The 115343-nt window shown below is 39.7% G+C and carries 100 protein-coding genes (1 of these 100 cut by a window edge); 46 read left to right on the plus strand and 54 right to left on the minus strand.

What is annotated here, in order from left to right; genetic code table 11:
* From ACPPVU_RS18480 to ACPPVU_RS18495, 4 genes are all read right to left on the minus strand, one after another.
* Window positions 1–18 carry the 5' portion of an ABC transporter permease gene (locus ACPPVU_RS18480; protein ID WP_426668076.1) on the minus strand. It extends 1215 nt beyond the left edge of the window, so 18 of the gene's 1233 nt are visible here — the first part of the coding sequence; the start codon lies at window positions 16–18; its stop codon lies beyond the left edge, outside the window.
* Window positions 19–39: 21 nt separating this feature from the next.
* Window positions 40–705 carry an ABC transporter ATP-binding protein gene (locus tag ACPPVU_RS18485; RefSeq protein ID WP_426668078.1) on the minus strand — a complete coding sequence of 222 codons (666 nt, stop codon included), beginning with the start codon at window positions 703–705 and terminating at the stop codon, window positions 40–42.
* 22 nt (window positions 706–727) lie between these two features.
* Window positions 728–2185 (minus strand): TolC family protein, encoded by a 1458-nt coding sequence (locus ACPPVU_RS18490; protein ID WP_426668080.1) that lies wholly within the window; start codon window positions 2183–2185, stop codon window positions 728–730.
* A gap of 101 nt (window positions 2186–2286) precedes the next feature.
* Window positions 2287–3537 carry an efflux RND transporter periplasmic adaptor subunit gene (locus ACPPVU_RS18495; RefSeq protein ID WP_426668081.1) on the minus strand — a complete coding sequence of 417 codons (1251 nt, stop codon included), beginning with the start codon at window positions 3535–3537 and terminating at the stop codon, window positions 2287–2289.
* Window positions 3538–3799: 262 nt separating this feature from the next.
* Between ACPPVU_RS18495 and ACPPVU_RS18500 the strand changes: the two genes are divergently transcribed.
* On the plus strand, window positions 3800–5557 hold the full coding sequence (locus tag ACPPVU_RS18500) for a family 43 glycosylhydrolase (protein ID WP_426668083.1): 1758 nt from the start codon (window positions 3800–3802) through the stop codon (window positions 5555–5557).
* Window position 5558: 1 nt separating this feature from the next.
* Here ACPPVU_RS18500 and ACPPVU_RS18505 read toward each other — a convergent pair whose 3' ends face one another.
* The 19 genes from ACPPVU_RS18505 to ACPPVU_RS18595 all read right to left on the minus strand — a co-directional run bounded on the left by ACPPVU_RS18505 (window position 5559) and on the right by ACPPVU_RS18595 (window position 27870).
* The gene (locus ACPPVU_RS18505) at window positions 5559–7010 is read right to left on the minus strand and encodes a phytoene desaturase family protein (protein ID WP_426668085.1); all 1452 of its coding nucleotides are present in this window, start codon (window positions 7008–7010) and stop codon (window positions 5559–5561) included.
* A gap of 14 nt (window positions 7011–7024) precedes the next feature.
* Window positions 7025–7807 (minus strand): NIPSNAP family protein, encoded by a 783-nt coding sequence (locus tag ACPPVU_RS18510; RefSeq protein ID WP_426668086.1) that lies wholly within the window; start codon window positions 7805–7807, stop codon window positions 7025–7027.
* A gap of 99 nt (window positions 7808–7906) precedes the next feature.
* A complete protein-coding gene (locus ACPPVU_RS18515; protein WP_426668087.1) occupies window positions 7907–8674 on the minus strand; it encodes a 3-keto-disaccharide hydrolase in 768 nt (255 codons plus the stop codon).
* 30 nt (window positions 8675–8704) lie between these two features.
* A complete protein-coding gene (locus tag ACPPVU_RS18520; protein ID WP_426668088.1) occupies window positions 8705–9583 on the minus strand; it encodes a sugar phosphate isomerase/epimerase family protein in 879 nt (292 codons plus the stop codon).
* Between the two features lie 32 nt (window positions 9584–9615).
* A complete protein-coding gene (locus ACPPVU_RS18525) occupies window positions 9616–10506 on the minus strand; it encodes a hydroxypyruvate isomerase family protein (protein WP_426668089.1) in 891 nt (296 codons plus the stop codon).
* A 10-nt stretch (window positions 10507–10516) separates the two neighbouring features.
* Entirely contained in the window at window positions 10517–11764 is a 1248-nt protein-coding gene (locus tag ACPPVU_RS18530) for a nucleoside permease (protein WP_426668090.1), read from the minus strand.
* 86 nt (window positions 11765–11850) lie between these two features.
* Window positions 11851–12297, minus strand: a complete 447-nt coding sequence (locus ACPPVU_RS18535) for a c-type cytochrome (RefSeq protein WP_426668091.1) — start codon at window positions 12295–12297, stop codon at window positions 11851–11853.
* 55 nt (window positions 12298–12352) lie between these two features.
* On the minus strand, window positions 12353–13558 hold the full coding sequence (locus tag ACPPVU_RS18540; RefSeq protein ID WP_426668092.1) for an MFS transporter: 1206 nt from the start codon (window positions 13556–13558) through the stop codon (window positions 12353–12355).
* 53 nt (window positions 13559–13611) lie between these two features.
* A complete protein-coding gene (locus ACPPVU_RS18545) occupies window positions 13612–14667 on the minus strand; it encodes a sugar phosphate isomerase/epimerase family protein (RefSeq protein WP_426668094.1) in 1056 nt (351 codons plus the stop codon).
* Between the two features lie 62 nt (window positions 14668–14729).
* Window positions 14730–15902, minus strand: coding sequence for a Gfo/Idh/MocA family protein (locus ACPPVU_RS18550; RefSeq protein WP_426668095.1), 1173 nt, complete (start codon window positions 15900–15902; stop codon window positions 14730–14732).
* Window positions 15903–16029: 127 nt separating this feature from the next.
* Entirely contained in the window at window positions 16030–16599 is a 570-nt protein-coding gene (locus tag ACPPVU_RS18555; protein ID WP_426668096.1) for a gluconate 2-dehydrogenase subunit 3 family protein, read from the minus strand.
* A gap of 135 nt (window positions 16600–16734) precedes the next feature.
* Window positions 16735–18165 carry a Gfo/Idh/MocA family protein gene (locus ACPPVU_RS18560; RefSeq protein WP_426668098.1) on the minus strand — a complete coding sequence of 477 codons (1431 nt, stop codon included), beginning with the start codon at window positions 18163–18165 and terminating at the stop codon, window positions 16735–16737.
* 186 nt (window positions 18166–18351) lie between these two features.
* Complete coding sequence (locus tag ACPPVU_RS18565) at window positions 18352–20031, minus strand: GMC oxidoreductase (protein ID WP_426668099.1); 1680 nt, start codon at window positions 20029–20031, stop codon at window positions 18352–18354.
* A gap of 234 nt (window positions 20032–20265) precedes the next feature.
* Window positions 20266–21981 (minus strand): GMC oxidoreductase, encoded by a 1716-nt coding sequence (locus ACPPVU_RS18570; RefSeq protein WP_426668101.1) that lies wholly within the window; start codon window positions 21979–21981, stop codon window positions 20266–20268.
* 4 nt (window positions 21982–21985) lie between these two features.
* The gene (locus ACPPVU_RS18575; RefSeq protein ID WP_426668102.1) at window positions 21986–22519 is read right to left on the minus strand and encodes a gluconate 2-dehydrogenase subunit 3 family protein; all 534 of its coding nucleotides are present in this window, start codon (window positions 22517–22519) and stop codon (window positions 21986–21988) included.
* A 174-nt stretch (window positions 22520–22693) separates the two neighbouring features.
* Window positions 22694–23608: a sugar phosphate isomerase/epimerase family protein gene (locus ACPPVU_RS18580; protein WP_426668104.1), complete on the minus strand. Its 915-nt coding sequence runs from the start codon at window positions 23606–23608 to the stop codon at window positions 22694–22696.
* Window positions 23609–23638: 30 nt separating this feature from the next.
* Window positions 23639–25177 (minus strand): TolB family protein, encoded by a 1539-nt coding sequence (locus ACPPVU_RS18585; protein ID WP_426668105.1) that lies wholly within the window; start codon window positions 25175–25177, stop codon window positions 23639–23641.
* Between the two features lie 152 nt (window positions 25178–25329).
* Window positions 25330–27246, minus strand: a complete 1917-nt coding sequence (locus ACPPVU_RS18590; RefSeq protein WP_426668107.1) for a tetratricopeptide repeat-containing sensor histidine kinase — start codon at window positions 27244–27246, stop codon at window positions 25330–25332.
* A 57-nt stretch (window positions 27247–27303) separates the two neighbouring features.
* Complete coding sequence (locus ACPPVU_RS18595; protein ID WP_426668109.1) at window positions 27304–27870, minus strand: hotdog domain-containing protein; 567 nt, start codon at window positions 27868–27870, stop codon at window positions 27304–27306.
* Window positions 27871–28004: 134 nt separating this feature from the next.
* On the opposite strand from ACPPVU_RS18595, the gene ACPPVU_RS18600 reads away from it, so the two are divergent.
* Window positions 28005–28766, plus strand: coding sequence for a hypothetical protein (locus tag ACPPVU_RS18600; RefSeq protein WP_426668111.1), 762 nt, complete (start codon window positions 28005–28007; stop codon window positions 28764–28766).
* Between the two features lie 47 nt (window positions 28767–28813).
* On the opposite strand, the gene ACPPVU_RS18605 is transcribed toward ACPPVU_RS18600, so the two are convergent.
* The gene (locus ACPPVU_RS18605; RefSeq protein WP_426668112.1) at window positions 28814–29314 is read right to left on the minus strand and encodes an FKBP-type peptidyl-prolyl cis-trans isomerase; all 501 of its coding nucleotides are present in this window, start codon (window positions 29312–29314) and stop codon (window positions 28814–28816) included.
* Window positions 29315–29338: 24 nt separating this feature from the next.
* Complete coding sequence (locus tag ACPPVU_RS18610; RefSeq protein ID WP_426668114.1) at window positions 29339–31360, minus strand: thioredoxin domain-containing protein; 2022 nt, start codon at window positions 31358–31360, stop codon at window positions 29339–29341.
* Window positions 31361–31525: 165 nt separating this feature from the next.
* Between ACPPVU_RS18610 and ACPPVU_RS18615 the strand changes: the two genes are divergently transcribed.
* Together ACPPVU_RS18615 and ACPPVU_RS18620 are read left to right on the plus strand one after the other, a co-directional pair.
* Entirely contained in the window at window positions 31526–33496 is a 1971-nt protein-coding gene (locus ACPPVU_RS18615) for a M1 family metallopeptidase (RefSeq protein ID WP_426668115.1), read from the plus strand.
* 162 nt (window positions 33497–33658) lie between these two features.
* Window positions 33659–34282: a hypothetical protein gene (locus ACPPVU_RS18620; RefSeq protein ID WP_426668116.1), complete on the plus strand. Its 624-nt coding sequence runs from the start codon at window positions 33659–33661 to the stop codon at window positions 34280–34282.
* A 64-nt stretch (window positions 34283–34346) separates the two neighbouring features.
* Here ACPPVU_RS18620 and ACPPVU_RS18625 read toward each other — a convergent pair whose 3' ends face one another.
* Window positions 34347–34799 carry a hypothetical protein gene (locus ACPPVU_RS18625; protein WP_426668117.1) on the minus strand — a complete coding sequence of 151 codons (453 nt, stop codon included), beginning with the start codon at window positions 34797–34799 and terminating at the stop codon, window positions 34347–34349.
* A gap of 212 nt (window positions 34800–35011) precedes the next feature.
* Here ACPPVU_RS18625 and ACPPVU_RS18630 point away from each other — a divergent pair, with 212 nt between their 5' ends.
* The 3 genes from ACPPVU_RS18630 (at window position 35012) to ACPPVU_RS18640 (ending at window position 38420) form a co-directional block, all read left to right on the plus strand.
* Window positions 35012–37294, plus strand: a complete 2283-nt coding sequence (locus ACPPVU_RS18630) for an ATP-dependent helicase (RefSeq protein WP_426668118.1) — start codon at window positions 35012–35014, stop codon at window positions 37292–37294.
* A gap of 240 nt (window positions 37295–37534) precedes the next feature.
* A complete protein-coding gene (locus tag ACPPVU_RS18635; RefSeq protein WP_426668120.1) occupies window positions 37535–37903 on the plus strand; it encodes a helix-turn-helix domain-containing protein in 369 nt (122 codons plus the stop codon).
* Between the two features lie 229 nt (window positions 37904–38132).
* Window positions 38133–38420: a hypothetical protein gene (locus ACPPVU_RS18640; protein WP_426668122.1), complete on the plus strand. Its 288-nt coding sequence runs from the start codon at window positions 38133–38135 to the stop codon at window positions 38418–38420.
* A 153-nt stretch (window positions 38421–38573) separates the two neighbouring features.
* Here ACPPVU_RS18640 and ACPPVU_RS18645 read toward each other — a convergent pair whose 3' ends face one another.
* Window positions 38574–40010 (minus strand): tetratricopeptide repeat protein, encoded by a 1437-nt coding sequence (locus ACPPVU_RS18645; RefSeq protein ID WP_426668124.1) that lies wholly within the window; start codon window positions 40008–40010, stop codon window positions 38574–38576.
* Between the two features lie 470 nt (window positions 40011–40480).
* On the opposite strand from ACPPVU_RS18645, the gene ACPPVU_RS18650 reads away from it, so the two are divergent.
* From ACPPVU_RS18650 to ACPPVU_RS18660, 3 genes are all read left to right on the plus strand, one after another.
* Window positions 40481–40723, plus strand: a complete 243-nt coding sequence (locus ACPPVU_RS18650; RefSeq protein WP_426668125.1) for a hypothetical protein — start codon at window positions 40481–40483, stop codon at window positions 40721–40723.
* A 54-nt stretch (window positions 40724–40777) separates the two neighbouring features.
* On the plus strand, window positions 40778–41026 hold the full coding sequence (locus ACPPVU_RS18655) for a hypothetical protein (protein ID WP_426668126.1): 249 nt from the start codon (window positions 40778–40780) through the stop codon (window positions 41024–41026).
* A 355-nt stretch (window positions 41027–41381) separates the two neighbouring features.
* Window positions 41382–42755, plus strand: coding sequence for a dipeptidase (locus tag ACPPVU_RS18660; RefSeq protein WP_426668127.1), 1374 nt, complete (start codon window positions 41382–41384; stop codon window positions 42753–42755).
* A 68-nt stretch (window positions 42756–42823) separates the two neighbouring features.
* On the opposite strand, the gene ACPPVU_RS18665 is transcribed toward ACPPVU_RS18660, so the two are convergent.
* Entirely contained in the window at window positions 42824–43879 is a 1056-nt protein-coding gene (locus ACPPVU_RS18665; RefSeq protein ID WP_426672205.1) for a mandelate racemase/muconate lactonizing enzyme family protein, read from the minus strand.
* Window positions 43880–44098: 219 nt separating this feature from the next.
* Between ACPPVU_RS18665 and ACPPVU_RS18670 the strand changes: the two genes are divergently transcribed.
* The 4 genes from ACPPVU_RS18670 to ACPPVU_RS18685 all read left to right on the plus strand — a co-directional run bounded on the left by ACPPVU_RS18670 (window position 44099) and on the right by ACPPVU_RS18685 (window position 48401).
* Complete coding sequence (locus tag ACPPVU_RS18670; RefSeq protein WP_426668128.1) at window positions 44099–44824, plus strand: DUF4290 domain-containing protein; 726 nt, start codon at window positions 44099–44101, stop codon at window positions 44822–44824.
* A gap of 119 nt (window positions 44825–44943) precedes the next feature.
* On the plus strand, window positions 44944–46251 hold the full coding sequence (gene murA, locus ACPPVU_RS18675; RefSeq protein WP_426668130.1) for a UDP-N-acetylglucosamine 1-carboxyvinyltransferase: 1308 nt from the start codon (window positions 44944–44946) through the stop codon (window positions 46249–46251).
* Between the two features lie 119 nt (window positions 46252–46370).
* Window positions 46371–47924 (plus strand): ArnT family glycosyltransferase, encoded by a 1554-nt coding sequence (locus ACPPVU_RS18680; protein WP_426668131.1) that lies wholly within the window; start codon window positions 46371–46373, stop codon window positions 47922–47924.
* Window positions 47925–48029: 105 nt separating this feature from the next.
* Window positions 48030–48401, plus strand: coding sequence for a DMT family protein (locus ACPPVU_RS18685; RefSeq protein ID WP_426668133.1), 372 nt, complete (start codon window positions 48030–48032; stop codon window positions 48399–48401).
* 110 nt (window positions 48402–48511) lie between these two features.
* On the opposite strand, the gene ACPPVU_RS18690 is transcribed toward ACPPVU_RS18685, so the two are convergent.
* From ACPPVU_RS18690 to ACPPVU_RS18720, 7 genes are all read right to left on the minus strand, one after another.
* On the minus strand, window positions 48512–49870 hold the full coding sequence (locus tag ACPPVU_RS18690; protein WP_426668134.1) for a pyridoxal-phosphate dependent enzyme: 1359 nt from the start codon (window positions 49868–49870) through the stop codon (window positions 48512–48514).
* A 129-nt stretch (window positions 49871–49999) separates the two neighbouring features.
* A complete protein-coding gene (locus ACPPVU_RS18695) occupies window positions 50000–50854 on the minus strand; it encodes an AMP nucleosidase (RefSeq protein WP_426668135.1) in 855 nt (284 codons plus the stop codon).
* Between the two features lie 167 nt (window positions 50855–51021).
* Window positions 51022–52260, minus strand: a complete 1239-nt coding sequence (gene clpX, locus ACPPVU_RS18700; RefSeq protein ID WP_426668136.1) for an ATP-dependent Clp protease ATP-binding subunit ClpX — start codon at window positions 52258–52260, stop codon at window positions 51022–51024.
* Between the two features lie 99 nt (window positions 52261–52359).
* Entirely contained in the window at window positions 52360–53079 is a 720-nt protein-coding gene (locus ACPPVU_RS18705; protein WP_426668137.1) for an ATP-dependent Clp protease proteolytic subunit, read from the minus strand.
* Window positions 53080–53279: 200 nt separating this feature from the next.
* Window positions 53280–54632, minus strand: a complete 1353-nt coding sequence (gene tig / locus ACPPVU_RS18710; protein WP_426668138.1) for a trigger factor — start codon at window positions 54630–54632, stop codon at window positions 53280–53282.
* Window positions 54633–54903: 271 nt separating this feature from the next.
* The gene (locus ACPPVU_RS18715) at window positions 54904–55626 is read right to left on the minus strand and encodes a head GIN domain-containing protein (RefSeq protein WP_426668140.1); all 723 of its coding nucleotides are present in this window, start codon (window positions 55624–55626) and stop codon (window positions 54904–54906) included.
* Between the two features lie 120 nt (window positions 55627–55746).
* Window positions 55747–56364: a GIN domain-containing protein gene (locus ACPPVU_RS18720; RefSeq protein WP_426668141.1), complete on the minus strand. Its 618-nt coding sequence runs from the start codon at window positions 56362–56364 to the stop codon at window positions 55747–55749.
* Between the two features lie 417 nt (window positions 56365–56781).
* On the opposite strand from ACPPVU_RS18720, the gene ACPPVU_RS18725 reads away from it, so the two are divergent.
* A complete protein-coding gene (locus tag ACPPVU_RS18725) occupies window positions 56782–59877 on the plus strand; it encodes a SusC/RagA family TonB-linked outer membrane protein (protein ID WP_426668142.1) in 3096 nt (1031 codons plus the stop codon).
* A gap of 34 nt (window positions 59878–59911) precedes the next feature.
* Window positions 59912–61528 (plus strand): SusD/RagB family nutrient-binding outer membrane lipoprotein, encoded by a 1617-nt coding sequence (locus tag ACPPVU_RS18730; protein WP_426668143.1) that lies wholly within the window; start codon window positions 59912–59914, stop codon window positions 61526–61528.
* Window positions 61529–61703: 175 nt separating this feature from the next.
* Here the strand turns inward: ACPPVU_RS18730 and ACPPVU_RS18735 are convergent, their stop codons facing one another.
* Both ACPPVU_RS18735 and ACPPVU_RS18740 read right to left on the minus strand, forming a co-directional pair.
* On the minus strand, window positions 61704–62318 hold the full coding sequence (locus tag ACPPVU_RS18735; protein ID WP_426668144.1) for a GIN domain-containing protein: 615 nt from the start codon (window positions 62316–62318) through the stop codon (window positions 61704–61706).
* A gap of 236 nt (window positions 62319–62554) precedes the next feature.
* On the minus strand, window positions 62555–64447 hold the full coding sequence (locus tag ACPPVU_RS18740; protein ID WP_426668145.1) for a RecQ family ATP-dependent DNA helicase: 1893 nt from the start codon (window positions 64445–64447) through the stop codon (window positions 62555–62557).
* Between the two features lie 130 nt (window positions 64448–64577).
* Here ACPPVU_RS18740 and ACPPVU_RS18745 point away from each other — a divergent pair, with 130 nt between their 5' ends.
* A complete protein-coding gene (locus tag ACPPVU_RS18745) occupies window positions 64578–67811 on the plus strand; it encodes an amidohydrolase family protein (RefSeq protein ID WP_426668146.1) in 3234 nt (1077 codons plus the stop codon).
* A gap of 274 nt (window positions 67812–68085) precedes the next feature.
* Here the strand turns inward: ACPPVU_RS18745 and ACPPVU_RS18750 are convergent, their stop codons facing one another.
* The gene (locus ACPPVU_RS18750) at window positions 68086–69222 is read right to left on the minus strand and encodes an alpha/beta hydrolase (protein ID WP_426668147.1); all 1137 of its coding nucleotides are present in this window, start codon (window positions 69220–69222) and stop codon (window positions 68086–68088) included.
* 347 nt (window positions 69223–69569) lie between these two features.
* On the opposite strand from ACPPVU_RS18750, the gene ACPPVU_RS18755 reads away from it, so the two are divergent.
* From ACPPVU_RS18755 to ACPPVU_RS18765, 3 genes are all read left to right on the plus strand, one after another.
* A complete protein-coding gene (locus ACPPVU_RS18755; protein WP_426668148.1) occupies window positions 69570–72581 on the plus strand; it encodes a SusC/RagA family TonB-linked outer membrane protein in 3012 nt (1003 codons plus the stop codon).
* Window positions 72582–72599: 18 nt separating this feature from the next.
* Window positions 72600–74180 (plus strand): RagB/SusD family nutrient uptake outer membrane protein, encoded by a 1581-nt coding sequence (locus tag ACPPVU_RS18760; RefSeq protein WP_426668149.1) that lies wholly within the window; start codon window positions 72600–72602, stop codon window positions 74178–74180.
* 63 nt (window positions 74181–74243) lie between these two features.
* Window positions 74244–75365, plus strand: coding sequence for a SusE domain-containing protein (locus tag ACPPVU_RS18765; RefSeq protein ID WP_426668150.1), 1122 nt, complete (start codon window positions 74244–74246; stop codon window positions 75363–75365).
* A gap of 134 nt (window positions 75366–75499) precedes the next feature.
* Here ACPPVU_RS18765 and ACPPVU_RS18770 read toward each other — a convergent pair whose 3' ends face one another.
* Window positions 75500–76789 (minus strand): citrate synthase, encoded by a 1290-nt coding sequence (locus ACPPVU_RS18770; protein ID WP_426668152.1) that lies wholly within the window; start codon window positions 76787–76789, stop codon window positions 75500–75502.
* Window positions 76790–77067: 278 nt separating this feature from the next.
* Window positions 77068–78315, minus strand: a complete 1248-nt coding sequence (locus ACPPVU_RS18775) for an ABC transporter permease (protein WP_426668154.1) — start codon at window positions 78313–78315, stop codon at window positions 77068–77070.
* Between the two features lie 218 nt (window positions 78316–78533).
* Here ACPPVU_RS18775 and queA point away from each other — a divergent pair, with 218 nt between their 5' ends.
* Both queA and ACPPVU_RS18785 read left to right on the plus strand, forming a co-directional pair.
* Window positions 78534–79583, plus strand: coding sequence for a tRNA preQ1(34) S-adenosylmethionine ribosyltransferase-isomerase QueA (gene queA, locus ACPPVU_RS18780; RefSeq protein WP_426668155.1), 1050 nt, complete (start codon window positions 78534–78536; stop codon window positions 79581–79583).
* 75 nt (window positions 79584–79658) lie between these two features.
* Window positions 79659–80384 carry a 2-C-methyl-D-erythritol 4-phosphate cytidylyltransferase gene (locus ACPPVU_RS18785; RefSeq protein ID WP_426668156.1) on the plus strand — a complete coding sequence of 242 codons (726 nt, stop codon included), beginning with the start codon at window positions 79659–79661 and terminating at the stop codon, window positions 80382–80384.
* A gap of 40 nt (window positions 80385–80424) precedes the next feature.
* On the opposite strand, the gene ACPPVU_RS18790 is transcribed toward ACPPVU_RS18785, so the two are convergent.
* From ACPPVU_RS18790 to ACPPVU_RS18800, 3 genes are all read right to left on the minus strand, one after another.
* Window positions 80425–80571: a lmo0937 family membrane protein gene (locus tag ACPPVU_RS18790; RefSeq protein WP_426668158.1), complete on the minus strand. Its 147-nt coding sequence runs from the start codon at window positions 80569–80571 to the stop codon at window positions 80425–80427.
* A gap of 116 nt (window positions 80572–80687) precedes the next feature.
* Window positions 80688–80909, minus strand: a complete 222-nt coding sequence (locus tag ACPPVU_RS18795) for a DUF2795 domain-containing protein (RefSeq protein WP_002996718.1) — start codon at window positions 80907–80909, stop codon at window positions 80688–80690.
* Between the two features lie 87 nt (window positions 80910–80996).
* Window positions 80997–81545: a cob(I)yrinic acid a,c-diamide adenosyltransferase gene (locus ACPPVU_RS18800; RefSeq protein WP_426668160.1), complete on the minus strand. Its 549-nt coding sequence runs from the start codon at window positions 81543–81545 to the stop codon at window positions 80997–80999.
* A 215-nt stretch (window positions 81546–81760) separates the two neighbouring features.
* On the opposite strand from ACPPVU_RS18800, the gene ACPPVU_RS18805 reads away from it, so the two are divergent.
* Both ACPPVU_RS18805 and ACPPVU_RS18810 read left to right on the plus strand, forming a co-directional pair.
* A complete protein-coding gene (locus ACPPVU_RS18805; RefSeq protein WP_426668162.1) occupies window positions 81761–82744 on the plus strand; it encodes a chitinase in 984 nt (327 codons plus the stop codon).
* 91 nt (window positions 82745–82835) lie between these two features.
* Complete coding sequence (locus ACPPVU_RS18810; protein WP_426668163.1) at window positions 82836–83465, plus strand: hypothetical protein; 630 nt, start codon at window positions 82836–82838, stop codon at window positions 83463–83465.
* A 6-nt stretch (window positions 83466–83471) separates the two neighbouring features.
* Here the strand turns inward: ACPPVU_RS18810 and ACPPVU_RS18815 are convergent, their stop codons facing one another.
* The 4 genes from ACPPVU_RS18815 to ACPPVU_RS18830 form a co-directional block, all read right to left on the minus strand.
* Entirely contained in the window at window positions 83472–84215 is a 744-nt protein-coding gene (locus ACPPVU_RS18815) for an ABC transporter ATP-binding protein (RefSeq protein WP_426668164.1), read from the minus strand.
* A gap of 147 nt (window positions 84216–84362) precedes the next feature.
* The gene (gene gatC / locus ACPPVU_RS18820) at window positions 84363–84653 is read right to left on the minus strand and encodes an Asp-tRNA(Asn)/Glu-tRNA(Gln) amidotransferase subunit GatC (RefSeq protein WP_426668165.1); all 291 of its coding nucleotides are present in this window, start codon (window positions 84651–84653) and stop codon (window positions 84363–84365) included.
* Window positions 84643–85380: a lysophospholipid acyltransferase family protein gene (locus tag ACPPVU_RS18825; RefSeq protein ID WP_426668166.1), complete on the minus strand. Its 738-nt coding sequence runs from the start codon at window positions 85378–85380 to the stop codon at window positions 84643–84645. Before ACPPVU_RS18825 ends, gatC begins: the two co-directional genes overlap by 11 nt.
* 69 nt (window positions 85381–85449) lie before the next feature.
* Window positions 85450–86181 carry a lysophospholipid acyltransferase family protein gene (locus ACPPVU_RS18830; protein WP_426668168.1) on the minus strand — a complete coding sequence of 244 codons (732 nt, stop codon included), beginning with the start codon at window positions 86179–86181 and terminating at the stop codon, window positions 85450–85452.
* Window positions 86182–86219: 38 nt separating this feature from the next.
* On the opposite strand from ACPPVU_RS18830, the gene trpS reads away from it, so the two are divergent.
* From trpS to ACPPVU_RS18870, 8 genes are all read left to right on the plus strand, one after another.
* The gene (gene trpS / locus ACPPVU_RS18835) at window positions 86220–87215 is read left to right on the plus strand and encodes a tryptophan--tRNA ligase (RefSeq protein WP_426668170.1); all 996 of its coding nucleotides are present in this window, start codon (window positions 86220–86222) and stop codon (window positions 87213–87215) included.
* A gap of 218 nt (window positions 87216–87433) precedes the next feature.
* On the plus strand, window positions 87434–88048 hold the full coding sequence (locus ACPPVU_RS18840; RefSeq protein ID WP_426668171.1) for a deoxynucleoside kinase: 615 nt from the start codon (window positions 87434–87436) through the stop codon (window positions 88046–88048).
* 93 nt (window positions 88049–88141) lie between these two features.
* On the plus strand, window positions 88142–88873 hold the full coding sequence (gene kdsB, locus ACPPVU_RS18845) for a 3-deoxy-manno-octulosonate cytidylyltransferase (RefSeq protein WP_426668173.1): 732 nt from the start codon (window positions 88142–88144) through the stop codon (window positions 88871–88873).
* Between the two features lie 166 nt (window positions 88874–89039).
* On the plus strand, window positions 89040–89678 hold the full coding sequence (locus ACPPVU_RS18850; protein WP_426668175.1) for a hypothetical protein: 639 nt from the start codon (window positions 89040–89042) through the stop codon (window positions 89676–89678).
* A 253-nt stretch (window positions 89679–89931) separates the two neighbouring features.
* Window positions 89932–91542: a CTP synthase gene (locus ACPPVU_RS18855; RefSeq protein WP_426668177.1), complete on the plus strand. Its 1611-nt coding sequence runs from the start codon at window positions 89932–89934 to the stop codon at window positions 91540–91542.
* A gap of 20 nt (window positions 91543–91562) precedes the next feature.
* Window positions 91563–93386 (plus strand): membrane protein insertase YidC, encoded by a 1824-nt coding sequence (gene yidC, locus ACPPVU_RS18860; protein ID WP_426668178.1) that lies wholly within the window; start codon window positions 91563–91565, stop codon window positions 93384–93386.
* A 195-nt stretch (window positions 93387–93581) separates the two neighbouring features.
* Window positions 93582–94946, plus strand: coding sequence for an exonuclease domain-containing protein (locus ACPPVU_RS18865; protein WP_426668179.1), 1365 nt, complete (start codon window positions 93582–93584; stop codon window positions 94944–94946).
* Window positions 94947–95018: 72 nt separating this feature from the next.
* Window positions 95019–95573 carry a transposase gene (locus tag ACPPVU_RS18870; RefSeq protein ID WP_426668180.1) on the plus strand — a complete coding sequence of 185 codons (555 nt, stop codon included), beginning with the start codon at window positions 95019–95021 and terminating at the stop codon, window positions 95571–95573.
* A 47-nt stretch (window positions 95574–95620) separates the two neighbouring features.
* On the opposite strand, the gene pyrF is transcribed toward ACPPVU_RS18870, so the two are convergent.
* Window positions 95621–96451: an orotidine-5'-phosphate decarboxylase gene (gene pyrF / locus ACPPVU_RS18875; protein ID WP_426672206.1), complete on the minus strand. Its 831-nt coding sequence runs from the start codon at window positions 96449–96451 to the stop codon at window positions 95621–95623.
* A 262-nt stretch (window positions 96452–96713) separates the two neighbouring features.
* Between pyrF and rho the strand changes: the two genes are divergently transcribed.
* The 3 genes from rho (at window position 96714) to purS (ending at window position 99387) form a co-directional block, all read left to right on the plus strand.
* Window positions 96714–98351, plus strand: a complete 1638-nt coding sequence (gene rho, locus ACPPVU_RS18880) for a transcription termination factor Rho (protein ID WP_426668181.1) — start codon at window positions 96714–96716, stop codon at window positions 98349–98351.
* Between the two features lie 78 nt (window positions 98352–98429).
* Window positions 98430–99152, plus strand: coding sequence for a CDP-diacylglycerol--serine O-phosphatidyltransferase (gene pssA / locus ACPPVU_RS18885; protein WP_426668182.1), 723 nt, complete (start codon window positions 98430–98432; stop codon window positions 99150–99152).
* Window positions 99133–99387, plus strand: a complete 255-nt coding sequence (purS, locus tag ACPPVU_RS18890; RefSeq protein ID WP_426668183.1) for a phosphoribosylformylglycinamidine synthase subunit PurS — start codon at window positions 99133–99135, stop codon at window positions 99385–99387. Before pssA ends, purS begins: the two co-directional genes overlap by 20 nt.
* Here purS and ACPPVU_RS18895 read toward each other — a convergent pair.
* Window positions 99384–99761 carry an Hpt domain-containing protein gene (locus ACPPVU_RS18895; RefSeq protein ID WP_426668185.1) on the minus strand — a complete coding sequence of 126 codons (378 nt, stop codon included), beginning with the start codon at window positions 99759–99761 and terminating at the stop codon, window positions 99384–99386. The genes purS and ACPPVU_RS18895 overlap by 4 nt on opposite strands.
* A 39-nt stretch (window positions 99762–99800) precedes the next feature.
* Window positions 99801–100280, minus strand: a complete 480-nt coding sequence (gene folK, locus ACPPVU_RS18900; RefSeq protein WP_426668186.1) for a 2-amino-4-hydroxy-6-hydroxymethyldihydropteridine diphosphokinase — start codon at window positions 100278–100280, stop codon at window positions 99801–99803.
* 87 nt (window positions 100281–100367) lie between these two features.
* On the opposite strand from folK, the gene sppA reads away from it, so the two are divergent.
* The 7 genes from sppA (at window position 100368) to ACPPVU_RS18935 (ending at window position 107715) form a co-directional block, all read left to right on the plus strand.
* Entirely contained in the window at window positions 100368–102146 is a 1779-nt protein-coding gene (gene sppA, locus ACPPVU_RS18905; protein WP_426668188.1) for a signal peptide peptidase SppA, read from the plus strand.
* Window positions 102147–102295: 149 nt separating this feature from the next.
* Window positions 102296–103975: a helix-hairpin-helix domain-containing protein gene (locus ACPPVU_RS18910; RefSeq protein WP_426668189.1), complete on the plus strand. Its 1680-nt coding sequence runs from the start codon at window positions 102296–102298 to the stop codon at window positions 103973–103975.
* Between the two features lie 154 nt (window positions 103976–104129).
* Window positions 104130–105122, plus strand: a complete 993-nt coding sequence (gene rfaE1, locus ACPPVU_RS18915) for a D-glycero-beta-D-manno-heptose-7-phosphate kinase (RefSeq protein ID WP_426668190.1) — start codon at window positions 104130–104132, stop codon at window positions 105120–105122.
* A 51-nt stretch (window positions 105123–105173) separates the two neighbouring features.
* Window positions 105174–105728, plus strand: coding sequence for a D-sedoheptulose 7-phosphate isomerase (gene gmhA, locus ACPPVU_RS18920; protein WP_426668191.1), 555 nt, complete (start codon window positions 105174–105176; stop codon window positions 105726–105728).
* A 4-nt stretch (window positions 105729–105732) separates the two neighbouring features.
* Window positions 105733–106236, plus strand: a complete 504-nt coding sequence (gene rfaE2 / locus ACPPVU_RS18925; RefSeq protein WP_426668193.1) for a D-glycero-beta-D-manno-heptose 1-phosphate adenylyltransferase — start codon at window positions 105733–105735, stop codon at window positions 106234–106236.
* Between the two features lie 10 nt (window positions 106237–106246).
* A complete protein-coding gene (locus ACPPVU_RS18930; protein ID WP_426668194.1) occupies window positions 106247–107212 on the plus strand; it encodes a glycosyltransferase family 9 protein in 966 nt (321 codons plus the stop codon).
* Between the two features lie 23 nt (window positions 107213–107235).
* Window positions 107236–107715: a SixA phosphatase family protein gene (locus tag ACPPVU_RS18935; protein ID WP_426668196.1), complete on the plus strand. Its 480-nt coding sequence runs from the start codon at window positions 107236–107238 to the stop codon at window positions 107713–107715.
* A 47-nt stretch (window positions 107716–107762) separates the two neighbouring features.
* Here the strand turns inward: ACPPVU_RS18935 and dprA are convergent, their stop codons facing one another.
* The gene (gene dprA / locus ACPPVU_RS18940; protein ID WP_426668198.1) at window positions 107763–108863 is read right to left on the minus strand and encodes a DNA-processing protein DprA; all 1101 of its coding nucleotides are present in this window, start codon (window positions 108861–108863) and stop codon (window positions 107763–107765) included.
* 175 nt (window positions 108864–109038) lie between these two features.
* Between dprA and ACPPVU_RS18945 the strand changes: the two genes are divergently transcribed.
* Entirely contained in the window at window positions 109039–109407 is a 369-nt protein-coding gene (locus ACPPVU_RS18945; protein WP_426668200.1) for a hypothetical protein, read from the plus strand.
* A gap of 140 nt (window positions 109408–109547) precedes the next feature.
* Here the strand turns inward: ACPPVU_RS18945 and rsmG are convergent, their stop codons facing one another.
* Genes rsmG through ACPPVU_RS18960 form a run of 3 tightly spaced genes read right to left on the minus strand, consistent with a single transcriptional unit; the run spans window position 109548 to window position 111878 of the window.
* On the minus strand, window positions 109548–110174 hold the full coding sequence (rsmG, locus tag ACPPVU_RS18950) for a 16S rRNA (guanine(527)-N(7))-methyltransferase RsmG (RefSeq protein ID WP_426668201.1): 627 nt from the start codon (window positions 110172–110174) through the stop codon (window positions 109548–109550).
* Window positions 110164–110769 (minus strand): RNA polymerase sigma factor, encoded by a 606-nt coding sequence (locus ACPPVU_RS18955; RefSeq protein ID WP_426668203.1) that lies wholly within the window; start codon window positions 110767–110769, stop codon window positions 110164–110166. Before ACPPVU_RS18955 ends, rsmG begins: the two co-directional genes overlap by 11 nt.
* Window positions 110760–111878: a glycosyltransferase gene (locus tag ACPPVU_RS18960; RefSeq protein WP_426668205.1), complete on the minus strand. Its 1119-nt coding sequence runs from the start codon at window positions 111876–111878 to the stop codon at window positions 110760–110762. The genes ACPPVU_RS18955 and ACPPVU_RS18960 overlap by 10 nt, the downstream gene beginning before the upstream one ends.
* A gap of 200 nt (window positions 111879–112078) precedes the next feature.
* On the opposite strand from ACPPVU_RS18960, the gene tgt reads away from it, so the two are divergent.
* Genes tgt through ACPPVU_RS18975 form a run of 3 tightly spaced genes read left to right on the plus strand, consistent with a single transcriptional unit; the run spans window position 112079 to window position 115212 of the window.
* Window positions 112079–113209, plus strand: a complete 1131-nt coding sequence (gene tgt, locus ACPPVU_RS18965) for a tRNA guanosine(34) transglycosylase Tgt (protein WP_426668207.1) — start codon at window positions 112079–112081, stop codon at window positions 113207–113209.
* Window positions 113210–114310: an LptF/LptG family permease gene (locus ACPPVU_RS18970; protein WP_426668208.1), complete on the plus strand. Its 1101-nt coding sequence runs from the start codon at window positions 113210–113212 to the stop codon at window positions 114308–114310.
* Window positions 114310–115212 carry a DMT family transporter gene (locus ACPPVU_RS18975; RefSeq protein WP_426668210.1) on the plus strand — a complete coding sequence of 301 codons (903 nt, stop codon included), beginning with the start codon at window positions 114310–114312 and terminating at the stop codon, window positions 115210–115212. Before ACPPVU_RS18970 ends, ACPPVU_RS18975 begins: the two co-directional genes overlap by 1 nt.
* Window positions 115213–115343: the final 131 nt, after the last annotated feature.

A 115343-nucleotide genomic window follows, 5' to 3' on the forward strand; every position in this document is an offset into this window, starting at 1 on the left:
AAAATAATTTTTAAGCATGATCTTAAATCTTAATAGTGATTATTGAACCTGGGAACCATCAAACAGACGTACCAAACGATGGGTTTTGTGCGCCATGTTTTCATCATGCGTTACCATTACGATGGTTGTGCCGTCGTTTTTATTCAATTGAAGGAGGATATCCATGATCTCATTACCCATGGCGCTATCCAGGTTACCGGTGGGCTCATCCGCCAGAATAATTTCTGGTCGACCAACTATGGCACGGGCTATAGCAACACGCTGCTTTTGTCCACCTGAAAGCTGTGAAGGGAAATGTTTAATCCGATTTGCTAATCCTACTTTCGCCAATGCTTCAGTGGCCAATTGCTTTCTTTCTTTGGCTGTAGTTGAGCGATAAAGCAGAGGCAATTCTACATTATCCAATACCTGCAGGTCATTGATCAGGTGGTAGCTCTGGAAAATAAAGCCGATCTTTTTATTGCGAAAATGTGCCAGTTGCTTGTCGGACAAGTTATCGGTCTTTTGCTGATCTATCCGGATATCTCCTTTTGATGGTTCATCCAGCAGACCCATTATGTTAAGCAATGTGCTTTTGCCACAGCCTGATGGCCCCATAATGGATAAAAATTCGCCTTTTGCTACTTCGATGCTAACTTTATTAAGCGCCAGTGTTTCAACCGTATCGGTACGGTAAACTTTTTCAATGTTTTGTAAACGTATCATATTGGTTTATGGTTATTTGATTTTATTTATAAGCTATTTTTTCATTTTTTTCAAAGTCGAACAGGGACAGGTAACGTAATTGGTAATATGCCCCCCAGAAATCGCGCAACGCTGCCACGTAATCCCTTTTAGCCTGGTCATTCTCCTGGAAAGCGATGCTTAAGTCAGTTATACTCAGGTTACCTAAAACATAGCGCTCCTTGGCTATTTTATACTTTTCACCCGCAATACTGTCAGCCTGAGCGGTAAGGCCTACCTGCTCCTTCATCTGGTTAAATAGCGTTACCTGTGTTACTATCTGCTGCTTAAAGGTTTGCTTATCCTGCTCAACTGCGTATTGTGTAAATTGCTCGTTAGCTTCAGCGGTCTTTATTTTTGATTTTGATCTGCCCCAATCCAACACAGGTATGGAAAATGTCAATTGTACAAGTTGCTGATTTTGTGGCGAACGGTACACATCCGGAATATTAGTGGCGCTGTTTGAAAAACCCAGATTAGCAGTTAATGAGGCGGTTAATCCTGTTTGTCCCTTAGCCACTGCAACATCACGTTTGGCTTCGGCAATACGACGAATAAATGCAATGGCATCAGATCTGTTTGAATAAGCCTCGGCTAAAACTTTGTCTGATGAAACGTTCATATCACTGATGGTTTCGGGCACTACAAGCGCAATACGGTCGTCTCCTTCCCTGCTAATATAGCTACGCAGGGTTAATGTGGAAATTTCCATATCACGCCTGGCAATACCCACCGCTTTTTTCGAGTTCAGCAATTCCAGCTGAAGCTGTAAAATTTCATTTCTTGTTATTTTTCCGAGTTCAAATTTAGTTTTTGCGATCTTCAGGATATTTTCGGTATTGGTATAGTTCGTCTGCGCAATTTGCAAGTTTACCTGTGCCAGCAGCAGATCAAAGAAATAGCCCGTTACCGTGATCGATATTTGTTCCTGTGCTTCTATATAAGCCTGTTTACTTTCGTTATATAATAAAGGCTGTATCTTCTTGTCCCATTTCAGGCTATTATATTGTCCCAGCGGCTGACTTATCCCAATTGCATACGGAACGCCATTGTATAACACATTATTCCTGTCGAAATCGTCAAACCGCTGTAACTGGCTTTCACCATAAATAGTGGCTCCTGTAGCCGTGATACTCTGGCTGAAATTAAGTGTCAGTTGCGAGTTATCATTATGTATCGGCTGGAATAAGATCGTTCCATCAGGCTGAATTACCTGTGTACTCGTTTTGCTGTAGCCAGGCAAATTACCGCTTAATGATAACTGCGGCTGATAGTTAGATTTATACGTGCGCCATAGCCAGTATTTGGTCTCACGGGTGGTAACTGCCTGCTTTGCAGCGATAGAATTACCCTTGGCCAGTTCAACCACATCCCGCAAGGAAAGCCTGATCGTATCAGGACCGCCTGAGCAAAATGCTGTAGTGCTGTAAAGTAAGAATAATATGAGGTATATGTATTTCATTTTGTCTGAATCTTTTTTGTCTGAACCTTGATTTTCAGGATTTAAGGATTATCGTGATTTAACTATTCACTTAATCAACTCAATCCAACATAATCAACTGATCACTCCCCCTTCACTGTCAATTCCTTTGAATTCTTAAACTCGCTCATGTCCGATGTAATCACCACATCGCCTTCTTCAATACCATCTTTTAATTCGATAAAATCGAAATTGCTAAGACCGGTATGTACACTGCGCTTTTCGGCTTTACCATTGCTAAGCACAAAAACATCCATCGGGCTTGCGCCTTTAAATGCCGGACCGTTAGCCACCCGCAATACTTTGTTATGTACCGCAGTAACCAGGTAAACATCCACTTTCATATTAGGGCGTAGCTGCTTGTTGTTGCGTTCTTCTAGTTCGATATCAAAAGTGATGATGCCGTTCTGCACAGAAGGATAGACGTTTGATACATTACCCCGCAATTGAGTATCATTAAAGCGTATAATAACCGGCATACCATTATGTAGCTGATCAATATAATTGTCAGAAAGGCTTCCTGTCACTTTAAAACTGCTCAAGTCAGCAATGCGGGCAAGTATTTCGCCTTCTTTTATATTAGCGCCAATATTTTTATTTACATAAGTTACCACGCCGGTTCGAGTGGCTACCACATTAGCCAGGTTCAATTTACGTTGCAGTTCGTTAAGATCATTTTGTTGTATTGCAGCCGCAATTTCTGCTTCCTTTTCTTCTATCTGCATGGTTTTCTGCTTGCTTTTGATCTCGTTCTCTATCTGCTTCTTTTCCAGTTGTGCTACTTTCAGGTTTAGCTCAGCCTGCTCGATATCTTCTCGTGTACCACCTCCTGCTTTATATAGTCTTTTGGCGTTCTCAACAGCGCCAGTCAGGTTGCCAATGCGTAATTGTTTAATATCATTGTTTGATTGTATATCGAAGTAGCTTTTATCCAGGTCGAGTTTTAATTTGCTGATCTCGTTCTTTTTGGTTTCCAGTTGAAATTTCAGCTTGGCATAATCATTCTCAGCAGCTGATTTATCCAGTGTTAGAATCGATTGTCCGGCCTTTACTTTTCCTCCGGCGTCAGTTACCACATTTTTGATAGATGCATTAATCGGGCTGGTGATCACCTCTTCAAATTCGGGCAATACCTCGCCTGTAGCATTCAGGGTATTCTCCACATTGCCTATTTGTACCTTAGCTGTAGTTATCTCTGAATTATTTACTGAAGACTTTAGCCAGGTCCTGATCAGCACTATGCATAGTATCAAAATAGCCACGGCTATTAGTCCAATAACGACCCCTTTTTTGCGTTTTTGCTGTATTACTTCCTCTGTAATTTCGATATCCATGTCAGGTATTTTTGTATAAATACTTGGCAAGCCTGATACCAAACTCAATTATTTAAAAATCAATTAATTACAAGTTTTAATTTTTAAAAAAGTGATCGATACCGGACAGATTTTATGATAATGGACAGATAGCGAAAGACTTACGAAGTTTAAAAACTTCGTAAGTCTAATAGAGAATTATAATTTATAATCACTTTAACCTGTTAAACCGCTTATATTAGCCCAATATTTCCCCTACATAAACCTGTATATTTTATTCTTGATGAAAAGACTGGCCAATCATTTATTACTGATCTCATTTATTTGCTTTTTTGTACGGGCAGAAGCTCAGCAAAAACGACTTACTTACTGTAACCCGCTTAACCTGGATTATGGTTATACACCATTCAAGGACTTTTCAAAATGGGGTAAGCACAGAGCCACTGCTGACCCTACCGTGACTTTATTTAAAGGAAAATATTACCTGTTCTCAACCAATCAGTTTGGTTATTGGTATAGCGACGATATGCTGAACTGGCACTTCGTTTCTCGCAGGTTTTTGAGGCCTTATAATGAGAACCAGGGGGATGAGTTATGCGCACCGGCAACATTGGTTTTGGGTGATACCTTATTGGTTATCGGATCGACCTATAATAAAGATTTCACTTTGTGGATGAGCACCAATCCGACTAAAAACGAATGGAAGCCTGCTAAAGATTATTTTAAAGTAGGTGCATGGGACCCGGGGATGTTTGCTGATGATGACGGTAGGGTTTATATCTATCACGGATCGAGCAATACATTGCCATTATACGGACAAGAAATTGACCGGAAAACATTTGAACCCATCGGCCCAAAAGTAGAGACGCTTCACTTGGATTATACTGAACATGGCTGGGAACGTTTCGGCGAAAATAACGACAATGTGTTTTTAGGCGGGTTTATGGAAGGATCATGGATGAACAAGCACGATGGCAAATATTATCTGCAATTCGGAGGATCAGGAACAGAGGGCCGTGGATATGCAGATGGTGTTTTTGTAGGAGATAAGCCATTGGGACCATTTACTTATCAAAAACATAATCCATTTTCTTACAAACCGGGAGGTTTTGTCAAAGGTGCGGGGCATGGAGCTACCTGGGCGGATAAATTTGGTAATTACTGGCACATCTCGACCATGGTGGTTAATGTCAAAAATAATTTTGAACGACGCATCGGTTTTTGGCCCGCGGGCTTTGATAACGACGGCGTGCTTTATTGCAATACCGCTTATGGTGATTACCCGCAATATTTACCGACCGGTAAGGAAGATCACCTGAAAAGTAATTTTACTGGGTGGATGATATTGAATTATAACAAGCCTGTTGAAGTATCCTCTACACTTGGCGGCTTTGAACCTAATTACGCAGTGGATGAAGACATCAAAACTTATTGGTGTGCAAAAACAGCCAATAAGGGCGAGTGGTTGAAAACTGATTTAGGAGAGGCTGGCACCGTAAATGCCATACAGATAAATTATGCTGACCAGGACGCTGAGTTCCTGGGTAAATCATCCGGTGTTTATACACAGTATATCATTTATACTTCATTGGATGGCAAAAACTGGAAGGTTTTGGTTGATAAGAGCCAAAATAAAACAGATGTACCGCATGATTATATCGACCTGAAGACACCGATAAAAGCTCGCTATTTAAAGATCGTGAACGTCCACATGCCAACAGGAAAATTTGCTTTATCCGGCTTCAGGGTATTTGGCAAAGGTGCCGGGGCAAAACCAGATGCGGTTAAAGATTTTATGGTGCTTCGCGGTGATGCTGAGCGGAGAAATTCGTGGATCAGATGGCAACCTGTTGATAATGCCATCGGGTATACCATTTATATGGGTATAGCTCCTGATAAACTATACAGCAACATCATGATTTATGGCAAAAACGAATATTTCTTTAACGGAATGGAGAAAAGTCTGCCTTATTATTTCCAGATAGAATCTTTTAACGAAAATGGGATATCGCAGAGGTCAAAAGTGATGGAAGTGAAATAATTTATTGCAAAGGCTTAACGCTGATACCAAAAACATCTTTCAGCGCACGTTTAGCCGCATGATATCCGCACATGCCATGCACACCACCTCCGGGAGGCGTGGAGGACGAGCAGATATATAACCCTTTCGCTGATGTTCCGTAGGGCGACCATCGCAAAGCTGGCCGTGTGAATAATTGGCCCAGATCAAATGCGCCACCGTTGATATCACCACCGATATAGTTGGGATTGTACTCTTCTATTTGGGTTGAGTTCATGACATGCTTTGCCAATATTCGATCTCTGAAACCGGGGGCAAAACGTTCAATCTGTTTTTCAATGGCTTCAGTCATATCTACAGTTGAACCATTAGGAACATGGCAATACGCCCATGCGGTGTGTTTACCAGAAGGTGCTCTTGAGGCATCAAAAAGACTTTGCTGGGCCAGCAAAACAAAAGGTTTTTCAGGGTGTCTGCCATCCCAGGTTAATTGCTCGGAGGTTGCAATTTCTGATAGTGTATTGCCTATGTGTACTGTACCGGCACGTCTACAATCATCATTTGCAAAAGGTATCGGTCCGTCCAATGCCCAATCCATTTTAAAAATGCCCATGCCATAGCGATACCGTTCTAACTGCCATTTATAAATAGTTGAAAAACGGTGACCTGCTATCTGTAAAAGCTGTTTCGGCGTTACGTCAAATAACACTGCATTTGATGATGGTAACTGGTCCAATGATTGGATATAAGTATTGGTTTCTATCTTCCCACCAAGCGAAATAAAGTATGATGCTAAAGCATTCGCTATTTGCTGTGAACCACCTTTTGGTATTGGCCATCCTTTTAAATGGCCTGCAGATAATAACACCAGCGCTGTGGCTGCTGAACTTAAGTTGGACAATGGCTGCATACCATGAGCAGCCATTCCGCCAAAAAGGCCTTTCGGTTGTTCTGTTTTAAATCGAGCAGCAACGGAAACAACAGATCTTAATGCTTTTAACCCAAACCCAGCCATGTCTATCGGATGCTTTGGAAAATGAAGCGGTCCCAATACATCCGGCGCGATACCAGGCCAGGCATTTACAACCGGTTGCATCAGATCAATATACGCCTGCCTGTCAATTCCAAAAGTCGCAGCGGTATCAGTAACTGAATGATTTAAAACTGCTGCAGTACCATCATCAAATGGGTGTGCAGCAGCTATTTCCGGATAAATATATTCCAGTCCGTGTTTGGCAAGCGGAAGTGTTTCAAAAAAAGGAGAGGCAACTGCTAAAGGATGAATAGCGGAACAAATATCATGAAGATAGCCGGGAAGTGTGAGTTCTACTGAACGCATTCCCCCGCCTATCGTCTCTTTACCTTCTATCAATAAAACCGAAAGCCCGTTTTGCTGCATCAGGATAGCAGCCGCAAGCCCATTCGGACCTGAGCCTACTACTACTGCATCATATTCGCGTTTCTCAGGCTTCATTCATAACATTCTTATTAAAAATCAGAATATTCAGCAGGATGCAGAAAGATAATATCAGCCTTTGATACATTGTGCTGGTATTCAGGTTTTGCCACCAGAGTTTTCCATTCAGGGTCATTAGAAAAAGTTTCCCAATGTTTATCTCTATCTGCTTTATTTTCGAAAGTTGTCATGTACATCAGGTTAGGCATGTGACTGCCAGCTAACACTTCGGCATAAAATACAGCATTAAATTTAAGCCTGTTAAACAACACGGTTTCACCACCATCATTGAACATTTTTACTTTGTTAATATTCAATTTCTCTGTAGGGCTTTCGTAGCTGCGTAATTCATAAATACGGTCGGCTTTATTGGCTGTTAACTGCGGAACAGTATATACAGGCCATTTTGGAAATGCCTTCAATACAATGGTTTCCATACGTGTATAGGGTTGCTCATTATACGCGGCATCCAGATAATCTTTACCTGCATCCAAATATTCTTTATCCTGCATCAGACCGGTCTCTATTTTTTCTATTTGTGCCAGGCTGGTAAATGCAGCCACAACATAGACACGTTTATCCGTGTCCTGTTCAAGAGTTTTAAAAACACCTACATTACCCAACCCTTTTTTGTGTAATGCGGGCATATAAGCATCCTTCAAATATTTATCAAGCCTATCCTGCTGATTTTGAGTTTTTACGTGATAGACTTTCAATTCATAATACTGTTGCTGCGGTGGTGTTGCATTTGCTTTTATTAATGTACCCTGAACTATGAGGATTACCCCTAATAATGTCTTGATTACCTTATTCATAGATTTAGTTTTTGCTTTGGTTTTCCATTTATTAACAAATATAAAAGAGGCTGTCCCTATTCAAGTTACAACCTCTTTTATTAATTTCCTTATTGAGAATTAAAGTTCCCTTACCCAGATATTACGATAGCTAAGCGGTTCGCTTTTATCACCATGAGCTTGTAATTTTATCGGAGATGGGCCATGTGTTGCTGTTTTATAAGATGGAGTACCGATGTATAGTGTCGGGCCCCTTAGCTCAAAGTTATTTTCAACCAATACTCCATTAAAGAATACAGTTGCATGTGCTGGAGTTTTCACGGAACCGTCCTCGTTGAATACAGGAGCATTCCAGATCACATCATAGGTTTGCCATTCGCCAGGTTTTCTGCCCGGATTAGCTAATGGGATAGCCTGTTTGTAAAGACTGCCCGCCATACCGTTCACATATGTTTTATTTTCATACGAATCTAAAACCTGTAATTCGTAACCAGCATCACCTTTGCCTATTGAAGCTAAAAATATACCGCTGTTGCCACGTGCTTGTCCTGTACCGGTAATATTAGCAGGCACACGCCATTCTATGTGTAACTGATAGCTGTTGAATTTACGTTTGGTTTCAATATTGCCATATTTCTTATTTACTGTGATAATACCATCAGCAACGTCCCATTTTGCCGGTGAACCGTCATTATTCTGAACCCACTCATCCAGATTTTTACCATCAAATAAAACAATAGCGTCAGATGGTGCATCCTTGAAAGTAGCACCCGGCGTAACAACTTTGGGTATTGGTTCCCAGGTTTCGGTTTCCTCTGGTTTAGTTTGTGCAAAAGCCATAACCGTGCTTCCTGCTAACAGTGCGGTTAATATGAACGTTAATTTCATCTTTAATTAATTTGGTTTAAAAATCAGTTACTAAACATGTAAGGTGTTTTTCATATAGTTGCAGCTCTCAGTGATGCTTACGTAAGGATCAATATTGGTGTAGTTTTCCTGCTCCATTATGAAATGCTTAACACCTGCAGCCCGCGCTTTAGGAATAATCGTCTTAAAGTCTATACTTCCTTTACCTATCTCGGTATTAATGTCAGGCTTAGTTTTATCCCTGTCCTTTACGTGAACCAATGCAAAACGCCCCGGGTGCGCCGCAAATATTTTTATTGGATCTTGTCCAGCGCGTACTACCCAGAAAATATCCATTTCCATATGTACCAATTTAGGGTCGGTTTCTTTTAATATAGTATCATAAAAAGTAGCTCCTCCACCAAGGGGTTTCCATTCAAAATTATGATTGTGATAACCTAATTTCAATCCAGATGCTTTGCATATGTCTGCAGCCTTGTTCATTTTCTCTGCAACAGCTTTGCACTCATCAACCGTTTTGATAAACTCACCGTTTAAGGATGGAATAACCACATAGCTCTGACCAATAGTATTGGCCACCTCGATATAACGTTTCAGATCTTCAGTGTCACCTTTGCCAAAAAATGAGTCGATACCATAGTGACCGCTTGGAGTGGTCAGACCGTTATCTTTTAATAACTTACTAAAGTCCTTTGATTGCAAGCCCCAATAACCATTTTTTGCATCATAGCCAAAGGTTTCAACTTCTTTATAGCCTGCTTTTGCGACTTTGCCAATTACACCTTTTACATCTTTTGGTAATTGATCGCGTAATGAGTATAGCTGTAAACCCGGCGTATGAGCAGTTGCTGCCTTAAGCAATTGTGGTGCTAACAATACACCTGCTGTGGCTAATCCCGCCTGGGTTAAAAATGTTCTTCTCGTAGTCATATTATATTTGTTTAGATAGATTTTTGGTTTAATTACACATCACATATCTGGATAGACTGACGTAACGACGCTATTTTATCCGGACGTTTAGGAACAAACTCCTGTCCAACATATCCCTTAAAACCTGTAGCCACAATTGCACGCATTACTGCAGGATAAAAAAGTTCCTGTGTGTCGTCTATTTCGTGCCTGCCCGGAATACCGCCAGTATGGAAATGTGCAATGTATTGGTGATAGTCGGTTATATTTCTTATGATATCACCTTCCATTATCTGCATATGATAAATATCAAACAACAGTTTAAAGTTTTCAGAGTTTAAGCGTTTAGCCAGCTCAACACCCCATTCAACATTACTACACTGATAGTCTTTGTGGTCGATCTTGCTGTTCAGCAACTCCATACATAAAACTACCTTATGTTTTTCAGCTAAAGCAACCAATGGTTTAAGACCTTCTACGCAATTGTTCCAGCCTTCTTCATCACTCTTGCCTCTGCGACTTCCGCTAAAGCAGATCAGATTGGTGTAACCATTTTTAGCTACAAGAGGGATCATTTCAGAATAATTTTTCTGAAGCGTAGCATGAAATTGCTTATCGCCAAATGCATCAGTGAGGTTGATCTCGGCACCATTGCACATAGGCGAATGCATACCACGTTTTTGCAGGGTAGGCCAGTCTTTAGGGCCACAAAGGTCTACACCCGTGATACCTATTTCTTTTGCCACTACGCAAAGTTGGTCAAGCGTTAAATCGCTGTAGCACCATGGGCTTACCGAATGATTGATATTGCCTTTAAGTGGTGCAAAACCTTGCTCATTGTCTTCGGGTTTGGTAAATGATGATAACATACCTGATACGGTTACTGCCGCCGTTCCGGCAAGCAAATTTTTTATTACCGACCTGCGGTTTTGCTGATTACCCATGTTTTATAATTTATCTTGCGCTTGGTGAAGGTTCTTCAATATCTAAACCTGGTTGTGTTTCTGTGCGATTTTTATCAGTAAAAAGCAACATAAATAATACTAATACTACAGCAGCTATTCCGCCCGGAATTAGCCAGATGGACTGCCAATTGTGTGAAGTCGGAGATGTCTGCCACTTATCAACTATTGATCCTGAGATATAAAATCCGATAAGCATACCAACTCCATAGGTAGCTAAGGTTATAAATCCCTGAGCCGCACTTTTAAAGCGTTCGCCAGCCAGTCTGTCTGTATAGATTTGGCCTGTCACAAAGAAAAAATCATAACAAACACCATGAAGAATAATACCGCCAATCAACATCCAATAATTACTGTCTAAATTGCCATAGGCGAAAAACAAGTAACGTAGCGCCCAGGCCAGCATGCCCATGGCCAGCATCTTTTTAACGCCAAGCCTTACAAAAAAGAATGGCATTGCAATCATAAACAGGAACTCCGACACTTGCCCTAACGACTGTACGCTTGCAGCTTTTTGCATTCCAATTTGATTTAGAAAGAGATTGGTGTAGTTGTAATAAAATGCTAATGGAATGCATATAGCGACCGACGCCAGGAAGAATATCAAATATGATTTGTTTTTTAGCAGCCCTATCGAGTCAAGTCCGATAATATCGCCAAGGGTTGTTTTTTGTCCCCTTTTTGCCGGTGGCGTATTTGGTAATGTAAAACTTATCAAACCTAATATCAGCGAAGCGATAGCTGCCATTTCAAAAGTGAGAGATAATTTTCCGGCATGCTCCCAATTCAGCCAGCCAATTAATAACCCTGCAACTATCCATCCAATTGTTCCGAAAACCCGTATGCTGGGAAATTCTTTATCAGGGTTTTTCATCTGTTTGAAAGAAACAGAGTTAACAAGCGCCAGGGTAGGCATATAAATTATCATATATGCCAATATTCCCAGATAAAATGGCGAAAAGTCTGATGCTGTAGATTCATACCACATTAACGCTGCGCCCATTAAATGCAAAATACCCAAGATCTTCTGAGCAGAAAAATAGCGATCCGCAATCAGTCCAATAATAAAAGGTGCTATAATAGCTCCCCAGGATTGCGTAGCGTATGCTCCGGAATTTTGCAAACCGGTTGCGTGTAGATTGTTAGCAAGATATGTGCCCATCGTCACAAACCATGATCCCCAGATAAAAAATTCAAGGAACATCATGGTAGATAATTTAACTCGGATACCTGCGGTCATAATTTAAATTTAGGATGGAAGGAAATTTTTATTTAAGGCAGGTAACTGGTCAGGTTACCTGCCTTTGTACTCATCAACAGATGAGGCTATTTTTTAAGGGATAAGATATATTTTACCATTGTGCGGGCATCATCCTTAGAAATAGACGCGTGTGCGGCCATTGGTACAGTGCCCCAGTTGCCACTGCCACCATTGATAATCTTACTAGCTAATGTATCAATAACAGCGTCTGAAGAGGTATATTTTTTCGCTATATCTGCAAAAGCCGGCCCTACCAATTTTTCCTGTTCTTTATGGCAAGTGCTGCAATCTGAACTTGCGATCAGTTGCGCACCTGGAGATGATGGAGTTCCACCCGCTTTTTCTGTACCATTATGACTTGCTGCTGTATCCTGGGCTGCATCTGAACTTGTTGCAACTGCGGTTTTATTGGCTGCTGATGTACTATCGGCAGTAGAGCCATTACCTGATTTATTGTTACCGCAGGCAGCTATTACCAGACTTAAGCCGAAGATGATGAATGTTTTTTTCATGAGAATCGATTGTATTATTTATGCTTAATTAATTAAGCGCAATTTATAATTTTTTTTACACTGCTACCTGTTGTAAAGGCTGTGTTTTGTTTTTTGTCCGCATATAAAAAACCAGACCAACAAAAGCAATTATTAATACTATAGGTATAAAGAGTGTTACGTATAAAACTTTCTGTCCTGCAAAGCTGCTATCTCCGTTGGCTTGCTGAACAATACTATCATAATACTTACCCATGTAGATAGTATAAATAGATACGGCAAACATACCAGCCCCTCCCATCAAGTTTAGTCCTAATGCTCCTGTTTTGGGAAGGTTTTGGTTTACGAATCCCAGCATAGTCGGCCAGAAATAACAAACACCTATTCCAAATACAATAGCATCAATGAAAACATTTCCGATAGAGGAGTATAATAGATACAATCCGATGGCAGCAATTGTTGTCGACATTAATAATACTACTTGTGGTGGAAAACGATGAAGAACGGGTTTGGCTAAACCTCTGCCTAATACCATTACACCCGATGTTGCAGTAACAATAAGTATTGGATTTCCTATGTTCTTCAGCAATACTGGTACCCATTGTTCCGTATATAATTCTGTTATCGCTGTGCCGCACATGCAAACAAACATAAATATGAATAACGGTGACGCAATTGCTTTATACATTCCTCCCATGGAAACACCAGATGAAACCCGCTCAGTAACAGGAAAATCTAACTTTGAAAACAGGTAACCATAAATTAAAGCCGGAATCAGCATCACTCCTACCTGTATTTGCCAGCTTAAATTAAGCTTAGTAAATAATAATACAATGAGTGTACCAATGAATATTCCACCTGGAAACCATAAATGAAAATGATTAAGCTTCGTTGTTTTGCTCTCTGGAAATAAAGTGGTTACCAAAGGATTGCAAGCAGCTTCAACAGTACCATTAGCAATGCCTATAAGTAAAGTAGAAATAAATAAAGTCCAATATCCTGTTGCAAATACTGTAAGAAGAATACCCGTTAAATGAAATAAAAATGCCATTACCAGCAATCGTTTCATGCCAATAACATCTACTATCATACCACCAATAACAACTGCTATAGGAAATCCCCAGAAAGCTGTTGCCGTTATAGAAGCCAAATCGGTTTTATCTAAATTAAATTGCGATCCAATTTGATTAAGGATGCCGGCACGTATGCCAAATGAAAGGGATGTAACAAGAAGCGCCAGGCAACTTGCCCGAAAAAGTTGTGTACGGTTAATAGTCTGCATGAGCTATAATTTAGGTTTAATTGGTTTCTTATTGTCTATAAGAACCTCATTACTTAGTCCAATCCCAGCAGTCTGCGATTAAATGCATCATCAGATCCTGAAGCTGCAAAATCGTCAAAAGCTTTTTCGGTAACTCTTATAATATGGTTCTTTATAAATTCGGAGCCTTCTCTTGCACCATCTTCTGAATTCTTCAATGCGCATTCCCATTCCAATACCGCCCATCCGGTATAATCATATTGGGTTAGTTTACTGAAGATACTTTTAAAATCAACTTGCCCGTCACCCAATGAACGGAAACGGCCAGCGCGGTCAACCCAATTCTGGTAACCTCCATAAACGCCCTGTTTCCCTGTCGGATTAAATTCTGCATCCTTTACATGGAACATTTTGATACGTTCGTGATAGTTATCAATATATTCCAAGTAATCCAGGCACTGCAAAACAAAGTGTGACGGATCATATAATAAACAAGCTCTCGGATGCTGTTTTACATGATCTAAAAACATCTCATAAGTAATGCCATCATGCAAGTCTTCACCCGGGTGAATTTCATAGCATAGGTCGATACCACATTCTTCATAATAATTAAGAATAGGTGTCCATCGTTTTGCTAATTCGGCAAACCCGGTTTCGACCAAGCCGGCGGGGCGTTGCGGCCATGGATACATCATTGGCCAAAGTAAAGCACCGCTAAAAGTCACACTGGCGTTCAAACCCAGATTCTGTGATGCCTTAGCAGCATATTTTACCTGCTGAACAGCCCATTTCTGCCTTTCAGAAGGGTTATTTTTATATTGATCCGGTGCGAATGCATCAAACAAACTATCATAAACGGGATTTACAGCAACCAGTTGACCCTGTAAATGTGTAGATAGCTCGGTTATTTCTAAACCGCAAGCATTTACTTGTCCTTTTATTTCATCAGCATAGGTTTTGCTTTCAGCAGCTTTTTTAAGGTCGATAAAACGTGCGTCATTGGTAGGTAACTGAACACCTTTATAGCCCAGGCCCTTCGCCCATTTGCATATCGATGTTAAATTATTAAATGGTTCCTGGTCACCTATAAATTGCGCTAAAAATATTGCGGGTCCTTTAATGGTTCTCATAATGTTTAGTTAGCCTCACCCCAACCCTCTGCAAAGGAGAGGGAGTTATGCAGGTATAAAATTTAATTAATTACGTAATCGGTCCACTTTTTATCTGACTGGCTCGAAGCAACCACATTGTCAATAAATGCCATCCCCCTGATACCATCATCAATGCCCGGGAAATCCAGCCATTCTTTGTGCGGTTCTTCGTTATTCAGTTTAGCACTTAATGTCAATGCTAAGTTCCGGTATAAGTTACCGAATGCTTCAAGGTATCCTTCAGGATGGCCTCCCGGTGTACGGCAGTTATGTGTAGCGTAAGTTGATTCCCAGCTGGTATAATTTGAACCTGCTCTTATTGTTTGTGCAGGCTTATCAATCCATCTTAATGTTAATGTATTAGGCTCCTGTTGTGCCCATTCAAGGCCACCATTTTCTCCGTATACACGTATTTTCAACGCATTTTCTTCACCTGCAGCAACTTGTGATGCGGAAAGTGTTCCGGTAGCGTTACCTTCAAAACGTAACAATATAGCCCCGTCATCATCCAGTAATCTTCCTTCTACAACGGTATTTAATGAGGCGCACATTTGGGTGATCTTTAACCCCGAAATATATTCGGCCAGATGTGCAGCATGTGTACCTATATCGCCCATGCAACCGCTTTTGCCTGATTTTTTAGGATCAGTACGCCATGCGGCCTGCGCATTACCTTCACGTTCTGATAGTTTGCTCAACCATCCCTGGTGATATTCAACATAAATTTTTCTCACCTTACCCAAAACGCCGCTTTTTACAATCTGCTTAGCTTCTTTTACCATCGGATAGCCCGAATAAGTGTGTGTAAGCAGTAGCATTAATCCGGTCTCTTCTACTTTCTTTTTCAGCTGTTTTGCTTCATCCAAAGTAAAGGTTACAGGCTTTTCTATCACCACATTAAAGCCGTTGTCCAATGCCAGCATTGCAGGAGCGAAATGCGCGAAATTAGGTGTTACTATGGTTACGAAGTCCATGCGTTTATCCGCAGGCATTTTAGCTTCGGCAGCTATCATTTGTTCGTAACTGGTATATGTTCTGTCTTCGGGCAAAAAAAGCATTTTACCACTTTCTTTTGCCACGTCTTCATGGATACTGAGCGCACCGCAAACCAATTCTATCAGGCCATCCATATTTGCAGCAATGCGGTGTATGGCACCGATAAAAGCGTCTTTACCGCCGCCAACCATACCCATGCGCAATTTTCTTTTGCTCATAAATTATGTTTATTCGTGTAGTTGTATTAGTTGAGTCGATTGATTGGATTAAGTTGAATGAGTTGATTAAGTTTTAGAATTAAACTATCCAACCTAATCAACTCATTCAACTTAATCAACCTAAATGCTAGGACAATGCCCAGGCTTTATCACCTTTTTTGTAAGGAATGCAGCCATCAAATCTTCCCGGTACCGGTACATAACGTAATGCTTTAGTACATCCTACTTCTGATGTGAAATAGCCTAACAATGTAAGCTCTTTGATCATTCTGAAATAGTGGTTTGGATCTTTAGGCTTTTTAGTTTTTGAATATTCTTTTTGTTCTTTGTCCAAATCGGTTAGCAATGCAGTACGCTGAGTTGCATCTAAATCCAAAAATTTCTTGCCGAATTTCTTGTCGCTTGCTTCGTCGATCTTGCCTAATCCTTTTACGAATATATCCTGATCGGCAGGCTCATAACAATCTCTTACCATTATTGCCATAAAGTTGCCCACATCAGCAGCTTTTGCGCCCGGTGTGCTTGTAGCCGGTAAAATAGTTTCGCCCACTTCGTTCAAAAAAGCAACGTGATCTGTATCAAACAGGTCTGCTACTTTTGTGGCTTTGGGCTTACAGCCCGAAACCAGGAACTCAGCACCAATAAGGGTACCTCCCATTATCAGGGCCACTCTTCCTATGGCATCTCTTCTATTCATTTTATTTATTGATTTACTGAAATTAATGAATTACTGATTTTATAATTGGTTTGACTAATGAAAGTACTAATATAATTTAAAATTGTTACAAGGAATCATTTGCACATCTTCTCATTTGCATATTTGCGCATCCACTTATCCTTTTAAAACAAATCCATCCCTATAGTTACGTTTCACGTATTTGTTTACATCATCAAAGTTGGTCACTTTCATGGCTTGGTTATCCCATTCGTATTTAATACGGCCACCTTTCAGATCATGCCCGCGAACAGCTAAGTTAGCCATTAATAAGGCTTCAGTAAGCGGACCGGCTTTCTCGAATGATGAACTCATCTCCATTTTACCATATCCGGCTATACAACCTTCCACCCATTGTTTATAGTGGCCATTTGCACCTCCGGGTACACGGTCATATTTTTGGGGAACAGTTACTTCTTTAGAATGTGCCAAAGGCAACAATGTTGCTCCATCAGAATAAGTGCTGGCAAACATTTTTCCTTTTGTACCGATGAATAATGTTCCATTACCATCTTCACCAGGGAAACGCTCGTTCGGACCTAGTTCATCCGGTCTTTCAGGCTGGATACCACCATCCATCCAATGAAGAGTAACATCACCTTTGGTTTTATCAGTTTTAGGGAAAGTTAGTGTAATATGGCTTGATGGAGGGCAGCTTTCGGGGAAATGTCCTTGTTTAAATTCATCCACATATACGGTTCCTACGCTGGCCTGTACATTTTTCACATATTGTAAACCCAATACTCTGAAAGGGGCCTCAACCAGGTGACATCCCATATCACCCAATGCACCGGTACCATAATCCCACCATCCACGCCAGTTAAATGGCACTAATTTATCAACATAATCTTTTTGCGGAGCAGTTCCTAACCAAAGGTTCCAATCCAATTCTTTAGGAATATTTGGATTAGGTTGTGGCCATGCTATACCTTGTGGCCATACCGGACGGTTTGTCCAGCAATATACAGTGTGTACGTCGCCGATAATATCTGCATCATACCACTCAGCCATTTGGCGGGTACCATCATTTGATGCCCCCTGGTTACCCATTTGGGTTACTACTTTATATTTTTTGGCAGCTTCTGTTAATAAACGGGCCTCCCAGATATCATGGGTCATTGGTTTTTGAACGTAAACGCCCTTGCCCAATTGCATAGCCGAATATGCTATAATGGCATGATTATGATCCGGAGTTGATACTGAAACTCCATCTATATGTTTGTGCTCTTTATCCAGCAGTTCGCGCCAGTCTTTATAATATTTAGCTTTAGGGAACCTCGAAACAGTCTTTGCCGCCTGACGGTCATCCACATCACATAAAAATGCGATATCTGCTTTACCACTTTGGGCAAAATTGTAAATATCGCTTTCACCTTTACCCCCGGCACCTATACCTGCAACCTGCAGTTTATCACTTGGGGCGATAAACCCTTTGCCGCCTAAAACAAAGCGTGGAACGATCATAAAACTTGCCGCGGCAAGCGAAGTTGTTTTGATAAAATCCCGCCTGGTGGGATTTTCAGGGGTATCTTTAGGTTTTTCCGTCATTGGCGTATGTATTTATAATTATTAATTTACTGAATTAGTGATTGTTTGTCTGAACCATGATTGGCATGATTTTCCACAGTTTAATTGTTTTTAATCGTGTTCAAGAGGGCTATGCCGTTATAAGATTTTCATGATTTTAAATATTCATTCTCTAATCTTTAATCACCGGTTAACTAATCTCTAACGTTAAATATTCCCTTTCTTTAACTCTTTCACTGCATAATCTGCTGCGCGGGCTGTTAATGCCATATATGTTAATGATGGGTTTTGGCAAGCTGTTGAAGCCATTGCCGCTCCGTCGGTAACAAATACGTTTTTAGCGTCCCAAACCTGGTTCCATTCATTCAATACAGAAGTTTTTGGATCGCGGCCCATACGTGCTGTACCCATTTCGTGGATACCACGGCCAAGAACTGGTTCACTGGTAAAGGTGTGTACGTTTTTAACCCCGGCCTTTTCAAGCATTTCTTTAGCATCATTGGCCATATCGATACGCATTTTCATTTCGTTATCTTTTACTGTTGCGTCAATAGCCAATACCGGTAGTCCCCATTTATCTTTTTTGGTCTTATCAAGGAAAGCCCTGTTCTCGTGGTATGGTAATGTTTCACCGAAACCGCCGATACCCATAGTCCATTCGCCCGGTTCAGACAAGGCATCTTTAAATCCGCCGCCTATGCTCATTTCAGGGATGCTTCTGCCCCATTCTTCTCTTCCTGCACCACCCTGATATCCAAAGCCACGGATATAATCGCGTTTTTCACTATTTAAATTTCTGTATCGAGGTATATAAATACCATTGGCCCTGCGGCCGAAATAATATTTGTCATCATATCCTTCAACCACACCACCAGCACCAACACCCAAATGGTGATCCATCAGGTTATGACCAAGCTCTCCGCTGCTGCTACCCAAACCATCAGGCCAGATATCAGTCGCAGAATTCATTAATACCCAAGCCGAGTTTAAAGTTGACGCGTTTACAAAAACGATCTTTGCATAATACTCATAGGTTTTGTTGTTTTGAGCATCCAGTATCTCTACACCTTTAGCTTTTTTGGTATCCTTATCGTATAAGATCTTAGTTACGATTGACCATGGCCTAACAGTTAAATTACCGGTTGCTACTGCTGCCGGCAATGTAGATGATTGCGTACTGAAATAAGCGCCAAACGGACAACCTAACCAGCATTTATTGCGGTATTGACAGTTTGTTCTTCCGGGAAGTGGTTTAGTAATATTAGCCGTACGGCCGATAATCATATGTCTTGCATCTTTGTAAATGCTATTCATCCTGGCGGCTACGTCCTTTTCAACACAGTTCATTTCCATAGCCGGCATAAAATCGCCATCAGGTAATATGGATAAACCATCCCTGTTTCCTGATATACCTGCAAATTTTTCGGCATGGCTATACCATGGTGCTAAGTCTTTATAACGAATAGGCCAGTCAACACCAACGCCATCTTTTAAATTAGCTTCGAAATCCACATCGGCCCAACGGTAGCTTTGACGTCCCCACATTAGTGAGCGACCACCAACGTGGTATCCCCTGAACCAGTCGAAACGTTTTACTTCAACATATGGACTTTCTTTTTCATTTACCCAATAATCCAGGTTGGTCTCGTTTAATGGGTAATCCCTTTTAAGTACGGGATAGTCTTTCACCATTTGCTCGGTACGCCCCCCCCTGTGTTCAAATTCCCACGGCGCTTTACTGGCGTTCACATAATCTTTTACATGGACAATATCACGACCACGTTCAAGCATGATGGTTTTTAATCCTTTTTCCGTTAGCTCCTTTGCTGCCCAGCCACCCGAAATTCCTGAGCCAATGACGATCGCGTCATATGTATTTGTAGACATAATTCTTGTTGGTTATTTGGTTAGTCCGACTAATGTATAAAAAATAAATTTTTGTTTAATAATCCATTGTGTTTTTTTAACACAATAACAGCTTTATTGCGCCCTAAGCCTATTTTTGGGGCATTTTGTATAAATATATTTCCTTTAAATGTTGTTAAGAATTAAAGTAATTCTCATGATTTTGGATATGCACAAACAACTAATCTCTAATCACTGGTCAACCAATCTCTAATCTTAAATATTTCCTTTCTTCATTTCACTCACTGCATAGTCGGCCGCCCTTGCGGTAAATGCCATATACGTAAGTGAGGGGTTCTGACATGAAGTAGACGTCATACTTGCCCCATCCGTTACAAAAACATTATTACAAGCGTGCAATTGGTTCCACTTATTTAACATGGATGATTTAGGATCGTGCCCCATTCTTACTCCACCCATTTCGTGAATATCTAAACCTGGCGCCTGGCTATTCGTTTCAGCTTTAATATTTTTAAAACCGGCAGTTGTGAACATTTCCGTTAATTGCTCTACATAGTCCTTCCTCATCTTTTCGTCGTTATCATCGTAATCGACAGAAATTTTTAGTAGCGGTACGCCCCATGCATCTTTTTGATGAGAATCAAGTGCGACAAAATTGCTTGCTTTGGGGATAGTTTCGCCCATCATATGCGATCCTACATGCCATGGGCCGTAGTCTTTAGAAGCCAGATTTGATTTAAGGCTTTCTCCAACACCGTCCCAGCTACGTTTATGGCCTCTGTAAGCGCTTAAACCGGAAGCATAACCACGAAGAAAATTAGTTTCCTGCTTATAAACGTTCCTAAAACGCGGGATATAACCACCGCCGGCCGGATTGCGGCCATCTGTTGCCCATTCTTCAAAACCTTCAACTTCGGCACCAATGTGCGCCGAATAGTTATGAAAGGCAAAATATTTACCCAGCACGCCGCTATCATTACCTAAACCATTAGGGAAACGATGAGAGGTAGAGTTCAATAAAATAAGATTAGTATTTAATGCAGCCGCATTTACAAAAATGATGCGGGCGTAATAATCGATTGTTTCTTTGGTATTGGTATCTATTACCCGTACACCTGTTGCCTTGCCCTTTTGCTCATCATAAATAATAGATTGAACTACGGAGAACGGCCTTAAAGTAAGGTTACCTGATTTTAAAGCCCATGGTATAGTGGACGCATTAGCACTAAAATAACCACCAAACGGGCAACCGCGCTGGCAAAGCGTACGTTCCTGGCACTGTGCACGTCCCTGATCCAAATGTATTTGGTTTGGTTTGGAAAGATGTGCACATCGCGCACTGATCACATGGCGGTTTTTATAAGCTGTTTTAACATGTTTGCTAAAGTAATCCTCAACCGCATTTAGGGGAAAAGCGGGGAGAAATTCGCCATCGGGTAGTTCGGCAAGGCCATCCTTATTTCCTGATATGCCTGCGAATTTCTCAACATAACTGTACCAGGGGGCAATATCCTTATAGCGGATAGGCCAATCAACTGCGAAACCGTCGCGTGCCGGGCCTTCAAAATCAAAATCGCTCCATCGTTGGGTTTGCCTTGCCCAAAGCAGGGACTTACCGCCTACCTGGTAGCCGCGTATCCAATCGAACGGTTTATCTTGAACATATGGGTGTTCATGATCTTTCACAAAGAAGTGCATGGCATCTTCATGAAAAGCATAACAACGGTTTACTATAGGATTGGCTTCCTGTATGTCCATCGGCACTTCGCCGCGATGTTCAAATTCCCATGGGTATAAATTAGTGGTGGGATAATCCTTTAAATGTTTTACATCACGGCCGCGTTCCAGCATCAATGTTTTTAAACCTTTACCCGTCAGTTCCTTTGCTGCCCAGCCACCACTCATTCCTGAGCCAATGACAATTGCATCAAATGTCCGCTCCTTAGTGCTATCGATATTTAAATTAGCCATTATATTATGCCTTCAAATTTTTAACCGGGAAATAAGCATTATACCTACCCGGAATCAATTCATAAACCACCTCTTTAGTCAGAAAATATTTGGACTCCGTATAGCCAAATACCGTAAGGCCTTTTACAGTATTGTAAAATGAGAGCAGGTCTTTTGAATAACCATTGTCTTTCTTCTCAAAACTTTTAAGTACTTCTTCTTTTTGTTGCTTGGTGCAAGCGGCAAAGTCTTTCTTAAATAATTTTTGAGGCACGGTATTAAACTCTCTCATTCCTTTTAAGAATGTTTGCTGATCTTCCTTTTTGGTACAATCATCCATCATTTTCATGATAAAGCCATACAGATTCAGATCAGTCGCTCCCGGAGTATTGGTTTTGGGGATAACGGTTTCAGCCATATCCGTGATCAATGTTTGCTGATCAAGATCGATATCAAAATGCTTGAAGTGTGCAATGGGGTTATGTTTTGTACAAGCAGGTAATAGTACTGCACCTCCTATAACTATTGCCAGATTCCGTATTGCGGTACGCCTGTCCATATTTAAGCTTATTTAAAAATTGGTTTACGGCTCTTTTTCAAAAATTGCCGGGTACAATATAGATGTATAATTGACATTATTAAATAGAAAACAAAAAAAATCAGAAAAATCATTGATTAATTTTTCTGATTCTACGTAACTAATTAATCAGCAAGTAAGTTAGAAAAAGATTAGCTAGAAACCCCACTTTTTCATGGTTTGTAAATCAATTTTTACACAATCAAATGGATCTTTGCCTTGATAGGACTCTTGCTCAATAATAAATTGAGAGGTACCACCCGATTTTTTTGCTTCTTTTACGATTTCTTTTACCGGCATTACACCAGTGCCTAATACGGTACTATCGTAACCGTCCATGCCCTGGCCGGTAGTACTTTTTATTTCATCTTTAACGTGCATTAATTCAAAACGACCGGGGTATTTTTTCAGCAGGTCTAAAGCTATTCCGCCTGCGCCCAACATATTACCGATATCCATTTGCTGGGCAACCAGGTCAGGATCAGTATTTTTCAGGATAAAATCATACAAAGTGCTGTCTCCAACCTTCGTGCTGAATTCAAAATTATGGTTGTGATATCCAAACTTCATTCCTGATTTTTTACACAATTCGCCGCATTTGTTAAACTGATCCATAAAACGTTTTAATCCGTCCTGATCTTTACGCAGACTTTCATCCAGCCATGGGCTGATCACATAACGTTGTCCTACTTCCGCAGCATCCTCTATGGTATATTTCCATTTATCGGTAAAATCATTTTTAGAAGTATCCCAATCATGTGCAGTCATTACTGTATGGCCGCTTGGCATCTGCAGAGCCAGGTCATTTAATAGCTTTTTAAATTCCTTTGGTGTGTAACCATAAAATTTTCTGTCGATATAGTTGGCATGCTCTACATGGATGTATCCCATATCCGCCAATTTCTTGAGCGAGCCTTTAGGATCTGTATGCATGGCATCGCGTACCGAATAAAGCTGTACACCAACGCGTACTATTTTTTTGGGCGAAGCAAAAATATCATTTGACAACAAAGCTGATCCTGCTACCACCATAGCGGTATTTTTTATAAAATCTCTGCGTGAAGTATCCATTTTTATATGTTTTAGGGTGATTTTTAATTATTATTTACCTATCGGAAATATCGGAAATAAGAGATTTGAATTACTTACAAAAGCCAGGTGCTTGCTATCAGGCGCCCATGACGGCGTGTTGATAGTACCCTGACCACCATATAGATAAGCCACTACTTTTGATGGGCCGCCGCCTACCGGCATTACCCTTAAGTATACATGTTTGTAAAAAGGATGGTCGCCAGGCGATACTTCATCTTTCAAGAACGTAATATAAACTATCCATTTACCATCCGGTGATACGTGTGGGAACCAGTTGTTAAAATCATCATTGGTTAGTTGTGTTTGCTCGCTGCCATCAGCTTTCATACGCCATACCTGCATCAGTCCACTGCGTACAGAATTGAAATAGATATATTTTCCATCCGGACTATATTCAGGGCCATCATCAAGACCCTTGGCATCGGTTAAACGCACTTCCGGCCCACCACCAGACGGGATACGATAAACATCATACTCACCATTTCTGTCGCCGCAAAAAACAATATATTTACCATCGGGCGACCAGCCATGCATATAAGACGGACCGGTAGGTGTTATTTGCTTAGCCTCGCCTCCACCTATCGGCACTGTAAAACCAACTGAAGCGCCTTTTTCGCCATTACCGCTGCTTACTGCAAGCGTTTTACCATCAAATGATATAACGTGATCATTATTGTTTTTTGATGCCACACCTGTATTAATTTCTTTTGGCGTTAGCGTAGCCAGATCGAAATTGTAAAGTTTGCCATCGCGGTTGTAGATAAGAGATTTACCGTCATTTGTCCAGTTTGGTGCCTGTAATGAGTTTGGGATCTGGTAAATTACCTTACTGGTTTGATTTTCGAGGTCGAGTATTTCGATACTGCTGCCTAAATAACTTTTATAAGGAACCAGGTCTTTGCCTGCAGGAACTACGATGCGCACATTATTAAATACAGCTTTTTCACTTACGTCCGGATTATGTGAGCAAATAAACAAGCCTACGTATACATCATCTCCTAAATCCAGATCGTCCAATTTTTCGGTGACAAAGGTCTCACCCTTATGTGCGACTGACATGATATAGGTATTGCCTTTTCTTTCCAGCTGGATAACATCTGCATGTGTTAAGGTTGATTTTATTTCCTCTGTAGCACCGCTAACTGTACGTCTGAACTGCAATGAGGTCAACCCATCACCATGTACAACGGCATTAATGTGTTTTGAATTGGTATCAAGAGATGAACGTACCATCCATCCTATTTTGCGATGCATTTCAACTCCTTTACCAATAAATTCGGCATTGGCACGCAATATGAAATCGCCTTTCATTTTTTTCCATACAAAATGAAATTCATCGTGCGTACCCCAAACATTTGTACCGGAGCCTTCAAGGTGGTATTGTTGAGAAGCACTATCATAAGTGCCGCTGCCTTTATGCTTTACCGGGCCAACATCCGATTGATCATCAAATATGCCTAGAGACTTGGGTTGAGCAATTGCATTAACATTAAACAGGCTTAAACTTAAAAAAAGGCCAATAAGCCAGCGCGGTATTTTATTTTTCATCAGCAAGGTGTTTGGTTTACACTAATAATTGGTTTACTAAATTATAAATTACATTGATAAAAGCTATAGAACTTTTTCAGCAATTTCAGTAAAATAAAAAAGAGAGTACACTTTGTATCTCTCTTTTTACAATAACTGTCGTTTTTATTTTATCAGGCGTACTCTTTATTGAGCGGCAGGCTAAAGAAAAAAGTACTTCCTTTACCTGATTTTGAGCTTATCCATAGCTTTCCACCGTTAAGTTCCACTAATTCTTTACATAGCAGCAATCCTATCCCTATACCGTTCTCGCCAAGGGTACCGGGTTGTGAAAAGTGTGTATGCGGATAAAATAATTTTTCCACTTCATCAGCGCTCATCCCTTTTCCATTATCCTGAACGCTTATGATAACTCTTTTTTCCTTATAGACCGAATTGAGTTTAATACAACCTTTGCTATCAGTAAATTTTATGGCATTGCTTATCAGGTTGCGTAATACCACCTTGATGTGGTTTTCGTCAGCTACTACACCCTGTCCGGCGCTGGCCTGATTTATAAATTCGATATTTTTACGCTGCAAAGCATGGTTAAATGTTTGTTCCATCTCCACACCCAATAAAAATATATCCAGCCTTGCTAAATTAACACTCCTGCCCTTTATATGGTTACCTGCCCAATCCATCAGATTTGAAAGAGTTAACTCAGCACTTTTTACCAACGGGTTAATATCTTTCATCAGCCAGTGTATTTCGTCTGTTGAGATATAGTCTGCTTCAAACATATCCAGGATATTTCTCAAATTGGCAAGCGGTGTACGCAGGTCGTGACCTATAACTGCCAGTAGTTTATCTTTTATCTTACTTACCGACTGGAGATTGGCCGTTTGTACTTCTATCAATCGCTTATGTTCGAGTAATGCCTGATGTTTCATGATCAATTGATCATTAAGCTGTTTCTTTCGCTTATAAAAATAATAAGTCACCGAAAATATACCTATTACAGCCAACAGTGATATGGTAAGCGAAAAGATAATAATACGCTGTTCCTTCATTTTGGCTTCTATCTGCTGCGCATTTCGTTCAAATTCTGCAATATCATTTAGTCTGTTATTCAGCGCAAAATAGTCCTGTAGCAGTGCTGTGTGTCCTTTTTTATAGAACCTACTCATGCTGTCTCTTATATCTATATACTTACTTTGGTAAGCCATTGCCTGCTTCAAGTCATTTTGCTGCTCGTAGCTTTTTATTAATTCTTTGCAGGCTGATGACAGAGCATCAACAATGCCTACGCTATCGGCAAGCGCCTCTCCTTTTTTTGCATATACTATCGCTTTCCCGAAATCGTGGAGATCATTGTATATTTTGGCGTATTCAACCAGTGTTTTAGCTCGCAGTCGGTTATTTCGTATTGTCAAACTCATCCGGTATGCTGTGTCTGAGTAAGCCAATGCAGCCTTATAATTTTTTAGATTACGATAAATACCGCTTAAACGTCCATAAAGTATCGGTGTATTATTTTTGTCTTTCGCTATTTTATTCAACTGTAATGCCTCATTGGCTTCTTTAATTGCCTGTTCGTAATTTTTTTGAACCATATAAACATATGAACGCTCACTATGCACTTCCGCCAATTCTCCGGTGTTGTCACCTGCAAACTTTTCTGCTATATCGAGGTTAAGCAACGCCTTTTTATAATCACCAAGATCTGCATAAGTACGGCCTGTTATCTCATAGCAATCAGACAGCAGCAATGGCTTATCCGGCGGGAGGTACGTCAGTGCCTTATTGAGAAATACAAGGGCTACAGGATAATATGACTGCGACCAGTAAACATAGCCAATATTTAAAAAACTACGGCCGATGCCTGCTTTATATTCTATTTTTTTTGCTAAAAGGAGCGCTTTTTCAGCTATAGCACGCGCAGAATCGGGCGCACTGAGGTACATGTTGAAGGAAATATCATTAAGGTAGTCAACAGTCTTTTGTACTGCAAATGCCGTATCCCTGGGTGAAGTTGCTTGTAAAGCAGATTGGGCAAAAGTTTCCTTTTGGATCATCAGCACCAATACCAATCTGATAAAGATCTTCATTTAACTTAATCAACGTAAAAAAGGAACAAATTTGCCAACTCATTTCAAATATACAATTTACCCGGATATAATACAACGCTCATCTGCAAGCATTTGCCTGCAAAGTTCTTCGCTTTCAGGAACTTTTATTTCCTCTGCCTCCTGTTTGTAATTTTGCTTTAACTGCTTGCGGCGTCGGGCTTCAAAAAAGCGCCGTACATGATCACGGTTTTCAAGCATTAATCCCGGAACCTGCACGGGTTGATTTTGCTCATCCTTTGCCACCATGGTAAAATAACTGGTGTTAGTATGGTATATCTTATTGGTCTTAATATTTTCTGATATAACTCTTATACCCACCACCAACGAAGTTTTACCTACATAATTTACCGAAGCCATTAATGATACCAAATCCCCAACCTCAACCGGCTGTAGAAAATCAACTGTATCGATGGATGCTGTTACACAGTAATTCCCGGCATGTTTAGCAGCGCATACATAGGCCACTTTATCCATTAATGATAATAAAATACCGCCGTGTATCTTACCGCCAAAGTTGGAGTAAGAGGGTATCATCAATTCGGTGATGGTGGTTTCAGAAAAACTGACAGGCTTATAAGATGAAGTATCGGATAAGGGCGACATACTGATGAATTATTTTTGCTTTACAAGTTTAGTTAATTTTGGTTGGATTGAGTTGATTAGGTTGATTGAGTTAGATTAAGTTGATGACTAATCACAGATCATTCAACTAACCATTTTTTAAAATTTCCGCAAGGATGGCTATATTGGCCGCCACTGATATGCCTTTTAAAAAGATATTACTATTTATACTAAGCATTTTTTTTATCGTCAACTGCTTTGCGCAGGAAACCATCGAAAAAAAGAACCGGCTGAACGATAATGTTACCGAGCAATTTACTGTGCTGAAAAGTAACGAACTTATAAAAAACGGGCCTTATGAGGCGTTTTATAAACGTAAAATGCCTATTGCTATGGGTAATTATACGCAAAATAAGAAAACGGGTTTATGGCGTTTTTATAATCCACAGGGGAAATTGATGCAGATGTATAACTATGACCGGGATTCTCTCAAATATGAAGCACCAGAATACAAAAACTCTTCTGATTTTTGGTATTTTATTGACAAAGACGTAGCTGACACTGACAAGGTAACCAAACCTGTAAAAGCCGGCGGACGATATTACGGTTATCTCCCTTACCTGGGTTTATATCAAATTCCATTTAGCCCTTATCAATACAGCACAACTGGTTGTGTAGCAGTGATAGAATTGCTCATCAGTCCATTAGGCAGGTTGGCAGCGTACAAAGTTCGGACAGTTTGTGACCCATATGATTTTGATCAGACTATCAATATGGATGTTAAATTATTTAAGGAAGAAGATAAGCAGTTTATACCAGCTACTTACAATGGAGAGCCTGTGGTATCGCGAATTGTTATCAGATGCAAAGTGACACAAAGCGGCGGGCTCGATTTTCTTGGCGGGAATCAAGATCGTCAAATGCAAAACGCCGAATAATGAAGAAAAACTTCAAAATTCAGCGTTCAACATATGATATCTAAATATTAATGGTGATGGTGTCCGTCCGGACCATGCGCATGACCATGAGATAACTCTTCAGGAGTTGCAGGGCGTACATTAAGAATGTTGCCTTTAAAATGCAGATCCTGACCGGCCATCGGGTGGTTAAGATCAACTATAACAGAATCCTCGGCGATAGATACTACCTGTCCCTGGAAATGATTACCATTATTATCCTGTAAAGGCAATACACTGCCTATCTCAGGAATTTCAGTTCCTTTAAACATTTCTTTAGGCAGGTTAGCAACAGCTTCGTCATCATAATGACCATAAGCATCGTCAGCCGCAAGATGGAAATCATATTTGTCACCTGTAGAAAGGGCGCTCAGATTTTCCTCAAATTTAGGCAACATCTGCCCTGCTCCATACAAAAAAGTAAGGGGCTGCTCTTCAGTAGCGCTTTCTACTAAAGCCTCAGTGCCATCTTCCTGCTTAACATACAGGTCGTAAGTTAATGACACTACGTGTTGTGGTTCAATCTTCATTCTATCTTTTTTTTGATAAGTATTTTAATTCCAAATTTGTTTTAATGCCTCTTCGATATTTTCAGATGGTAAACCACAGGTTTTGTCCTTACAAATGAATATGCGCGTGGTAGCTGCAAACTTGTCTTGCAGCAAAGGTAAACTTCCTTTTTTACCGCCCAACATAATTTTGTTAGGGATGTACGTTTTTTCTAATTCAATCCTTTTTTGTTCAGCTTGTTCGCCGGTTATAGCAACTTCGTTTGTTCCGAATATCTCATTCAATAACAGCATACACCAGTTGGAATAAGAAGACCCATACTTTGCCATCTGCGGTGCCACATTTCGAAGAAGCTGTGCCGATATATCAAGATAGCCTTCATTATCAAACAGCAAGCCCAGTTTTTTCAGATTATTTGCCATTACCGAATTGGACGCAGGTGTCACGCTATCCATAATTTCTGATTTGCGGGCGATGAGTTGTTCGTCGTCATCTGCAGTATAAAAAAAGATGCCTTTTCCCGCATCATAATAATGTGCGATAGACTGATCGGTCAATTTTTTTGCGGTATGAAGCCATTGCTCATCAAACGTCACTTCGTACAAAGCGATGAGGGCGTCTGCAAGGTTTGCGTAATCATCCAAAAATGCACCCTTCCAACTATTGCCCGATACAGAAGTATCCTTATCGTTATATATACGGATCAACCTCCCTCCCAAACTAATCATATTGTCCATTATAAAGCCTGCATTTTGTAAAGCCAGTTCAAGATATTCAGGCTTATTAAATGCGCGGTACGCTTCACAAAGGCCTTTCAACATCAACCCGTTCCAGGAAGTCAGAATTTTATAATCTAAACCTGGTCTTACCCTTTTACTGCGTGCTTCTAAAACTTTGTCCCGGGATGGGTTTATTTTAGAAGTAAGTTCGTTTATAGTCAGCCCAAGCTTTTCTGCTAATTGCAGATCACTTTCATTCCTGAAAAACACATTGGTATTTTCTTCTTCCCAATTACCATCGTCAGTAACGTGATAATAGATGCAAAACAAGTCAGCATCTTCACCTAATATCGCTTCAATTTCATCTTTGGTAAAAGTGTAGAATTTGCCTTCTACTCCTTCACTGTCTGCATCAAGAGCAGAATAGAAACCACCATCGGGAGAAGTCAATTCGCGTTTTATAAAGTTTATCGTTTCATCAATAATTTGGAAATAAAGTGGATCATGTTGCCATACTGATGCTTCTGAATATAAACTCACCAGTTGAGCATTATCGTAAAGCATTTTCTCAAAATGTGGCACATGCCAGCGTCCATCTACCGAGTACCTTGCAAATCCGCCACCGATATGATCGTAAATCCCGCCGAAAGCCATTTTATGCAGTGTCAACTTCACTTGCTTTGCAACGCTTTCATCCTCCATTAAATGCGCATACCGCATCAGAAACTGCCAGTTATTAGGCATTGGGAATTTTGGTGATGATCCCATTCCTCCTTCTTTTTTATCAAAATAGCGTTCCCAGTTGTTTAATATATCTGTTAAGTCTTTGCGACTGTATTCAGATTGGGTTTCTATAAATTGAACCGACTCGTATTGCCTGATACCCTCTGTTAATTTTACAGCATAGTCTTCTGCTTCATCAGGTTTTTGTTTATAGAAATCAGCTAAGTTAAATAACAGGCTTACCCAATCATTTTTTCGAAAATATGTACCTCCATAAATCGGCCTCTGATCGGGCAGGCAGATACAATTTAGCGGCCAGCCGCCCCTGCCGGTCATTAACTGTATGGCACTCATGTAGATCTGGTCAACATCGGGTCGCTCTTCCCTATCCACCTTAATACATACAAAGTATTCATTCATTACCGCAGCTACCTTCTCATCCTCAAAACTTTCATGTTCCATCACATGGCACCAATGGCAGGCTGAATAGCCAATACTTACCAGGATCAGCTTATTTTCATCCCTGGCTTTTTGAAGTGCTTCCGGTCCCCAGGGGTACCAGTCAACAGGGTTATGAGCGTGTTGTAATAAATAAGGCGAAGCGGAATTAGCTAGACGATTCATAGATAAAAAAATAGTACGCGAAGTTGCATATTCAATCTAAGAATTTTGTAATCTGAAAGTTTTAAAAATGTGCAATTATCACATTCCCAATTTTTAACAGATTCAAATTAATACATCTTCAAATTAATTTGTTTTATTTGCGCCCAAATTATCAAAATCTCAATAATGAACTGTTTTAAATTAAACCACGCGGCGGGTATTGGCCTCATGTTGCTGCTTGCGATCAATGCATCTGCCCAAAGCGCAACTGACTCCATTAAATACGACCACCAGGATCTTTTTGGCCCTATTACCTGGCCTGTTACAAGTGGTAATACAAGATCGGCAAATGGCAACCCAGGCGAACATTACTGGCAAAACCGTGCTGATTATACAATCAAAGCAACACTTAACGAAGCACAACAGGATACTACCATCAATGGTGAGGTAACCATTGCCTATACCAATAACAGCCCCGACCAGTTAGATCATTTATGGCTGCAACTCGATCAGAATTTATTTAAACCTGATTCACGCGGTGCGGATGTTACGCCTTACACCGGCGACCGTTTCGACGTAAAAGGATTCAGTCTTGGTGGTTATCATATTGCTTCGGTATCTGTAACTTATAAAAATCAAACTTATATTGTTCAACCAGTGATTACCGATGCACGCATGCAGGTTCGCTTGCGTACTCCACTTGGTTCAAAGGGTGATAAAATATCCGTTAAAGTAAACTACAGCTTTTCGATACCATTTTATGGTGCTGACCGTATGGGTCGCAAGAAGTTTAAAGACGGCTATGTATACGAAATTGCACAATGGTACCCACGCATGTGTGTGTATGATGATGTAGAAGGATGGAATACTTTACCATATATGGGACTGGGTGAATTCTATTGCGAATACGGCAATTTTGATTATTACGTCACTGCCCCTGCGAATATGACTGTAGTTGGTTCAGGTGATCTGCAAAACGGTGCGCAGGTGCTTTCAGCTACTGAGCAAACACGTTTGGCCACAGCACGCAACAGCGATAAAACCGTAATGATCATTAAACCTGAAGAAATTGGTAAAAACGATAACGCTACAGGCAACAAAACCTGGCACTTTAAAATGCTGAACAGCCGTGATGTATCATGGGCAGCATCAAAAGCATTTATATGGGATGCAGCAAGAGTGAATTTTCCTTCAGGGAGAAAAGGTATTGCAATGTCAACCTACCCTGTTGAAAGTGCCGGAAATGATTCATGGGGACGTTCAACCGAGTACTTGAAATACAGCATGGAGATATACTCTAAAAAATATTTCGAATATCCATGGAACTCCGCAGTAAGTGTATCAGGTGTGGCTTTAGGTATGGAATATCCGGGTATTATCTTCTGCTTAAGCAATTTAAAAAACGGCAATCTTTGGGGTGATGTTACTCATGAAATTGGTCACAACTGGTTCCCGATGATCGTTGGCTCAAACGAACGTAAATATATGTGGCAGGATGAAGGCTTTAACACCTTTATTAACGAATACGCTACCGAGCAATTCAACCACGGCGAATACAATGATACTGCAAAACGTGCTCAAGCCATTTTGCGTCAATTCAAAAACAGTAAAGACCCGCTTATGACCCCGCCTGAGGCGATCGGCTTAAGAGATTATGGTCAGTATTATGTTAAGACAGCTTTAGGTTTGGATATGCTGCGTAATGTGGTTTTAGGTCCGGACCGTTTTGATTATGCTTTCAATGAGTATATTAAACACTGGGCGCTTAAGCACCCGCTTCCTTATGATTTCTTCCGATCTATGAATGATGCTTCGGGCGAAGACCTGAACTGGTTCTGGAAATCATGGTTCTTTACTACCTGGAAAATCGATCAGGCTGTACAAGCGGTTGATTATGTAAAAAATGATCCGACTCAAGGCGCTATCATCACTTTAGTAAATAAAGAGAAAATGGCAATGCCTGTTGACCTGTTGATTACTCAGGAAAATGGCGCTACCGAAACCCTGCACTTGCCGGTAAACGTTTGGCAACGTGGTGGTGTATGGAAATTTAAATATCCATCCAAATCAGCCATAAAAAGCATTGTTTTAGATCCAAACAGGGAATTACCTGATATCGATCTGAAAAATAATGTTTGGAAAGCGCCCGCTAAATAAGGTGAAAGGATAAAGGCGAAAGCTGAAAGGTAATTCCTAAATATATTAAAGACCGGGTTTAAGAGATCCGGTCTTTTTATTTATAACGTATTCTAAATTGTTGTTAATAAATAAGTTATAGCCTGCTGTAACCTTTTCTTTTCAGCGTTTGTCATAAACGCTATGAAAACAAACTCACCATACAAATTACTTGCAATCAGCTTCCTGCTGTTATTGCCCTGCTTTAGTTTTGCACAGGACATTCCCGCCATCAAAAAAGTATTCAGAGACTTTCAAGCCGGTTATAGTAAACGCGACACCACAATGACTGAAAGTTTTGGCAACCATTTATTCGCAAAGGATATTTTCGTTTTGGGAACCGGATCAGAAGAATGGGTCTCAGGAATAAGCGCAGCAAAAAACCTCATAAAAAATGACTGGGCTTACTGGCTTAACTTGTCTATAGATACAACTAAACTAAACTTACAAAAAGCGGGCAATGTTTATTTGTTTGCTATGGCCGGAACGGCTTATTTGCAGTTTCCCAATAAAGAGATAGCCTATGGTTATGGGATGGGTCAGATAAATAACATTCTTAAAAAGGAAACGGATAACCGTCTGAAATTATTAGCTCTGGCACAGGAATCTTCAAACCTTATAAATGAAATTGAAAAAGGGGGTTTGGATGTTAGATATCAGATCAGGCTAACAGGCACCCTCATTCTGCAGAATGGTCAATGGGTATTTCAACAACTGGTTTATTCTTTTCCTTACCCTATGCAAAGAGAAACTGCGGGGGTCAAATAATAAATCTGGAATCGAACATCCGAAACGGCAAAGCCCTCTTGAGCCCTCCGCTAGCGCAGGAGCTTTACACAGCTTCGCCATTAAAACTAATTGTCTCGAACCATGCAGGTTTAAGATGATCAACGTTGGCTACGGGATTAACTTTTTGCAATAAGCCATTTTCATCAACAAATAGTCCGGAATAATACGAGCTTTCACCGCATCTAATTATATCTTTTTTTTCGTGAGCATGTATTGCAACCATCCAAAAGATAGGTTCTTGTTTGTCTAATCGTGAATTGGCTTCACTAAATACCTCATCCCAGTCTTTACCAACTTTCGACAATAAAAATTTGAACAAGGGAGTATAATCATATCCGAATTGTCCACTATGCATAGGGGCGTGTGAGGCTTCATTATTTAGGAATTGCTTAGTGTTGCGTTCATGTCGAAAATCACCACCCTTAACCACATAGTATTTGCAACTTAAAGACACTTTATTTTCTTTACGATATAAGGATTCCTTTTTCCTATTCACTTTAAGAATTGATTATGACTAGCAAATATATAAATCTGCCGTCTGGCTTACAAATTAGATGTTTTACCTTTTTAGTTCTCGCGGCCCCCTTTTGAGGCTTTGCAAGAGCAGAATAGATAAAATCCGAAATCGAACATCCGAATTCCGAAATCATTCTTCTTCCTTTCGCCTTAAAAATTTAATTTCGCAGACATAGAAAAGAGGAAAAGATTTTGGATTATTTACAAGGATTAAACCCGGCTCAGCGGGACGCAGTACTGCAGGCCAAGGGACCGGTGATGATCATTGCAGGCGCAGGTTCGGGAAAAACAAGGGTAATCACCATGCGTGTGGCACACCTGATAGCCAGCGGTGTTGATGCTTTTAATATACTGGTACTCACCTTTACCAATAAAGCCGCCAAAGAAATGCGCGAGCGTATTATGCACGTTGTAGGCGCTGAGGCTAAAAATATATGGATGGGCACCTTTCACTCGGTTTTTGCCAAATTATTGCGTGTAGAGGCTGATAAGATAGGTTATCCAAACAATTTCACCATTTACGATACAGATGATAGCAAAAGTGTGATCAGGGCTATTTTAAAAGAGATGAGCCTCGATGATAAGCTGTATAATCCAAATTTTGTGTACAACCGTATATCGGCCGCCAAAAACAACCTTATATCCTGGCAGGAATATATGCAGAACGAACAGATACAGGCTGATGATTTCTCCACCGGGCGCGGGCAATTAGGTGAAATATATAAGACCTATGCCAGTCGCTGTTACAGGGCCGGAGCTATGGATTTTGATGATCTGCTTTTCCAGACCAACAGGCTACTGAAGGAAAACCCAGAAGTGCTAAACAAATACCAGCACAAGTTTAAGTACCTGATGGTGGATGAGTATCAGGATACTAACTTTTCACAATACCTCATTGTTAAAAAACTGGCAGCTGTTAATGAGAATATTTGTGTGGTTGGGGACGATGCGCAAAGTATCTATGCGTTCCGTGGCGCAAATATCCAAAACATATTGAATTTTGAGAAGGATTATCCTGACCTGAAAATATTTAAGCTGGAGCAGAACTATCGCTCTACCCAGAATATTGTAAATGTTGCCAACAGCATCATCGCCAATAATAAGGAGCAGCTTAAAAAGGAAGTGTTTTCTAAAAAAGAGGAAGGCGATAAAATAAAAGTAATGCGAGCCTTCAGCGATAATGAGGAAGGTAAGATAGTTGCTGAAGGTATAATGCAGGAAAGATCGACCAAAGGATTAAAGTGGAACAACTTCGCTATACTGTACCGCACCAATGCCCAGTCCCGCTCAATGGAAGAGGCTTTGCGCAAGTTGAATATCCCTTATAAAATCTATGGGGGGCAATCCTTTTATCAGCGTAAAGAAATTAAGGACTTAATAGCTTATTTCAGACTTACGATCAATCCAAATGATGAGGAAGCTTTGAAAAGGGTGATCAATTACCCGCGCAGAGGTATAGGTGATACTACGATTGACAGAATCATCCTGAGTGCAGACCAACACCAGATAACTCCCTGGGAAGTTGTTATTGAACCATCCAAATACCTTGATGGTCGCAGTTCGGCGTCTGTTGGTGTTTTTGGTACGATGATACAAAGTTTCCAGGTGATCACTAAAACACTATCTGCCTACGATGCTGCCTTACATATTGCGCAGCATGCAGGTATGCTCAAAGATCTTTACGAGGATAAATCTGTAGAAGGATTGAACCGTTACGAGAACATCCAGGAGTTATTGAATGGTATTAAGGAATTTTCAGAAAGGGAAGACATCGAAGAAAAAGGACTAGAAGTTTTTATGCAGGACGTGGCCCTTTTAACCAATGATGATAAAGGCGATGATAAAGATGTCGATACGGTCTCTTTAATGACCATACACTCATCCAAGGGACTGGAATTTTCGCATGTAAATGTGGTCGGGCTTGAGGAAAACCTTTTCCCATCGCAAATGTCACTTAATTCGCGCAGTGACCTGGAGGAAGAAAGGCGTTTGTTTTACGTGGCTGTAACACGCGCCGAAAGTAAACTGACCATCAGCTATGCTACCTCACGCTTTAAGTTTGGTACGCTGATCAGTTGCGAACCGAGCCGTTTTTTGGATGAGATTGATGCCCGCTACCTGGAACTGGATTTTACCGCCAAGCCGACGGCCAGCAATAATCCATTTTTTGACGACGAACGTAATTCATGGAACAAGCGAAATACGGATACGTTCTCAAAACCAAAGCCGGCTACAACACCGGTTAAAACTACTTCTATACTGGCAAAGGCCCATGTGCCGTCAGCCGGTTTTGCACCTTCTGATACCGGGAACCTGCAAGTCGGAATGGAAGTAGAACACGAGCGTTTTGGCTATGGCAAAGTGATAAGTCTCGAAGGCAATAAACCTGATATAAAAGCTACCATATTCTTCAAAGAAATAGGTCAAAAACAATTATTGTTAAAATTTGCTAAACTGCGGATTGTTAATAATTAACTAATTGTTTATAGCATTTTTAAATACTCAATCAGAGGAAACACTATTGCTAAATACATTAATTCATTAAGGATTAATTAAATTTTATTTAGATTTTTTTCGCATTTGTAGAATAATTTCCCCATGGATTGCCCAAATTCATTGCTTTATAAGTAAAATCGCCTGGATTTAACTATAAAAAACAATGGCACGTAGTTTGGTATAATGTTCCAACCCTTAAACTATTGACACTAAACTAACATGAGCGATCTAAACAAAAAAACAACCAACAAGTCTATTGGTAAAAGTATCCGTATATTACGTCATCAACATGGCTGGAGCCAAGAAGATATCGCTAATCGTTTGGGTATTTCGATCCCTGCCTTTTCAAAAATTGAAACCGGCGTTACTGATGTCAACTTATCACGTCTTGAACAAATCGCAAACATTTATGAAGTAAGCGTAGTTCAATTACTAACTGTAGACAACGAACAAGTTGAAATTGCACCTTCACACCTTAATCTTATCCAAAAGAAACTTACTGACCGTGAAGCTGAAATTGCAAACTTACAGCGCAAAGTGATTGAATTGTATGAAGAACTTCGTAACAAGAGTTCAATTGCTGTTTAGTCAGCCAATTGTTTAGTAAACCCTACATTGTAATTTAATTTATCCATTTATTATACAAAAATGGACGTGAGATTATTTGCTTATATTAAATATAAGGAAATAATCTTAATTTTTACAATTTAAAATTAAGACTGAATAAAATAGGCACTAAATAATTAAAACTATCACCTCTAAAAGGAATTTTGGAGTAACTATTGTATCACTATTATTACACCTATGTATAATTGTGATGCTAAATTTCCTTGTTTCCATTCCAAAAAATGGTGCTTTAAAGAAAGAAACCATTCATGACCCTAAAAGTAAATTAAAGATCAAGGTATTTGATCTTTTAAAATCAAAGCTTACACCCAAAAAAGGGGAAGTAAGATACTTTGTAACAGCTGGTGACGAAACTCTTGCTTTTGAAACCGAGGGCTACAACAATAAGCACCGCAATTTGCTGATATTGCAAATGATCTCGTGGTATTGTGTTTATCTTGGATTGATAGAAGCACAAATACATTCTAACTGGCCGTGATTGTGGTTTTAAGTTATGAGTCCTGAAAGAACTACTAATGTGTCAATTATGAATTGACGTTTAGTCCTAAGTCGAAAGTCTGGAGTCAGAAAAGCACACAATTGACTTAAGACTTATGACTAAAGACTGTTGACGTGACGATTGACTAATGACCTAAAAGCTGGTACGCTTTGGGTCGTGAAGGATATCAGTCATATCGATTATCTTGTCATCAATATCTGATACGCATTTATCCATCATGTTAATACATTCGCGCTGATCGACAAGGCCTTCTTTTTCCAGGTTCATTAAACCTTTAAGGGTGGCTATAGGGCCACGTATCTGATGCGATAAATAAGATGAATATTCGGATAGCTTTTTATTTTTAATCTGAAGATCGCGCGTACGCTCGTCTATTATTTCTTCAAGGTGATGATTAATGCGGTCAAGGTTATCTTTTTGCCTTGAGACCTCGCCATTCAACTCCGTAAGCCTTGCATTGGTCTTTGCTTTACGTTTCACGTTACCAAATAACAATGCTATCACTATTAACAGCATACCTGAACACGATGCAGCCCACCAGAACTTTACCCGGTCATTTTTTTGTTTTTCAATAATTAATTCATTTTCCCTTTGCTTCTCCTGCTGATCCTGTTGTTTCTTCATCAAGGTTAAATCAGAAGCCAGCGTACCGGTTTGTAGTATACTATCTCTTTTATAAATGGAATGTAAGTGGGTTAAGGCCTGCTGATAATTTTTCCTGCCGGATTCCAATTCATATAAATTATAAGTAAAATCAGCCACCAGGTCTTCATCTTTGGTAACCTGGGCATAACCAATCCCCTCTTCCAGAAACTTCGCAGCTTCAGCATACATTTTTCTTTCAATATATAATGATGAAAGTGACAGGTCAATTTTCCCTATCGACGTGTTCATATCTTTGTTTTTTGCCTCGCGGTTGGCCTCAAGCAATAGCTGCGTCGCCTTATCATATTGTTTTAACTTGTAATTTATGACACCGGTATTTTGAAGAATTAAAATCAAACTTACAGGGTCATTTATTTTATCAAATAGTTTCCGGCTTTTATCATAATACTCTAATGAAAGAGAAAAATTCTTTTTCTTCAGGTAAACATTCCCGATATTCAGATAAGCTTTGGCTGTTAACTTTTCATTCCCCAATTGCTGGGCCATTTTTAATCCTTTTTGTAAATATTCCAATGACGAATCATAGTCAATATCCAAATAAAGGTTTCCTATATTATTATATACACTCGCTTGCCCAAGCAGGTTATTAGCCCGTTTGAAGTACGACAATGCATTCAGATAGTCAGCAATTGCCGAAGTAGTATTATTAGAATAAAATTCGCCAATCCCCAATATTCTGTAGGATTCGGCTATGCCATTTTTATAATCTAATTTTTGAGCTAATTCCAGGGCTTGTTGAGCTTTTTTGATAGTTTCCTCGTGATCTGTTAAATGGATACTGAAGCCCTGCCTGTTCAATAAGTTCACCTGTGCTGTATCCTGGTTACCGACAATAGATATGCCAGCATACACTCTGCATAAAGAGATAAACAGAAAAAACACAAGTAAATAAACTCTTTTCATTAATTCAGGGACAGGCTTACAAGCTGCGTTAAAGTCAAAACAATAAACCCTAATACGTAAAAGATTTAAAAATGATGCGTTAAATATTTTTTTAGTAAAATTTTTATTTGTTGGAAACTTCATTATATTTGTTCTAGTTACTTTAGTTAATGAGTGTAAACTATTAATTAATAGCTTTTTATAAGCCGTTTTTTGATTACGTTTTTGTTTCTTTTGTGTTAAATTTTTAACACGATTTATATTAAAAAAGGGCCAAAATAGCAAAAAAACCAATAAACGATAAAAAACAGGCTATTAATAACTTATAAAGTTTATATAATTAAGAAAAATGCAACAAGTTCTGAGCAATACCAGGTTTTAATTGAATTGCGGAAAAGAGGGTAAATAAGTTAAAAAAACAGGGTGTTTTAATTAAGTAGAATAAATTAACCATTTAGATATACAACCATTCAATAATTAACATTCAAAGCATGAAAAAATTAATCTACGTTACCCTTGTTGTTTTAAGCGCAGGCGCGTTATCATCGTTCACTACAATTAAAAAAGATTCAGCTAAAAGCAAACATGATACTGTTGCCAGCAGAACTTCGCTAGCTACTGCAGACAGCAGAACTTCGCTAGCTACTGCAGACAGCAGAACTTCACTAGCTACTGCTGATGCAAGAAGCGCTAAGGTAGCTCATGACAAAACTCAGTTAGGTACTGCTGACTAATCAATAACAGAAATTTATTAACCATCAAATTCTATAACCATTAATCACATTCACATGAAAAAGGTAATCTTTGGAGCACTATTAATCGCGAGCATTGGAACATTATCAGCATTCACCTCTAAAACTGATACTGCTGTTGCCAGCAGAACTTCGCTAGCTACTGCTGACAGCAGAACTTCGCTAGCTACTGCTGACAGCAGAACTTCGCTAGCTACCGCTGACAGCAGAACTTCACTAGCTACTGCTGATGCAAGAAGCGCTAAGGTAGCTCATGACAAAACTCAGTTAGGTACTGCTGACTAATCAATAACAATTAGCAACTGACTCAATATCAATAATTTACTTTAAGATACTGATATTGGGATTGCATATGTATTGAGCAATTGATACATATGCAATAATTTCTCCGGATAAAGCCAAACCTGGATTTATTGACTTAAAAATAAGGTTTTAAGTCAATGGAAATGTTATGCAGTGTTTTGAACATAGTAGCATTTATAATTATAAGGCAACACCCATCCACCTATAAATTACAGCCCTTTTAAATCTCTTCTGCCAATTATGGTTTTTAGGAAATTACGTGGAATTTCCGCATAAAACATTTCCAAATAAATCTGACTATTCTCATAAAAGCTATATTTGCTTCAAATTGATAATTATGCAAGATATCAAGCAATATGTAGAGCACAATAAACAGCGCTTTTTAGATGAATTATTTGAATTATTACGCTTCCCTTCAGTTAGCGCTGACCCAAAATATAAAGCAGCTGTACTTAAAACAGCCAGCTATACAGCACAAAAATTACGTGATGCCGGTGCCGATAATGTAGAGATATGTGAAACTGCCGGTTACCCGATAGTTTATGGCGAAAAACTAGTTGATCCGTCAAAACCAACGGTTTTGGTTTATGGACATTACGATGTTCAACCGCCTGATCCTCTTGAACTTTGGAAAACACCTCCCTTTGAACCAACTGTACGTGATGGTAAAATATATGCACGCGGTGCCTGTGACGATAAAGGCCAGTTTTACATGCATGTAAAAGCTTTTGAATTGATGATCCAAAACGGTGGATTACCATGCAACATTAAGTTCATGATAGAAGGCGAAGAAGAGGTTGGCTCATCGAATCTGGGCATTTTTGTAAAAGCAAATAAAGAACGGCTGAAAGCTGATGTTGTACTTATATCAGATACTTCGATGATCAGCATGGAAAATCCTTCTTTAGAAACCGGACTTAGAGGATTATCCTACCTTGAAGTTGAAGTAACCGGTCCTAACCGCGACCTGCATTCGGGTGTGTATGGTGGTGCGGTGGCTAATCCGGCTACTATACTTGCAAAAATGATAGCCTCGCTTCATGATGAAAATAATCATATTACCATACCCGGGTTTTATGATGATGTGCTTGATCTTACTTCTGAAGAGCGCAAAGCACTAAATAATGCCCCTTATAACGAGGATGAATATAAAAAAGACCTTGGAGTAGACGCATTATGGGGAGAAAAAGGTTATTCTACCTTTGAACGTACCGGCACACGACCTACATTGGAAGTGAACGGTATTTGGGGCGGATATATTGGCGAAGGTGCTAAAACAGTATTGCCATCAAAAGCGAATGCCAAAATCTCGATGCGACTTGTTCCTAACCAGGGGTCTGACAAAATAACTAAACTGTTTACTGATCATTTTAAGAAGATAGCTCCCCCGTATGTAAAAGTTAAAGTTACCCCGCATCATGGCGGTGAGCCTGTTGTAACACCTACAGATAGCATTGCATTTAAAGCTGCACAGAAAGCAATAGCTGAATCATTTGGAAAAGACCCTATCCCAACACGTGGTGGCGGCAGTATTCCAATTGTAGCCCTTTTTGAGGCCGAATTAGGCATTAAAACTGTGCTGATGGGCTTTGGGCTGGATAGCGATGCATTGCATTCGCCAAACGAGAAATATGATATTTTTAACTACTACAAGGGTATTGAGACCATCCCTCTGTTTCACAAATATTTTGCGGAGTTGAGTGGTAAATAGTGATCAGAGATTGGAGACTAGTGATTAGTAATTCTCTAACTAATCACTAGTCTTAGATCACTAATCTTCTAAACAACAAACTTTTCACAATCAGCCAAAAAGCCTTCGTCAGCATCAGCCCCTATACCGGATGCATCATCAATATTTAAAAAATATCCGTCATAGGTCACTCCGCCGATGCAAGGGTCGGTCAGGTGGCCCAACATACAGGTGTCCATATCATAAAACCTGATGTTTGGACTTGCATAAACAAAGTGTAATTTGGCGCTTAATGCAATACGGCTCTCCAGCATCCCTCCCATCATACATGGAATGCCTTTTTCAGCCGCAAGATCGTGTATCTGCTTAGCTTCGAAAATACCGCCTGATTTGGAAAATTTTATGTTAATGTAATCGCATGAATTGCTGTTGATCTGCTTACGGGCGTCATGATGATTATAAACACTTTCATCCGCCATAATCTTTACAGGAGATAGTTTTTTCAATTCGGGCAAACGATCATCATACCAGGTGCGCATAGGCTGCTCACAAAATTCTATATCATATTGCCCAATTGCTTGCAAGGCATAAACTGCATCATCAAAAACCCACCCCTGGTTGGCATCAACCCTGATCTTTATTTCACCCCCTATCGCTTCACGTATTTGCTTTATACATTCTACATCGCTTTTAGCATCTTTTCCCAACTTTACTTTTAAAATTATTGCTCCGCTTTGTTTAAACTCAAGGGCTTTTTCTGCCATTAGTTGGGGCGTTGCTATACCAATCGTAATATCGGTCTCGACCCTCTTTTTACTTCCGCCTAAAAACTTATATAAAGGCAAATTGGCATTTTTAGCAGCAATATCATATAAGGCCATATCAAAAGCGCTTTTAATAGTACTGTTACCAGCCGTAAAATCATGTAATTGTTGTAACCGGGCAGGTAAGTCCAACGCATCCTGTCCTTTCCATAATTGGGCAAATTCTCGCGCCATTACCAGGCAGGTATCCTGTGTTTCGCCGACGATCATCGGAAAAGCAGAACACTCTCCTACTCCGTAGAAACCTGCATCAGTATGTACACGTATAAAAACATTCTGGGCGTGGTTCATAGTCCCGGTAGCGATTGTAAAAGGTTCCATCGGGATGCTGAACCTGTAAATATCAATATGAGTGATTTGTTGCAAGGCAGTAAAGTTTTAATCTTGAGTACAATATTAATGATTGGTGACAAATAATTTGCACTTTGGTGCAATTGCGTTATCTTTGCTTTACTTCAATAAATATTCAACTTTAGCCGCCCTTAATTTTTGGGGATCTGCGCTAATTTTAATTGATAAATCTTCATTAAAACTAATTTTATGGCTTTAGAAACAACGCCACAATTTGATTATAATTCCACACGGAATAAATTAATATTGTCAGAATACGGTCGCAATGTGCAAAATATGGTTAAGTATATTGTTGCATTACCGACCAAAGAAGAACGTAACCGCTATGCCCAGGTAGTAATAGACCTGATGGGCTTTTTGAACCCACACCTGAGGGATGTTGCCGATTTCAAGCACAAATTATGGGATCACCTGCACATCATTTCTGATTTCCAGATCGATGTGGATGCACCGTATCCTAAGCCCGCTCCAGATGCGATCCATCTTAAACCAGAGCCTCTAAAATATCCTCATCAACGTATAAAATACAAGCACTATGGCAAAACCATTGAACTGATGATTGAGAAGGCTAAATCCATAGACGAACCTGAACGCAAGCAGCATATGGTGCAGGCTGTTGCCAATTTTATGAAAATGGCTTATGTACAGTGGAATAAGGACTCCGTAGCAGATGAAACCATCCTGGCTGATTTAAGGGCAATGTCCGGTGGGCAGTTAAAACTGGAGGAGAATGTAAACCTTGCACGGGTTGAGTATCGCGCAAATACGCATAACCAAAGTACCAGCCGGGGACGCACTAACAACAACCAGAATAACAAAGGGCGCAGCAACAATAACAATCCACGAAATAACAATAATCAAAATAACCGTAACCGTAATAATGGCGGCGGTAGTGGTGGCACTAGAAAATATTGATTTGTTCATAGTTGATGGTTCATGGTAATAAAGTATTATTTACAATCTTTGCAACGCTCAACTAATAAACTGTTTTAATCAAGCTAATCTGGCTATGAACTACCAACTACGAACTAACTATGAATAACGCATTTGAAATAATCGGTGGCAAACCACTTAAAGGCGAAATTATACCTCAGGGTGCAAAAAACGAGGCGCTACAGGTACTGTCGGCCGTACTTTTAACAGCCGAAAAAGTAACGATCAGCAACATACCTGATATAAAGGATGTTAACAAGCTTATAGAATTGCTTGGAGATATGGGTGTTAAGGTTGATAAACTTGCTGCTGATACTTATAGTTTCGAAGCCAAAAATATCGATCTTAATTTTTTTGAATCTGATACTTTTAAAACCAAAGGCGGCGGCCTGCGTGGTTCTATCATGATTGTAGGCCCATTGCTTGCCAGATTTGGCAGTGCATCTATACCAAAACCGGGAGGCGATAAAATTGGCCGCCGCAGATTAGATACGCACTTTTTGGGGTTTGAAAAATTGGGGGCAAAATTTAACTATAACCCCAATACTGGTTTCTTTAATGTAGATGCGTCCGATCTAAAAGGAACTTATATCCTACTGGATGAAGCATCAGTAACAGGCACCGCAAATATTGTAATGGCAGCTGTACTTTCAAAAGGGACTACCACTATTTACAACGCCGCCTGCGAACCTTATCTGCAGCAACTGTGCAAAATGCTGAACCGCATGGGCGCTAAAATCAGCGGCATCGGCTCAAATTTGTTGACAATTGAAGGGGTGACTGAGCTACACGGAACTGAACACCGTATGCTACCGGATATGATCGAAATAGGTTCATTCATCGGGCTTGCAGCTATGACCGGTTCTGAGATCACTATCAAAGATGTTCATTATGACGAACTGGGCATTATCCCGGATACATTTAAACGCTTAGGCATAAAGCTAGAGCGCCGTGGCGATGATATTTACATCCCCGCACAAAAGCATTACGAGATAGAAACTTTTATTGATGGTTCTATCATGACCATTGCTGATGCCCCGTGGCCCGGCTTTACGCCTGACTTGCTCAGTATTGTTCTGGTTGTAGCTATACAGGCAAAAGGATCGGTATTGATACATCAGAAAATGTTTGAGAGCCGCTTGTTCTTTGTGGATAAACTATTGGATATGGGTGCACAGATCATTCTTTGCGATCCGCATAGAGCGACTGTAATAGGCTTAGACAAACAGGTGCAGTTGCGGGGTATTTCTATGACCTCGCCTGATATACGTGCAGGGGTATCTTTGTTAATCGCAGCTTTATCGGCACAAGGAAAATCAACCATTTTCAATATAGAGCAAATAGAACGCGGTTACCAGCATATTGATGATCGTTTAATAGCGCTCGGAGCTGATATAAAGAGAATATAAATCGAGGTGAAAGGATAAAGGTCAAAGGCGAACGGTTTAAATCGTATAAAAACAACCTTTTACCTTTCGGCTTTCACCTTTCAGCTCAAATATCTATCTTTATAGAAACCCTTATAAACTTGCATAGCTATAAGAATAATAAACCGAAATACGCCAATTTCATTCTGATCTTTGTTGCTATAAAAATAGGGTTAAACCTGTTGGCTATATCCCATTTTGGATTTCAACGGGATGAACTTTTGCATTTGGCTTTAGGCGATCATCTTGATTGGGGATTTAAAGAAGTTCCACCGTTTATTGCTTTATTGGCAAAGATCAGTACTACTATCTTCGGAGATTCCGTTTTTGCCACCAGAATATTCAGCACCATATTTAGCGGATTGATCATCTGGTTTACCGGGCTCATTGTTATTGAATTGGGCGGGAAAAAATTTGCTATTGCATTAGCCTGCCTGGCACTCATATTTTCGCCGGCCTTTGCAGCAAGCGGGTATCTTTTTCAGCCCGTTGTTTTTGATCAATTATGGTGGGTGCTAACAGTTTATCTGCTCATCCGCTATCTCAACACCTCATTGCCTATTTATATTTACCTATTGGGAATAGTGATCGGTGTTGGCTTATTAACCAAGTATACCATGGCTTTTTTTGCCATCGCCCTTATACTGGGATTATTGATAACCAAACAGCGTAAAATACTTTGGACCAGGCATATCTTATTCGCAGCACTTATCGCTTTATTATTGTTTCTGCCCAATATCATCTGGCAGTTTCAACATCATTTACCGGTTGTTACCCACATGAAAAACCTGCGGTCACAGCAACTGGATTATATCAGCCCTTCAGATTTTATCAAGCAGCAATTAACGGTTAATGGCATTGCATTATTTGTGTGGCTGATAGGATTTGGATTTTTATTATTCTCACCCAGGCTACGTAAATTCCAGTTTCTTGCTTTTGCATTTATATTGATATTCCTTTTCCTGCTCGAAATGAATGGTAAAAACTATTACCTGTTCGGTGCCTATCCAATGCTTTTTGCTGCCGGAGCCTATGGTTTTGAGCGATGGATGAAAGCAAGGAGTTATGTACTGCGTACTATCGCCATTTTATTTTTTACTTTGCCTAATCTTTTGTTATTCCCTTTGGCACTGCCTGTTTTTTCATTAGATCAAACAGTTTCTGTTTTCAGATTTGCGGGGAAAAATATGAATCTTAATATTAAATGGGAAGATCAGAAAGTACATCCGTTAACCCAGGATTACGGCGATATGCTGGGCTGGGAGGAAATGACCGAAAAGGTAGCCAAAGCCTATAACAATCTTACTCCTAAACAGCAAAAGAACACGCAGATATATGCAGATAATTATGGGGAAGCGGGTGCCATACATCATTTTGGAAAAAAATATAACTTACCAGATGTGGCCTGCCTTAACAGCAGCTTTACCCTTTGGGCACCGGATGACCTGAATGCGCATTATATTATTTATGTGGACGATAAAGGTGGTGACAATGTCAAAAAATTCGAATCGCAGCTTGATAGCTATACTAAAATAGGTGAAGTTGAAACTGCTTATGCACGTGAAAAAGGTACCGGAATTTTTCTCCTCGTTAACCCTAAACCTGCAATGAATGAGGTTTATAAAAAAGAGTTAGCGGTGAAGAGATTGGAGTGATTCTTTGGATGTGCAGATGTGTGAATATGCAGATGTGCAAATTATAGCATCATAATCATAAATAAAATGGCGTTATATTTAGTATTGTAATAAATATTCTGATCTATGCGTGGATTAAAAACCATCCTATTCCTATTTATCTCCAACACCTTCATGACTTTCGCCTGGTATGGGCATTTAAAATTCAAAGATTATTCATGGGGCAAAAATCTCGGATTACTGGCAGTTATCCTGATCAGTTGGGGATTAGCGTTTTTTGAATATATGTTCCAGGTACCTGCCAACCGGGCCGGATATGAAGGTGATGGCGGACCATTCAACCTCGTCCAACTAAAAACCATACAGGAAGCTATTACGCTTACGGTGTTTATGATATTTACCACGGTTTTCTTTAGAACTGAAAAACTAGCCTGGAATCATCTTGTGGGCTTCTGTTTGATCGTATTGGCGGTGTTTGTGATATTTAAGAAATGGTGAGTGGATGTGCAGATGTGAGGATATGCAAATGTGCAGATGTTCTATAAAAAGATAAAATACTCATATTCAATATATAAACCTTTTACCTTTATCCTTTTACCTTTCGCCTATTACGCCGATATCGCATTAATGATATCATACTGAGTAATTATCTCGATTTTGCCCTGGTCCTCTATCAGAACAGCAATATTGTCTTTATTGATCATCGATGATATCTTATCAATAGATGTATTTAAATCAACAAATGGGAATGGTGCTGTAGTGATGCTCTTGATCGGATGCGATTTTAAGGATGGGTTCTCAAGCAGGGCATCCAGAATATCGCTTTCGGTAATCTTACCGATCACCATGCCTTTTTGGGTAACGGGTATCTGTGAGATATTGAGTGATTTTATCGTGTTTATGGCCTCTATAACCGTTTTCTCACAGTCGATAGTAATGATCTCCTGGCTTTCTTTTTTCCTGATGATGTCTTTGGCCGTCAATTTTTCGTCCTTTAAAAATCCACGTTCGCGTAGCCAATCCTCGTTGTACATTTTGGCCATATAGCGCGATCCGTGATCCGGGAAGATGATTACTACTACATCGCCTTTTTTAAACATATCTTTAAGCTGCAATACGCCTGCAACTGCCGAGCCTGTTGAGTTGCCGGCAAAAATTCCTTCTTTCAGTGCTACTTCACGAGTCATTAAGGCGGCATCCTTATCGGTTACTTTTTCAAAATGATCGATCAGTTCAAAATCGACATTTTTGGGCAGGAAGTCCTCTCCTATACCTTCGGTGATGTACGGGAATATTTCATCCTTATCAAAAATGCCCGTTTCCTTGTATTTTTTAAATACCGAGCCGTAGGTATCTATACCGATTACTTTAATAGCGGGGTTCTTTTCTTTAAGATATTTAGCAATACCGGAGATAGTTCCACCGGTTCCCACACCTGCCACAAGGTGAGTTATTTTACCTTCAGTTTGTTCCCATATTTCGGGTGCGGTTTGCTCGTAATGTGCCTGCGAATTGGATAAGTTATCGTACTGGTTTGGTTTCCAAGAGTTTGGTACTTCACGCTCTAAACGGGATGAAACAGAATAGTAAGAACGTGCGTCTTCCGGATCAACGTTGGTTGGACAAACAATTACCTCTGCTCCAAATGCTCGCAACGCGTCAAATTTTTCTTTTGATTGCTTGTCGGTACTGGTAAAAATACATTTATACCCTTTTATAACCGCTGCAATAGCCAGGCCCATGCCGGTATTTCCTGATGTACCCTCTATAATAGTACCTCCTGGTTTAAGCAATCCATTTTTTTCGGCGTCTTCTATCATTTTAAGCGCCATGCGATCCTTAATAGAGTTACCGGGGTTGGTAGTTTCTATTTTTGCCAGAACGGTAGCCGGAATATCTTTAGTGATCGTATTTAATTTAACCATCGGCGTATTACCAATAGTTTCAAGTATATTATTGTACCACATTTGTTAGTTGATTGGTTATTAAGTTTGATTGAGTTGAATAAGTTAAAATGTCAATCAACAGCAAAATTAAGTATTTAAAATTTCACCCACTCACTTAATCCAACCTAATCTAACTCAATCAACTAAAAATTAAAATTTAAGATGCTTAACCGTTAAGCCATTGTTGATCAATTGCTTTAACGACTCAATCCCTACTCTTAAATGTGTTTCAACATATTGCTCTGTCACGTTCGAATCGCTTTCTGCTGTTTTTACACCTTCAGGAATCATCGGCTGATCGGATACCAGCAATAAGGCACCTGTTGGGATTTTATTGGCGAAGCCTGTAGTAAAAATAGTGGCTGTTTCCATATCCACTGCCATAGCGCGCAGATCTTTCAGGTATTTTTTAAAGTTTTTATCGTGCTCCCAAACCCTGCGGTTGGTGGTATAGCAGGTACCTGTCCAATAATCACGGCCAAAATCACGGATGGTGGTTGAAATAGCTTTCTGCAGCGCAAATGCGGGCAATGCGGGCACTTCGGCAGGCAGATAATCATTTGATGTACCCTCGCCCCTGATGGCTGCTATAGGCAGGATAAGGTCGCCTACATTGTTCTTCTTTTTAAGTCCGCCGCATTTACCTAAAAAGATCACTGCTTTAGGTTTAACGGCTGTAAGCAGATCCATCACGGTTGCTGCAACTGAGCTGCCCATACCAAAATTGATAATGGTGATACCTCCGGCCGAAACACTTTGCATTGGTTTATCTAGACCAACAATAGGTGCATTGTCATTCCACTCGGAAAATAGGTGCAGGTATTTTGAGAAATTGGTCAGGATAATATAATCACCAAAATCTGCTAATGGTCTGCCAGTATAACGTGGCAACCAATTGGCTACGATGGCCTCTTTGGTTTTTAGACCCGATTTTACAGGAGTTTCTATTTTGCTTACTTCCCTGGGGTCTAATTCGTCTTTTTTGATGTCTTTTTCTTCGTTCATAAACCTCTCCTAAATCCTCTCCTAAGGGAGAGGACTTTTAATATGTTCAATATATTTTTTACTATTATACCCCCTTCAGGGGGCAAGGGGGCTATACAACAAACCCCGGCGCTACACCAGGGTTTTTGTGATATTAACAAAGATAATATTTTAAACTGCCCTTGTTGTTAAGCTACTTTTAATTTTTTCAGGTCAGATTTTTCAAACTGATCCAGTGCATAATCCAGCGTTACGTTCAAACGCTTGGTATCCTTCTTAGAAGGGAACTCAAACATAGCGTCGATCATGATCGCTTCGCAAATTGAACGCAAACCACGTGCGCCGAGTTTAAACTCCATTGCTTTATCTACAATAAAATCAAGCACCTGGTTATCAAACTCGAGCTTTACGCCTTCGTATTCAAACAGCTTTTTATACTGTTTAAGTAATGAATTTTTAGGTTCGGTAAGGATATTATGCAATGCTTCCCTATCCAGCGGATTAAGGTATGTAAGCACCGGTAAACGACCAATCAACTCAGGTATCAACCCAAAAGATTTTAGATCCTGTGGTGTGATGTACTTGTAAAGATTTTTCAGGTCGATCTCACCTTCATGATGCGAAAGTTTGTAACCAACTGTTTGCGTACGCAGCCTGTTGGCTATTTTCTTTTCGATACCATCAAAAGCGCCACCGCATATAAACAAAATATTGTTTGTATTTACAGTGATCATTTTCTGATCCGGATGCTTACGGCCACCCTGAGGCGGAACATTAACCATTGTACCTTCCAATATCTTTAACAGCGCCTGTTGAACACCCTCTCCGGATACATCGCGTGTAATAGAGGCGTTGTCGCTTTTACGGGCGATCTTATCTACCTCATCAATATAAACGATACCTTTTTCTGCAGCAGCTACATCATAATCGGCAGCCTGCAGTAATCGGGTAAGGATACTTTCCACATCCTCTCCTACATAGCCGGCTTCTGTAAGTACAGTAGCATCGCAAATACAGAAAGGCACATTTAAGACTTTGGCAAGCGTTTTGGCAAGCAGAGTTTTACCTGTACCTGTTTCGCCCACCATAATGATGTTTGATTTTTCAATCTCTACTTCATCCTTTTCAATACGCTGATTTAAGCGTTTGTAGTGATTATACACCGCTACAGAAAGAATTTTTTTCGCATCATCCTGACCAATTACATATTGATCTAAATGACTTTTTATTTCGGCAGGCTTTAATAAAGCAGGCGACGAAGGCGATGTTTTTACCTTACGTACCTTCAACTCCTCAGCCAATATTTCATTAGCCTGGTTTACACATTTATCACAAATATGCGCATCCAAACCAGCAATCAGCATCAATGAATCCTGCTTACCAGCCCCGCAAAACGAGCATCTGATCTCTTTGCTGTTCTTATTCATTTTAATAGTGTATTTTCAAACTTAGTTAATTACCCGCACTTTTACAACGTTTTTCGATGTTTCGCTGTTATTAATACGTATTAATCAAGCTGTTGTTTGTTATTTCTTCCCTTTGCTTCCGCGCAATATTTCATCAACCATACCAAATTCTACGGCTTCTTCAGCTATCATCCAATGGTCGCGATCAGAGGCCTTATCTACTTTTTCGTATGATGCACCGCTATGATCAGCAATGATCTGGTACAATTCTTTTTTCAATTTGGTGATCTCGTGGTAGCTTATTTCGATATCTGACTGTTGCCCTTGCGCACCGCCTGATGGTTGGTGAATCATCACACGTGAATGTGGTAATGCAGCTCTTTTTCCGGCTGTACCAGCGCATAATAACACGGCTGCCATTGATGCCGCCATACCTGTGCAAATAGTCGCCACATCGTTTGATATAAACTGCATGGTATCATAAATACCTAAACCAGCATATACCGAACCTCCCGGAGAATTGATATAGATCTGGATATCGCGTTTGCTATCTGCTGATTGCAAAAACAATAATTGCGCTTGTATAATGTTAGCAATGTTATCATAAATAGCATCACCCAAAAATATAATACGATCCATCATTAAACGTGAAAACACGTCCATTTGCGCTACGTTTAACTGGCGCTCTTCGATGATATATGGGGTCATCGATGTGGTGGCAATTGATGATGGCAAATTGCTTCTTTCAACGCCTGCAATAAATTTATCTACATAAATGCTATTAATACGATGGTGTTTTACCGCGTATTTTCTGAATTCATTCTTATCGATATTGTCCATGATTTTTTGTTTTTCCTCTGATTTTTAATTGCGTTAAATATAGTTTTTAGTTGAATACAATTACTCAGGTAAAGTTTGTTAAAGGTAAAAATTATAAGGCGGGGACAAGGTAACCGTAAAAACAAAAGCAACCCGTAATAATGAGTTGCTTTGGTTCTAGTACTTAAATGTTATCAAAAAGCGCTTTTACGCCGATTCTCTTATTTCTCGATCTGCTCTTTGAAGTCTTTATCAGATATTTCTTTTTTATCCAAAGTAACTATGCTTTTAAGATAATCTAATACCTTAAGTGCTTTTACTTCTTCAAAAATCTTGTTAGCCTCATCCTTGTTCTGTAAATACTGAACAGTGTACTGACCTAATTGCTCATCGCTAAGCGGCTGCGGGCTATACATTCTGAACTGTGCATCCAAACGTTGCTTTGCAGCGGCAAAAACCTCTTCGTATTTGATCTCGATCTTGTTATCCTTAATAATCTTGTTTTCGATCAGTGTCCATTTCAGGTTTTTAGCAAAATCATCATAACCGCCGGTTAATTCCTCGTCGGTTAATTTCTCGTTCGTAGCTTTTAACCAACGTTTTAGAAACTCATCAGGCAATTCGAATTTTGCTTTTTCAATGCTCAGGTTGTACAGATCGTTTTGCAATTTGCGTTCAGCATCCTGTGAAAACATAGACTCAACCTCTTCGGTTATTTTAGCCCTGAATTCTGCTTCAGTAGTTACTGTACCTTCACCAAATAATTTGTCAAAGAACTCCTGGTTTAAATCACTTTCTTCCAAACGGTTCACATTTTTAACCGTTAGGAGGAATTTTGATTTTATATCAGTTGCCAGATCTTCATCAACTTTCAAAATAGCGCCAATGCGTGCTCCATCGTTATTATAAGCTTTCTGAATATCAAGCACAACCTGATCATCTTTTTTCAGGCCGATAAGTGATTTTTTGATCTTCTCATCCTGCACCTGATCCAAACGTACCGATGTTGTATTGGTGATACCACCATCAAAAACAGAACCATCCGGGGAAAGCTGTACCAATTCGGCATAAAGCACATCTCCGTCTGCCGATACGTCAGGATTTGTCATTTTGCCATAGCTTTTGCGGATGTTTTTGATACGGGCCTCCAGTGTTTCGTTATCAGCCTTGATCACATACTGAGTCACTTTATCTTTCGATGAAAAATCGATATCAAACTCAGGTGCTAAACCAACCTCATAATTGAACTCAAAATCATCAGCAAAATCCCAGTTGTATTGTTTGCTGTCATCCATTTTTGGTAATGGCTGGCCCAATACTTCAAGCTGTTGCTCATTGATATAGTTATTCAATGTATCAGAAAGCATGTTATTCACTTCATCAACCAATATGCTTTTGCCATACATCTTTTTGATATGCGCCGGAGGAACCATACCTGGTCTGAAACCTGGCATTTTTGCTTTTTTAGCATGGTCTTTTATTGCTTTATCAACCCTTGGCTGGTAATCTTCGGGTTTAATGTTGATGGTTACAACAGCATTTAGCTTGTCAATTTTTTCTTGTGAAATATTCATCTTTTTCCGCGTAATGTTTAACTTAAAGTCCCATGTCTGTCACGCTATTAAAGGCGAAGCATGCACTTGTTTTGGGAGTGCAAAGGTATTAAAATTTTATAAAAAATTAATCCGAAAATTAAAAGGAGGCTCTATGGAGCCAAAACATATGGCTACATTATTTCCTATAAACAGAGTGTCCGGAGCCAAAAAGACTTGTTTATTAAATAACTAAAAATTTATTAAAAAAGCCCCGTTTCCGAGGCTTCGACAGAATAAAATATTAAAAATCTTAATTGATCTTGGTTAGTGATGATGCGCCTGTTTTATGGTTATTTACGTTAGTAGGGTTGCCGCGGTATTGAATTTCGGACGCTCCGGTGGTATTAACGTTCAGATCATGCAGCACATTGATCTCGCAATGGCTGGCCCCTGTGGTTTCTATATCATAGCTGCCTACCACAAAATCCAGGGCATAAATTTTACCACTGCCGGATAAACTAACCTTGTGAGAACTGGCCTCGCCTTTTAAATTAATCTCGGCCGAGCCACTGCCCTCTGTTGTTACATTGGCTGCGTCAAGGTCCATATTTACTTTGCTGGCACCGTTCAGTCCAAGATAGAGATCTTTTGTAACTAATTTTCCGTCAGAATTCAGGTCTATTGCACCTGATGATTTAATGCTTTCGAGGCTTTTTACACCGATATTGATCACCATTTCACCGCTGCCACACAAACTTCTTTTTGTATAAATATGCAATCTGTTACCATCAACACTGGTGCGGATATATTTCATCAGGTTATCGTCGGCAGTAATGGATATACCCAGACTACTATCCTGTTTAAGGTTTACTTTAAAACCACCCGAAATATCAATTCTTGTAAAATTGCTAACCCTGTTGCTTTGGGTAACCTGGTGACCCGATCCCTTCACACAGCCAAACCTGCACGATGATAATACAGTAAGCGAGATAGCGGTAGTGAACAATATTGCATTTAATAATACTTTTTTCATTGGATTTTTCTTTATTGGACGTGACTGATGCGGTAATGGTTACATCAAAAATAGAAAAAGCCATTCGATTTACAAGAATGGCTTTTGAACATATATATTGAACTTTTGCAAAAGTGCGGTTTATAGACCTACCAACTCTTCGTCAGTGTTTTTAGTTGCTCCGTCAACTGTTTTGGTAAGGTGGGCTGCAGCAAAATTGGTGCTGTTTACAGTGGTTGAACGGCTATATTTTAAGTTACATTCAGTTACATCACCAATAAGATCTGCTTTTGCGCGGTTGTTTAAGGTGATGTTTGCGCTATAACCGTTCAAGTCTAACCTGGCATATGCATTATCATGTAAGGTAACGTTCATTTCGATAGGTGCAAGTTTGCCAAATGATCTTACTTCGGCGTTGTCATAAGCAGTAATTGCGCTCAATTGTTCTGCAGTAACCCAAACTACCAATTTTTGATCTGAATAAGAAGAGATACGCAATACACCTTTTTGGCTTTGAACTAATGCGCTTTCTGCATAGTAGCGGTTATATACTTTTACCTGGTCGCTTGAGCCGTCTGATATATAAAGTTCAACGTTTCCACGAACTTCTATTTTGTTGATCTTGCTTACGTTTGTTAAAACGGTGCTTACTTCATTGTTCTTTACTGATGCGCCATCTTTGGTACTTGCGAAGGTTGTGCTGCTTGCTCCTAATACTATTGCTGCTATAGTTACGAAGGATAAAATTCTTGTTTTCATGATATTTAATGTTTTGATTGTCAAATGTTTTGTTTTCAAATACACCAATAAGACTTCACCAAAAAAGAAACGTTACAGCATAATACCGACTATTAGATGTATGGCCATATTTTCCCGGTGAACAGCCGAAATTGGTCGGTGAAAAAGCTATTATAAGATTCAAGAAAGACCAGCAGACACCTTTATTATCCTCATAAAAAGCATTTTGTATAAATTTTAAATCTAATTGTATAAATTTTAAAGCTGATTTATTGTTATATTAGCTATGTCATAGCTTTTTACTTATTAGTTTAAGCTTTTGACTATTTCTTTAAAGACAATTTTATCTTCTAAAAATCAGTCTTTCTACAACCTATTTGTTCTTTCATATTGTTTTTAAAGTACTATTAACCTATTAGTTACCATTAATCTCAAACTATGAAACAAGACCTTTACTATCTCAAATTTCCTCATTCTTTAAAAATTTGCCTCTTTAATGCATTGCTTATCCTGTTGGTTGCAGGTACAGCTTTTGCACAAACTACCATAAAGGGCAAAGTAACCGATGGGGAAACCAATGAACCATTACCAGGCGTTACGGTACTTATAAAAGGCACAACTACTATTGTAGCTACCGATGTAAATGGAGACTATTCCATTTCTCCGGGTGCATCAACTACGATAGTCTTTTCCTATGTCGGTTATCGAAAACAGGAAATACTGATAGGCAAACAAACTGTAATAAACGTTAAACTACTACAGGATGCAAGCCAGTTAAAAGATGTTGTTGTTACAGCATTAGGTGTTACTAAAGAGAGGCGCGCCATTGGTTATTCTGAAACCGTAGTAAAAGGTGCGACACTTACCGAGGCGCGCGAACCGGATTTTGTGAATGCACTTGAAGGCAAAGTGGCCGGCGTTAATGTCAGCACTGTTGCTACCGGTCCCGGTGGTTCTTCAAACGTTGTAATTCGCGGTATTTCTGATCTGACGGGTAGTAATCAGCCTCTATATGTAATTGACGGTATACCTATGCAGAATGACACCTATTCTCAAACGGATGTTGGAGGAGGTTATGGTGGTGCAGACGGCGGGAACGGCACTATCAATATTAATCCTGATGATATAGAGAATATTTCCATATTAAAGGGCTCAGCAGCTACGGCATTATATGGTTATCGTGGCAGTAAAGGTGTTATTTACATCACCACCAAATCGGGGAAAAATGTAAAAGGCCTGGGTGTTGAAGTGAACTCTAACATACAGATACAAAATGTGGTTGATAACACCGATTGGCAAAAAGTATACGGCCAGGGTTCGCAGGGAACAAAACCCGCCAGTGGCACTGACGCCTTTGAATTGGGCCTGTCAAGCTGGGGCCCGAAGCTGGATGGATCGAATGTATACCAATTTGACGGCGTGCAAAGGCCTTATTCTGCCGTGTCAGGTAATATGGCTCGTTTTTATAAAACCAGTAGTTTTATAAGTAATACTGTGTCGTTTAGTAAATCAATTGCTGACGATGGCGGCCTGCGGTTTTCGGCAAATGATCTGCATAACAATAGCATTATACCTAATGCCGGATTCAAGCAGCAATCCTTTTCACTTTCTGCAAATGTTAATTTAGACAAGCATTTATCAGTCCAGTTAAAGGCACAATATGTAAATGCATATACTCACAACAGACCAAGCATATCTGATGCGCCCGGCAATTTGAATTTTGCCCCGCTGTTTCTTCCACCAAACGTAAATATAACCTCATTAGCTCCGGGTTATAAGCCTGATGGTTCTGAAAATCAATTTTTGGATGATGCATATACTACCAACCCATATTTTGCAGCATATAAGTTTATCAATAATACAAGCCGTAGCCGCTTTATTGGTTCAGCTGATACCAAGTACACTTTCGATAATGGCTTATATCTTCAATTACGTGCAGGTGAGGATTTCATAAATGACAGAAATACAAACGTAACACCCAACGGCACAGCTTATCAACCTGATGGCGCTATGACAGAGGAGGCAAGGAAATCAACCGAACTAAATGTGGATGCAATAATTGGCAAAAAATTTACAGTGACAAAAGATATTGCACTCTCGCCTCTTGCCGGTGCAAGCTACCGGAAACATGTTGTTGATGACCTTGTTGCAACGGGTAATACTTTTCAAACTCCGTATCTTTATACAGTAGGCAATTTGGCCAGCCCAACTGAATTTGAAAATAATCCGGTTGTAGTGAATAAATCACTTTATGGAACACTTGATTTCTCTTATAAAAACTATTTATACCTAACTGCTACAGGGCGTAATGATTGGTATTCCACATTAGCTCCGGGTAAAACAGATTATTTTTACCCTTCTATAAGCGGTTCATTTGTTTTCTCCGAACTGCTCCATGCAAATTGGTTGGACATGGGTAAATTAAGGGTAGGCTATTCAAACACAGGTGGCGAAGCTGATGCGCCTTACCAAACTTTATTGGGCTATAATAATATAGGCAATCTGAATGGTCATCCCATTGGAAATATATCTAACGGCGGTACGGTGCCTAATGCTGCCCTGCAACCCTCTACATCAAAAGAATTTGAAATAGGTACTGAAATGGACCTGTTTAAAAACAGGCTACATTTGGATATTACGTTATACAATAAAAAACTGAGTAAAGAAGTTATTCCGGCCGTTACATCTGAAGCATCCGGATATAATGCTGTTTTGCTCAATTCAGGTAGCTTACAAAACAAAGGTATTGAGTTTTTAGCATCAGGTTCACCTGTTAAAACAAGTAAATTTACCTGGACGGAAACCTTTAATTTCACCTATAATAATAGTAAAGTACTATCACTTACAGAAGGCGCGGGTAATTATCCGCTCGGTTATTCGCGTGCCGGAGAAGATGAAGGACTGGGTGTAGCCTACATGTCGCAGGTAGTTGGTAAGCCTGCATACCAGATATTGGTCGCAGATCCTGCCCGCGACAGCAATGGCAAAATAATAATCGATCCTGAGACAGGTGCTCCGGAGGCGGGTACTACTTACAAAGATGTGGGAACAGGCGTTGATCCATATTACGGCGGTATTACTACCGAATTAAGATATCAGCGTATAAATTTCTCTTTCCTGGTAGACGGGAAATTTGGCGGAAAGATATTTTCAGGCACTAACTGGTATGGCTATGGCTATGGGCTTTCAAAGGAAACTCTTGCAGGACGAGATCTAAGATATGGTAACCAGGAGCTTTTCCCGCAAGATTATTATAACCAGGTAGCAACTTTTAATCCTGCCATTTTTGTTTATGATGCCAGCTTTATAAAATTAAGGCAGATCATATTGGGTTATACATTTCCCGCAAGCGCGTTCAACAATAAAATACAGGGTATCAACATAAGTTTTGTTGCACGTAACGTACTTACCTTTATGAAGCATACTCCGAATATTGACCCGGAATCTAATTATTCAAATGGCGCACAAGGCATTGAGCAAGCTACGGTACCTTATACCAGGACATTTGGGTTTAACCTAAACGTGAAATTTTAAGATGATTATTGGAAAACGTAATAAACTACTTAACATGAAATTAAAACCTATATATATATTAGCAACCGCTGTTATAATAACGGCCTTTGCATCGTGCAAGAAAGATCTTTTAAAAACCAATACCGACCCTAATGCTGTATCTGTTGACCTATTTGATCCTAATAATATCTTAACAACAACACAGCTTTTTTATACAGGCAGTACGGATAATGCTATCGAGGTAGAAGAAACCGAAATACAGGGGGCAGGTTGCTATATTCAGCACTGGGCATCAACTTCGGGATATTATTTTGGTGATAAATATTCGTTAAGCCCGGGTGGCTGGGGTTCATTTTTTGATCATGCTTATACCTACGGGGTAAAGTATGCGGTAGATCTTTATACCAATACAGCAGGCAAACCGCAATACAAAAACCTGCACCAGATATCAAGAATAATGAAGGCCCTGATATTTGAGCGTATAACTGATGTATATGGGGATGTTCCTTATTTTAACGCAGGGCAGGCTTATACCAAATCTATTTACTTCCCGGTGTATGACAAACAAAAGGACATTTATGCCGATCTTTTAAAAGAAGTTTCACAGGCAACGGACAGCCTTGACGTAAATGCTGATAAACCCACTGGCGATCAGTTTTATTCGGGTGCGGATGACCAGATTGGTGAGTGGAAGAAATTTGGCAATACCCTATTGCTTAGAATGGCTATGCGCCTGACCAAGGTTGATCCGGCTACCGCCAAAACTTATGTACAAAAGGTAATAGGCCATACTATGGAAAGCAATGCTGACAACGCGATCCTTCAGCATGGCACAAATGACCCGCTTACCATTAACAGGATCTACCGTGGTATTGGTGAAGACGGTGCTATACAATTAGACGGGCAGATCAGTAAAACCTTTATAGATACCCTTAAAGTACATAATGACCCCCGTTTACCTGTGTTAGCATACGTATATCCCTTGGATTTTGAAGCGGGTGGTGATCCATCAAACGGCTCATCTGTTCCTGCAGAGCAATATGGTTTACCCAATGGTTATAACAGTGGGAATGCGGCCAATGGGATTCAAAATTATCTGGGCAATCCTGCTTCCCCCGGCGTTCCCTTTAATCCGGCCTATAGTGTTCTTGGAAGCCTGGCCGCATATTCGCGCCCCAGCCCTATCATATTTAATGCCACTGCACCTACTCTGATTCTGACTTATGCTGAATCTGAACTTCTATTAGCGGATGCTGCAAAACGCTGGGGCATTGGCGGTAGTGCTCAAACACATTATAATAATGGTGTTTTAGCTGCTATGGCCATGTTATCAGCCTATGGTGATGCGGGAACTATTAGTGATGGAGATGCACAGGCTTACCTGGATGCGAATCCTTACAAGGATGCAAATGGATTAAACATGATCAATACACAATACTGGATAGCTACTTTCTTTAATGAATATGAAGCATGGTCTAATTACCGGCGTACCGGTTATCCGGTATTAAAAGGTGTTGTTTATCCGGGCAGCCAATCTCCTGGCGCTGTACCAAGGCGAATGGAATATTCAACAGTTGATAAACAGGTGAATTCTACAAATTATACTACTGCAGTAGCAGGCATACCTGGCGGCGATAAAATAACCAGCAGGGTTTGGTGGGATACGCAGTAGTCAGTTAATCAGTGAACAGAGATTAGAGATTAGTTGTAATTGTAAAAAGGTTGTAAGGGTCAGTAGCTTTTACAACCTTTTTGTGTGCCTTTTTTCAGGACGATACACCAATAAAAAAAGCCACCCGATCTACGAATGGCTTGCGACATATATGTTGAACTTTTGCAAGTGGGGATTATAATATTACTACCAGGTCTTCAGTCTTTTTGTTATCGCTGATTGTTCTTGTGATGTGTTCTGCAGTGAAGTAAGTGCTGTTTACTGTAGCTGAGCGATTGTATTTTAAGCTACATTCTGTTACGTTACCGGTCAGGTCAGCTTTTGCACGATTGTTTACTGTGATATTCACGCTGTAACCGTCTACATCTAATTTTGCGTAAGCATTATCGTTTAAGGTTACATCCATTTCGATAGGTGATATCTTACCGAATGATTTTACTTCAGCATTATCATAAGCGGTGATTGAGCTCAACTGGCTTGATTTAACCCATACTACCAGTTTTTCGGCTGCATAAGAGCTGATGCGTAAAACACCGTTCTGGCTTTGTACCAATGCACTTTCGGCATAGTAACGATTGTAAACTTTTACTTGGTCATTTGTGTCGTCTGATATAAAAAGCTCAACGTTTCCACGTACTTCAATTTTGTTGATCTTGCTAACGTTAGTTAACACTGTGCTAACTTCATTATTCTTTGCGGCTGAATCATTTTTGGTTGCTGCGAAAGTTGTGTTTCCTATTCCTAATACTACTGCTGCAATAGCTACGAAGGAAAAAATTTTTGTTTTCATGATATTTAATATTTTGATTGTCAGTTATTTTGTTTTCAAATACACCAATAAGACGATCTCAATTAAAATCCGTTACAGCAAAATGGCCTCTATTAGTTGTACAGGGGGTTTTTCCCGGTGAACCGGGGAAATGGGTCGGTGAGTTCTCCAGTGATTAGTTAATCAGTGATTAGAGATTGGTTGATTAGGTTAGAGTGAGTTGAATAAGTTGATTGATTTAATCAGCTTATTCGCGTCTACAAATAGTATTTTTCTCCGTCTGTCTTTATCTTGCCGGCATCCAATAGCAGGCGGATGGTCTCTATTCGGTCTTTTTCTGTTCCGATCTTAAGAGAGGTGATCAGCTCATTAATACCCAGGTTTTCAACACTCAGCAGATGGGCTATCTCATCAGTGATATTATCTGTTGTTTCGGAAAGGTTTTTTTGGCGTTTTTCTTCCAGACACGTATCACATATGCCGCATTTATCAACGTTCGTTTCATCAAAATAAGCGAGTAGCATCTGGCTCCGACATTTCTTGTGTTCGGCATAGGCAAATACTGCTTCCATTTTCTTTTGAAAAACAGCTTTGCGTTCTTCAATATATCGTTTGTTGATAATAAGCTCATTATTTTGCAGGCGTGGCCTAAGATAAGTTACCTGCGGCTGATCGGTTTGCTGAAGATAGTTGAGTATCCCCATTTCCTGCAATTGTTTAAGGCCCTCTATTACCTGTTGAACGCTTAGATTGCTTCGACGGGCCAGATCATACTCACGCAAACGAACATAGTTTTCAAATGAGCCGCCATATGAACGCAACAACGTCTTTATAAAGGGGTCCCATGAGGAGTTTTGTATTTGAAAATTGTATAGTTTTTCATTCGGCACCTCAAACCTGAAACGTGACGGCAAAAACACGCTTTCGTTAAATGAGAGGTAGTCATCTTGTTCCAGGAACTTTAGGGCATTAATAGTTTTTGCCGGATCAAGTTTATGGCGTGAACAAAAATCCCCTATATCAAGATCGAAACTAATTCCCTCACCTGTTCCATAAGCTAACTGAAAATAGCCGCCTAAATGATGATAAACCAGCTTGATCTCATCCACCGAAGGAAAATTGGTCAGCAGCTTTTTTTCATTTTTAATACGATCAGCGTGATTATACAATAACACGGCATAAGCCTTTTGCTCGTCACGCCCTGCTCTGCCCGCTTCCTGGTAATAAGCTTCAAGACTTTCGGGCATATCCTTATGGATTACAAAGCGAACGTCCGACTTATCAATACCCATCCCAAAGGCATTAGTAGCCACAATGATGCGGGTACGGTTCGCTTTCCAATCTTCTTGTCTCAGAGAGCGTTGCTCCATCGTCAATCCTGCGTGATAAAAGTCGGCTTTAAAGCCATGCTCATCATAAAATTTGGCAATTTCAGCAGTTTCCTTACGACTGCGCACATAAACGATTCCGCTTCCTTTTACCCCTCTGGCAATATCCAAAAGTTTTCGTAGTTTGTTTTCTTCATGCTGAACTACGTAGCTAATATTCTTCCGTTCAAAGCTTTGCTGATAAACATTAGGTTGTTTAAATAATAGCTTTTGCTGTATATCATCGCGTACTTCTGCAGTAGCCGTTGCCGTTAGTGCTAATACAGGTACGTTGGGATGCAAATCACGCAAATCGGCAATATGCAGGTATGGCGGTCTGAAATCATACCCCCATTGGGATATACAATGCGCCTCATCTACAGCAATCAGATTAACATTCATGTAACTGATCCGCTCCCGTACCAGTTCTGAAAGTAAACGCTCGGGCGAGAGATATAAAAACTTAACCTGACCATAAACACAATTGTCCAGGGCAATATCTACTTCCCGTTTGCTCATCCCGGTTACAATGGATACCGCGTCAATGCCTTTCGCCTTAAGATTCTCTACCTGATCTTTCATTAAGGCGATCAAAGGTGATACAACGATGCATATCCCCTCTTTAGCCAAAGCCGGTACCTGGAAACAAATAGATTTACCACCACCAGTTGGCAACAATGCAAGTGTATCACGCCCAATTAAAACAGACTGGATGATCTCCTCCTGCAAAGGCCGGAAGCTGTCGTGGTTCCAATAATGCTTTAATATTTCCTGTATGGTCATCGCTTAATTTCGGATGTCGAATTTACAACTTCGGATTTAGTAATTGGCAAGTAAGATAAATTGGAAATCGAATATTCAGAATCCTAATTGCTTACAATATTTCTAAATTCGCAGTTCAAACGACCTGCTGATGAAACAATATTTTGCACTCCTCATATTTATCCTGTTAACCAACTCCTTATTTGCCCAAAAATGGAATGTGGAAAATCCCCCCGGTCCGTCAAAAAAAGTATCTATTACCACTGACGAAGGCACCTGGATGGACCTGGATGTGAGTCCGGATGGCCAAAATATTGTATTTGACTTATTGGGTGATATTTATTCTATCCCCATAAAGGGTGGTAAAGCCACTACGCTTGCCATTGGCAAAGCCTGGGAAATTCAACCCCGTTACAGCCCTGATGGCAAACAGATATCTTATACCAGCGATAAAGATGGCGGAGATAATATCTGGATCATGAATAGTGATGGCACCAACAAGCACCCTGTCACCAAAGAAAGCTTCAGATTGCTAAACAACGCTTCCTGGACCCCTGATGGACAGTACTTTGTAGCACGCAAACACTTTACCGGTATACGTTCATTGGGTGCGGGCGAAATGTGGTTATATCATAAAACAGGTGGAGAAGGTATCCAGTTAACCAAACGTAAAGACGATCAGCAGGATGCTGGTGAACCTATTGTATCACCTGACGGTAAATATGTTTACTGGAGTGAGGATGTTACGTCAGGTCCTTACTTCCAATATAATAAAGACCCTTACCAGGGAATATATGCTATAAAAAGACTGAACCGCGAAACCGGAGATATAGAAACAGTGACAGGAAGCGCAGGCGGTGCATGTCGTCCACAAATATCACCTGATGGCAAGTTACTGGCTTTTGTAAAACGGGTAAGACTAAAATCAGTATTATACCTGCATAACCTGGCAACAGGCGAAGAATGGCCTGTATATGATGATCTTTCAAAGGACCAGCAGGAAACCTGGGCCATTTTTGGTGTATATCCAAATTTCAACTGGACACCCGATAGCAAGAACATCATCTTTTATGCAAAAGGTAAGATATGGAATTTGGATATTACCACATTAAACGCAATACAAATTCCATTCGAGGTTACCACGCAACAAACGATTACAGATGCGCTTCATTTTCCACAGCGGGTTTTCCAGGATGAATTTCCTGTAAAAATGATACGCCAGTTGACCACCTCTCCCGACGGCAAACAAGTTGCATTTAATGCTGCCGGATATATTTATATTAAAACGTTGCCCGATGGCATACCTGCAAGAATTGATAGCACAGCTGATTTTGAATATGAACCACAATTCAGTCCGGATGGCAAATCGCTGATATATGTTGATTGGAACGATGAGTTAAAAGGATCTGTTAACAAAATTGATCTGACCACACATTTTGTGACGCGGTTAACTCCTGAAAAAGGATTGTATTACTCCCCCAAATTTTCGAATAAAGGCGACAAGATCATTTTCAGAAAAGGAGAAGGGAATGATCTGTTGGGCTATTCATTTGGAAAAAATACAGGTATTTATATCATGCCGGCAACTGGAGGTAAGCCAAAAATGATCATCAACAATGGCGTATGGCCACAATTTTCAACCGATGACTCTAAAATATACTATCAAAGCCGTGAAGGTGAGAAAAAAGCATACAAGGTAATCGATACTACAGGCGCTAATCAAAAAACGCTGTACACCTCTACTTATGCTACACAGTTTGTACCAAGCCCGGATGGTAAATGGATGGCATTTACTGAGCTGTTTAACTGTTACCTCACTCCGATGGTGTACACCGGGAGCCCGCAAGATCTTTCTGCCAGTAACAAGGCTATACCATTAAACAAACTAACCAGAGACGCAGGTACTTATATCCATTGGAGTAAGGACAGCCAAAGATTGATGTGGACATTAGGCCCTAAGTACTTTACACGAGATATAAAAAGTGCTTTCCCGTTTATTGATGGAGCGGATGATAAAACCCCTGCTATTGATACCGTTGGGATAGATATTAACCTGAAATTGAAAAGTGATATCCCTGATGGAAAAATTGCCTTTAAAAACGCCAGGATCATTACCATGAAGGGTGATGAGGTAATTGAAGGCGGTTCTATAGTTATTGATAAAAATAAAATTGTTGCAATTGGAAAAGCCGCTGATGTACAAATACCGGCCGATGCCAAAGTTTATGACCTGACCGGTAAAACCATTATGCCGGGCATAATTGATGTTCACTCACATTTACATCCAAGTCCGGATGGGATTTCCCCACAACAGGATTGGAACTATTTTGCTAATCTCGCTTTTGGGGTGACTACTTCTCATGACCCGTCGACAAATACTGAAATGGTTTTCAGCCAGTCAGAAATGGTAAAATCGGGGCATATGGTGGGGCCAAGGATATATTCAACCGGCTCAATTTTATATGGGGCCGACGGTGATTTCAAAGTAGTGATTAATAACTTAGGCGATGCATTATCTAATCTCCGCAGGTTAAAAGCGGTTGGTGCATTCTCGGTTAAAAGTTATAATCAGCCGCGTCGTGAGCAACGCCAGGAAATTATTGAAGCTGCACGCCAGCTACAGATGGAAGTTGTGCCGGAAGGCGGTTCAACCTTTTTCACTAATATGAACATGATATTAGACGGCCATACAGGGATTGAACATAACATACCCGTTGTACCGATTTATAAAGATGTAAAAAGCTTTTGGAATGCCAGCAAATCGGGTTATACCCCTACCCTTATTGTATGTTACGGAGGACTATTCGGAGAAAATTACTGGTACGACCGCACCGACGTTTGGAAAAATGAGCACTTGCTTAATTTCACACCGCAAACTATTATTGACGCACGATCCCGCCGCAGGCTGACTACAGAATACGGAGACTATGCGCATATAGAGGTATCAAGATATGTAAAACAAATCGCCGACGGTGGAACAAAAGTGAACCTGGGTGCGCATGGGCAGTTACAAGGATTAGGTGCACATTGGGAGTTATGGATGCTGACACAAGGTGGCATGTCACCATTACAAGCTATACGTTGTGCAACAATTAATGGTGCATCTTACCTTGGCATGGATAAAGAAATAGGTTCATTGGAAATTGGCAAATTAGCCGATCTGATCGTTTTAAATGATAATCCCTTGGCAGATATCCGTAATAGCGAAAAAATCAAATACGTAATGGCTAATGGCCGCCTGTACGACGCTGATTCGATGAATGAAATTGGTAACCGCGAAAAACCACGTTTACGTTTCTGGTGGCAACTAAATCGCGGTGAAATGGTGAACCTGCCGGTCGGTAATAACGAAACCTGGTTATATTCCAGTCAGGATGGTGATTGATTTCGGATGTCAGAAGTCGGATGTCAGAGAACTGAAGTCGGATTTTATCTATTGAATTCGGAAGGCTGATTGCGGGATTTTTTTAGATTAGTGTTAGGAAAGCCCACATTTATTGGGCCATTGAATTTCTATTTTGTAATTTCATACCGCATTTTTTTCCGACTTCCGACTTCCGACTTCCGACTTCCGACTTCCGACTTCCGACTTCCGACTTCCGACTTCCGACTTCCGACTTCCGACTTCCGACTTCCGACTTCCGACTTCCGACTTCCGACTACTTTAAAAGCCAATTATAAAATCCCGGGAAATCACCATTCCATTGTTTTTCGTTGTGTTTGGCACCTTTTATAATCACTGTGGGCGAGTTTTTTTCGCTTATCCCTTTTGAGCGGATCAGGCTGTCCATCTTTTTCATATCTGACACCATGCTTTCGCTCTCTGCATCACCACAAACAAAGTAAAACCTAAGCTTACTGCTTAGTTTCTTCTCATTGGCATATTTATAAATATCCGGCGCAATCCAAAAAGCGGGCGAAAATATACCTGCATTACCAAATACATCAGGATATTTTAAGGCTGCATACATAGAGATCAATCCGCCCATAGAGCTGCCGGCAATGGTGGTATGATTTGCATTGGTTTCAGTACGATAATGTTGGTCGATATATGGCTTTAACGTTTTCACTAAAAAATCAATATATTCATTTCCCTGCCCTTTTCCATATTTTGAATCATAAGGATCATACTCTGATATTCGATAATCGCCGCCATGGTCAATACCTACAATAATGCACTGATCTTTTGCCGGAAGTCCATCCATTATTTCATCGATCCCCCACTCGCCGTAGCCGGATGTATATTCATCAAACAAATTTTGACCATCATGCATGTAGATCACGGAATATTTTTTGTAAGATGAATCATAATCAGGAGGAAGATATATCCATATCCTTCGCTGCCTGCCCAACTGTGGAACATCAAATTTTTCATTGATGATATGAACATTGGCGCTGGCAGTATGCTTCTTTTCCGCGGGCTTAAAATTATCCTGCCAACCCGCAACATCCATTACTATTGTTGTATCGTGTGAGATGACTGTACTGCGGTTCTCAATTGGTTTTCCAAGAGCAGTACACTCTACCGTTTGCCAGCTACCCCTTGTTATTTTAAAGTTATAACTCCCTTTTGGCAAGGTCTTTAAAAGCAGGTATGATCCGTCATTATTTTGCACCAGTTCAAAGCTTTTATCACCAGGATTCCAGTTGTTAAAATCACCAGCCAGGAATAAGTGTGCATCAGACACTTTTGATACTTGTAAATTACCAGTTTTAAAGGTCACTTTTAACTGTGCAAACGACAAAAAATATTGACCGAAAATCAAAAACGCGCAGAAAATTGTTTTTTTTCTCATTTTAAATTGTCCAGATAACAGTTATTTTTCCGGGAACGTTCCCGGAAAGTGTTTCATTAAAGTAAAATTAACAAATGTGTAATTTCCACACACTGTTTAGATATAAAACCGTGATTATTAATAAAAATAGCTATAAAAAAATATTTTTTTATCATTAGAAATCGACCAAATAAATATTTCTTTAAAGTTAAAAACAGGCTTGTCAATGACTGAAAATTATCTTTTATATAAAATTTGGATTTATTACTTCTAAGTGTAAATTAGTCACGAGCTGTTTCAGCAAAGTTAACAAACCAATTTACAACCGGCGTAAAACGCCACTTTTATTCAAACACATAGTAAAAAGTATGAGAAAAATTTACTCAAAAAAGTACATGCTTCTTTGTGCATTTCTGATGATGTCTGTAATGGCATTTGCACAAACCGGAAGCATAAAAGGCAAGGTGCTTGACGAGACCAACCAACCCCTTCCCGGCGCTACTGTTACAGTTGACGGCACCACCATTGGTTCAGTCACTGATGGTAATGGTAACTATACTATCTCGGGTGTAAAACCCGGTAACTATTCAGTAACCGCAAAATTTGTTGGTTATGTTGCATTGCAAAAAAAAATCACTATTGCAGATGGGACAAGCGCCAATATTTCTTTTCAACTAACGCCTACCTCTCAATCTTTAAATGAAGTTGTTGTTATTGGTTATGGTACACAAAGTAAAAAGGATGTGTCAGGTGCAATCACAACTGTTCATTCAAAGGATTTTCAAACTGGTACGGTTAACACGCCAGAAGGGTTAATTCAGGGAAAAGTAGCTGGTGTCTCAATAACAACCGACGGTGGTGCACCTGGTAGCGGAAGCACAATTCGCATACGTCAGGGTGCTTCTTTAAATTCAAGTAATGATCCCCTTATAGTTATTGACGGTGTTCCACTTGCGCCCTACAAGACTTCAGATGGTAAATCAACCATCGCAGGTGCGGCCAATCCTTTAAGCTTGATCAATCCAGATGATATAGAAACATTTACAGTATTAAAAGATGCTGCTTCAACCGCTATCTATGGTTCAAGGGCTTCAAACGGCGTTATCATCATTACAACTAAAAAAGGAGCTTCAGGTGCTCCTAAAATAACTTTTACAACAGCAACCTCACTTGCTACGCCCGCAAATACTATTAAGGTGTTATCTGCTGACGAATTACGTCAGTATGTTGCAGCAAACTATCCAACGCTTTCAAGTACTTTAGGAAGTGCAAATACCGATTGGCAAAAAGAAATTTATCATCCCGCTTTTGGAACAACTAATAATTTAGCTGTTGCAGGTACTTATAAGTTTTTGCCATACAGGGTATCTGTTGGCTATGCTGACCAAAATGGCATCTTAAAAACAGATGATATTAAACGTACTACAGCTGCATTGCGTTTAAATCCTTCATTTTTACATAATTCGCTTAAGATTGATCTGAACCTGAACGGCGCTTACCAAACATCCAGATTTGGCAACCAGGCTGCTATTGGAGATGCGGTATCATTTAATCCTACTCAACCTGTATATACTAAAGGATCTCCATTTAGGGGCTATACTGAATATTATACTACAGACTCAGTTACAAAAGTAAATACCCTTAACCCGAATGCTCCAAGAAACCCTCTTGGCGTATTAGAAGATGACCACAATACGTCCCAGGTTTACCGCTCATTTGGTAATGCAAATATTAACTATAAGTTCCCTTTCCTTCCTGCCTTAAGTGCAAATGCAAACTTTGGCTATGATGTTTCAAAGGGTCAGGGCGTCGATTATATTCCTGCTGATGCGGCACAGGCTTTTACTACTTTAGGAAGAAATACGCCTTACCAGCAAAAAAACACCAATACAGTAGTCGAATATTATTTAAATTATACCAATAATTTCAAGGATATAAAAAGCAGTATTAATGCACAAGCAGGTTATAGCTACAATAACTTTTTAGCAACAAACTATAATTATCAGCCATTAAGCGCGAATGGCCAACCGCAGCCAGGAAGTGCTGCCCCGCTTTATCCTTACAGCCAGGGTGAATATACTATTATATCCTATTACGGACGTTTAATATACACCTATGATGAAAAATATACCTTGCAGGGATCAGTTAGAACCGATGGTTCATCAAAATTCTCTCCTCAAAACCGTTGGGGTGTATTTCCGGGAGCAGCCTTTTCATGGAATATCAACCAGGAGGATTTTCTTAAAAACAATAATGTCCTGTCTGATCTGAAATTGCGTTTAAGTTACGGCGTTACTGGACAACAGGATGGAATAGGTTATTATGGTTATTTACCAACTTATTCTTTAACTACCAACGATAACAGGTATCCTTTTAATAATGTTTATTATAATGGTTATACCCCTGCAGCATACGATTCCAGCTTAAAATGGGAACAAACCAATTCATTTAATGCCGGTTTTGATTTCGGTTTCTTAAATCAACGCATTTATGGTAGTATTGATTTTTACACACGTAAAACAAAAAATCTACTTGCAACCGTTCCTATCCCGGCTGGTACCAACTTTACAAATCAGCTAACAACCAACGTTGGTAACTCAGACAGTCATGGTATCGAACTGAATTTAAATGTGATCCCGGTAAGAACCAATGATTTTACCTGGTCATTTAATTATAACATTGCTTATAATAAAGTTACTATTACCAACTTATACCTGGCTCCTGACCCTACAAACCCTGGCGCACAAACAGGTAATATATCTGGCGGAACAGGAAATTACGTTCAAATCAATTCTGTTAATTATACTCCTAGTACATTTTATGTATTCAAGCAAGTTTACGGCGCCAATGGCAAGCCGCTTGAAGGTGTATATGCTGATTTAAATGGTGATGGTGCAATAACTGCAAAAGATGAATATCACTATCATTCTGCTTTGCCACCCGTTATTATGGGATTTAGCACGCAAGTGAGTTATAAAAAATGGAGCGCAAGCACTGTATTACGTGCTAACATTGGCAACTACGTTTATAATAACGTTGCTGCCAACCTTGGCACAGCAGGTAGTATTAGCAACAATACCGGTGTTGTTAACAATGCCACAACTGACATTTATAAAACCGGTTTTACAGGATATAATTATTTAAGTGATTATTTCGTACAAAATGCTTCTTTCCTGAGAATGGATAATCTCGGAATTGGCTATAACTTTGGAAAGATATTCGGCAGTAAAAATATTACACTGCGGGCCACTGCGAATTGCCAGAACGTATTTGTTATAACCAAATACACAGGCCTTGACCCTGAAGTGGCCTCAGGCATTGACAACAATATTTACCCCAGGCCGAGAACATATACATTAGGATTAAATCTTGGTTTATAATATAAAAAAATTAAAGAGATGAAAAATTATTTAAAAAAATCTTTGTTAATGATCTCTATAACAGGATTTCTTGTTTCCTGTGAGAAAAATCTTAACAGGTATCCTATTAACACTACGACGAATAATCAGGCTTTCAGTAGTTTACAGGGCTACACCGAAGGGCTTGCTAAAGTTTACGGTTCATTTGCCACTACAGGCAGTTCGGGTTCGGGAACAGGTGATATAGCAGGTATAGATCCGGGAACATCTGATTTTATCCGCTTATACTGGAATGCACAGGAATTACCTACGGATGAAGGACTATGTGTATGGAATGACCCTGGCTTACCTGATTTCCACAACAACAATTGGACATCGAACAATGTGATTCTGTTGGGTCTGTATGATCGTAGCTTGTACCAGATAACTTTGGCCAACCAGTTTATCAATGAATCATCTGATGCTAATCTTGCAAGCCGCAACATAACAGGCAATGATGCCACAACTGTACGCTATTACAGGGCTGAAGCACGTTTTTTAAGGGCTTATCAATACTGGGTTCTGATGGATATGTTCGGCAACCCGCCTTTTGTTACGGAAGCTTCGCCTATTGGTAAAACTTTCCCTCCACAAATAAGCAGGGCAAAATTATTTGATTACATCGAATCAGAATTAAAGGCTATCGACCCATTATTGGTTAAACCACGTCAGGCTGGTATGTACGGTCGTGCAGATGAGGCAGCTGATTGGGCACTGTTAGCACGTATGTATTTGAACGCACAGGTTTACACAGGTACGGCACGGTATACTGATGCTATTACTTATGCTAATAAAGTTATCCAGGCAGGATATACGCTTATGCCGGTTTACAAAAACTTATTCATGGCAGATAATAACGTAAACAATCCTGAGGTGATTTTACCGATCCAATACGATGGTGTTAACACACAAAATTATGGTGGTACTACATTTATCATCAATAGTTCGATAAGCACCGCAATGGGTCCAGGAAACTTTGGTGTGCCCAATGGTGGGTGGGCTGGTAATCACTCTTTACAGGTGCTGCCTAAAATCTTCGGTGATTATACAGGCGTCAGCGATAAGCGTGCTATGTTTTATACAAACGGCGCTACTGAAAATACTACCGATCAATCAACTTTTACATCAGGTTTTGCGGTAACAAAATGGAGTAACCTTACTTCAACAGGTACCACTCCCGCGTCAGCCGGTGGTGTTTATGCATCGACTGATTTCCCACTGTTCCGTTTAGGCGAGATCTACCTGATCTATTCTGAAGCTGTATTACGTGGAGGTGCAGGAGGTGATGCCGGTACTGCTTTACAATATTTTAATGCATTACGCACACGTGCACAAGCTGCTACTGTGGGCAGTATTGCTTTAAGCGATATTATAAATGAACGCGCAAAAGAAATGTATTGGGAAGCTACCAGGCGTACCGATTTGATCCGCTTTGGCATGTTTACAGGCGGAAGTTATTTATGGCCGTTTAAAGGTGGTGTTCAGGCAGGTACTGCTATAGCAGACTACCGGGCATTATATCCGCTGCCTTCAACAGACGTAACAGCAAATCCTAATCTTAAACAGAATACAGGATATTAAAATAATAGGGATAAGCTAATCCTTATCCCTATCAAAATTTAAAAGATCTTTAAAAATATTGATATGAAAAAAATTCTAAGAAATATTTTAGCGATGAGCATAGTACCCCTGCTCATGCTATCAGCATGTAAAAAAGATGGAAAGCTTGTTGTGGCAAATAGCGGAAAAGCCGGTGCACTTACTTCATCAATTCAAAATATTGTATTGTTAAAAGCAGATCAAAACGATACAACCTCTGTTATCAGGTTTAATTTTACACAGGCAAGCTATGGTTATAGTGCAGGTGTAACCAATACTTTGCAAATTGATTCAATGGGCGATAATTGGGCAAACCCCGTATCAACAGTCCTTGGTGTCAACATACTTTCAAAAGGGTATTCTACAATTGATTTTAATACACTTTTATTAAAATTAAAACTACCACCAAATAAATCCTCTCAAATTTTAGTGAGGATTCAGCATTCTATAGGAACTAGTGTTGCTCCCATTTATTCTAATGAATTAAATATTGCAGCTACTCCATATCCACTTACGTCTTCCATTTATATAGCAGGAGCCTATGAAGGTTGGAGTGTGCCCAGTACAAATTTGGACAGTTTATTATCTGCTACCAGCAATGGTATATACAAAGGTGTTATTGCTTTTAAATCAGGATCTGGAAATCAGGATTTCAAAATAATACCCACAACATTAAACTACAACGGAAACTACGGCTTTGCCAGCACAGTACAAACTACTCCCAAAGACAGCATTATAGTTACTCAAGCTAGTTCTCAAACAAATATCACCGCGCCAACTTTAGCCACTATTGATCCTAATGTGAGCATTACAAGCAATTTCCTTACTCTGGATTTAAATAAAAACACGTTGACCATGGTTCCCACACTTTGGAGTGTTGTAGGCGATGGATCTCCAGGCGGTTGGCCAGCTGGATCCGGTTATCAGAGTGATACTGATATGAAATATAATAACGGCACTCAAACCTGGAGCGTTGTAGTTAATCTGACAGCTGGTGGAGGGATTAAGTTCAGAAAAAATCATGATTGGGGTACCAATTATGGTTCTGTAACTACTGCCGGTGTACTTGACCAGGCGAACAACAATAATATTGTTGTTCCTGCTACAGGAACATATTTAGTTACAATCAATTTAAATAATCTTACTTATTCGTTAGTAAAACAATAAAAAACAGAGCGTTGATTAATTGAATAGCCCGCCCCGGTATACCGGGGCGGGTTTTTTGTTGGACCGTTGATTATTTCTTCAACAAAAAAGCCGGACATCTTCATGTCCGGCTTAAATTATTTATTTACTAAGGGCTATTCCCTTTTTTTAATATCTGTATACTCCTTATTTACTTCGCCTACATAGATCTGGCGTGGGCGACCGATAGGCTCTTTGTGCTCTTTCATTTCCTTCCACTGTGCTATCCATCCAGGTAAGCGTCCTAATGCAAATAATACGGTAAACATATCCGTAGGGAAGCCTAATGCGCGATAAATGATACCTGAATAAAAATCAACATTTGGATACAGTTTACGCTCAACAAAGTATGGGTCTTTTAAAGCATGCTCTTCCAGTTTCTTGGCAATCTCAAGTACCTCGTCATCAATACCTAATTTCTCAAGGATATCGTCACAGGCCTTCTTGATGATCTTTGCGCGCGGGTCAAAATTCTTATAAACCCTGTGTCCAAATCCCATCAGACGGAATGGATCGTTTTTGTCTTTTGCCTTTTTTATCCATTTATCAGTGTCTCCCCCATCTTCCTTTATGCGTTCCAGCATTTCTATCACCGCCTGGTTAGCACCGCCATGCAACGGTCCCCACAATGCTGAAATACCTGCGGATACGGAGGCGTAGATATTAGATTCTGATGAACCAACTATCCTTACCGTAGAAGTAGAACAGTTTTGCTCATGATCGGCATGCAGGATAAGCAAAGTATTCATTGCACTCACCACAACCGGGTCTATTACCACTTCTTCTGTACGCTGACCAAAGGTCATATGCAAAAAGTTGGTCACATAGTCGTATTTATTCTTTGGATAGATATATGGATGCCCCAGTGATTTCTTATAGATCCATGAAACAACGGTAGCCATCTTACCCAGCATTTTAATGATGCTCAGGTTAAGCTCTTCGTCGGTTTGGTTGGGTTTTAACGATTCAGGATAAAAAGCGGATAACGAGCAAACCAATGAAGACAACTGTCCCATTGGGTGAGATTTTGACGGAAAGCCATCAAAAAACTTCTTCATATCCTCGTGTACCAATGTATGACGGCTTATCTGGTATTGAAAGTCGCTCAATTGTTCCTGTGTAGGCAATGCGCCATAAATAAGCAGGTAAGCAACTTCAATAAAACTTGACTTTTCGGCAAGCTGCTCTATAGGATAACCGCGGTATTTAAGTATCCCTAATTCGCCATCAAGAAATGTAATTGAGCTTTGGGTAGCTCCTGTATTCTTATAGCCGATATCCAGCGTTACATATCCCGTTTGGTCCCTTAGCTTTGAAATATCAATAGCCTTTTCACCTTCAGTACCTTCAATAACGGGGAGCTCATAAGTTTTATCTCCTATTTTTAATTGTGCTGTATCCGACATAGACGTTTTTTTTATACGTAACAAATGTAAAATAAATCCCTATATTATAAATAACGGCAAAGTTTACTATTTGTAAAATTTATGAGATAAGCAAAATTGGTTTGATTGAGTTTAGCTACCTATCATTTAACTAACTCAACCAACCACCAAACTAGTGTCATGTCAATTAAGAACTGACGTTTAGTCCTGAGTCTAAAGTCTTAAGTTCTAAGTAAGGGAATGCATAAAATTCGACTTATGACTTACGACTAAAGACTGTTGACTTGACACTTGTCAACTTAATTTGATCGTATTGCCTCAACCGGATCGAGGCGTGAAGCCGAATATGCAGGCACTATGCCTGAAATGATACCAATACTAACTGATGTACCTATGCCGACTATAATGTTTTTCATATCAAGCACCACACTGATGTCGATAGCCGCCTTTACACCAATTGTTGCTAAATACACAAAGAAAAGACCAATGATTCCACCTAAGAGACAAAGAATAATGGATTCGATCAGAAACTGAAGCAGGATAAAGTAGTTTTTAGCACCCAGTGACTTTTGGATACCTATGATATTTGTACGCTCTTTAACCGAAACGAACATAATGTTGGCTATTCCAAATCCTCCAACCAAAACAGAAAAACCACCAATAATGAGACCGACAATATTAAATATATGGAATACTATGTCTAATTGATTAGTAAGTAAAGTAGTTTTATTTAATGAAAAATTATCCTCCTGGCCAGGCTTCAGTCTTCTTATAGATCGCATTAATCCTTCCATTTCGCTTTCGACATCACTGTCAGTAAGGCCATCCTTTCCTTTTACTACTATCTGTGGATTATATTTGTCATTCTGTATATCCACAATGTTTTTTGCAAAATTCAGCGTTAGCAGTATTTCCTTATCATCTGATATACCTAAAATATCCTTGCCTTCTTTTGCAAACACCCCTATTATAGATACATAACGGCCCATCACTTTGATCTGTTTGCCCAGCGCATTTCCATCCGGAAAAAGGTTCTCTGCAATGTCATAACCAATAATAGCTACGTGTGCGCCTGTTCTTGATTCGATCTCTGTAAAATAACGCCCCTCCTTGAAATCAAAATTCCAGGTTTTGTTATGTTCATGCGAAACCGCATCGATCTGGGCGCCTTCAACGGTATTGCTTTGATATTTTACAACCCGGTTATCAATACTGATCTCATATGATACCGCTTCGGCTGTCTGAGAACGGCGTTGTATTTCATCAAAATCCCTTAGCTTCGGTACAGGGCGCTGAAGATATTTCCACCATGGAAAATCTTCTCCCCCTATCCACGGCCATTTTTGAATATAAATACTGTTGCTTCCAAGCTTATTGACACTTTGCTGTAAGTTATTCCGCAAAGTATCCACTGCCGACCGTACTGCAATAATGGTAAAAATACCAATGGTAACCCCAAGCAATGACAGCATGGTGCGCAACTTATTTTGCCTTAATGCATCATAAGCAAACAAAAAGCTTTCGCGGAAAAGTTTTAAAAAGATCATACTGCATGATTAGACCGGTAGACCACTATGATTATACCGATTATTTGATTAATATTATCCGAATTAAGACTATCAAATATCAATATAGTTACACCTTTTTATCACACTATTTTTGATGTTGCGTGTTAATTAAATAAACCCGAGTAATCTATAAAAAAATCTATTAATTATGCAAATTTATTCGTATCTTTGCGCCCTAAAAATCCATTTGTTTTAATATGAAATTATCTCAATTCAAATTCAACCTGCCTGAATCACTGATTGCAAATTCACCGGCCAGCACCCGCGACGAATCGCGTTTAATGGTATTACATAAGGACTCGGGCAAAATTGAGCATAAAATTTTTAAAGATATACTGGATTATTTTGATGATAGGGACGTAATGATCCTTAATAATACCAAGGTATTTCCGGCCCGTATGTATGGCAATAAGGAAAAGACCGGCGCCACCATCGAGGTTTTCTTACTAAGAGAGTTAAACAAAGAGCTTCGCCTTTGGGATGTATTGGTTGACCCTGCTCGTAAAATACGCGTAGGTAACAAATTATATTTTGGTGATGACGATCTGCTGATCGCTGAAGTAGTGGATAATACCACATCGCGTGGCCGTACTATACGTTTCCTGTTTGATGGCACGGATGAAGAATTCAGAAGAAATGTGGAAATTTTGGGCGAAACACCGCTTCCTAAGTATATCAAACGCAAAGCTACAGCTGAGGATAAAGAGCGTTATCAGACTATTTTTGCAAAGCACGAAGGCGCTGTTGCGGCCCCTACCGCTGGTTTACACTTTAGTCGCGAGCTAATGAAACGCCTTGAATTAAAAGGTGTTGAGTTTGCCGAAGTGACCTTACACGTTGGCCTTGGCACCTTCCGCCCGGTTGAAGTAGAAGATCTGACCAAACATAAAATGGACTCAGAACAGTTCATTATCGAGCAGAAACAAGCAGATATTGTAAATAGAGGCATCGAAAGAAAAAGCCGGATATGTGCCGTTGGTACAACATCTATGCGTGCTATCGAGTCGGCTGTATCTGCCGGAAAAAGCTTAAAAGCTGCTAATGACTGGACAAGTAAATTTATTTTCCCTCCATATGATTTTAGTATAGCTAACTCAATGGTCACCAATTTCCATACACCTGAATCTACCTTGTTGATGATGGTAAGTGCATTTGGCGGATACGAGTATGTGATGCATGCTTATGAAGTAGCCGTAAAAGAGAAATACCGCTTTTACAGCTATGGTGATGCTATGCTGATAATATAATTTAGATTTGAGATATTAGATGTGAGATTTGAGACATTTCAAATCTCACATTGTCCAAAAGAGAGGTTATATCCCATGAGCGACCCGAATCTCACATCTCACATCTCAGATCTCACATCTAAGCACTACGCTATTATAGTTGCCGGTGGATCGGGCAGCAGAATGCATTCGGTAGTTCCCAAGCAATTCTTATTGTTAAATGGCTTGCCTGTATTAATGCATACCATTAATGCCTTCTACAATTGCCAGACACAGCCACAGGTCATCGTGGTACTCCCTTCCGATTCTCATGACTATTGGAATAACTTGTGCAAAACACACCAATTTGATATACCTCATCAACTAATAAGCGGTGGTGAAACTCGTTTTCATTCGGTTAAGAATGGACTTAGCTTAATTAATGATGAACATGCAATTGTGGCTGTGCACGATGCGGTAAGGCCATTGATTTATAAAGAGATCATCGATGAATCCTATGAATGTGCGGCGAAATATGGCAATGCTATAGTGGCGATAAAAAGTCGCGATTCTGTAAGACAGATCAAAGACAACCGATCCGTAAGTCTGGTAAGGGATGAGATATATCTGATCCAGACGCCTCAAACTTTCCAGGCTTCACAATTAAAATTTGCTTATCAGCAACCCTATCATGCTAATTTTACTGATGATGCCAGCGTGGTAGAGCAGACCGGTGTTAATATCAACCTGATCGGTGGCAGTTACCAAAATATCAAGATCACCTTTCCTGAGGATATAGCTATTGCTGAATTCCTGTTAAAAAACAATAGCCACACTTCATAATAAAGTATGGCTATTTATTTTTTTGTTATCCTGAGATTCCTCAGGCCCTTCTGATCACGCCCAAAAGCAATGCAATAATTGCTATTACTAAAAGAACGTGAATTATTCCGGTTGCTGAATAAGCAAAAACTCCGATTGCCCATCCGATTATCAGAATAACGGCAATAATGTAAAGTAAACCTCTCATGTTATGATTGTTTTAAATTGATAAATGACTCTCTATCAATAACTACAATCATTAAAAAAGGTTTAAAATAAAAAAACCTGCATTATAACAGGGTCCATTATCGACTAAAGCCGGGATTAATATTCGTCTTCGTTAAAGAAGAAATCATCTTTTGTAGGGTAGTCAGGCCATATCTCTTCAATATTTTCATACGGCTCACCATCATCCTCCAGGGCCTGCAGGTTTTCAATAACCTCAACGGGCGCTCCTGAACGAATCGCGTAGTCAATTAATTCATCTTTTGTTGCAGGCCATGGCGCATCTTCGAGGTGCGATGCTAATTCAAGTGTCCAATACATATACTATTCTTATTTAGAAGGTAAATTTAAATTTTGGCAAAAGTATAATATTTTTAAATCGATTATCAAATATTTTTCTCTAAAATTTCACACACGTGGTATCCACTGATTTTCAGGCACTTTTTGATCGTTTCCAATCTTCCTGGCCAGTACAAAAAGGTAGTCGCTTAGCCTGTTCAGATAAATATTTACCTTATTATCTACCTGGCTTTCTTCAGAAAGGTGTACTGACAGCCGCTCGGCCCGCCGGCATACGCACCTCGCAATATGGCAAAATGAAATGGCATTATTACCCCCGGGTAAAATAAAATGACGCAATTCGGGCAAATTATGATTCATTGCATCCATCTCCTTTTCGAGCAATTCAATGTCAGCATCATGGAGGTCAGGAATGATCATTTTAGACTTTTCGGGATCAGAAGCCAGTGATGAACCTATTGTAAATAACCTGTCCTGTATCTCTTTCAACAATTGCTTATCATGAGTCGTAATATCCTGATCACGTATCAACCCTATGTAGGAGTTTAGTTCATCCACTGTGCCATAGCTTTCTATACGCAGGTGATGTTTGGGCACACGCGTGCCTCCTATTAGAGAGGTATATCCTTTATCGCCCGTTTTGGTATAAATTTTCATTCAATTTCTAATTCAGAATGTTCAATGTCTAATTTATAGTTTTGATATGGATTTTGAACATTCAAGTTCAGATTTATTTTAACATTTGATTAACAGTTATTCTATCAGGAAGTTTAGAGCAAGCTTAAGCAAACTCTTAGGTCTCATTAATGTTATTAAATTTGATCCGTCTATCGATGATCATTAAAATTCCATTTTGGAATAAATTTTATCCTATGAGATCTACTTTTGTATTAGCCAAGACCACTCTTATCCTTTTATCGTCATTATTAGTCCTTAGTTTTAAATGCGGTGGAGCCAATAAAAAAGCACTGGTAAACGACATAAAAGTTAGCAGCTTTTTGAGTGAACAGCAATTTAACGATTTTTTCCCTCAGCACGACAAATTTTATAGCTATGCAGCTTTTGTAAAAGCCATCGATCAGATGGGAAATATCCGCATAAAGGTGGTTAAACGAGCCGTATCAGTTTATCAAATCACGCGAACAGATAAATCTACCAGGAAATCTGTAGTTGTTCGTCAGGATGAAGACTGGAATGAGGATTGGGCAAAAAAGAAACCCGACAGTTCTTATATTGTTGATTATGGCAATTTTTGTAGCGAAAAAGACCTCCAAACCGATAAAAAAGAATTGGCGGCATTTTTTGCAAACATCGCTCACGAAACCAGGCATGGCGAGAATGGAAAGTATGATGACGGATTGATGTTTATCCATGAGAGCAATACTACGCTGCCTTATGTTGCTGAAAATGATAATTACCCTGCAGTTGCGGGCAAAAAATATTATGGCCGCGGTCCTTTGCAATTAAGTTATAATGGCAATTACGGTTATGCATCAGATTGTATTTTTGGAGATAAGAGCGTATTGCTAAATAATCCTGACCTGGTGGAGACTGACTCTGTGATCGCGTTTAAGGTCGCCATTTATTTTTGGATGACCCCGCAAACCTATAAGCCATCAGCGCATGATGTAATGATAGGTAAATGGCAGCCAAATGCAGATGATAAGGCCAAGAATCGTAAACCGGGTTTTGGTATGACTATCAATATAATCAACGGAGCAGTAGAATGCGGGCAGGGAGAAGGTATCTATAGCATGAACGACCGCATCGGCTTTTATGGGCATTTCCTGCAAAAATTTGGTATAACTGACCAGGATTGTGCTTGCTCCTGTGGTACTATGGCAGCGTATAAATAATTATTGAATGACTGAATTAGCGAATTAGTGATTAATAAATAAAAATCAAAAAAAATCTTTAAATCCTGAAAATCGTGTCCTATACTTGTGAATGAACTATCCATTTGATACTGTCGGTCTTAACTCAGAAACCATTGACAGATTTGATGATACCTGCAAAGCAATAAAGGCTAAATTCAATTTTCAGCCAACAGGTCATATTAATTTCCATTTAGAAAATTTCGAAGTATTCAGGCGATATGTCGATGTTACAGTAAGAGATTCATTTGTAATTAAACATATCAATAATGATTGTTATACGCTATTTACAGATAATCATTCCCGAATAATGGGCCCATCCAAAGGCGGTGGTATTATCGATCGTTACGAATACCAAACCTGGGCATTAGCGTATTTAAAAAAAGATTTTGGGCGTGTGATGATAAGACGCGAAACAATAACCGATAAAATACTGGAGCTGATACACCCTATCGAACTGGATTTTGCGGAAGATAAGGCATTCAGCGATACTTTTTATGTATTGGTGAATGATCATCAAAAAGCAATTTCGGCCATTGACCGTAATTTCAGGAATGCGGTAATGGATATCAGGGAAAGTGATTTCGTGATCGAAATAGTTAATCATACACTTATTATCGGCAATAATAATGGTGACCCTGTATCACCTGAAGAAGCTCTCCACCTGGCAGAGTTTGTGGTAAGGATATGCTCGAATTGTTAAGTATATTTATTTAGCAGGGACTTCAGCCTCCTGGATTATTTTGCTCCTGTCCACCTTTTGAATTTCGGTATTGGCATAATCGTTTTCTATCAGGCCGTCACGCATGCGCACTATCCGGTGAGCATGTTTGGCAATATCTTCCTCATGTGTCACTAAAATAATCGTATTGCCTTTGGCGTGGATATCTTCTATCAGGCCCATTATTTCAATAGATGTTTTGGTATCTAAATTACCAGTAGGTTCGTCGGCAAGTATAATTGAAGGATTATTGATCAGTGCACGGGCCACAGCAACACGTTGGCGTTGACCACCCGAAAGCTCGTTTGGCTTGTGATCCACACGGTTACCTAAACCAACATTCTGAAGTGCTGTTTTTGCACGATCTTGTCTTGTCTCTTTATTGATTCCGGCATAGATCAGTGGCAGAGCCACATTATCTAATGCTGTATTACGTGGTAATAGATTAAATGTCTGGAAAACAAATCCGATCTCAGAGTTACGCACTTCAGCCAGTTCGTTATCGGTCATGTGGCTTACATTAATGCCGTTAAGAATATACTCACCTTTTGTGGGCGTATCCAGGCAACCCAGAATATTCATCAGGGTTGATTTACCCGAACCGGATGGCCCCATTAAGGCTACAAATTCGCCTTTATTAATGGTTAAGGATACCGATTTTAGTGCATGAATAGTCTCAGACCCGATCACATATTTTCGCCCGATATCTTTAATAGTAATTAATGGCTTCATTCGTATTTCTTGGTTTGACTGTGATGATGGGGTAAATGTTACAAGAGAATTATTTTTTTGTCCGTAAGTCGGAAAGTCCGCATAAGTCGGTAAGATGTTCAGTCCAGAAGTTCGTCTTTCGGACTTCCGGTCTTCCCGACTTTCTGACTATTTCTCTATCACTTTAGCAACCAAAAAATAATTCTCATCGTGTTTTGGGGCATTTTGCAGTGCTTCCTCATGGGTAATTTCCTGCTTTATCACATCCTCACGCAACACGTTGATCTCACTGGTCATATAAACCAGCGGCTCAATGCCCGACGTATCTATCTCATTCAACTTGGCCATAAAACCCAGTATCTTGCTCATATCAGCTATCAATGTTTCCTTTTCATCCTCTGCAAGTTCAAGCCTTGCTAAATGAGCTACTTTTTCTACTGTCTCTTTATCAATGGTCATGTTCGTCCAGTTTCTGTTTTATCACCCTATAAATTTCATCCTTCAGCAAGTCAGCATCTTCAACCGTCATACCGGATGTCTCAATAGGCTTGTGTACAAATATATTACAAATCCCCGGTCTGCTGCCATATTTACTGCCGCTATCCCACATTACCTTCCAGGTGTCGAGTGAAGTAATAGGTAAAATAGGTATTTTCAATTCAATAGCAAGCCTGAAAGGGCCATTCTTAAATTCCTGTAATTGAGGTGGATAATATTTAGAAATAGTTCCTTCTGCAAATATCACCACGCTCATTCCCTGTTCTAAACGTTCGCCTGTTTGTTTAAATGCCTTATAAGAGGAGATTTTGCTGTCGCGATTTACCGGAATATCAATTGACCTGAAAAATATCCCTAATAATGGATTGTCAAGCAACTCGTGCTTACCCATATAACAAAATGTATTTTTCAGTGCGGAGCTTACCGACATGATATCCAGGTTGGAGGTGTGATTAGGGCATACAATATAAGTTCGGGACCAATCAATGGGCTCTTCATATTTTGTCCGATAAAATATCCCCGATATGGTTGAGCTAAAGGAGGCACACATTTTTCGCAACACATTCAGCATTGGATAACGGGAGGGCTTACGCGAGGCATAATAGATAAAGGGCCATAGCACGTAAAAAATAAAGGCCAGGCTGTACCTGTAAAATGTACGATGGATTTTTTTCAAGGGGAGTATCATCGTTTCCAAAAATAAAGAACCGTCATTAAAAATTGCAAATCATCTTGAACATTAACTTCAAACAATAAACTATTGTTGTTCAAATCTTTGCTGAATAATTTGATATACCTGATCGCGCAGTTTGTCTGTATCGGCCATTGTTAAATGCGCAGTTTCGATGGGTTTGTGTACAAATACCTTACAAATACCAGGCCTGCTGCCATATTTCGTACCGGTATCCCAAAGCATTTTCCATGTATTTAACGAGGTAACAGGTATAATTGGTATTCCAGCTTCAATAGCTAAGCGAAATGGGCCATTTTTAAAAGAATGTAATACAGGCGGATAATCATCAGCTATCCCCCCTTCGGGAAAAATGATCATCGTACTCCCATTTTCAAGCTTTTCTATCGCCTTTTTAAATGCCCTGAAAGATGATATTTTACTATCACGATTAACGGCTACATCTACCGTTCTAAAAAATAGCCTGGTTACAATGCCCTCGATTAATTCTTCCTTGCCCATAAAACTAAAATCACTTTTTACCAGCAGGCTCATTGCTGATATATCAAGGTTGGAGGTATGATTTGGGCAAATGATATAAGTTTTTGTGCGATCAATAGGCACTTCAAAAGTGAACCGGTAAAAAATCCCCACGCATGCTGAGCTTAAAAAACTCCATGTTCGTCTTAACATGTTCATGTATTTATAATTAGCGGGCTTACGCGAAAAATAATACAGCAGCGGGTATAATAAAAAGTAGAAGAAAGCAACGCTGGCCACATACAAGTAATTATGGGCTTTCTTCAATATCAATTTCATCGCCATCAAAAATATAAAAATTCCTTACTTTCGCCCCCATGGAAACTGTTGTTAGTGGTATACGTTCTACCGGGAAACTGCATTTAGGGAATTATTACGGAGCCATCCAAAATTTCGTAAAAATGCAGCATGAATATAATTGTTATTTTTTTATTGCCGATCTGCATTCGTTAACTACGCACCCCACCCCTTCTGACCTGCATGGTAATGTAAAACAAGTGCTGGTAGAGTACCTGGCGGCTGGTATCGACCCTGAAAAAGCTACTATTTATGTACAATCTGATGTGCCCGAAACAGCTGAATTGTATTTATACCTTAACATGAACGCCTACCTGGGCGAGTTGGAGCGCAGTACCTCATTTAAAGATAAAGTTCGAACACAACCTGATAATGTGAATGCCGGATTACTAACCTACCCGGTTTTAATGGCTGCAGATATACTGTTACACAGGGCTACAAAAGTACCTGTTGGCAAGGACCAGGAACAACACCTGGAGATGGCACGTACATTTGGCAACCGCTTTAACCGTTTATATAATCACGAATATTTTCCTGAACCTTATGCTTTCAACTTCAGCGATAACCTGGTAAAAATTCCGGGGCTTGACGGCAAGGGGAAAATGGGCAAATCAGAAGGAGAATCTAATGTGGTTAATTTATCAGATACACCAGAGGTGATCCGTAAAAAAGTATTGAAGGCTGTTACTGACAGCGGTCCTACTGCTGAGAACCAGGAAAAACCTGTTGAAATACAAAATCTGTTCGACCTGATGAAAGTAGTTTCATCGGTGGATACTTATGAGCATTTTGATAATCTTTATAATACCTGCCAGATACGTTACGGCGACCTGAAAAAACAACTGGCCGAGGATATGATCATTGCCACTGCCCCTATCCGCGAAAAAATAAAAGAGATCGAGCAGGATTCATCCTATCTGCGCCAGGTTGCCCGTCATGGAGCAATCAAGGCCCGCGAAAGCGCATCAAAAACTATCCGCGAGATAAGAGAAATTATAGGATTCAAGAATTTCTAAGAAGTTCATAGTTAATGGTTCATAGTTCATAGGCTAGTTTATTTGCATCATAGGGTATGTTTTATATATAGCAATGAACAATTAACTATGAACTATGAACAAAAAATTGATAGTTCATAGTTCATGGTGTATATTAGTCGAACGTAGTTAAAGTGGTTTAAAACTCTTTTGAGAACGCTATGAACCATCAACAATCAACCAGGAACTAAAACAAACGAATGCACATAGCTATTGTAGGAAACATCGGCGCCGGTAAAACCACGCTTACTGAATTATTAGCAAAAAATTATGGGTTTGAGCCTCTTTATGAGGCTGTAGATAACAATCCTTACCTGGAAGATTTTTATAGCGATATGAAACGCTGGAGCTTTAACCTGCAGATCTATTTTTTGAACAGCCGTTTCAGGCAAATAGTAGACATTCAGCAAAGTAACCGCAATATTATACAGGACCGCACTATTTATGAGGATGCGTATATTTTTGCCGAGAACCTGCATGATATGGGATTGATGACCACCCGCGACTATGAAAACTACCGTGCAATTTTTGATAATATCACCTCTTTCATCAAACCACCTGACTTGCTGGTATATTTAAAAGCATCAGTACCTACATTGGTAAACAATATCCAACGCCGTGGACGCGAATATGAGATCGGTATCCGGCTGGATTACCTCTCCAAACTGAACGAGAAATACGAAAAATGGATAAAGGGTTACAAGCTGGGCAAACTGCTGATATTGGATAAGGACAAACTCGATTTCGCCAATAATACCGAAGATATGGCTGCGATAGTAGAGAAAATTGAAAGAGAAATAAACGGACTGTTCTGAGTTTTGGTTATACGTGTTACGTAATACGTAATACGTTCTGAAATCAATTTTATAAAAACGTATTACGTATTACGTCAAACGTACAACTTCACAATGAAAACCCTCGGTATTATTCCTGCGCGATATGCGTCTACACGATTCCCCGGTAAGCCGTTGGTTGATATTGCCGGTAAAAGCATGATTCAGCGGGTATATGAGCAGGCTAAAAAGTGTATTCATTTATCAGAAGTTATTGTGGCTACGGATGATGACCGGATTTTTGAGCATGTGCATGAATTTGGCGGCAAAGCGGTGATGACCTCACCCGACCATCAAAGTGGTACAGACCGTTGTGCTGAAGTAGCGTTAAAACATTCTGAATACGATGTGATCATCAATATTCAAGGTGATGAACCATACATCGACCCGGAACAGATCACCAAACTAATCACTTGCTTTAATGATGCGAATACACAAATAGCCACCCTCATTAAAAAAATACTGACCGAACAGGAATTACATAATACCAATTCGCCTAAGGTTATCATCAATAAACATTCGGAAGCTATTTATTTTTCACGGTCTCCCCTGCCGCATATCCGCGGACAGGAGCCACAAAACTGGCTGCAGCATTTTACTTATTTTAAGCATATCGGCATTTATGGTTATCGTGCCGATATTCTACAGCAGATCACTAAACTGCCTGTATCCTCCCTGGAAAAAGCTGAAAGCCTGGAGCAATTACGTTGGGTAGAAAATGGCTACAAGATCAAAGTAGCTGAAACGGAGCTGGAAACTTATGCTATTGATACGCCAGAAGATTTGAAAAAGTTGTCTGAACTGTGATTTAAATGATTAGATGAAAACTATGAGTAATAAAACTAAAGAATCATAGTAAGTCAAAAAATCAATAAAATCACAGTTCAGACAAACTTATTCGATTGATACGCCGGCAGATTTGGAAAATTATTGAAATGAATTATCTTTGTAATAACAGTATGACACCTAAACCATGAAAATTAACCTTATCACTTTAATCACACTTTTAGTGACGTTCCTTACCGCCGGGGCACAAAATAACGACCGGGTTATTACCATTAATAACGACACCATCCCCTGTAAAATCATAGGTCGCACCACGTTTTCAACTTACAAATACACGACTTCTGAAAATGGAAAAGCAGAAAAAATCACCAAGGATAAATTTAGAGAATTTTATACCGGTGATAAATCGATATGGTACCGGAAGATTTTTTTGGGCGATGACGAGGTGGTTTTTATGAAAGTGCTGGAACGGGGAAAGATCAGCTTATATGAGACATTTGTTGCCATAAACAACATGACGACTCACATCAGCACCACGAATCTCAAGTGGTATGCTACCAAAAACAGTGATACTGCTGTGTTTATACAAACTGATGCATCCGCCATTTTTACCGGAAATAAGAAAGGCAGAAAGGCATTTGCCGGTTATATTGCCGATAAAAAGGATGTATATGATCAATATATCGCAATTAAGGATCCCAGCATAGAAGATATGGTACTCCTGGCCCTCGTATATAATACAGGCGAACGACTTAAACAACCGGCACCCGAGCCACCTGTAAAAAAAGCTGACGACAGCGCCGACTTTAACCCCAGCCAAAATTAGAGGCATAAGTAGTAAATATATTTTTCAACTAAACCTTATTACAATCATGAAATCATGGTTTAGATAAAAAAATAGAAAACCTTTCAACCTAAAACATTCCAACTTTACAACCATCTTCTCTTATCCACATCGTCAATCCTTTTCAACATTTGTGATTTATCATCCTGAATTCTGAAATTTTTGCTACTTTTGTATCCCGTACACAAACATTCGGAACTGGTATAAAAACTGGCTCCAAACACACACAAACATCATGACTAAATACATTTTTGTTACGGGCGGCGTGACCTCGTCGTTAGGGAAAGGCATTATTTCTGCCTCATTGGCCAAACTTCTCCAATCGCGCGGCTATCGCGTTACGATCCAAAAGTTCGACCCCTATATCAACATCGATCCCGGAACACTGAACCCTTACGAACATGGTGAATGCTATGTAACTGAAGACGGTGCCGAGACAGACCTTGACCTGGGCCATTATGAGCGTTTTTTAAATGCCCCGACCTCTCAGGCTAATAATATTACCACGGGCCGTATCTATCAGAATGTGATCAACATGGAACGTGAAGGCGCATTTTTAGGTAAAACTGTGCAGGTTGTTCCTCACATCACCGATGAAATAAAAAGAAACATCCGATTGTTGGGCGAAAGCGGCAATTATGATATCGTGATAACCGAGTTAGGTGGTACCGTTGGCGACATCGAGTCACTACCTTACATTGAAGCAGTAAGACAATTCCGATGGGAAGTTGGCTCCAGCAATTCATTGGTTATCCATTTAACTTTGATACCTTTCCTTGCCGCCGCTGGTGAGTTAAAGACTAAGCCAACCCAGCACTCTGTTAAAATGCTACTAGAATATGGTATTCAACCGGATATCCTGGTTTGTCGTACAGAACACCATCTTAACCAGGACATCCGCAAAAAAATTGCACTTTTCTGTAATGTGAATATCAACGCGGTTATCGAGTCTATAGATGCATCGACCATTTATGATGTACCGTTACTAATGTTGAAGGAGCAGTTGGACAAAACGGTGTTGACCAAGCTAAAACTCTCTCATGCAACTGAACCCAACCTGGAAAGTTGGAAAGACTTTTTGGGTCGTTTAAAAAACCCAACATCAGAAGTACGCATCGGCCTTGTTGGTAAATATGTTGAGCTGCCTGACGCGTATAAATCAATTACAGAATCATTTATACACGCCGGCTCAAGAAACGAATGCAAGGTGAAGGTGGAATATATCCCATCAGAACAATTAACCCCGGAAAACGCTATTGAACGTTTAAAAAACCTACACGGCGTATTAGTTGCACCTGGATTTGGCGAACGTGGCTTTGAGGGCAAGATTGAAGCGATCCGTTATGTGCGTGAGAACAATATTCCTTTCTTTGGCATTTGCCTCGGTATGCAATGTGCGGTAGTCGAATTTGGTCGTAATGTTTTAGGCTTGAAGAACGCCAGCAGTACCGAAATGAACGAGCATACCCCACACCCGGTTATTGCGATGATGGAAGAACAAAAGAAGGTAAAGAATAAAGGTGGCACCATGCGTTTGGGAGCTTATGCCTGTGACCTGAAAAAAGGCAGCAAAGCAGCAGCGATATATGGTAAAACGCATATCTCCGAGCGCCATCGCCACCGTTATGAGTTTAATAATAAATACCTGAAACAATACGAAGAAGCAGGGTTAACTCCATCAGGCATCAATCCGGATAATGGCCTGGTAGAGATCGTAGAGCTAAAAAATCACCCGTTTTTTATCGGCGGACAATTTCACCCGGAATTAAAATCAACAGTTGCTAATCCTCACCCACTTTTTGTTAACTTTGTCGCCGCTTCGTTGGCATACGCCCGCAAAAAGTAGTTAAGTACGATAACAATAAAATGGATAAGAATACAATAACAGGGTTTGTCCTGATAGTTTTAATCATGCTGGGGTCTTATTTTCTTTTGAAACCCTCTGATGCTGAGTTAAAAAAAGAAAGACTGGTTCAAGACTCTATTAAAAGAGTAAAAGCAGCACAAACAACCGCAAGCACAGTAGTAAAAGCTGATACTACCAAAAAAGCAATTACAGCAGCTGATTCCGCCGTACTTTCAAAAACTCCTTTTGGCGCCGCTACGGTTGGCAGCGAAAAGCTGATCACGCTTGAGAATAAAGAACTTAGGGTAAAATTAAGTACCCACGGTGGCCGTGTTTACTCTGTCGAACTTAAAAATTATAAAACGTTTGACAAGAAGCCGTTAATATTGTTTGATGGCGAAAAAAATCAATTTGGTTTAACCTTAAATATTCCTGGTAAAAATATTAACACCAAAGATCTTTATTTTACTCCAAGTGCCGCCAGCCTGAATGTTGCCGAAAAAGATTCGTCAACATTTACAATGCGTTTAAGTTATAGCCCTACCCAGTATATCGATTATGTGTATGCTTTAAATGGAACCGGTTTTAAACTTGGTTTAACCATTAAAGAAACCGGGCTCGATAATGTAATCGCTAACAGTAATACCCTTAATCTGAACTGGGAGTCAAGTTTGCCTAAACAGGAAAAGGACGTGAAACAGGAGCGTCAGTATTCTACTGTTTATTATTTTAATACCGATAAAGAGGTTGATTTGCTAAGTGAAAGCAAAGATGATCAAAAAACAATTGCTGATAAAAAAATGCAATGGGTTGGATTTAAACAACACTTCTTTTCCAGCGTATTGATAGCAAAGAAAGAAATTGACAAATCAGATTTATCTGTTAGCACCGATGTAACCAACAATACCGATGTGAAGCAGATGAAAGCAAACCTGGCCTTTACCCGCAGTGCCGATGGTTCAGTTCCATTAGAATTCTATTTCGGCCCTAATAGTTACTCTGTATTGAAAGCACAAGGGTATGATCTGCAAAAGGTTGTAAATTTAGGCTGGGGACCATTAAAGTATATTAATCAGTTCGCTGTACTGCCGGTATTTAATTTCCTGAAACAGTTTAACTGGAACTATGGCCTTATCATTCTGGCTTTAACCGTAGTACTTAAACTGGTGCTTTCGCCGCTTACCTACAAGTCATATTTATCAATGGCTAAGATGCGCGTATTGAAGCCAGAAATGGATGAGATCAAAGCTAAAGTGGGTGATGATAACCCAACTTTGTTACAGCAGGAGTATTTGAAATTATACAAAAAAGCAGGTGTTAATCCTTTAGGCGGATGTTTGCCATTGCTGATACAAATGCCTATTGTGATCGCGTTCTTCAAATTTTTCCCGAGCTTATTTGAGCTAAGAGGTCAAAGCTTTTTATGGATGCATGATCTTTCTACTTATGATTCTGTAATCAGTTTTGCACCTATTTTTGGTGTCGACCACATCAGCTTGATGTGTTTGCTGATGACCATATCTACTTTGGTTTATACTTATTTTAACAACCAGATATCAGGTGCTACAGGACAAATGAAATATATCGGGTATATCACCCCGATTATCTTCCTGGTTACACTGAACAGCTATCCATCAGGTTTGAATTATTATTACTTTCTGGCAAACATGCTTACCTTCCTTCAACAATACCTGATCAGGTTTATGGTGGACGATAAAAAGATACATGCCCAGATACAGGAGAATAAGAAGAAACCAGAGGAAAAGAAAAAGAAATCAGGCTTTGCTTCAAAAATGGAAGAAATGATGCGCCAGCAACAACAGGTGCAAGCGAAGAAAAAGTGATTTCTTTGAGTCCGAAAGTCGGAAAGACCGCAAGTCCGTAAGACTAATTATATTGTAGAAGACCCGGTAATTATATCGGGTCTTTCTTTTGTTATTTTATTCTTTTGCTTTCGGACTTTCCGACTTCCGCGGACTTCCGGACAAAAAAATTAATTAATTACTGATCTCTGATTAACTAATCGCTAAATTTGACGTATGTACGCAATTGTGGATATTGAGACTACGGGAGGGCATGCCAGCTCTAATGGCATAACCGAAGTTGCTATATGTATTCATGACGGCAAAAAAATAACACAGCGATATAGTACACTGGTTAATCCTGGTATGGATATCCCTGTTTATATCCGTGCCCTTACAGGTATCACCAACGAAATGGTGCAGGATGCCCCGAAGTTTGAGGATGTAGCGGCAGATATTTATCACCTTTTGCATGGCAAAATATTTATCGCCCATAATGTTAATTTCGATTTTTCATTTATACGTTATCATTTAACTACTGCCGGGTACGATCTGCAATGCAATAAATTGTGCACCGTAAGGCTGAGCCGAAAAATATTACCGGGAATGCCATCTTACAGTCTCGGTAAGCTGTGTCGCCACCTGGGAATCGGGAATGAAAGCCGCCACCGTGCCATGGGGGATGCGGAAGCTACAACTACCCTATTCTCGATCCTGTTGCAAAATGATACGGGAAACCATATTGGCGAGGCCCTTAAGCAGCGGTCGCGCGAACAGGCGTTGCCATCCAATTTGCCAAAAGAGGATATTGATCTATTACCATATACGCCCGGTGTATATTATTTCCATAATGATAAGGGGAAAGTAATTTATGTAGGCAAGGCCAGGAGTATAAAAAAGAGGGTTTGCAGTCATTTTACCGGCAATAATCCGGGATTGCAAAGACAAGAGTTTCTGCGTAATATTCATCATGTTACTTACCAAAGCTGCGGCACTGAACTAATAGCATTTGTATTGGAAGCAATAGAGATCAAACGGCTATGGCCTAAATATAACCGTTCGCTAAAACGTTTTGAACACGCTTATGGCTTATATGCCTTTGAGGACCAAAATGGCTATCTGCGACTGGCAGTTGATAAACGGAGAAAACTATCCAAGCCATTATATACCTGTAACTCGCTGCTCGATGGACGCAATTTGCTTAACCGCCTGATCGAAGATTTTGAGCTTTGTCCGAAACTGTGCTTTGTTCAAACTAACAACGAGCCTTGCACAGGAGCTAAACAGCATGTGTGTGCCTGCGAAGGAGTTGAGAGTACTGTTACTTATAATAAAAGAGTAAACCTCGCCATTGATGAGCTTAAAGAAGCTCTACCTACTTTTGCTATCCGTGATGAAGGCCGGAAAGATGACGAACATAGCTGTATACTAATAGAAAAAGGTCAGTTCTACGGTATGGGCTATATCTCTCACTACTTTGATGCTGATAACCTGGAGCAACTTAAAAACTACCTTACTCCCTACCCGGGGAATGACTATATCAGGAATATGGTTTCAAACTATGCAGTAAGATATCCTGAACGGACGATGGTGTTTGGGTAAAGGGATACCAGAGGTCGGACGTCAGAAGTTAAAACTTACGAAGTTTTAAAAACTTCGTAAGTTTGTTACATTGTGAAAATTAATTCTGACCCCTATTATCACCTGTACAATAGGGGTAATAACAAAGACCTCATTTTCTTTGAAAACCAAAACTACGCCTATTTTCTTAATCAATTTAAGAAATATGTAGCTCCATTTTGTGAAGTATATTCCTATTGTTTGATGCCCAACCACTTTCACTTTTTTATCAGAATTAATGACGAAACGCTGTTTGAAAGAGGAATAAAAAATTTCTTTATTTCCTATTCAAAAGCTATTAATAAGAAATATAAAAGAGTTGGAAGTTTATTTCAAGGCAGATATAAAGTATCAGAAATTACGTCTGACAGTTATTACACTACAATAATTACTTATATACATCAAAATCCTGTGATTGCTGGTCTTGTTAAAAATATGGAGGACTATAAATATTCATCTTATACTGCTTATTTATCCAACAAAGAAACGACAATAAGTAAGCAAGAAGTTATAGAATGGTTTGGTGGGTTGGATAGTTTTATTGACCACCATAAAATGTCTTTAGATGAACAAGAAATAAACAAACGTCTAAAGTTGAAGCTTACCTAAAAGCAAGACTTACGAAGTTTTGAAAACTTCGTAAGTCTGTTCCGACATCAAATTACCCCAGCCTTTTCCAATTCAGCCTGCATTTGTTGCTGAACTTTCAAAGCTTCGGCCCTGGCTACTTCGGCAAAATCTTCACCGTTTGATGCATAGATTATGGCCCTTGAGCTGTTGACGATGAGGCCGCAATCTTTGTTCATGCCATATTTGCATACTTCTTCCAGGCTACCACCTTGTGCACCTACGCCCGGTACCAGCAAGAAATGATCGGGTGCCAGTTTTCGGATGTTCACAAACTCGAGGCTTTTAGTAGCTCCTACTACGTACATGATACGGTCGGCACCGGCCCAGGTATTGGCCTTTTTTATTACGGCTTCATAAAGAAGCCCATTATCTGTATTCAGGTATTGAAAATCCTTACTTCCAACTGATGAGGTAAGCGCCAGGACGATCACCCATTTGCCTTCAAAAGCAAGGAAAGGTGTTACGCTATCGTTACCCATATATGGTGCAACCGTTATAGCATCAAAGTCCATGCCTGCCGCTTCTTTATCAAAAAAGGCCCGGGCATACATACCGGATGTGTTTCCAATGTCCCCGCGCTTTGCATCTATAATACTCAAACAGTTTTTAGGTAAATATTCGCTGGTAGCTATTAAACTTTGCAAACCTTTTACACCATGTTTCTCGTAAAATGCAGCATTAGGTTTATAGGCGATACACAGATCGTGTGTAGCATCGATAATTCGCTTATTAAATTCAAAGATCGGATCGGGATATTGTTTTAAAAACGCTGGTATTTTATCGATATCAGTGTCGAGCCCTACACATAAAAACGACTTTTTTTGTTTGATCTGTTGAATTAATTGCTGACGGGATATCATGTGCAGGCTTTAATTTTTTTGGGTATGCAAAAAAACTAAAAAATAACCTAAGTGTTCATTTAATAAACATATTTTTCCAAAATTTTTGATTTCTAAAATTAATTGAGTAGAATTGCAATGTTATCCTTTGAATTTTTCTTGCACCAAAGAAACAATTTAAAAATCCACATAATCTATTTAATTTTTAGATGTTGCGTAAGCAAAATTGCAAGATAATTTCTCTCAAATAAAATATTCCTTTTGAACTATTATTTATATCATGTCTGATACAACCGAATTGAACGACAAACTCGTTTCAGAGTTGCGCGAAATGGCTAAGAGTTTAGGTATCGCGGAAGCTGATGAACTTAGAAAACCTCAGTTGATAAGCAGAATCGTTGAACAAAATCAACTGATTGAAGCTGCCCGCGCGCAACAAAACGCCGTTGAAAATAACTATTCTGAAATTAAAGCGGCTGCTCCTGCTGCTGCTGCAGAAAACGGCGAAAGAACCCGTAAAAGAATACGTACTGCAAAAACTACAAATAATCAACCTCGCGTAGAGGTTCCTTTAGATGATACTAACCTGTTTGACCTGCAAGATGACGAACCGCAGCAGGAAGAAACGGAAAATCCTACTGATGAAGTAAGCAAAACTGAAACTGTTGGTGATTCTGGTGAACAAAGCGGAGAATCTGTTGTCAGATCTGAAGAACCTGCAACTGAAAGCCGTCCGCAAAAATTTGAACGCCGTAGTCCTGGTCATCAGCAAAAAGCACAGGAGCCTGCTATCAATCTGGATTTTGATAATGTTATTGTAAACGAAGGTGTTTTGGAGATCATGCCGGATGGCTATGGCTTCTTAAGATCCTCAGATTATAATTACCTTACTTCTCCTGACGATATTTATGTATCGCAATCGCAAATAAAATTATTCGGCCTTAAAACTGGCGATACAGTACGCGGAAGCATACGTCCGCCAAAAGAAGGTGAAAAATATTTTCCTTTGGTACGTGTTGAGGCCATTAATGGCCGTATACCTGCCGAAGTACGTGACCGTGTACCATTTGATCACTTAACGCCGCTTTTCCCGTCTGAAAGGTTAGGTTTGTTTACGGATTCGGGCAATTACTCAACCCGTATCATGGACCTCTTCTCTCCTATTGGTAAAGGTCAACGTGGTTTGATCGTAGCTCAGCCAAAAACAGGTAAAACTATGCTGCTAAAGGACGTTGCTAACGCGATTGCCAAAAATCACCCCGAAGTTTACCTGATTATCCTGCTGATAGACGAACGCCCGGAAGAAGTAACTGATATGGCCCGCAGTGTACGTGCTGAAGTTGTATCATCAACATTTGATGAGCCTGCCGAGCGTCACGTAAAAATTGCCAATATCGTACTTGAAAAGGCTAAACGTATGGTAGAATGCGGTCATGATGTGGTTATCCTATTGGATTCAATTACCCGTTTGGCCCGTGCTTACAATACCGTTGCTCCTGCATCAGGTAAAATATTATCTGGTGGTGTTGATGCTAACGCGTTGCATAAACCTAAGCGTTTCTTTGGTGCTGCCCGTAATATCGAAGATGGCGGTTCATTAACCATTATAGCTACTGCCCTTACAGAGACCGGTTCAAAAATGGATGAGGTGATCTTTGAAGAGTTTAAAGGTACCGGTAATATGGAATTACAACTGGATCGTAAATTATCTAACAAACGTATATTCCCTGCTATTGACATTACTGCATCGAGCACACGCCGTGATGATCTGTTGCTTGACCGCGACACCTTACAACGTGTATGGATATTACGTAATCATTTGGCAGATATGAATTCACAGGAAGCGATGGAATTTTTGCAAAGCCAGATAAAAGGCACAAAAACCAACGAAGAATTCCTGATCTCAATGAATTCTTAATAATTTTGAATCATGAAGGTATAAGATTTCCTATATCTTCATGATTTCTTCATAAAACCTGCATATCTTCGACCCAAAATGAAGAAGCGCGTAAGCAAACATGTTCCGAATGCCATAACTTGTGCTAATCTGTTTAGCGGCTGTATAGGGATAGTTTTTGCATTCCAGGAAAATCTCATTTTTGCTGCCTATGCCCTGTTCCTGGCTGCTATTTTTGATTTCTTTGATGGCTTTGCCTCACGCGTATTGCAATCCTTCTCTGGTATAGGTAAAGACCTTGATTCATTGGCCGATATGGTAAGCTTTGGTGTTTTACCGGCAGCCATATTGTATGAATTGTTTTTGCAAACACCTCAAATTCCGCATGTAAGTCCCTGGTTAAATTTTATTGCATTTTTGATTGCAGTATTTTCCATGTTAAGGTTGGCTAAATTTAATAATGATACCCGACAGGCTGAAAGTTTTATAGGTTTACCTACACCAGCTAATGCCATTCTGATAGCATCATTCCCATTTATTTTAGAATACCATTACAGCTATTCGCAATATATTTTAAATCCCTATGGGTTGGCTGTTTTTGTCGTAGTGATGTGCACGCTTTTAGTGGCTGAAATACCTATGATGTCGCTTAAATTCAAAAACAGCGATTTTAATAAAAATATTTATCGCTATTTGCTACTGCTCTTTTCAGCAATATTGATACTATTTTTTAAATTTGCGGCAGTTCCGGTGATCATCGTTATGTATATCACCTTATCCATCATCCAATTCAAATTTTCTAATGACAAAATTTCAAGCTGAAATAGACGTAATGCCAAAGAAGGAAATACTTGACCCGCAAGGAAAAGCTGTGACCGGAAGTATGAAAAATCTTGGATTGACCGAAATACATAATGTGCGTATCGGCAAACATATTTCGCTTGAAATTGAGGCTGACAATGAAGAAGCAGCAAATGCAAAAGTTGAACAAGCCTGCAAAAATCTGTTAGCCAATCTTATTATGGAGAGCTACAGCTTTAAACTACATAAAATTTAAAGACTGGCTTTTTTTTCGTCCCTGATAAGGACAAGTGCAGCCAAATTGGTTTCAATAATTTCCTTAGCCTGGGTAAACTTAGCCGATATTTGATCTGGTTCTTGCCCGCCTTCTTTGCAAAGAATTTCTATTTGTTGCAGTAATTCCTGGGATACCAACATTCCGAAAAATCCCATAGAAGGTTTTAGTTTATGTGCAACTCCGGCCGCAGTCACCCAATCCCTGGCAATTATTGATTGATTAATATTTTGCAGAAATTCGGGTGCCTGTTGTAAAAGCATATCAATGGATTCAACAATGAATTCATCACTACCGTCAGCAATTTCGTACAAAAATGAAAGATCTAGATCTGGAATTGGTGGGCTATCAGACATGCTTAGGCTATAAAATAATTAGTTAGTATAAGATCAAAATTATAACTTTTTTACGATCAAGTTATCTTTAAGTTTATTTTTCAACTCAAAAATATTTTTATTAAGTATAGGATGAATAAAATCTGGTGCAATTTCGTTTAATGGTGCTAAAGTAAACATGCGGTTATGCAACTGGGGATGTGGTATATTAAGTCCCGTTTCACAAATAACCTGTGATCCATAAAATAAAATATCAATGTCGATTGTACGTGAACCCCACTTTTCTTCTCTCTTTCTGCCCAAAACACTTTCCACATGCAATACTTTTTGAAGCACAGTTTGCGGAGTTAAATCAGTTTTCAATTGTATTACCTGGTTTAAATAATTTGGTTCATCCGTTTTGCCCCATGATTGGGTTTCATATATGGACGACCGCTTAATAACAAGAGCAATATCAGCCTCAATATGATCTACTGCCTTCTGTAAAAATAGCTGTCTATCACCTAAATTACTCCCTAGTAACAAAAAAACATCAATCATTGTTGTAACAAATATTATAGATAAAGCTCTTAATATTATCCGTATTGAATTGCTAAGTTTGCATAGATAAAAGATTTATAATATTTAATGAAACAATTCTTCAAATTTGTTTTCGCCACGATGGTGGGGATTATTTTAACCAGTATTATTCTAATTGTATTACTTATTGGTATAGTGGTAGCGGCAAGGGGCGATAAACATGTTGAAATTGATTCCGATTCAATCCTGCATATTGCATTTACGCATGAAATACCTGAACGTACCCCTTATAACCCTTTTGCAGGGCTCGATTTCTTAGGGCTTGACGGAGACAAAACTCTTGGGCTGAACGATATACTGGCCAATATTAAAAAGGCAAAAACCGACGATAATATAAAAGGTATTTTCCTTGATCAAAGCTACATGCTTTCGGGCCAGGCGACTACCGAAGAGATACGTGATGCTTTGATAGATTTTAAAAAATCAGGTAAATTTATCATCGCCTACTCAGAAGCTTATAACCAGAGCTTTTATTACCTGGCATCCGTTGCAGATAAAGTGTACATTAACCCTAAAGGCATATTTGAATTCAAGGGATTCAGCTCACAAATCACTTTTTTAAAAGGAGCACTTGATAAGTTGGGAATCGAAATACAAGTGGTTAAGGTAGGCACTTATAAAAGCGCGGTTGAGCCCCTGATACTTACCAAAATGAGTGATGCCAATAAAATGCAGGTAAATTCGTACCTGGGCTCATTGTATGATTACTACTTAACAGGTATCAGTAACAGCCGTAAAATAAGCAAGGATTCACTTTTTAACATCGCCAATAATTATAGCATTCAGACTCCGGAAGATGCCTTAAAATACAAACTGGTTGATGGTTTAAGATATAAAGACGAGATTTTAGATGAGTTGAAACAACGTACAGGAATCAGCGCTAAAAAAGACCTGCATAGTGTGGAAATGGGTGATTATGTGAGCAATAATTCAGCCGATGACGGGGATGATGATAAAAAAACAATTAAAAACCAGATAGCAATTGTTTATGCATCAGGTGAGATCAATAGCGGTGATGGTGATGATAATACTATCGGATCAGAAAGCATATCAAAAGCGCTACGCAAGGTGAGATTGGATGATCATGTAAAAGCTGTGGTGTTACGCGTAAATTCTCCGGGCGGAAGTTCACTGGCATCAGATGTGATCTGGCGCGAAGTAATGCTGACCAAAAAAGTAAAACCGATCATTGTATCCATGGGTGACCTTGCAGCTTCGGGCGGATATTATATTTCGTGTGCAGCTGATTCCATCATCGCCGAACCGAATACTATTACAGGTTCTATAGGTATTTTTGCCATTATTCCTAATTTGCAAAGGTTATTTAATGATAAGCTGGGCATTACCTTTGATGGTGTAAAAACAGGAAAATATGCTGATTGGGGCGATATTAGCCGGCCATTATCCCCTGAAGAAAAATTGATCCTGCAAAATAGTGTAAACCGTGGTTATGATGATTTTACCAAAGCTGTAGCTGAGGGACGCCATAAAACACAGGCATATATCAACAGTATTGGTCAGGGCCGCGTATGGACTGGTAAACAGGCTGTAAAAATAGGATTAGTAGATCGCTTGGGCACAATTAATGATGCCATCCACGCTGCTGCTAAAAAAGCAAACATCAAAAAATACACAGTGGTCCCCTATCCAGAACAAAAGAAAGGTGTGTTTAACAAATTCAGTTCAGACATAAACACCCAGATGAAAGCGCATTTTGTAAAATCTGAATTGGGTGATAATTACAGGTACTATGAACAAATAAAAGGTGTTACCCAAATGATGAAGACTCCACAAATGCGGATGCCTTATGATATTGTGATCCGATAGACAATAGTTCACAGCCATTATATTTCAGGCCATATTCTCAGGGATATGGCCTGATTTTTTTCAAACAAAATGGCAAACAAATCCATTATCAGCTATGAGCAATGAACCATAATCTATGACATTTTTGTATTTTTACCGGCTCAAATCCAATGGAAAATAAACCAATAGCCCGTACACTCCGACTGCTATCTCAGTTAATGGAACTTCACGACGAAAATCCATTTAAAATTAAGTCGTTGGCTAATGCTGCTTTTAAAGTTGATAAACTGCCCTACCCGGTAGCTGGTAAAAAACTGGCGGAGCTTGAAAAAATTGACGGCATTGGTAAAAGCACGGCTACAAAGATCGCAGAACTGCTAGAGACTGGTGCTATCACGGAGTTGACAGATCTATTGGCTGCAACCCCCGAAGGTGTGGTTGAAATGCTGGGTATTAAGGGCATAGGTCCTAAAAAAATAGCCGTTATATGGCATGACCTTGGAATTGAAAATATTGGTGAGCTTTTTTATGCCTGCAACGAGAACCGCCTGGTTGAGGCAAAAGGCTTCGGGCTAAAAACACAAGAGGAAATACGCAAAGCTATCGAATTCCGGATGGCAAGTAACGGCAAATTTCTGTACGCCCAGGTCGAGCCCATGGCTAACGATATTTATCAAAGTATAAAAGATATATTCCCGGATGCTTTTGTAAAGACCACGGGTGAATATCGTCGCTGCTGCGAAATAATTACAGAACTTACCTTTTTGGTTGGCACACTTAACAGGGAAATAGCGTTGGATGCATTAGCTGAATCTGGCATTATTGATAATTTGACAGTTAAAGGCGACCATATAAATGGCGAAACAGATAAAGGTCTATTAGTAGACATTCAGGTTACTGGTGTTAAGTATTTTTACGATGAATTATTCAGGCAAACGGGCGGCGAAGATCATGTAAAAGCTGTTATGGCGAGGATAAACGATAGTATCGAAGAATCTGAAAATGAGGAAATGATCTATATGAAAGCCGGGCTGGTCTGGATGCCGCCTGAACTGCGCGAAGGAGATACCTTTATTGAAAAGGCCGCCAACAATACTTTGCCACATCTTATTACCTACCACGATCTTAAAGGAACATTACATAATCACAGCACCTGGAGCGATGGCATCCATACGCTGGAGGAAATGGCATTATATTGCCGGAACGAGCTGAAGCTGGAATATCTGGGTATGTGCGATCACAGCAAAAGCGCTTTTTATGCCAAAGGTTTAAGCATTGAACGTGTTTTGCAGCAGCACGAAGAAATAGATCATTTAAATAAGAAGATCAACGACTTTCACATATTTAAAGGCATCGAATCGGATATTCTGAACGATGGTTCACTGGATTATCCTGATGAGATATTGAAAAAATTTGATTTTATTGTGGCGTCTGTTCATTCCAATTTGAAAATGGACAAGGATAAAGCAACTGTCCGGTTAATTAAAGCTGTTGAAAATCCTTACACAACCATACTCGGGCATCCAACCGGAAGATTATTATTAAGCCGTAAAGGGTATGAATTTGATTATAAAAAAGTAATCGATGCCTGTGCTGCCAACAATGTGGTGATCGAGATAAATGCCAACCCGTTAAGGCTCGACCTCGACTGGCGCTGGCACCAATATGCGTTGGATAAAGGCGTCAAGCTATCTATTAACCCTGACGCTCACCGCAAGGAAGGTTTTTTAGATATGCATTATGGTATATTAGCGGCGCGAAAAGGCGGGTTGAATAAGGAAATGTGCTTAAATGCGTTCTCTCTGGAAGAAATTAAAAAAGTGTTCGAATTAAAAAAAACAGGTGTTTGATCTCGGATTTTTCGCTATTGTTTGTTTTTAAAAGGGCTCAAGAGGGCTTCGCCGTTTCGAATGTTCAATTTCGAAATTATTCTTTGAATGAATCCCATTTAAAAATCCGAAATCGAAAATTCGAAATTCGAATTAAAAATGATAAATTATTAAAATGCTCTTAGACAAAATACGTTCCATTCAGCAAAAACAAAAACCGCCTGCTATACTGGTGATCGGCGATCTGATGATCGATCATTACATCTGGGGCGATGCTACAAGGCTTTCACCCGAAGCCCCTGTGCCAATTGTGAACGTAAAAAGTGAGTCGACAACCTTGGGTGGGGCAGCTAATGTGGCCCAAAACCTGGTTGCTTTGGGTGCTAATGTAACTTTAGGCGGACTGATAGGTAATGATACTTTCGGCGAACGCCTGATTGAAATATTGGAAAGCGAAGGCATTGCTACTGATGCTATTATAAAAGATACCCAAAGACCAACTACTGTCAAAACAAGGGTCGTGGCTGGCAGCCACCAGTTGGTGCGGGTAGACCGGGAAATTACTGACCCCGTTCGCAGCGAACTGGAAGATGAATTAGCTGATAAATTGGATCATTATATTAATGAGGCTGATATTGTGCTTTTCTCGGATTATGGGAAAGGACTATTTTCAAAAGACCTGACCCAAAGGCTGATCGATCTGGCAAAACAAAAAGAGAAAAAAGTGATCATCGATCCAAAAGGACTGGATTACGAAAAATATAAAGGTGCCTTTATCATCAAACCAAACAGGAAAGAACTGGCTGAAGCTGCTAAAACCGAAAAGATCAAATCGGTTGAGGACCTGCAAAAAGCTGCCAAAGTTATTTTTAAACAAACTGGGGTTGAATATCTTGTTGTTACCTTATCGGAAGAAGGTATGGCTATCCTGGATGAAATCACCTATAAATTATTGCCTGTAAAAGCGACCGCAGTATTTGACGTTACGGGTGCTGGCGATACTGTTTTGGCAACAATGGCCTATTTTATAGCATCCGGTTTGAGTATAGAGGATGCTTGCGAACTGGCTAATCATGCCGCTGCAATTGTAATAAGGCGCGTTGGCAGCGCTACTACTACGATCGATGAGATCATTAATGATATAGAGAAAGATGAAGTTAACTTCTAAAAACTAAACTCTAAATTCTAAATAAAAAGGACTCTAAATCAATTAGAAAATATGGTTATCGAAGAACTTAACGATCATCAAAATATAATACAAAAGGTAATTGCGACACTTACCGGCGATATTGAAACCGCCTGTGAAATGATCACGAGTACTTTAAAAAATGGCAACAAGGTTTTGGTAGCCGGGAACGGCGGCAGTGCTGCCGATGCCCAACACATTGCTGCCGAATTAAGCGGTCGTTTTGTTAAAGATCGCAAACCACTACCGGGTATAGCTTTAACGACTGATACTTCTGCAATTACATCTATCGCCAATGATTATGGCTATGAATATGTTTTTTCGCGCCAGTTGGAAGCGTTGGCCCAGCCCGGCGACTTATTTATCGGCATTTCAACAAGTGGAAATAGTGAAGGCGTATTGAATGCTTTTAAATCCGCAAGAAAATTTAATTGCAAAACATTAGGCTTATCCGGCAGAGATGGCGGAAAAATGAATGGATTATGCGATCTGAATATCATCGTGCCTTCTGATGTTACCGCGCGAATACAGGAAATGCATATTTTGATCGGGCATATTATGTGTAAAGCGGTTGATAACGAATTCTGACAATATGCGAAACGATCTGGAAAAAACGCTGCTGAGCAAAATAAGTGATCTGTCTAAGCTGCAGGCTTCGATGGCTACCTGGAAAAAGGAAGGCAAAAAGATAGTTTTCACCAATGGCGTTTTTGATCTGCTGCATATCGGGCATATTACTTATATGGCAAAGGCTGCTGAATTAGGTGATAAATTGGTTATCGGCTTAAATTCAGACAGTTCAGTAAAAAGAATAAAAGGCGAAGATAGGCCAGTTAATGATCAGAATAGTAGGGCGGCGTTACTGGCTGCGCTATTTTTTGTAGATGCTATTGTAGTTTTTGAAGAGGATACGCCGATTAATGTGATTACTACGCTTATGCCTGATATACTGGTAAAAGGTGCAGATTACTCGATCGAAAATATTGTGGGCGCCAAAGAAGTAATAGCCAACGGTGGTGAGGTAAAGACCATTAATTTTGTTGAAGGCTACTCCTCAACTTCTATTATTCAAAAGATCAGAAACCAGATCACCTGATTATAATACCATGAAGATATTGGTTATTCGCTTTAGCTCAATGGGTGATATTATTTATACTACGCCTGTGGTGCGCTGCCTTAAAAAGCAATTGCCGGATGCAGAAATTCACTTTCTGACAAAATCTGCTTTCAAATATATCTACGACAACAATCCTTACCTTGATCGTTTACTGCTATTAAAACCAACTTTATCAGAAACGATTGAGGAAATAAAAGCAGAAAAGTACGATTACATCATAGATCTGCATAATAACCTGCGCACGTCATTAATCAAGTTAAGAACGGGGATCAAATCATCTACTTACAAAAAACAACGATTGCGTAAATGGTTGAGCCTGAAGTTTAATTTAAAACTTGTCCCTCCTATTCACCTGGTTGAACGTTATTTAAAAACGGTAAAATTTTTAGGTGTAAAAAATGACGGCAAACCAATAGACTATTATGTAAAAGCTGAGCATGATTTGAAGAAATTGTTGCCAGCATCCCACCAGGAAAAATATGTCGCTTTTGTGATTGGGGCAACGCATTTTACCAAGCGGATGCCTAATGAAAAGATCATCAGTATATGCCGACAAATCAATCAGCCGGTTGTTTTATTGGGCGGAGAAGATGTCAAAGCCAATGGGGTGGAAATAGCAAATGCCATTGGAGACAACATTTACAATGCATGTGGTACAACTTCACTTGATGAGTCAGTTTTCCTGGTTTCAAAAGCGGAAAAGACAATCGGTTTTGATACTGGCCTTACTCATATTGCCGAGGCATTTGATAAGCCAATAGCATCCATATGGGGCGGAACCGTACCTGAATTGCTTGGTGTACAACCTTATATGGTGAAGGATGCAGAAGTGATAGGTATCAATATATCCTGCAGGCCATGTTCAAAATTCGGGCTCGAAAAATGCCCACTCGGGCATTTTAAATGCATGAAAGATATTCCTGACGATACAGTTGTAAATTTTGCAAACAATTAGTTAACGGATTTTATTGTTTAGGTATGAAAAAGCTTCTTTTAATACGCCATGCCAAAGCAGTCCACGATATGAGCTATAGCGATTTCGAAAGGCCTTTGAAAAATTCCGGTACCCAGGATGCTATTTTGATGTCTGAGCGATTAAACAGTGAATCAATTAGTCCTCAATTTCTTATAACCAGCCCTTCAATACGTACCCAGGCTACTGCCGATATAATTGCGGAGCATCTTGAATTACCCAAACCTAAAGAAAATGCCAAAATTTATGATGCAAGTCAGAAAAACCTGCTGGCTATCATCAATAAATTTTCTGATGATTATAATTTTATTGGTTTAGTTGGGCATAATCCCGGCATAAATCAATTACTGGATTATTATACCGGGGATTCGCGCGAGATATCGCCGGGAGCTATTGCACTGATCACCTTTGAAATTGATACCTGGGAAGAAGTTAGCCAGGATTTAGGAAAACTGGCATGGTTTAGCTCACCAAAGGATCGCTGAGAATAATGAACATCGAATGTTGAATACCCAATAATGAATTAGAAAATTTAATTTACGCAATAGGTTTTTCCTGGTAAAGAGCGTATAAAACCCTGCATCTCCATATTTAACAAATTCATTGCCAGTTGGCTCATTGGCATATTGGTTTTAATAGTGAGATCATCGATGGCCAGCGGCGATTTATGCTCATGAATAATATCAAAAATGGTCTTCTCGTCTGCTGAAAGATCCATAAATAAGGTTAACTGCTCTTTGGCTGGTTTGGTCTCATCCACTTCCTCCCATCCAAGGCTATAAGCCAGGTCAGCAGCACAAGTTAGCAAGGCGGCCTTATTATTGCGGATCAGGAAATTACATCCTTCAGAAAACTCGTCGTCTACCCTTCCCGGAAAAGCAAAAACATCCCTGTTATAAGAATTGGCTATTTCGGCAGTGATCAGCGCACCACCTTTAATACTGGCTTCAATTACAACAGTAGCATCAGCCATGCCAGCAACTATCCGGTTACGTTGCGGAAAATTTTCACGGTCAGGTATAGTTCCTGATGGGAATTCTGTTATTAATCCACCATTTTCGAGCATTTTATCGGCAGTAGAGCGATTTTGAGCAGGATATATTCTATCGAGGCCATGACCAAGTACACCAACAGTTGGCAAATTTTGCTTTAAGCTTTCTTTATGTGCACAAACATCTATACCTGCCGCCAATCCACTAACGATCAATGTATTATATTGCTGCAATTCTTCAACCAATTGTCTGCATAATTGCTTGCCATATTCAGTAGCGTTACGCGTACCTACAATGCTGATCACGTATCGCGGGTTCAGATCAAAATTTCCCTTTGCGTATAATAATATTGGCCCATCGGCACAGTTTTTTAAACGTTTGGGATAAGTTTTGTCTGAATAAAAAATAACGTCAATATTATTCTTCTCTATAAACCGGAGCTCTTCTTCTGCCCGCAATAATGCAGAGGACAGATCAAGATCACCAGCCCTCCTTTCACCAAAGCCAGGCACATGCAGTAGTTTCGATTTGGATGCTTTGAACACTTGTTCTGCATCACCAAAATGTGTAATTAATGACTTGGCTAATACGGGGCCAATATTTTTTATAAAAGATAACCCTATCTGGTGAAGTAATGACATATTTAAAAGTTCAGGTACGCAGGTCTGAAAATATGTGAAATTTCTTGATTGCTCAAATTTTTAGCAAAAAAAATCTACAACGTTATAATAATTTAACATAAAAGCTTTTTGATCTGTAGTTTACAGAGAATTATTTTTAATATCTTCGATAAACAACCTATCAAAATAAGACTGTATGGAAACGAACTGTAAAAACGGATCGGTTTATTCGGCAAAGCTGAAATACCTGGTTATAATTCCATTATTCATTTCATCTTTATGTGTTTCTACCCACGCTTTTTCACAAAGCCAGCCACCACCACCGCCGGCAGGGGGTCCGCCTCCTCCACTCCCACCTGGTGAATTATTTAAAAAGATCAATCCGTTTAAGAAACATAAAAAAGATACCACGGCTAACAATAACAGCACTGCCAAAAGCAATGCGCCACAAACCAGCGGATCAACAACGCAGCCCACACAACCTGCCGGACCACCGCCTCCGCCAAATCCATTAGACTTATTTAAGAGGAAAAAGAAGGATACCACGAAGACCAGCAGGAGCTAGTGTCAAGTCAATAGCCTTTAGTCGTAAGTCATAAGTTCGCATTTTGTCTATTTCTTGACTTAAGACTTTCGACTCCAGACTAAATGTTAATTTATGACTGACATGACATTAGGCTATTAGTATCTGAAAAGGAGCTGGTATTATGCTTTTACGTAGATAACCTGTTTGGTTTCGAAAAACTCTTCCTCAAAATAATCTTTGAGATGAAATTGTTTTACGGCTAAACCAGATTCAGTTATCTCTTGCTGAAGATCACCGCCTTTGAGATATAGAATACCATTTGAAATAGTATTCTTTGATGTTTTACTAAATTTCCCTTTTACCCATGGATAAAAATCCTTGAGTTGGGTTACCGCTCTTGATACTACAAAATCAAATTTACCGGGCACTTGCTCTGCCCTTATATGATCGGCTTTAAGATTTTCAAGTCCGATAGCTTTGGCTACTTCGTTAACCACCTTGATTTTTTTGCCAATGGAATCAACAAGATAAAATTGGGTATCCGGAAACATGATGGCCAGTGGTATACCCGGGAAGCCTCCGCCCGTACCAACATCCAGAACATTCTCGCCGGGCAAAAAGGAGATTACTTTAGCTATACCTAATGAGTGCAGCACATGACGCTCAAATAACAGATCAATATCCTTGCGGGATATCACATTGATCTGGTTGTTCCAGTACTGATATAATTCGGGTAGTTGCCGGTATTGTTGTTGCTGTTCGGGCGTTAGATCGGGGAAATATTTGAGTATAATATCAGATGTCATCCCTGTTAAAACGGTTAATGATATTACCCAGCAGGTACCTTGCCCTAAATAATTGCGCCTTAACTGTGCCTAAAGGCAAATCCAGTTGCTGGGCAATTTCTTCGTATGACAATTCATCAAAATAACGCAGGGTAATCAGGTTGCGATAACGGGCCGGCAAGCTTTCTATTAGTACCTTTAATTCCTGTGTTTGTTGTTTTTTGATGGAGGTCTCCTCAGGATTCAAAACATCTGCCTTTATCTGTAATGTTTTTTCCTCTCCGTCATCGTCCACCATTCCGTGGATGGACATGGTATTCAATTTCTTTTTACGGATAAAATCGATACAGTTGTTAGTAGCAACGCGAAACAGCCATGTGCTAAAAGCATAATCCGGCTGGTATTTATCGAGTTTTTCAAATGCCTTGGCAAAGGTTTCCACTGTAAGGTCCATGGCATCTTCCTTGTTGTTAACCATTTTTAACGCCATGAAATAAATAGAATCCTTGTACCTGTGCATCAGGTCGGCGTATGCTTTCTGGTTCCCTTCGCGAGCTTTCACGACAAGGTGAAAATCATTCTTTGCGTTTTCGGTAAAATTTGCGTTTACTTCCACTGAGTAGTTTTTATAAAAGTGCCTATCACTCCAAAAATATTTAAATAAACGTAATAAACAAGGTCAAAAATGGGTAAGCTCCATAATAAATTTTTACCATCTAATTTTCCGAACGCTTTATAATATATAATCATCTGTATTATCCACCTAAAAATAAACAATCCCAATGCCGGCCATGGATCGTAATTTAAAATCAGGCATAATATGAGCAAGATATAAAATAAAAATCCAGTCAACGCATCAAAACTCAACATTCTGCGGTGTTTATCTTTATAAAGCTTGCCTACACCCATATGCCTTCTTTTTTGTATATAAAATGATGACAAAGTGCTTTTTGCTTTACTAAAAGTAAAAGCATCCGGGTGAATTTCTATAGCTGTATTATCAGCCTTAGCATTTTGATTGATAAACAGATCATCATCACCCGACATTACATGCATATGCGAGCCAAATCCTTTTCCTTTAAAAAACAGTGTCTTTGTATATGCTAAATTACGACCAATACCCATATATGGATTTCCGGCAAGCGCAGTAGAAAGATAATTAATGGCTGTTTTTATGGTTTCGAAACGAACAAATGGATTAACGAAATTCCTGGATCTATAATAAGGTGAATACCCCAGTACAATTTGAGTCGATCCGGTAAAATTGGACGCCATATGGGTTATCCAGTTTGATGAAGCAGGGCGGCAATCAGCATCAGTAAATAACAGGTATTCATTTTTAGATGCTTTGATACCCATTGTTAAGGCAAACTTTTTGCCTGTTTTAAACCTGTCATTTTCTGTTACCGTAACAATCTTTAGATGTGGATATTTCTCTTGAATCTCCTTTAATATATTCTCAGAATCATCAATTGAACGATCATTAATTACTACTACTTCAAAATCAGGATAGTTTTGCCCGAGGATTGATGGCAAGTTCTCGATAAGGTTTTTTTCTTCGTTGCGTGCACTTATAATTACTGAAACGGGAAGATTTACCGTCTGTGGCTCAATTGGCGGCTTATAAGCCCTAAGCCGACTATGATAGTTAATAAGGTAATATAGCTGGGCTATAAAACTGAGCGTTAATAGTATAAATAGTGTGTCGGGTATATAGGTTTCCAAATTGATTAGTATATCTGAGACAAATTTGTTAAAAAACTGCGAGAATTTATGTGCAGAGTGGTTGAACGGCTGGAATGTTGAAAAGTTATAGTAAATGTGTTAAATTATTATAATTTGTTACAAAGCCCCCTATGGCATGATTTTGTAAACTCAAAACATTCAAACATCTACAATATAAATGATTAATTTTGCGCCTCGCAATGAAATTTAGTTTAAAAGCACAAGATCCATTATCAAAAGCCCGCGCAGGCGAAATCACAACCGATCACGGCACTATACAAACCCCGATTTTTATGCCTGTGGGCACTGCCGGAACAGTAAAGGCAGTTCATCAGCATGAATTGAAAAATGATATTAAAGCTGAGATTATTTTAGGCAATACCTATCATTTATACTTAAGACCAGGCCTGGACACACTTGAAAAAGCTGGCGGTCTGCATCGTTTTAACGGCTGGGATAAACCTATTTTAACTGATAGCGGTGGCTACCAGGTTTACTCATTAACAGAAGTACGGAAAATAAAAGAGGAAGGTGTAACGTTTCGTTCCCATATTGATGGTTCAAAACACCTGTTTACTCCCGAAAATGTAATGGATACACAGCGGACAATAGGCGCTGATATTATTATGGCATTTGATGAATGCACGCCTTATCCTTGCGAATATGGGTATGCAAGGAGGTCAATTGAAATGACCCATCGTTGGCTTAAACGCTGCTGCGATCGGTTTGACAGTACAGAACCCAAATATGGATACAGCCAAACTCTATTCCCGATAGTACAAGGATCGGTATATAAAGATCTGCGCACCAAATCGGCAGAGGTAATTGCCTCATTTGAACGCGAGGGGAACGCCATTGGGGGGTTATCAGTTGGTGAACCGGCCGAAGAAATGTATGCCATGACCGAATTGGTATGTGATATATTGCCGTACGAAAAACCGCGTTACTTGATGGGTGTAGGCACGCCGGTAAATATATTGGAAAACATTGCATTAGGTATTGATATGTTTGATTGTGTAATGCCAACGCGTAATGCGCGCAATGGTATGCTTTTTACCAAAGAAGGTATTATTAACATAAAAAATGAAAAGTGGAAAAATGATTTTTCGCCTATAGAAGCTGACAGTAGTTTGTTTGCCGATACAAACTATACAAAAGCCTATCTTCGCCACTTAATACATTCGGGCGAAATATTAGGCGCACAAATAGCTACCCTGCATAACCTGCATTTCTATTTGTGGTTGGTGAAACAGGCACGTGAAAAGATCATCGCAGGCGAATTTTATAACTGGAAAAAAATCATGGTTAACCGTTTAGGTCAACGACTATAAATGAAAGCTTTTTTAAAACGATACCTAAAGGTAATTGACGTGTATATAATTAAAAAGTACCTGGGTACTTTTTTGTTTACGCTGTCTATATTTTCGGTTATAATGGTGGTGTTTGATATATCAGAACACCTTGACAACTTCCTGAAAAAGCAAAGCACCCTGCACGATATCGCTTTGCAATATTATGCCGGTTTTATTCCCTTTTATCTAAACTATTTATCCCCGCTAATCAATTTCCTGGCGGTGATATTATTTACTGCTAAAATGGCTAACCAAACCGAAGTTGTTCCGATTTTAACTTCGAAGGCTAGTTTTTCGCGCTTCTTAAGACCATATTTTATTACTGCCACACTAATATTTATTGTATCATTTTTTGCTAATGTGTACCTTATTCCCTTTACCAACAGGTTGAAGGTAGATTTTGAAAATTCACACTTCAGTGATTCCGATCCGACAAAAAACGAAGTGCATATGCAATTGGATAAGCAGACATATGTTTATGTAAAATCGTTTGATAATACTTCCAAAACTGGTTACCTCTTCATAATGGAGAAGTTTAATGGTGATGATCTGATTCAAAAGTTAGTGGCGACCAATATTACTTATGATTCTGTTAAAAGAATCTGGAAGATGAGAACCTACTCCGACAGGCACATCAATGGCCTGAAAGAAACCATGGTTTGGCACGGCAATGTTAAGGACACCACACTGGATATGCGCCCCGAAGATTTTGAAGTGCGCGATAATCAATACAGCGCCATGTCCATGAGTGTACTCAATAAAAATATTGAAAAGGCGCAACTGAGAGGAACAGGCGAACTTACCGACATGCTATTTGAAAAATATCACCGTTTTGTATACCCGTTATCCACGTATGTACTTACGCTGATTGGCGTTGCGCTATCATCACGTAAGGTACGCGGTGGTATTGGTTTACCACTGGGGCTTGGTATTATACTATGCTTTACCTATATATTGGTTGAACGATTTGCCCTGGTATTCTCTATAAAAGGCGGTGCCCCGCCATTGTTCTCTGTTTTTATGCCAAACGTATTATTTGGTGCTTTTGGCTATTATTTACTTGTAAAAGCTCCTAAATAATGCCACGGCAAGTTGCACCTGCTCCGCTCAACAAAAATCTTCTGATACTCCATTTCACCGTTTTCATATGGGGATTTACAGGCATATTAGGTAAGCTTATCAGTATAGCCGCAGTGCAGTTGGTGTGGTACAGAGTACTGATCGCATCGGTCTCTTTGTTCCTATATTTTAACTTTAACAAGACAGCATTTAAGGTAAGCAAAAGCACCTTTATTAAGCTGGCATGTACCGGTGCTTTGGTGGGTGGTCACTGGATATTATTCTTCCTTTCCATCAAATTATCTACCGTTTCCATAAGCCTGGTATGCCTGTCATCCATCACTTTATTCACGGCGATTTTCGAGCCGCTGATCAATAAAAAAAGAATTTCAAAGCTTGAGATCATTGCAGGGTTATTAATCATAACGGGTATCCTTATTATATTCAAATTTGAATCACATTACACTAAGGGTATCATAGCAGGCCTAACAAGTGCAGTATGCGCAAGTCTTTTTTCTATTATAAATTCAAGGCAGATCAAGCATCATGAAGCACCGGTGATCGCATTTTATGAACTGACCGGAGCCTTTGTATGGATATCTATTTTCCTTGCGGCAACCAACGGATACGATAAATCCATGCTGTTACAGCGTGCAGATATGGGCTATCTTTTCCTTCTTGGAACCATCTGCACGTCGCTTGCTTATGTAGCCGGAGTATCCGTAATGCGCGAACTTTCTGCCTTCAGGGTAGCACTCATCACTAACCTTGAGCCGGTGTACGGTATTATTATGTCCTTCGTTTTTTTTGGTGATATGAACAAAATGACCACGGGATTTTGGGTCGGCGCTGTTATTATTTTGTCTACTATCTTCCTTTTCCCTGTCGCTCAAAAGCAGATCATCAAGAGGAAAAATCGTTAATAACTCCCCTGTCATACCACCTCGCATCTCTTACTATAGTTGCTACTTTCTCCGGTATTCTCCATTCTTCACGGTGGGGTAGGGCATAGAAATGGCTTGTCACCAAAAGCATTTTAAAGCGTTTTAAGCGA

Origin of the sequence: Mucilaginibacter sp. McL0603 (assembly GCF_049992945.1) — a bacterium.
GTDB lineage: Bacteria > Bacteroidota > Bacteroidia > Sphingobacteriales > Sphingobacteriaceae > Mucilaginibacter.

Bases quoted from the DNA above. Each gene is read 5' to 3' on its own strand.
- ACPPVU_RS18485 (WP_426668078.1), bottom strand. From the start codon at position 705: ATGATACGTTTACAAAACATTGAAAAAGTTTACCGTACCGATACGGTT.
- ACPPVU_RS18490 (WP_426668080.1), bottom strand. From the start codon at position 2,185: ATGAAATACATATACCTCATATTATTCTTACTTTACAGCACTACAGCA.
- ACPPVU_RS18495 (WP_426668081.1), bottom strand. From the start codon at position 3,537: ATGGATATCGAAATTACAGAGGAAGTAATACAGCAAAAACGCAAAAAA.
- ACPPVU_RS18500 (WP_426668083.1), top strand. From the start codon at position 3,800: ATGAAAAGACTGGCCAATCATTTATTACTGATCTCATTTATTTGCTTT.
- ACPPVU_RS18505 (WP_426668085.1), bottom strand. From the start codon at position 7,010: ATGAAGCCTGAGAAACGCGAATATGATGCAGTAGTAGTAGGCTCAGGT.
- ACPPVU_RS18510 (WP_426668086.1), bottom strand. From the start codon at position 7,807: ATGAATAAGGTAATCAAGACATTATTAGGGGTAATCCTCATAGTTCAG.
- ACPPVU_RS18515 (WP_426668087.1), bottom strand. From the start codon at position 8,674: ATGAAATTAACGTTCATATTAACCGCACTGTTAGCAGGAAGCACGGTT.
- ACPPVU_RS18520 (WP_426668088.1), bottom strand. From the start codon at position 9,583: ATGACTACGAGAAGAACATTTTTAACCCAGGCGGGATTAGCCACAGCA.
- ACPPVU_RS18525 (WP_426668089.1), bottom strand. From the start codon at position 10,506: ATGGGTAATCAGCAAAACCGCAGGTCGGTAATAAAAAATTTGCTTGCC.
- ACPPVU_RS18530 (WP_426668090.1), bottom strand. From the start codon at position 11,764: ATGACCGCAGGTATCCGAGTTAAATTATCTACCATGATGTTCCTTGAA.
- ACPPVU_RS18535 (WP_426668091.1), bottom strand. From the start codon at position 12,297: ATGAAAAAAACATTCATCATCTTCGGCTTAAGTCTGGTAATAGCTGCC.
- ACPPVU_RS18540 (WP_426668092.1), bottom strand. From the start codon at position 13,558: ATGCAGACTATTAACCGTACACAACTTTTTCGGGCAAGTTGCCTGGCG.
- ACPPVU_RS18545 (WP_426668094.1), bottom strand. From the start codon at position 14,667: ATGAGAACCATTAAAGGACCCGCAATATTTTTAGCGCAATTTATAGGT.
- ACPPVU_RS18550 (WP_426668095.1), bottom strand. From the start codon at position 15,902: ATGAGCAAAAGAAAATTGCGCATGGGTATGGTTGGCGGCGGTAAAGAC.
- ACPPVU_RS18555 (WP_426668096.1), bottom strand. From the start codon at position 16,599: ATGAATAGAAGAGATGCCATAGGAAGAGTGGCCCTGATAATGGGAGGT.
- ACPPVU_RS18560 (WP_426668098.1), bottom strand. From the start codon at position 18,165: ATGACGGAAAAACCTAAAGATACCCCTGAAAATCCCACCAGGCGGGAT.
- ACPPVU_RS18565 (WP_426668099.1), bottom strand. From the start codon at position 20,031: ATGTCTACAAATACATATGACGCGATCGTCATTGGCTCAGGAATTTCG.
- ACPPVU_RS18570 (WP_426668101.1), bottom strand. From the start codon at position 21,981: ATGGCTAATTTAAATATCGATAGCACTAAGGAGCGGACATTTGATGCA.
- ACPPVU_RS18575 (WP_426668102.1), bottom strand. From the start codon at position 22,519: ATGGACAGGCGTACCGCAATACGGAATCTGGCAATAGTTATAGGAGGT.
- ACPPVU_RS18580 (WP_426668104.1), bottom strand. From the start codon at position 23,608: ATGGATACTTCACGCAGAGATTTTATAAAAAATACCGCTATGGTGGTA.
- ACPPVU_RS18585 (WP_426668105.1), bottom strand. From the start codon at position 25,177: ATGAAAAATAAAATACCGCGCTGGCTTATTGGCCTTTTTTTAAGTTTA.
- ACPPVU_RS18590 (WP_426668107.1), bottom strand. From the start codon at position 27,246: ATGAAGATCTTTATCAGATTGGTATTGGTGCTGATGATCCAAAAGGAA.
- ACPPVU_RS18595 (WP_426668109.1), bottom strand. From the start codon at position 27,870: ATGTCGCCCTTATCCGATACTTCATCTTATAAGCCTGTCAGTTTTTCT.
- ACPPVU_RS18600 (WP_426668111.1), top strand. From the start codon at position 28,005: ATGGCTATATTGGCCGCCACTGATATGCCTTTTAAAAAGATATTACTA.
- ACPPVU_RS18605 (WP_426668112.1), bottom strand. From the start codon at position 29,314: ATGAAGATTGAACCACAACACGTAGTGTCATTAACTTACGACCTGTAT.
- ACPPVU_RS18610 (WP_426668114.1), bottom strand. From the start codon at position 31,360: ATGAATCGTCTAGCTAATTCCGCTTCGCCTTATTTATTACAACACGCT.
- ACPPVU_RS18615 (WP_426668115.1), top strand. From the start codon at position 31,526: ATGAACTGTTTTAAATTAAACCACGCGGCGGGTATTGGCCTCATGTTG.
- ACPPVU_RS18620 (WP_426668116.1), top strand. From the start codon at position 33,659: ATGAAAACAAACTCACCATACAAATTACTTGCAATCAGCTTCCTGCTG.
- ACPPVU_RS18635 (WP_426668120.1), top strand. From the start codon at position 37,535: ATGAGCGATCTAAACAAAAAAACAACCAACAAGTCTATTGGTAAAAGT.
- ACPPVU_RS18640 (WP_426668122.1), top strand. From the start codon at position 38,133: ATGCTAAATTTCCTTGTTTCCATTCCAAAAAATGGTGCTTTAAAGAAA.
- ACPPVU_RS18645 (WP_426668124.1), bottom strand. From the start codon at position 40,010: ATGAAAAGAGTTTATTTACTTGTGTTTTTTCTGTTTATCTCTTTATGC.
- ACPPVU_RS18650 (WP_426668125.1), top strand. From the start codon at position 40,481: ATGAAAAAATTAATCTACGTTACCCTTGTTGTTTTAAGCGCAGGCGCG.
- ACPPVU_RS18655 (WP_426668126.1), top strand. From the start codon at position 40,778: ATGAAAAAGGTAATCTTTGGAGCACTATTAATCGCGAGCATTGGAACA.
- ACPPVU_RS18660 (WP_426668127.1), top strand. From the start codon at position 41,382: ATGCAAGATATCAAGCAATATGTAGAGCACAATAAACAGCGCTTTTTA.
- ACPPVU_RS18665 (WP_426672205.1), bottom strand. From the start codon at position 43,879: ATGGAACCTTTTACAATCGCTACCGGGACTATGAACCACGCCCAGAAT.
- ACPPVU_RS18670 (WP_426668128.1), top strand. From the start codon at position 44,099: ATGGCTTTAGAAACAACGCCACAATTTGATTATAATTCCACACGGAAT.
- murA (WP_426668130.1), top strand. From the start codon at position 44,944: ATGAATAACGCATTTGAAATAATCGGTGGCAAACCACTTAAAGGCGAA.
- ACPPVU_RS18685 (WP_426668133.1), top strand. From the start codon at position 48,030: ATGCGTGGATTAAAAACCATCCTATTCCTATTTATCTCCAACACCTTC.
- ACPPVU_RS18690 (WP_426668134.1), bottom strand. From the start codon at position 49,870: ATGTGGTACAATAATATACTTGAAACTATTGGTAATACGCCGATGGTT.
- ACPPVU_RS18695 (WP_426668135.1), bottom strand. From the start codon at position 50,854: ATGAACGAAGAAAAAGACATCAAAAAAGACGAATTAGACCCCAGGGAA.
- clpX (WP_426668136.1), bottom strand. From the start codon at position 52,260: ATGAATAAGAACAGCAAAGAGATCAGATGCTCGTTTTGCGGGGCTGGT.
- ACPPVU_RS18705 (WP_426668137.1), bottom strand. From the start codon at position 53,079: ATGGACAATATCGATAAGAATGAATTCAGAAAATACGCGGTAAAACAC.
- tig (WP_426668138.1), bottom strand. From the start codon at position 54,632: ATGAATATTTCACAAGAAAAAATTGACAAGCTAAATGCTGTTGTAACC.
- ACPPVU_RS18715 (WP_426668140.1), bottom strand. From the start codon at position 55,626: ATGAAAAAAGTATTATTAAATGCAATATTGTTCACTACCGCTATCTCG.
- ACPPVU_RS18720 (WP_426668141.1), bottom strand. From the start codon at position 56,364: ATGAAAACAAGAATTTTATCCTTCGTAACTATAGCAGCAATAGTATTA.
- ACPPVU_RS18725 (WP_426668142.1), top strand. From the start codon at position 56,782: ATGAAACAAGACCTTTACTATCTCAAATTTCCTCATTCTTTAAAAATT.
- ACPPVU_RS18730 (WP_426668143.1), top strand. From the start codon at position 59,912: ATGAAATTAAAACCTATATATATATTAGCAACCGCTGTTATAATAACG.
- ACPPVU_RS18735 (WP_426668144.1), bottom strand. From the start codon at position 62,318: ATGAAAACAAAAATTTTTTCCTTCGTAGCTATTGCAGCAGTAGTATTA.
- ACPPVU_RS18740 (WP_426668145.1), bottom strand. From the start codon at position 64,447: ATGACCATACAGGAAATATTAAAGCATTATTGGAACCACGACAGCTTC.
- ACPPVU_RS18745 (WP_426668146.1), top strand. From the start codon at position 64,578: ATGAAACAATATTTTGCACTCCTCATATTTATCCTGTTAACCAACTCC.
- ACPPVU_RS18750 (WP_426668147.1), bottom strand. From the start codon at position 69,222: ATGAGAAAAAAAACAATTTTCTGCGCGTTTTTGATTTTCGGTCAATAT.
- ACPPVU_RS18755 (WP_426668148.1), top strand. From the start codon at position 69,570: ATGAGAAAAATTTACTCAAAAAAGTACATGCTTCTTTGTGCATTTCTG.
- ACPPVU_RS18760 (WP_426668149.1), top strand. From the start codon at position 72,600: ATGAAAAATTATTTAAAAAAATCTTTGTTAATGATCTCTATAACAGGA.
- ACPPVU_RS18765 (WP_426668150.1), top strand. From the start codon at position 74,244: ATGAAAAAAATTCTAAGAAATATTTTAGCGATGAGCATAGTACCCCTG.
- ACPPVU_RS18770 (WP_426668152.1), bottom strand. From the start codon at position 76,789: ATGTCGGATACAGCACAATTAAAAATAGGAGATAAAACTTATGAGCTC.
- ACPPVU_RS18775 (WP_426668154.1), bottom strand. From the start codon at position 78,315: ATGATCTTTTTAAAACTTTTCCGCGAAAGCTTTTTGTTTGCTTATGAT.
- queA (WP_426668155.1), top strand. From the start codon at position 78,534: ATGAAATTATCTCAATTCAAATTCAACCTGCCTGAATCACTGATTGCA.
- ACPPVU_RS18785 (WP_426668156.1), top strand. From the start codon at position 79,659: ATGAGCGACCCGAATCTCACATCTCACATCTCAGATCTCACATCTAAG.
- ACPPVU_RS18790 (WP_426668158.1), bottom strand. From the start codon at position 80,571: ATGAGAGGTTTACTTTACATTATTGCCGTTATTCTGATAATCGGATGG.
- ACPPVU_RS18795 (WP_002996718.1), bottom strand. From the start codon at position 80,909: ATGTATTGGACACTTGAATTAGCATCGCACCTCGAAGATGCGCCATGG.
- ACPPVU_RS18800 (WP_426668160.1), bottom strand. From the start codon at position 81,545: ATGAAAATTTATACCAAAACGGGCGATAAAGGATATACCTCTCTAATA.
- ACPPVU_RS18805 (WP_426668162.1), top strand. From the start codon at position 81,761: ATGAGATCTACTTTTGTATTAGCCAAGACCACTCTTATCCTTTTATCG.
- ACPPVU_RS18810 (WP_426668163.1), top strand. From the start codon at position 82,836: ATGAACTATCCATTTGATACTGTCGGTCTTAACTCAGAAACCATTGAC.
- ACPPVU_RS18815 (WP_426668164.1), bottom strand. From the start codon at position 84,215: ATGAAGCCATTAATTACTATTAAAGATATCGGGCGAAAATATGTGATC.
- gatC (WP_426668165.1), bottom strand. From the start codon at position 84,653: ATGACCATTGATAAAGAGACAGTAGAAAAAGTAGCTCATTTAGCAAGG.
- ACPPVU_RS18825 (WP_426668166.1), bottom strand. From the start codon at position 85,380: ATGATACTCCCCTTGAAAAAAATCCATCGTACATTTTACAGGTACAGC.
- ACPPVU_RS18830 (WP_426668168.1), bottom strand. From the start codon at position 86,181: ATGAAATTGATATTGAAGAAAGCCCATAATTACTTGTATGTGGCCAGC.
- trpS (WP_426668170.1), top strand. From the start codon at position 86,220: ATGGAAACTGTTGTTAGTGGTATACGTTCTACCGGGAAACTGCATTTA.
- ACPPVU_RS18840 (WP_426668171.1), top strand. From the start codon at position 87,434: ATGCACATAGCTATTGTAGGAAACATCGGCGCCGGTAAAACCACGCTT.
- kdsB (WP_426668173.1), top strand. From the start codon at position 88,142: ATGAAAACCCTCGGTATTATTCCTGCGCGATATGCGTCTACACGATTC.
- ACPPVU_RS18850 (WP_426668175.1), top strand. From the start codon at position 89,040: ATGAAAATTAACCTTATCACTTTAATCACACTTTTAGTGACGTTCCTT.
- ACPPVU_RS18855 (WP_426668177.1), top strand. From the start codon at position 89,932: ATGACTAAATACATTTTTGTTACGGGCGGCGTGACCTCGTCGTTAGGG.
- yidC (WP_426668178.1), top strand. From the start codon at position 91,563: ATGGATAAGAATACAATAACAGGGTTTGTCCTGATAGTTTTAATCATG.
- ACPPVU_RS18865 (WP_426668179.1), top strand. From the start codon at position 93,582: ATGTACGCAATTGTGGATATTGAGACTACGGGAGGGCATGCCAGCTCT.
- rho (WP_426668181.1), top strand. From the start codon at position 96,714: ATGTCTGATACAACCGAATTGAACGACAAACTCGTTTCAGAGTTGCGC.
- pssA (WP_426668182.1), top strand. From the start codon at position 98,430: ATGAAGAAGCGCGTAAGCAAACATGTTCCGAATGCCATAACTTGTGCT.
- purS (WP_426668183.1), top strand. From the start codon at position 99,133: ATGACAAAATTTCAAGCTGAAATAGACGTAATGCCAAAGAAGGAAATA.
- ACPPVU_RS18895 (WP_426668185.1), bottom strand. From the start codon at position 99,761: ATGTCTGATAGCCCACCAATTCCAGATCTAGATCTTTCATTTTTGTAC.
- folK (WP_426668186.1), bottom strand. From the start codon at position 100,280: ATGATTGATGTTTTTTTGTTACTAGGGAGTAATTTAGGTGATAGACAG.
- sppA (WP_426668188.1), top strand. From the start codon at position 100,368: ATGAAACAATTCTTCAAATTTGTTTTCGCCACGATGGTGGGGATTATT.
- ACPPVU_RS18910 (WP_426668189.1), top strand. From the start codon at position 102,296: ATGGAAAATAAACCAATAGCCCGTACACTCCGACTGCTATCTCAGTTA.
- rfaE1 (WP_426668190.1), top strand. From the start codon at position 104,130: ATGCTCTTAGACAAAATACGTTCCATTCAGCAAAAACAAAAACCGCCT.
- gmhA (WP_426668191.1), top strand. From the start codon at position 105,174: ATGGTTATCGAAGAACTTAACGATCATCAAAATATAATACAAAAGGTA.
- rfaE2 (WP_426668193.1), top strand. From the start codon at position 105,733: ATGCGAAACGATCTGGAAAAAACGCTGCTGAGCAAAATAAGTGATCTG.
- ACPPVU_RS18930 (WP_426668194.1), top strand. From the start codon at position 106,247: ATGAAGATATTGGTTATTCGCTTTAGCTCAATGGGTGATATTATTTAT.
- ACPPVU_RS18935 (WP_426668196.1), top strand. From the start codon at position 107,236: ATGAAAAAGCTTCTTTTAATACGCCATGCCAAAGCAGTCCACGATATG.
- dprA (WP_426668198.1), bottom strand. From the start codon at position 108,863: ATGTCATTACTTCACCAGATAGGGTTATCTTTTATAAAAAATATTGGC.
- ACPPVU_RS18945 (WP_426668200.1), top strand. From the start codon at position 109,039: ATGGAAACGAACTGTAAAAACGGATCGGTTTATTCGGCAAAGCTGAAA.
- rsmG (WP_426668201.1), bottom strand. From the start codon at position 110,174: ATGACATCTGATATTATACTCAAATATTTCCCCGATCTAACGCCCGAA.
- tgt (WP_426668207.1), top strand. From the start codon at position 112,079: ATGAAATTTAGTTTAAAAGCACAAGATCCATTATCAAAAGCCCGCGCA.
- ACPPVU_RS18970 (WP_426668208.1), top strand. From the start codon at position 113,210: ATGAAAGCTTTTTTAAAACGATACCTAAAGGTAATTGACGTGTATATA.
- ACPPVU_RS18975 (WP_426668210.1), top strand. From the start codon at position 114,310: ATGCCACGGCAAGTTGCACCTGCTCCGCTCAACAAAAATCTTCTGATA.